Genomic DNA, 115,343 nt, shown 5'->3' with positions numbered 1-115,343 from the left:
CCTGCGTTTTGAGTTTTTGAATAAGTATAGCCGAATAACATCACCAAGATTTTTCTAACCATGAAAATAAAAAATATAATTTATACCGTACTCATGTCTTTTTGCTTTTTTAGCGGAATGGCTCAAAAGGCACTTTTGCAAAAAGCAGAAAAGCAATATGATAATTATGCCTATGCAGATGCAATTTCGATTTACGAAAAGCTTGCCGCTAAAGGATATAAAGACGAAAAAATGTTTCAGAGATTAGGTAATGCTTATTACTTTAATGCCGAATTAACAAAAGCAGTTATTTCTTATGATGAACTTTTCTTTCTGAATCCCAAGCAGGAACCCGAATATTTGTACAGATATGCACAGTCTCTTAAAGCAGTGGGAGATTACGCTAAAGCGGATAAAATGCTCGACGAATTCAATAAAAAAGTAAATACAGATACCAGAGGGATTTTATTTGAAAATAACAGAAATTATTTAGAGCAGATCAAATTAAACTCTGGCCGATTTGAAATTGTAAATACCAATATTAATACAGAACAATCAGATTTTGGAACTGCTGTTTTAAACAATAACCTGATATTTAGTTCGGCACGTAAAATTAGAAAGAAAGAAGGAAAGACTTTTTTATGGACAAACAGAGCTTTTACAAATTTATATACTGCAGCCATTCAGCCAGACGGTAATCTTGGCACTCCGGTTTTGCTTAATACAAATGTTAATTCGAAATTTAATGAATCGACTCCTGTTTTTACAAAAGATGGCAAGACGATGTATTTTACAAGAAATAATTTTTTGGATGGAAAACGAGGAAAAGACGACAAGAATATTACCTTATTAAAACTGTATAAGGCTAGTTTCTTAAATGGTAAATGGGATAATATTACAGAATTACCTTTTAACAGCGATGCTTATAGTACAGCTCATCCGGCGTTAAGTTTAGATGAAAAGCAATTATTTTTCGCATCGGATATGCCGGGAAGTTTAGGTCAGTCTGATTTATACAGCGTAACAATTAATAACGATGGAACATTTGGAAAACCCGAAAATTTGGGGCCAAATATTAATACAGAAGGAAGAGAAACTTTTCCTTTTATTTCAGGAGATAACGAATTGTACTTTGCAACCGATGGACGTCCCGGACTTGGCGGACTGGACATATTTGTCTCGAAAATACTGGATAACGGAACTTTTGACAAAGTGCAGAATATCGGTGAACCGGTAAATACTAAGTTTGATGATTTTGCTTTTATCATTGACAGCAATACGCGTAATGGATATTTTTCTTCTAATAAAAAAGGAGGAATAGGCTATGATGATATTTATAAATTTACAGAGACAAGAAAATTAGTTTGCGAAAGAACTTTAAAAGGAACTATTTCTGATGGTAATTCTAATACTGTTTTAGAAAATGTAAAAGTAGTTTTGCTTGATGAAAAGCTTCAGGTTTTAGAAGAAGTGCTTACAGGTAAAGACGGCAGCTATTCATTCAAAGTTAACTGTAACAAAGCATATACTGTTCGTGTAATTGGAGAAGGTTATCCAGTAAAAGAAAATCAGGTTACGATTTCATATGCTGTTGATAATAAGCTAGATTTTACTTTAGAAAAAGAAAAAATAGAAATTAAAGAACCAAAACCAATTGCAATTGGAACAGATTTGGCCAAAACGCTAAACATTTCAATGATATATTTCGATTTAGGAAAATGGAATATTACAGATAAAGCAGCAATTGAATTAGAGAAAATATTTGCCGTAATGCAGGAATATCCAAAAATGAAAATAGATATTCGTTCGCATACAGACAGCAGATCATCTGTAAAATCAAATATGGTTTTATCTGATAAAAGAGCAAAATCCATAATGTCCTGGCTTGTAAAAAAAGGCATTTCCGCTAATCGATTAAAAGGAAAAGGATATGGCGAAAGCAAATTGCTTAACAGATGTAAAGATGGTGTAAAATGTAGTGAGGAAGAACATCTCTTAAACAGAAGAAGCGAATTTTTAATAATATCCATGTAATTTTAAAACAGCCCAATTCGAAAGAATTGGGCTGTTTTATTTTGGTACAAATTTATTGGGTACCTCAAAAATTAAATTAGCTTGCGGATTTACACCACAAAACTCCAGTAAATATTTCCGACCACCAAATCTATTCCATACCGTGTTCATTAGTCAATAGATTTTATATATTTACTATAACTATACCTGTAATAAGCATTTAAAGCAATTAAATTATGAATAAAAAAGCGCAGAAAATAGTGTTTAAAAAAACTAGATTATTGGTTCTGATTATGCTGTTTCTGGGCAATTATTTACAGGCCCAAACAGCAATGGTCAATGTTGAGTCGCGACACTTGTCAAGTTTAAATGGCCAGTGGCAGGTTATTCTTGATCCTACAAGAATAGGAGAGTGGAAGCAGGTCTGGCTGGAAAAAAAACAAAAAGCAAAACCGACTTTGTGGAGTATTCCTTTGATGGTGGACCAATGCTAAAAGTACCAGGCGACTTTAACTCACAATTATGCGAACTGACTTATTTTGAAGGTATTGTTTGGTACAAAAAAGTATTCGATTATAAATCTAATAATGCAAAAAGGCTGTTTCTGCACTTCGGATCGGTAAATTATTTGGCGGACGTATATCTTAACGGTGAAAAAATAGGAAGCCACGAAGGCGGATTTACTCCTTTTCAGTTCGAAATTACGGGCAAAGTAAAAGAAGGACAAAATTCACTAATCGTTAAAGCAGATAATGTGCGTTTGCAGAATGGTTTGCCCGGTGTAGGATACGACTGGTTCAATTATGGAGGTATTACCCGCGATGTTAATTTGATTGAAACCAGTAAAACATTTATAGAAGATTATGCTGTACAGTTAAAAAAAGGAAGCCTGAATAAGGTATTGGGATGGGTTCAGCTAAATGGAAGCAACGTAAAACAAAAGATTAAACTAAAAATTCCTGAACTCAACAAAACTTACAAAATCCAATCAGATAGTAAAGGGCACGCCAATATAGAGTTTGATTCAAATCTAAAGCTTTGGTCCCCTGAAAATCCTAAGCTCTACAAAGTAATCATTGAAGCTGAAACAGATACCATTGTTGATACAATAGGATTCAGATGTATTGAGGTGCAAGGAAATAAAGTATTGCTGAATAAAAAGTCAATTTTCCTGAAGAGCGTTAATATCCACGAAGAAAATCCAAATAAAGGAACCAGAGCATATTCAAAAGAGGATGCCTTACTCTTATTGAATTCCGCAAAAGAATTAGGCTGTAATCTTGTTCGTCTGGCGCATTATCCGCACAATGAAAACATGATTAAAGAGGCTGAAAAATTGGGACTAATGGTGTGGAGCGAACTTCCCATATACCAGCATATTCAATTTTCGGACAGTCTTGTTCCAAAAAAAATGGAAACGATGTTAAAAGAAATGATTCATCGGGACAAAAATCGCTGTGGGGTTGTGATCTGGAGTCTTTCAAACGAAACCTATCCGGGTACACCAAACCGAAATAATGCACTTATTGAACTAACTCAAAAATGCAGGGCCATTGATTCAACCCGATTAATCAGCCATGTTACCAATACACAATCTTACACCAATAACGCATTCAATGTGTCAGATCCGCTCTATGAATATTCTGATCTCATTTGTATTAATGAATACATCGGTTGGTATAATCCCTGGCAAGGTAAACCATCAGATGTAAAATGGAATTTCGGTTATCCCGATAAACCAGTATTTATTTCAGAGTTTGGCGCAGAAGCCCTTTATGGAAGTAATGCAGGACCTACAGATGAAGCTTCCGGCTGGACAGAAGAATATCAGAAACAGGTTTATATCGATCAAATTGAAATGTTTAAGACAATTCCAAACTTATGCGGCATCTCGCCATGGCTATTATTTGACTATAAATCATTGGGAAGAATGAATCAGGTCTATCAAAAAGGATACAATAGAAAAGGATTGTTATCTGAAAAAGGAGAAAAAAAGAAGGCGTGGTATATTATGAATGAATATTATAAAAAAAGATGAACATAAAAAAAGCTTCAGAGAAATCTGAAGCTTTTGTGTTACTGATTGCGATATAATTTTAGATTGGTCTTTTGTAAACCGTAACATCATCTACCCACATCATTACAGATGAAAATAAGTTAATCTTATTAGGGTCTATAAAATTAGAGTCTTTAGATCCCACATTCATATTGAAAATAATCGAATGTGTTCCAAAATTATTAAAATTTAGATTGGCTACACTACTGTTTGTATACGTTGCAACAGTTATATTGTCAACCTTTATGGTTACTGTTACGACATTGTTTTGCATCTTCCAGAAGGATTCATATAAGTGCCATCCGTTATTTCCGTTTAGATTAAAACTACCGGGATAGTTTCTTTCGGCAGCGTTTCCTAATAAATTGTTTCCGGAAGAAGTTCCATAAAAAATATTTGAAGTATAACGGCTCGCATTTGGTGCAAAAGAGTAACCTTCCAGAATATCAATTTCTCCTTTGGTTGGCCATGCGTTTTGCTGTACAGACCAAAAGGCCGGCCATGCACCGTAAGTATCTGAGAAAGATTTGTAGGTTCCGCCATCCATCGCTATTAATTTAATATTAGCAGAAAGCATATACTCTGTATTGTTTTCTGGTTTGTATTGGTAATGAGAAGAAATGAAACCAGATTGGTATTTGTAAGCACTTAATTTGGTTGTTTTGATTTCTAAACATTGTCTTCCATCCCTCCATTGTGTGGTAGGTACCGAACTATTATAGTCACAATACCAGGAATTATAATCCGCTCGTTGTTCTTTTGTCCATTGCGACAAATTAGAGCCTACATTGAATGTGTCTTCAAATTGTTTCACCCAGGGTGCAGCGGCTATTTTACCTGTACTTGCAGCGGTATTTACGCTTGACAATTGCTCTTCTGCCAATACAGGATTTGTACTATCTGAGCAGGATGCAAATCCTAAAACACAGGATAATGCTAATGATAACAAATTTAATTTTTTCATAAGTTTTTGTGGTTAATTAATAGTATAGTAAAGTATTATGCTTTAAAATTTAATCTAAACCTTCCAGAAATCCGGTATGCGAACTTTTGATAGCAAAATTGGAGTCATACAATAAAGGCCAGTCATTTCCAACATGGTTCAGATCTGTACTATACGGAATCCAGGATTCATTATCCTTCATTCCCCAAATCGTTAAAGCGTATTTATTTGCTGCCGGAATTGCATTATAGATTTTTACCATTTCCTTGTATTTTGCTTTTTGGGCTAACCTTCTTTCATTTGTAAAAGTAGAGATGTCATTAAATGGATTGACCTGAATGTCTAATTCTGAAACGTGAATTTTCAGACCTTTTGAGACAGCTCTGTTAATATCTGTTTCGATTTGAGTTTTCGTTGGGCTTAAATAAGTATTATGCATTTGAAAACCAACACCATCAATAAGGTTACTTGTTTTTAGATCATCTATAATGCTAAAAACTTTATCTTGTTTTGGGATATTGGCAGACGTTGCATAATCATTATAAAACAATAATAAGTTGGTGTCACCTGCCGCAGTTGCTGCATTTCTTGCCCATTGAAAACAATCTTTTACATAATTAGGACCCATTCGTCTAAGAAAAATAGTATTTCTCATATTTCCTCCATTGTCATCTACAGATTCATTAACCACATCCCATGATTTTACTTTTCCGGCATAATGCGTAACAACATCCGTAATGTATTTTTTTACTTCCGCAGCAAATTCAGCATCAGTACCTGAAAAATCGGTTAACCATTTTGGTACTGAATTATGCCATACTAAAGCATGACCGTGAACATTGATGCCATTTGAATTTCCGTAAGCAACAATTTGATCAGCCACCGTCCAGTTATAAACACCGCTTGCAGTAGAAATTTGATCCATTTTCATTTCATATTCGGCAGAAATACTGCTAAATTCATTTTTCAAAATAATATCATAAGGGCTTCCGCTGGTTAATTGCGAAGCCTTTATTGCCATACCAACAAAAAATGGATTTGCCGCCTTATTGACTTTTACTTTTAAAAAAGTAGGATCTTCAGGAATACCGTCTGAACCAGTAGTTACAACACTAATAACATTTGAATAATCTGAAATCTCTGTTTCTGATTTGGCTCTTACTCTGTAATAATATTGCGTGCCTCCTGTTAAACCAACCACAACTTCATTTAAATCAGTCACTTCTTTTGCATTGTAATTGGGTACAAATGCTGTAAAATTTTCGGTTGTAGAAACATCCAAAAGGTAGCTTTTAGAATTCGAAACATAATTCCATTTAGCTTTAAAACCATTGTCATTCACATCTTTTGGTGCGTTTGCAACTGGATTTTCTAAAGTTTCAACAGTTTCATTGTCATCTTTAGAACAGGCAGTTAAAAAAAGAAGATACTGCTGAGCACTAGTAAAAATTTAATTTTCATACTGTTTTTTTATTATAGAATATTTTGGAATACTCTTATTATATTTTCTTTATTATTTATGTTATAATTTACTTGTATAAAGAGGCTGCTTTAATGACAGCCTCTTTTTTGTTAAAGCAAATAATCGTCAATTATTCGTAACGAATTTTAATATTATCAAATTTTATTACACTAGGATTTGGCGTATCACTCTGTACAATTCCTACTTTGATTTCATTAACTTTAGAAGCGTCCAGCGTAGTGGCAGGCAGTCCAAACCCATAATTATCTTTAAAATCAGCTAAGGTTATGGTTTTTGTTGTCCAATTCACATCCGTTACTTTAAAATTATAACCATAGTCTTTACCATCAATAGTGTTTAATTGTATGGCGAATTGAGCGCCTATTACATTGGCACTTACGTCAATATCTATAAAAGTTTTTGTAGCATCAGTGTTTGATGCAGTTAAAAAACTAGTTCCTCCGCCGGCGCTGCTTCCGTTGTAACCGTTGGTAGTTGAACCAGTCCATGCAAGTGTTGCGTAATTACCTGTTGGGCCACCTGTAGTATTTGCGTTAAAACTATCGATATCGCCATAAGAATTCCAGCTCGTTCTGACACCGTTTCCGTCAAAATCAGACACGATAACAATAACTTCCGGAGTAACAGGAGGAGGAATCTGTATTACTTTTTTTGCTATACCTCCCGGCGTTGTAAGTACTAACTCTGAGCCAAAGACTGCATCTTCAGGCACACCGATAATAATTGAAGAAGATGATTTTGAAGTATAACTTATTGCTTTTCCGTCTAAGGTTATAGAAGAAATATTATAAAACCATGTACCTTCAATTTCAAGCGGAGATCCCGGAGTTGCTATTTCAGGAATTGTTTTTGTAATGGTAGGAACAGGCTGTAAAATTTCAATTTCTTTTGTAAACGAACCAGCAGCAGTTTCAAATGTAATGGGTTGTACACCAAATCTGCTTCCTAGTTTGTCATCGAAGGGAACAGTAAAAATAAACGCTTTATCTGAATTATGATTAGGATTAAAACTGATATTAATTTTATTATCCAGCGTAATCTTTTTTAGTCCCGCTAAACCTTCACCTTCGACCCTAACTTTATTTGACGGGAAAGCCTGATTAAGTAAATCTCCGGGTTCAGCAACCATTGCATCTATAGTTGCAACAGTACTATTATCATCATTTTGGCAAGCTGTAAAAGAAACCAGAGCCAAAAGAATTATAATTCTATATTTTATTTTATTGATCATAGTATAAAAATTAATTGAAGTTAAAAGGAACCGGCGGTTCTAATAATGATGGATTAGTATCAATAGCAGATTGAGGTAATGGCAATTCAAAATAATTGTTTCCCGGAGTTATCTTTCTGGAAACCAAGTCTGTTCTGGCATCATCAGAATAAAAACCAACTTCCTGCTGTGAAATAATTGCTGTAGCTTCAGCAATACCGCGGCGTTTTAAATCAAAGAAATATTGTCCTTCAAGTGCAAATTCAACTCTTCTTTCATTAAACAGATCATCTCTTGTAAGTATTGTTTTAGCTGGTAATCCGGCTCTTGATCTCACTTCATTAAAAGCGATTAAAGCATCTGCAGAAGTAGTAGAACCTGCTCCGGCCAAAATCGCTTCGGCATGCATTAATAAAACATCAGAATATCTTAGTATAATCGTGTTTTGTGATGTTCTCATAAAAAACACATCGTTTCTTTCGGCTGCAGAACCTACAATGTATTTTCTGAAATTAGCTCCTGTAGAAGAAAGGATTTTTTTGTATGTGAAACCACCTTGATTTTTTAATAATTCAGGATAAAAGTCACCATCTGTCATAATCGTGTTCTTTTTTCTGGTATCATTTGGCTCAAATCCAGCTTGTAGTGAAATAGAAGGCAGGTAAACTCCCCAGCCGTCACCGCCACCAGTTATTCCTGTACCTCCCGGAACTATATAGGCCTGATTGGTATTTTGTGTTCCCCATTCTGTAGCAATCGCTTTCCATTGCAGGGCAAACATACTCTCTGCGCTGTTATTATTTTCAGGGCTGCTAAATAAGTTTCCGTATTCCTGGATTAACTTATATTGGTTTCCAATAATTTGCTGGGTTAAGGCTGAACTTTCTCCGTATTCATTTAAGGTTAAATGCACTTTTGCAAGAATACCCATAGCAACATATTTAGTAACATACCCTTTTTTTAATGGTTTTTCAGGTAAATTTTCAACAGCATATTCCAAATCCTGTTTTATAAATTTATACACATCAGCAACGAGATTTCTTTTTGGCTGTGCAGCAGAACCTGCTTTACTAATAATTGGCACAGCACCAAAAGTTCTCACAAGATAGAAATACGCATTGGCTCTCATAAATCTGGATATTGCAATCGCTTTTTTATAAGATGCTTCAGGCAATTCGCTTTTTCTTTCTTCAACCAGACTCATTAAATTATTAGATTGATCGACAACCGAAAATAACGAAACGTATCCTTCTGTCAGGATTGGGTTTTGCGAGGTTACCTGTGCATCTTTAAATTGCGCATAAGCACCATCAAACGAAAAAGCATTTCCCGCATACATATCTCCTACAGCAATCAGGAATTTATCATTAAAAGTAAACCACGGCTTAAAGTACAAACTCTCAGCGATTCCGTCAAAGGCGGTAACTCCTTCGGGCAAATCTGCCGGGGTTAATTGATTTTCAGATGGTGCATCCAAAAAATCATCTGAACAGGAAAATAAAGACAGCAATGGTATTAGCATTCCCATCATAAAAAGTTTAAAAAGTTTTTTCATAACTACTTTTTTTATGTTAACGATTATGAATCATTAAGTTAAATGTGTTTTTTATCAATTTTAGAATTCTAAATTCACTCCCATAGAAATTGTTCTTGGCACAGGATATCTTCCTAAATCAATACCGCTCAGGGTTATATTTTGATCTAAATTTCCAAGGGCAGGGTCAAAACCGGAGTATTTAGTAAACGTGTATAAATTTTGAACATTTGCGTACAATCTTACTTTAGAAAAAATAGAGTTTTCGAATATTTTTTCTGGTAAATCATAACTCAGGGAAACATTCTGAATTCTTAAATAAGAACCGTCTTCAACAAATCGATTCGAAATTCTGCCATTACCATTTGGATCATTAAGTGTAATTCTCGGAACATCAGTATTTTCATTTACTCCAGGTTCAAAAGCCTGCAGAGCCTCAGTACTAACGTTTCCGAAACGATCTCCAAATCCCGGATAAATGCCATCTGTATAATGACGTGTAAAGTTGTAGATCTGGTTACCCTGACTTCCTGTTAAAACAACAGATAAACTGATGTTTTTATATTTAAAGTTATTGGTAAATGCATACGTAAAATCAGGAATTGCATCTCCTATGGCTGTTTGATCCTTACTATCTATTTTTCCATCGCTGTTAAGATCTTTAAAACGAATATCTCCAATTCCGGTTCCTGTTTCCTGAGTTGGTCCTGCAGCTAATTCGGCAGCATTTTTAAATAATCCATCAGTGACATATCCATAAAATTGTCCTACCGGCTGTCCTTCTGTAGTTCTGGTAACGTTATACAAATCAAATTGTACTTTTCCTAACAAAGATTTGCCCTGACCCTGAAAACTGGTCAGCTCATTATTGTATTTGGACAAAATAATTGTACTGTCCCATGTGAAATTTTCGGTAACAATATTTCTTGTATTCAAGGTAAATTCAACTCCTTTAGTTACAATCTCGCCTGTGTTGAGGTAGTAATTAAGTGCACTTTGATTTGATTCATCGTTGATTTGTTTAGTCAGGAAATCTGAAGAATTCTTAACATAATAGTCAAAATCTATTTTTACTCTGTTATCAAATAATCCTAATTCAAAACCGGCATTGAAAGATTTAAGAGATTCCCATTTAATATCCGGATTACCTAAATTATCAATTGTTGGCGAAACACCTCCAAACGGTGATGAAAGTAACGATAGTATGGTTTGATACCTGTTTGCCGGAATATTTTGATTTCCAACAAGACCATAACCTGCCCTGAATTTTAAATAATTTATAGTTTTTGATAAAGGCTCAAAGAACTTTTCGTTACTTACTGTCCATCCTCCTGAAAATGATGGGAAATATCCCCATTTGTTGTTAGGACCAAAATTTGACGAAGCATCTGCTCTTAAAGACGCAGAGAAAGAATATCTGTCAGAAAAGCTATAGTTTAATCTCGAAATATAAGATGCCATCGACCATCTGCCAGAACCATTTCCGTTAAGTGCAGTATCAATATCGCCAATGTTTAAGTTCGTAAAATTCTTATTTAAAAACTCACCCGTTCTGTAACCGCTTAAATATTCATAACGGCTTTCCTGAGCTTCTTGACCTAATAAGAAAGTAAAATTGTGATTTTCATTTAGCGTTTTATTATAAGTCAGATAGTTTTTAATGTTCCAATAATAACTTTGATCCTGTTGTTTGAATGATTTGTTTAAAAGTTCAGACACATTTCCTAAGGTATATTTAGGTGCAAAAGCACTGCTTTTTGAAAAATTAAGGTCATATCCTAATTCAGATCTAAAAACCAATCCTTTGATAATCGTAAAATCAGCAAATAAATTACCATTAATTTTAAATCTTTCTGTAGTTGAATTATTGTATTCCGACAATGCTATTGGGTTCGTTGCTTCATTTGCCGAAGATCCTAAACCACTTGTTGGTCCCGCATAAGAACCATCGGCGTATCTAACTGGTAATTCCGGCGATTGTCTTAAGGTGTTCATAACCAAACCACCTCTGTCATCGTTTCTTACTACTTGTTGAGACGACTTACTTACGGATAAGTTATTACCAATTTTTAGCCAGGATTTAACATTAGAATCTACATTTAATCGCATCGATAATCTGTTGAAATCTGAGTTTAGAACAATTCCTTCCTGATCAAAATAATTTAAAGAAGTATAATAACGAGTTCCGTCTTTTTCACCAGAGAATGACAGCTGATGATTGTACATTGTAGCGGTTCTAAAAAGCTCATCCTGCCAGTTTGTTCCATTACCCAATAAATTAGGCTTTTGATATTGATACGGAACAGGCTCACCATTTAATTTGAAAATTTTTGCCTGATAAGCAGCGTATTGAGGCAAGTTTAAAACATCAACAGTATTGGTTACCTGTTGAGTACCTAAATAGGTTTCATAGGTAAACTTTGATTTTCCTTTTTTCCCTTTTTTGGTTGTAATCAAAACGACACCGTTGGCACCATTTGCACCATATATAGCCGTTGCCGATGCATCTTTTAAAATATCAATAGTTTCGATATCAGAAATATTCAAACCTGATAAAGCCGAGTTTTTAGTTTGTCCGTTTCCTCCACCTAAAGCGCTAAAAGAAAAAGAGTCGTTGTTTTTATCTGCAAAAACGGGTGTTCCGTCAATAACGTATAAAGGCTCGTTACCGTTAATGGAAGTTATTCCTCTAATTTGAACAGAGATTCCGCCTCCGGGAGTACCTGAATTTTGAGTAACGTTTACCCCTGCAGCCTTACCCACAAGAGCCTGATCGATAGAAGTAAACGGTTTGTCCTGAATTTCAGAAGCTTTAATAGAAGAAACAGCACCGTTTATATCTTTTTCTTTTGAAGTTCCGTATCCTATTACAACAACCTCATTTAATTTTTCCAGATCATTGACCATAACCACCTGCATTACTGATTTTGCGGGCAGTATTAAATTTTTATATCCTACATAACTAAAAAGCAATGAAGCTGTTGGTTCGACATTGTTTAAGGCAAAACTACCGTCGAAATCGGTAACAGTTGCGTTTTTTGTTCCTTGTACTATTACACTAACACCTGGCAGACTGGTTCCGCCTGATGTTACTTTACCTTTAACAGTTTGAGCAAAGAAAAAATTTCCCCACATACACACTATTAAACACAATAGTTTTTTTAATGTTCTTTTCTGCATAAAATTTGGTTGTTAGACTGAGTTAAATAATTAGTTATTTTAGTTTGTAAAAAATATTTAATGGGTTGGTTTTTGTCTCACTTATTATTTGAGTTGTGATAAAAAACTATTTCTTAAATATTTCTTAACGAAAGTAAAATCTACAGCAGTCCAAGTGTAGAACAGATGAAGCAAATCATGCATCATTTGATGCAAAACCGCATCTCAACCCTCTGTATTTAAATAATAAGAGGTAAAAACCACAAAACCACCAATGAAGTATTGGCAAAAAATTATACTTTAAAATATATTTTGCGAAATTATATTGTAGTATTTTTATTAAAATAACAAGTTTACGCCAATTAAAAAAAATCCTTTTTTAGAAACACACCAACAAAAAAAGCCCTAATTTAAATCAGGGCTTTCTAAAATTATTATCGCTTTTAAAAGTCTTTTTACCTCTCTTCTATATTCTATATTCTATATTCTTTCATCTTTCTTCTCTATTTCTTAGATCCCGTTTCCTGTGTAGGCAGATGCCCGTATTTAAGTTTATAACATTTGGCAAAATAAGAAGGGGAGGTGAATCCTACTTTATAACTGATTTCATTGATATTAACAGTATTATTGCCTTGTTCGAGCAATTGTTTTGCTTTTTCTAATCGTACATTTCTAATAAACTCATTTACAGAAACACCTGTTAGCGTTTTTATTTTTCGATACAATTGACTTCTGCTCAGGAAAACTTTAGAAGAAAGCAGCTCCACACTTAAATCAGATTCGCTCAGGTTTTCATTAATAAAATGAAGGATTTTCTGAATGAAATCATTGTCTAAAGAAGTTGTTTTTTCCTTTCCATCTTTTGTGATACCGGTATAAAATTTCTTAAACATTATTTGTCTGCTTGTAATAAGCTGCGCCAGACTGGATTTTAAAATATCCAATTCAAATGGTTTGCTCAAATACATATCTGCACCAGAATCTATTCCTTCAATCCTGTCCTGTACCATTGCTTTTGCAGAAAGCATTAATAACGGAATATGACTTGTTTTTAAATCTCCTTTTATGTTTTTACACAACTGTAATCCGTCCATTACCGGCATAATAACATCTGTAATTATGATATCCGGCAATTTCTGAACGGCCAGTTCGTAACCTTTTTTCCCGTTTTCGGCTGTAATAACTTTATATAATTTACTCAATTCCGTTTTCAGATAATTTCGTAATTCAAGATTATCCTCAACAATCAAAACGGTATATGCTTTTGCACTATCTGCTTCAATTTCTTTTGTTGGCTCGTCAGGAATCTCTTCATCATCTTCCTGATATTTATTCGATTCAAACAAGAACTTATTTTTATTTTTTTCTAGTTCAAAAACTTCATTCACTACTTCATTTTCCTTATAAAAAGAGTTGCCTAAAGGAAATATTACCATGAATTTTGTTCCTTCTCCCGGTGTACTTTCAACATCAATTTTTCCTTTATGAAGCTCAACAAATTCTTTTACAACCTCTAAGCCAATTCCGGTGCTTCCGTAGTAATCTTTATTTAGGTTATTAACCTGATAAAATCGATCAAAAATTCTTTTCAAATCCTCTTTGTAAATTCCTGAACCTGTATCTGTAATGGTTATTGAAAAGGAGGGAACCTTACTTCCATTAATTATTAAGGAATTATTCTCATCTAATTTATCGATAGAAACAGTAATAAAACCATCATCCGGAGTAAATTTAAAGGCGTTTGAGATGATATTGAATATTATTTTTTCCAGCATTTTAGGATCTAACCAATCTTCAAGCTCATCAATTGATGGCTCAAAATCAATAGTTATGTTTCTCGCAGCTGCTTCCTCATCAAAATAGCCTATAATTTCTTTTACAAAAGCGATCACTTCAATTTTTTTAACCTGAAGGAAAATTTTGTTGAACTCTAATTTATTAAAATCCATAAGCTCATTAATAAGCCTCGAAAGCCTGTCTGAGCTTTTATGTACCGTTTTTAATTTGTTATGTATTTCTCGTGATACGTTTTTACTTCTTAAAATATCTTCGAGAGGGTTAATAATTAAGGTCAATGGTGTTCTGAATTCATGCGAAATATTAGTGAAAAACTGTAATTTTTTATTGTTTAATTTCTCTAACTGAATTGTTTTTTCTCTTTCTAAAATTATGGATTGCCTGGCTTTAAAGCGATTTTGATAAATCTTGTTGAAATATATAATCAGGAAAACTAAAATTGAGGCGTATATTAAATAAGCCCAAATGGTTTTCCACCACGGAGGAAGGATTTTTATTTTTAGCTCTAACTGAACATTACTCCACGAACCATCTGCATTGGCCGATTTTACTTTAAAAACATAATTACCTGGCTCCAGATTGGTGTACGTAGCGGTTCTGTTATTGTCTACATAATTCCAGTCTTTTTCAAAACCTTCAAGATAATAGGCGTATTGGTTTTTTTAGAATAATTATAGTTTATCCCCACATATTCGATCGTAAAAACAGATTGTGCATGATTGAGAATAATTTCTTTTGTCTGCGAAATTACTTTGGTTAACGGCGAACCTTCTTCATTTGGTTTTACAGATTTATTAAATAATTTGAAATCACTAAAATACAGCCTTGGCGCTTTTTCTATTTTTTTAATTTCATTAGGATTAAAATAATTTACTCCTTCATAACCACCAAAATACAGTTCGCCATTTCCATCTTTAAAGACTGCATTATTATTAAAATCGTTGTCAATAAGACCATCATCTTTATTGAAATTGGTGCTTTGTTTGTTTTTAAAATCGAGTTTTGTTAGCCCGGATCCACCGCTTATCCATAAAGATCCATTGTTATCAGAAATGATGGCACGAACTGATTTTTCTTCAAAACCCGGAAAATCATCATAATTAGAAAATATCTTGTTTTTTTTATTATAACTAAACAGTCCTTCACCATCTGTACCGATCCATATTTTTTTATCGTTGGATTCATAAATTGATAAAATGGTCTGAATACCACTATATTTTGTTTTATCCCTGAACATTTCATCGCGCATATTTATCACTCTAAAACTGGAATCGGCATTTAAGTGTACCTGATATAACCCTAAAATTGTCCCTACCCATAAAATATTATCAGAGTCAACAAAAACTTTGCGAATGAAGGCTTCGTCTAAAGAGTTGTCTGCAAATGGTTTAGTGTTACAATGCACGAATGTATTGCTCTTATTGTCAAAATAATGAAGTCCTTTTATGAAAGTTCCAATCCAGATTCGGCCTCCGGAATCTTCAGAAAAACTAAAAATCCTATTCGATTTCAGTCCTGCTGTATTTGTCGTATTGTAGTTTATGAATCGGGTAGTTCCATTTTTCAAAAAATAGATACCGCGATCCCAGCTTCCTACCCAGATATTTTGTTTACTGTCTATGAATATAGTCTGAATATCAACAGCATCAAGACCAGAATAGTAACTTTGATTGTTTTTGTTAACATGAATGTAAGTTTTAGCCGAAAGATTATATATATCAAGTCCGCCGCCTTCATTACTTATGATCAGATTGCCCTTTTTATCTTTTATAACTGAAGTTACATAGCTTGTTTGCAGGGAATTATCATTGTTAACAAGCGACTCAAGCGAATTGAATTTATTATTAGGTTTATCAAATACGCCAAGCCCTTTATTGAAATACCCCAACCAAAGTCTTTTTTCCTTGTCTTCGTATAACGACCATACGGAATTCGACTTTAAACTAAAATTATTGTATTTGCTGTGCAGGTATTTTTGCAGTACTTCTCCTTTAAAATTTACAACTAATAAGCCATCATTTTCGGTACCGCAAAGTATATAATCCTGACTGCTTTGTATAATAGATAAGATTTTATTTTTGGTAATAAAAAAATTCTCAAATTGGTAGTTATCCGTTTCAGGTTTAATTTTTATCAGCCCATTTTCAGTCGTTCCCAGCCATAAATACCCAAATTTGTCTATAACAACACTTTCTATATCATCTAATAAAGGTTCTCTTTTAAACTTGTCTTTATAAACCTGCTTTACTTTTCCGTTTAGATCGATCTCTAAAAGTCCATAACTGGTTCCCAAATAAATAATTCCCTGTTTATTTTTTACCGAACATTTGATTAAAAAGTTTGGTTTTTCGAGAACTTTTGAGTGCACTAAAGACGCTTTCAGGGTTTTTGTATTTACTTTAAATAATCCAAAACCATAAGCACCTAAAAGTATGTCGCCATTGTTATCTTCAATAATGGTTTTTATAGTAATTGGCTGTTCGTAGCCTTTTACAATTGCATCCTGAATATTGATTTTAGTAAAATTATCCAGATCCCGATTGTACAAACATAAGCCTTCATCTGTACCAATCCATAAGTTATTTTTAGAATCAATAAAAGTGGCATAAATAAAGTTACTGTTTACTGAACCCGGTTTTTTATCATGTTTATATCCAAAATAATTTACCCCGTCATATCGATATAATCCTGCGCCGTTTGTACCTATCCAGATAAAACCATTATGATCCTGAATGATAGAAGAAATAGCCCTTTTTGAAGTAGTTTCCTGTATGCTTCTAAATTGGTAGTTTTCAAATTTATCCTGAGAAAACAAACAATTTATAAGACCAAAAAAGCACAGAAGAATATATTTGATATTTTTCATTTACATTTTAATATTTATCAATTCTATTAGAAATAAAATTTATAATTGATTTTATTTAATCATATCTAAAACAATATTAATAAAACTAAACAGAACACTTACTTTTTTATCCAGATTTACCATATTGCTAAAAACCTGAGTAGATTAATGACCTCATAAGGATTAATCGTACTCAGGCTATAAATTGCTTAAAAATAAATCAAATAATAAGGGTTATCTTTTTGTTTTTAAGTTCGTTAGCGTTTATTTTAGTTCGAATTTACTCGTAAGACCTTCATTAGAATTCCAGCCAACCATAACATTAAACAAACCAGCTTCGGTTAAAAATTTACCATTGTTGTCATAAAAACCAAGTTCCTTGTCAGTTAAGGTAAACTGAACGGTTTTCGTTTCTCCTTTTTTTAATGCAATAAGTTCAAAACCTTTTAATTCCTTCACAGGTCTAACCACACTGGCGGCGACATCATTTATATACAACTGAACTACTTCTTTCCCATCAAAATTTCCGGTATTGGTAACATCAACACTTAGTTCAATTTTTTCACCTTTCTGGAATGAGGTTTTTGCTAATTTCAGATTTTTATATTCAAAAGAAGTATAGCTTAATCCATAACCAAATGGATATAATGGTGTTTTTTCGACATCAATATAATGAGACCAAAAAGCGTTTTGATCTTTATTGGTTGGTCTTCCTGTATTGTACAAATTGTAATAAATTGGACATTGCCCAACGTTTCTTGGAAATGACATTGTCAGCTTGCCACTTGGGTTATAATCTCCGTACAAAACCTGTGCAATTGCATTTCCGGATTGGGTACCTAACTGCCAGGCTTCAACAATAGCAGGAATATTTTCTGCTGCCCAAGGTAATGCCAGCGGACGCCCGTTATTTAAGACCAAAACGATATTAGGATTTACTTTGTAAACTTCTTCTAGCAATTGCTGCTGATTACCAGGCAGACCTAATTCAGTTCTACTGCGTCCTTCGCCACTTTGAAAACCAATTTCTCCTAAAACCATTACCACAACTTCTGCTTGTTTGGCGGCCTTTTTAGCAGCTTCAAATCCGGAAAAATCGGTTGAATTAATTTTTACTTCATCAACAAATACTTGTTTATTTAAAGCCACATCAGTTCCTTTTTCATAAACTAATGTATTGTTTTTATATTGCTGCATTCCTTCTAAAACCGATATTGCTGTATTATCATCAGCGGCAATTCTCCAACTTCCAAGCGGACTGGTTTTATCATTTGCCAAAGCACCAATTAAAGCGATTTTTACTCCTTCTTTTTTTAATGGCAATAGTTTTTCATTCCTCCCCGGCGGACTAGCATTCTTCAATAAAACTATTGATTTTTTAGCCATATCCAGAGCAGCATCATTATTGGTCTTGTTTCCAATACTTGATTTTTCACGGGCTTCATCACAATATTTATATGGATTATCAAACAAACCTAATTCAAATTTTACTCTAAGAATTCTACGAACAGCATCGTCGACCACACTTTCTTTTACCAGTCCTTTTTTTACCAACTTCGCCAATTCTGTTACATAAACATTTGATTCCATATCCATGTCAGAGCCTGCAATAGCGGCTTTTTGAGCTGCATCTGCTGCATCTGCTGCGTAACCGTGGGTAATCATTTCGGCTATAGAAGCCCAGTCAGAAACGACAAAACCATCAAATTTCCAGGCTCCTTTTAAAATGTCTCTTTGTAAAAAACTATTTCCGGTTGCCGGAACTCCGTTTAATGTATTAAATGAATTCATGAAAGTACGAATCCCTGCATCGACAGTCGCTTTAAATGGCGGTAATACACTATTGTACAACTTAGAATTACTCATATCGACACTATTGTATTCTCTGCCTGCTTCGACAAAACCGTAACCTGCAAAATGTTTGGCGCAGGCAATAATAGAGGTATTAGCACTTAAGCTCTCTCCCTGAAATCCTTTAACACGAGCGGTAGCAATTTTGCTGCCCAGATAAGGATCTTCTCCGGCACCTTCCATTACGCGTCCCCATCTTGCATCATTCGAGATATCTACATTAGGCGCAAAAGTCCAGTTCAATCCGGAAGCAGAAGCTTCAATAGCAGCAATGCGCGCCGAATTTTTAATGGCTTCTAAATCCCAGCTTGCAGCTTCAGCCAGCGGAATAGGGCTGAGAGTTTTATAACCATGTATAACATCAAAACCAAAAAGTAACGGAATACCAAGACGGGTTTCTTCAACAGCTATTTTTTGTACGGCTCTTACTTCTTTAACGCCTCTTACACTTAGCATAGAACCTACCAGCCCTTTCTTTATATTATTGTATTTTTCTTCATTAGAACCTGATTCGGGTTTTGGGCCTGTAACATCCCATGAACCATTGTATTGATTCATTTGTCCTACTTTTTCTTCTAATGTCATTTCTTTCATCAAAAGTGAAATTCGTTCTTCAATTGGTGTATTGGTATCCAGATGTTTTTTTGATTGTGCATATCCGTTTCCAAAAACGATTAGCAGTAAAAAGGCATATTTTTTAATTGGTCTTTTCATCATTGTGTTTTAGTTAGCATCGAATTTTTTAAAATCTGTATATATCATGCATTATCTTTTTTAGTATGATTTATATAGGTTGTAAATGTACTTTTACAGTAGTGTCGATAGTACAAGATTTGAAGCATTTTGTAAAACAAATGATGTATTTGCATGTCTTTAAATAAACAAAGAGATTGCTATTAAAAGTTTTGGATAAGATTTTTAATAAATTGATAAAAGCAGTAGAGGTGATTTAGTTAGAACTCCAAAGACCAAAATAAAAGCCTCCATACTTATTTGTGTAGAGGCTTTTTTGACATTTAATATCTTGATAAGACAAAAAAATTATGGAAACTAAAATTATTTCTTGGATTAGATTTTCCTATAAGTTTTCGTGCGTTGTTGTCTGATAATTTTCAATTTCCGATTTTATAACATCTTTATATTTGGCAATCCCAATTCCTATTATCGGAATAGACAATTTTCCTACTATTGAGCCAGCCTGTTTATGGCCTGTTTTATTTAGGTACGAAGATAGAAGTAAAGCACCAATTGCTCCAAAAAGTATCACTTCTCCGGGAACGTCTGCAATTTTAGATTCTATTAATTCTCTGATGTCTTCAAGATTCTCCTGATTGATTAAGTTTTCCATATTTTTATTTTTAAGTGATTCTGTTTATATGAATTAAAATTATGGGTAAAAAAACATTTTCACTTTATATAATTGAATGATACAGTTATATGATTATCATTATGACCTAAATTATTGTCTGACTTTGAAGTAAGTAGAAAAAAATAGTAAAATATATTTAAAATTTATCTTTATAGAGAATAAAAACATTAGCATTAGCGTTGTTTAAATAAAACAATACTATATATGGGCTTATTTGATTTTATGATAGTGGAAATAGCGATGGATTTAGGAACGGCAAATACTTTAATAATTCATAATGGAAAAATAGTGGTAGACAGTCCTTCGATTGTAGCCAGAGATATTAGAAACGGAAAAATTATTGCAGTTGGTAAAGAAGCGAGTTTGATGCAGGGTAAAACGCATGAAAATATTAAGACAATCCGGCCTCTTAAAGATGGGGTTATTGCAGATTTTGATGCCTCAGAGAAAATGATCAACTGGTTTATAAAAAATATACCAGAATTAAAAGAAATTTTTTTACTCCTGCACTTCGAATGGTAGTCTGCATTCCCAGCGGTATAACTGAAGTAGAAATGAGAGCGGTAAAGGAGTCGTGCGAACGTGTAAATGGTAAAGAAGTATTTTTAATTCACGAACCTATGGCGGCCGCAATTGGAATTGGATTAGATGTAATGCTTCCAAAGGGAAATGTTATAGTAGATATTGGAGGCGGAACTACCGAAATTGCGGTTATTGCTCTGGGAGGTATAATTTGTGACAGTTCTTTAAAAATTGCAGGAGATGTTTTTACCAGCGATATTTTATATTATATGAGAACGCACCATAACTTATATATTGGAGATGCAACCGCAGAGATAATAAAAATTGATGTTGGTGCCGCGATAGAGGAACTCGAGGATGCTCCTGACGACATAACAGTTCGTGGAAGGGATCTTCTAACCGGAAAACCTAAGGAGGTTAAGGTTAGTTATCGTGAAATTGCAAGAGCTTTGGATAAATCAATACAAAGAATTGAAGATGCTCTTATGGTAACACTTTCTATAACCCCGCCAGAACTTGCTGCTGATATTTATAATACAGGATTGTATCTTGCAGGAGGAGGAGCACTGCTGCGCGGTCTTGATAAAAGACTTTCACAGAAAACAGATTTGCCGGTTTTTATTGCAGAAGATCCATTAAGGGCAGTAGTTAGAGGTACAGGTATTGTTTTAAAAGATATCTCGAAATACCAAAGTGTACTTATAAAATAAATTATTGATGAAGTTTTATAACTTTAGTGAGTTTTAGACTTAAGGCTGAACCAAAATTTTGCCATAGTTTTTAAAATCCGAATTTTCAACATTAAAATTTAGCTATAAAAAAAAGTCCTAATGAAAATTAGGACTTTTTTAGTGGTTCTAATCTGTTATTTGGCATAAACTGAGTTATTAAAGGATTTGGGGAATTGGTTTAATTGAAAGTGGGTTTGTATTTAGGATAAAATTTGGCAAATTCGGTGAATGGTCTTAATTTAGTCCTAAACCCGCTGTAGTACCAGAAACGTTATTAATTGTTTTTTGGGAAGATAGTTTGCCTGAATTAAACGATATCAAAATGGATTATAAAAGCATTGCTAAAAAAATAATTGACCTGAAAAACGCAGACTTGGTGTTAAGGGATAAACTTGTGAAAAGCGGGCAGCTTAGCGAAGGGTATAATGATGAAATGAAAGAATTGCATAACAGAAATGCAAAAACATTAAACGATATAATTGACACTATAGGTTATCCAACAACAGATAAAGTTGGTAAAGAAGCAAACGAAGCGACTTGGCTGGTCATACAACATTCAATTGGACAACCAGTATTTATGAAAAAGTGTGCAGAACTATTGAAAAGTGCCGTTAGCGAAAATAAAGCAGACCCAAAATATTTGGCGTATCTTACTGATCGAATAGCAGTATTTGAAGATAAGCCACAACTTTACGGAACTCAATTTGATTGGGACGAATATGGAAATTTAAGTCCAAATCTTTTTGATCATGTAACCAAAGTAAATGAAAGAAGAAAATCAATCGGACTTAATACTCTTGAAGAGCAAACAGAAATTATAAGAAAACAGGCGAAAAACGAAAATCAATCGCCACCGACAGACTTTGAAAAAAGAAAGAAGGAAATTGAAGAATGGAAAAAAACTGTCGGCTGGATAAAATGAAAACAAGCACTAAAACAATTGACGTTTTTGAATTCTCTGCTGAAATGAGCGGTTTTGAACTTTCCTGTTCTCAATTACAATGATATCGCTACTTATTATTTTTTCTTTTTTTCCTTCCCAGCCATATTATTAAACCCGTGATAGGTAGTGTCGCAGCAAAAAGGCAGACCAAAAAAGCCAGGATTTTTGTTGGATAACCATAGATGCTTCCTGTATGAATGGGATAAATAAGACGGCGCACTTTATCGCCTCGGCTAAAAGATTCGTAAGGTTTTATTTTTAAAAGCTCTCCCGTATATTTATCAAAATATGCCATACTTGAAATATTTGGAATCGATTTTTCAAGGTTGAGTTTAATCACCATAATACTGTTTATGGTATCAGATGGGATTCTGATTTGAGTATCGCCTTTATATTTATAAATGCTGTCTGTTTTTGAAAATATGTTTTGATAAAAAAACGTTTTCTCAAGTTTAGGATCGACTTTTGTCGGATTTTCAACTTTGGCTGAAGGCTTTTTTGTTGTTCCGTCTGCGAGTAAATAGATACTGCTTTCAAACCATTTAAAAGACCATGTTAATCCGGTCAGCGATATTATCAGAAGAAATAAAAAGCTGTAGAAACCAAAATTTGAATGAAAATCCCAATTCACTCTTTTAAAAGAGGCGCTCCATTTCACGGTTAATCTTTGTTTTAGGTTTTTGATTTTTTTCGGCCACCATAAAATAAGACCAGAAATAAGCATAAAAGCAAAAATAAGACAACTACAGCCGGTAATAAATTTTCCGACTTTTCCTAAAATTAAGTGACGATGCAGATCGAGCACTATAGAAAAAAACCTGCTTTTTTCAGGAATAGAGGCCAGCACTTTTCCGGTGTAAGGATCTACAGAGAAAATCTGATCGCTTTTATCGGCATCGGTTCCGGAAACAATTACGGTTCTTTGAGGATCTTCATACGTTTGAATACGATCTAACTGAGTGATTTTATATTTTTTCTGAATAGCATTTACATAAACATCAACGGGTAATTTTTTTGTTCCGATAGTCGAAACCTGATAAAATTCAGGATTGACAAAAGCATCAATTTCTTCTTCAAAAACTAAAATACTTCCGGTAAGTGCCACAATAAATACAATAAGCCCGGACGAAAGTCCGAGCCATAAATGTAAAAATCCAATATTTTTTTTAAATGTTTTATTCATAGAAGGTGAGAAATAGTCTCAAATATAATTAAAGCTTTTTAAAAGGAGTAACCAAGAGTTAAAAGCCAGTTTGAAGGCGCGCCGGGAAACAAACGAATATAATCATAGCCACCAACCCAGTAGGTTTTATTCAATATGTTATTGGCATTTACCTGAATTTTAAATTTATTAATGCTGTAATACAATGCCGCATTAAATAAAGTATAGCCAGGAAGTGTCTGCTTGTCGGTTTGGCTTAGTGTACGTGTGGTTGCAAAATTGCTTCCAAAAGCAAGTCCAAAATCTTTCAAAGCTCCGTCTGTAAAATTATAACGTGTCCATAAATTCCCTTGTTGGCGAGGTGTGTTTGGTTTTTGTCTTCCAATTTCAGATTCAATCGGGCTTTCAGAAATTGCAGCTTCATTATAAGAATAAGCAGCAGAGATGCTCCAGTTTCTTGTGATATTTCCGTTCACATCAATTTCAATACCTTTCGATTCTTCTTCACCTATAGCACGCATTAAATCAGGATTTGTAGTATCGTTTGCCGGATATAATGTGTTTTTTTGCTGAATTTTGAAAAGGGCAACCGTTACAAAAAGTTTTTCTTTAAACCAGGAAGATTTTCCTCCAAATTCGATCATATTACTTTCTAACGGATCAAAAGGCCCTCCCGCATTTGGGTTTGATAAAGAAGAAGCCGTTTGTGGGTTGTATCCTTTTACGTAAGTTCCGTACAAATTAATGTTTGGGTTAACGGTATAGGTTAGTCCAAAACGGGGTAAAAACGAGTGTTGTTTTACTTTGTTTTCATTCGTTTTTTTGTAGTTTTCCTTATCGCTGTATTCGTCATAGCGCACTCCAATCAAAGCCTGAAAAGCACCAAACTTCACATGGTCCTGAAGATAAACTCCGTATAAAGAATAAAATGTAGGATCAAAAGGACGGGCTGCATAAAAATATTTGCTCATGTCTTTTAATTGCTGCGATCCAGACGGATTTGTTAAATCAAAATGCGCCACGTTTGGCACAGGATTACCTTTGGAATCCAATAAATAATTAGCTTTATTAGCCGGGTTATACGTTGCAATCGATCCTGTATTTGCAGCATTTCTATATCCTGTAGCCTGCAATTGCGAACCTCCTGCAGGAACTTCTTCTTGAGCATAATCGTAACCCAAAATCAGGTTATGATCTAAAGCTCCGGTTTTGGCTTCGTATTTAAAAAACGTCGAAAGATTATCGATATAACGTTTACGTTTACGCATAAAAACCTGCATTTCTATAGAAGTCGGAATCGTGGATCCGTCACCGGCAGATGCATATTTATTGGCACCACGATGTTCCAAAAGATCTTCTGTGTAACCAGTACGGATATAAGATCCTGAAAATGACAAACGATCTGTAAATTGATGATTTAAGGAAGTCGTTACAATGTAAGTTTCTTCATTTAAATAATCGTTGGTAGAGTTTAATGAATTAGAAATTTTGGTAGAGTATAAATCATCTTCATATGTCGATTGGCCACGGTCCAGTATACTTTTTGAGCTAGTGTAAATCAAATCAAAATTGACACTCGTTTTATCATTTGGAAGGAAAGACAGGGAAGGAGCAAGTACAATATTTTTATCGAATTGTAAATCCCTAAAAGAATTTGCATTTTCATAACCTAGGTTCAATCGGTATAAAAGCGATTTATCCTCAGTCAATGGTCCTGTAAAATCGGCTAAAGCTCTAAGTGTATTAAAACTTCCAGTAGAAAAACTAACACTGTTTGCAGCCTGATCCAAAGGTTTTTTGGTAACTCTGTTGATAACTCCTCCTGGAGAAGCATTTCCAAACAAAGCAGATGAAGGTCCTTTTAAAACTTCAACACGCTCCAGATAATTGGCAAGCGGCTGTTTCCAGAATCCTGTAGACGTTCGCATACCATTAAGTAATTGCGTGTTGCTTCCTCCGTTGATTCTAAAACCTCTAATCGAAATATCATCATAAAAAGTAAACTGGCTCACACCACTGAAATTTTTTACAACTTCGCCTACGCGGATAGCACCCTGATCGGCAATTAATTCTTTGGTAGCATAGGAAACGGCTTGTGGTAAATCTTTTAAAGCAATTTCTGTTTTGGCACCAATAAAAGATTTTGTGTTTCGATAAGATTTCTCTTTACGTCCTGTAATTTCTACAGTTTGCAGCGTATTGATATTTTCTTTTAAAACAACAGAAAGATCAAGGTTTTCATCTTCATGGAGTTCGATATTTTTTTCCTCAACTGTAAATCCCATTGCCGAGAAATAAACAGTATAGTTTCCAGGGGTAAGATTAGAGATTTCAAAATTTCCCTTATCATCAGAAACAGTATTTTTTTAAGGCTTTTAATTGAGACAGAAGCATAAGAAACAGCTTCGTTATTTTCGGAAACAATCTTTCCGGTGATTTTGGCGTTTTGTGCCAGGCCTATATTAAAAACGGCAAGCAGCATTAATGAGAATGTAAACTTCATGGCGGTTATTTATTTTTAAGACTGCAAATCTAAACTTATTTAGATTAAATACAAATAAGATTCTTTAAATAAATGTTTTTAAATGAGCCAATATTGTTTCTAATAATTTGATTGTGATTTTGTTAATTTTTTAAACTAGCTAACATTTAAGAAATTAATTTTTGAGGGTTAAATTAAAATCTCCTAAAAAAGCTCTAACAGCATTTTTTTTGTTAAATTATCTATTATTCTATCAATAAAGTAAAATTTACTATAAAAAACGGATAATATAGTATTAGCATGTGGTAATATAAACATTTTTGTTAACTCTAATTTAACATAATTTTACAAGTGTCAAAAACACACTAACCAATATTGTTAAATTATGAAATCAGCCACACAAGCTTTAAAAAGTACTGCAACATCCTGTTACAGAGATAAAATGCAGTACACGATTTTATTTTTGTTTGTCGTTTTTAGCTCTTTTTCGCAACAGAAAATCAGCGGTAAAATTACAGATGCAAATAATCTTCCTCTGCCTGGAGTATCAGTTTTAGAAAAAAATACCTCTAATGGCGTTGTAAGTGATTTCGATGGAAATTTTGAGATTACACTTAAAAATAAAGATTCAAAATTAATTGTCAGTTATTTAGGTTTTTTAACTCAGGAAATTTCTGTTTTGAATAAGAATAAAGTAAATGTAGTTCTTAAGGAAAGTAAAGAAGAATTAAATGAGGTCGTTGTTGTTGGATACGGAACTCAGAAAAAATCAAGAATTACCAGTGCTATAGCCAGTATAAAAGAAAAAGATTTTACAAGAGGCGCAATTAATGATGCTTCAGATCTTATAAAAGGTAAAGTTGCAGGTCTGACCATTAATAATGGTTCAGGAGATCCGGGATCCAGACCAGATATTACATTGCGTGGATTCTCAACTTTAAAAGGAGGTACTGGTCCTTTGGTCTTAATTAATGGTGTACCCGGAGGTATAGATACGGTGGCTCCAAATGAAATTGCGTCGATAGATGTTTTGAAAGATGCATCTGCGGCAGCAATTTACGGAACCAGAGGAGCTAATGGAGTAATTCTTATTACAACAAAAACAGTAAATAAAGAAACAGCACCCACAATTACGTACTCAACATTTGCTACAACATCTAATTTTGCTAATAAGGCTAAATTTTTAGATGCCAATCAACAAAGAAGTTTGCGTTCACAAGGGGTTACTTTACCTTTTACCGACGGTGGCGCCAGTACAGATTGGTTAGATGAAATCTCAGGAACAGGATTTTCTCAAAATCATAATTTAGCTTTAAAAGGCGGAAGTGCTAAAACAAATTATGTAGTAAACCTTAATTATGTTAATCAAACAGGAGTTTTTGTTAATACGTTTAATAAAGAGTACCGATTTTCATTTGATGTCAATCATACGATGTTCAATGATAAGTTAAAGATTAACTTAAGCTTGCTAAACGGGACAAGCGATATGGGAATTGAAGAGACCATCGCTGCATATGCTTACAGACAGGCAATGATAAGAAATCCTACCGCTCCTGTATATAACCCAAATGGTACATATAATGAAGATCCAAATAAACTTCAGTATTACAACCCTGTGGCAATTATGAATGAAACCACACAGGATAGAAATAGCACATGGCAAAGATTTACGGCTAATCTGACTCTGGATTTGTTACCGGGATGGGATATAAGTACACAGCTTTCAAAAAATAAAAATACAGGTTTAAATGGATATGTTGAAAGCAAAAAACATTATTCAAATACCATAAACAGAAGAAATGGAGTTGCCTCAAGAAGTACAGGAGCTACAGATAATGATTATGTGGAAATAACATCTAAATACCATAAAATTTTTGATAAGCATGAGTTTACAGTATTAGGTGGTTATAGTTATCAATATACCCTTAATGAGGGATTCGAGGCTCGTAATTCTGATTTTCCGACAGATGCCTTTTCTTATAATAATTTAGAAGTAGGAAATGGCTTGTCAGATGGTATCGCATTTATGGATAGTTATAAAAATGACAGTAAATTAATTGGATTTTTTGGCAGGCTCAACTATAATTATAATAACAAATACGATTTGTTATTTAGTATCAGGCGTGAAGGTTCTTCTAAGTTTGGAAATAATCACAAATGGGGTAATTTTCCGGCAGCTTCTGCAGGATGGAGTATAAATAAAGAGTCTTTCTTAAAAGATGTTTCTGCTGTAAATACTTTAAAACTAAGAGCAGGTTATGGAGAAACAGGAGTAATACCTGACGACCCTTATATGTCAATGACATTGTATGATTATGAAGGGTACTTCTTTAGTAATGGAAAATGGGTTAAAGGTTTAGAGCCGGTAAGTAACCCGAATCCTGATTTGCGTTGGGAGAAAACTACGGAGATCAATATTGGTCTTGATTTTGGATTTTTTGAGAATAGAATTAGCGGAAGCATTGATGTTTATAATAAAAAAACAAGTGATATGTTATGGGATTATAAAGTACCAACTCCCCCTTATTTGTTTCCTCTGATGACTGCAAATGTTGGAAAAATGGAAAATAAAGGATTTGAAATCCTTCTTAATACGGTTCCTGTTAAAACAGAAAATTTTGTTTGGAACTCTTCAATGACTTTTTCGCACAATCAAAATAAACTGACGAGTCTTTCTAATGATTTATATAAAATTGAAGGAGATTTTTTGAATACAGGAAACACAGGAGATCCAATTTCGTTTGAAACACACCGATTAGAAGTCGGACAGCCAATAGGTAATTTTTGGGGATTAAAATCGGTAGATATTACTACAGACGGGAAATGGATTGTTGAATTGCCAGACGGCACAAGAGAAACACTTACCACAGAAATGTACAACGATGATTATAAACGATATTTAGGAAACGGTATTCCACAATATTATGCCGGATGGACGAATACTTTTACCTATAAAAAATTTGACCTGAGTGTTGTATTAACAGGAGCTTTCGATTTTCAGATATTAAATACACAGCGTATGTTTTACGAAAATCCAACAATTGCTTACAACACGTTAGATACAGCATATGATAAAGTATATGATAAATCAGTATTAAGTTACAATCAAACCTATGTGAGTTATTATGTTGAACAAGGAGATTATGTAAAAGTAGATAACGTAACCTTATCGTATAATTTTGATGTTAAGCCATTTAAAGTTATAAATGCAATGCGATTATATGTGTCCGGAAATAATTTAGCAACAATTACAAAATACAAAGGTTTGGATCCGGAGATAAAGAGAGATGATCCATTGTCGCAAGGAATGGACAATAGAGATAAATATCCAAGTACTACAGGCTTAACCCTAGGTTTAAATGTAACTTTTTAAATTAAATCAAAATGAAAAATATAGTATATAAAATTCTTATTTCCGGTTTGCTTCTTTCAGGAGCAGGATGTACAAATCTGGATGAGACGGTTTATGATCAGGTAAGTGCAGAGGATACTAAATTAACCGCAGAAGATTTATCGAGTATTATTGCACCGGCCTACAACTCATTCAGACAAATTTACGCAGATTGGGATGCTATTTATAACTTGTATGAAGACTCATCAGATCTAATGGTAACGCCTCAAAGAAACGGTATTGGCTGGGGCGATTATTACATCACAATGCATAAACATACCTGGGGTACTGCACTTCCAATGGCAGAGGGTAATTGGTTATATATGTATACAGGAGTAAATAAAGTCAATAGGGCGATATACCAAATAGAGGAATTAGAAGGTATTGAAAACAAAGAAAATATCATTCAGGAATTAAAAGCGTTAAGAGCCATTTATTATTATTTACTATTAGATAATTTTAGAAATGTACCCATTGTAACTTCATATATCAATCCTCCGGGCTATTTACCTGTTCAAAATACAGGGAAAGAAGTATATGATTTTGTAGAAAGCGAATTAAAAACAGCTTTACCTTATTTGAGCAATAAGAACAACTCTGAGACTTATGGTAAAATTAACCAGTGGGCAGTAAAAATGACTTTGGCAAAATTGTATTTGAATTCCGAGGTTTATTTAGGTACACCAAAATGGGATGAAGCTTTAGCTCAGGTTAATGATGTTATAGATAATGGCGGGTTTCAATTAACACCTAATTATCGGGACAATTTCATCATAAAAAATGAACTTTCTAAAGAGCAAATATTATCGATCCCTTTTGATCAGGTGAAAGCCCCTGGAACAAGTTGGCCATACAGAACATTAGCAGCTGCAAGTCAGGCGACTTTTGATTTGGCGGGAGGTCCCTGGAATGGAACTGGTGGAATCCCACAATTTATAGATACGTATGATCCGGATGACCAAAGATTAAAAGACTGTTGGTTAGGTGGTAAGCAATTTACCAGTCAAGGAGACCCAATAATGTTGGATGACAAAGTAACCCAATTTGAATATATTAATTATATAACGAATGTTGATGGTGCTGAGCCTAATGAATGTTTTAGAATGGTTAAATATGAAATTGGCCCTGGTGTTGTAGGACAAGCAAGTAATGATGTTCCTTTTTACAGATTAGCAGATGCTATGATGATTAAAGCTGAGTGTTTATTAAGAAAAGGTGATGCCGGAGGAGCCGCAGCTATTGTTACTGAAGTTAGACAAAGAAATTTTAAAAATACCAATCCTGCGAAAGCAACAGTAACAGGAGAAAAACTTTTAGGAGGCAGTGTTTATAAATACGGAACTTATGAGGCAGGAGTGATTACAAATTATGAAGGAGGTGCAGATATTCTGTATGGTGGTTTCCTTGATGAATTAGCATGGGAATTTGTTGGAGAAGCACATAGAAGACAAGATTTAATACGATTTGGAGTATATTCAAAAAAATCATGGCTTTCGAAAAAAGGAGATGCCAGTGAAGAATTTAGAGCTATTTTTCCAATACCACAGTCAGAAATGGCTAAGAATGGCAATTTAAAGCAAAATCCGGGATACTAGATTTAAATATAAAATTTTTGCAAGTTGGTTACTTGTAATTTATAAGTGTGTGAAAAGCTATTCCTGTTCAGGAATGGCTTTTCATTTTAAATGATGTTGATATGATTTCTAAGTCTTTCTAAACAATACAAATTGGGATGGCAAAATTGTGCAGACATAGCCCACGGTTTCAACCGTGGGAAACGAATCATGATCAATTTTATATTTCTATAACATGATAACATTTTCTCTCTGCATTAATAAATTGCAAAAAAATAACAATCAAAACTGCGCACGGTAATGCGAAGGCGAAATTCCTTTTAGTTCCTTAAATTTTCTGTTGAAATTGGCAATATCCTGAAAACCGCAAAGCTCAGATATCGAAGATATCGAAAGGTCTTTTTTATGATGCAGTAATTTACAGGCATTTTCAATTCTGATTTCAATCAAAAACTGAAAAAAAGTTTTATTGGTGCGTTTTTTAAAATAACGGCAAAAAGCATTTTTACTCATATTGGCTTTTTCTGCAACTTCATCAAGAGTAATATTTTGATGGTAAAATTCAATCGCATATTCAAAAACGGCGCTCATTCTTCTACCTTCATCATCAGTATATTTTTTCTTGTAAACAAAAGAAGAAAGCGGTGTTTTTTCTGAACCGATAATGATGTTTATAATTTTAAGAAAGGAAGCAATTCGCTGTATTTTATTCTGCTTTTTAAGTTTGGTAAAATGATGAATTATTTTCTTTTGGTTCGATAAGATTTTCATCCCATATTCAGATTCCTTAAAAAAATCGTCGAGACCACTCATATCATTCAGGCTAAAAAAATCTTTTCCAAAGGAAGTTTTGGTAAAAAACAAAGTCAACATTACAGACTCCGGACTGGCTTCAACATTACTTCTAAAAACATGCGGCACATTCTCGCCAATAACCAAAATATCCTCTTCTTTATAATCGTTAATAGAATCTCCCACAATTAGCGAACCGGAACCTTTCATAATATAACTGATCTGAATTTCTTCATGCTGATGCAGCTGGTCATAGAAAACCCGTTCAATATCTTCCTGATATATTAGAGCTTCCCGTTCGGTTTTAGGTATTTTAAAAGGTAGGATTTTCAACGTAATGTTTTTAGATATGTAAATATTAACAAAAAAAACAGATTATCCAACAGATATGGTAATATAGTATTGATAAAGGCTAATAATGACACAGCAGCTATTTTGTTTAAGCTTTATTTTTGATAAAAATTAAGAATATGAAAATAAATTGGGAAGGCGTAATGCCAGCTGTAACAACAAAGTTTACAGCACAAGGAGAGTTAGACCTGGTAATGTTCGAAAAGAATATTAAAGCGCAAATTGATGCCGGCGTTAATGGAATTATACTGGGGGGAACTCTTGGAGAAGCCAGTACATTGACTAAGGAAGAAAAGGAGGTTTTAATAACTGCTACTTTAAAATTTGCAGACGGAAAGATTCCGGTTATCGTAAACATTGCCGAGCAAACTACAAGTGAGGCAATAACTTTGGCAAAGCGTGCCGAAGAACTTGGGGTAAACGGTTTAATGTTATTGCCTCCAATGCGATATAAAGCAACAGATTACGAAACGGTGGTTTATTTTAAAGAAATTGCAAAAAGCACATCATTGCCTATCATGATTTACAATAATCCTGTCGATTATAAAATTGAGGTAACACTGGATATGTTTGAAGAACTTTTAAAATTAGATAATATTCAGGCAGTAAAAGAGTCCACTCGTGATATTAGTAATGTAACGAGAATCAGGAACCGTTTTGGAAATCGCTTAAAAGTGCTTTGCGGTGTAGATACTTTGGCACTTGAGAGTTTAGTGGCAGGAGCCGATGGATGGGTTGCCGGTTTAGTAGTAGCATATCCGGCAGAAACCGTTGCCATTTATAAATTGGTAAAAGCCGGAAAAGTAGAAGAAGCTTTAGCAATTTACAGATGGTTTATGCCATTGCTTGAACTGGATATCTCACCACAGTTGGTACAGAATATCAAACTGGCAGAAGTGGCCACAGGACTGGGAACCGAAAACGTAAGAGCACCAAGATTGCCGTTACAAGGAGCAGAAAGAGAACGTGTCCTGGGGATCATTGATGTAGCTATGAAAAACAGACCGGTTTTGCCAGCCTACAAAAATATTTAATTTAATTTTAATAGAAAGCGATGACTACAGGAAAAAATTATATTGGAGACGTGCTTTCCGCAAAAGGTAAAACGACATACAAAACCGTAAATCCGGAATTAAATTCTGAAAATGACACTCTTTTCTATGAAGCTGCCGCAGATGAAATTTCCAAAGCTGTAGCATTGGCCGAAGAAGCTTTTAAAACATACAGCGTAATTGAAGATGCAAAAAAAGCCAATTTTCTCGAAGCTATAGCGGAAGAAATTGAAGCACTTGGTGAGGATTTATTAACCACTTATAGTCAGGAATCCGGTCTTCCAGCCGGAAGAGCCAACGGTGAAAGAGCCAGAACAACCGGGCAGCTAAGAGCATTTGCGGCTATGTTGAGAGAAGGTTCCTGGGTAGAAGCGATTATCAATAAAACCGAAGGAAAACCGGATATTAGAAGATTGCAGATTCCGCTAGGGCCTGTCGCTATTTTTGGAGCCAGTAATTTTCCACTTGCCTTTTCTACAGCAGGCGGTGATACGGCGAGCGCTTTGGCGGCCGGTTGCCCTGTAGTGGTTAAATCGCATCCGCTTCATGCGGGAACGGGAGAATTAGTAGCTTCTGCCGTTATCAAAGCAGCCCAAAGAACGGGAATGCCCAACGGCGTTTTCTCCAATCTTAATAGCAGCGGTATAGAAGTCGGAACAGCTTTGGTAGAACATCCTTCCATAAAAGCAGTAGGATTTACAGGAAGTATAAAAGCAGGTACGGCACTTTGTAAAATTGGTGCCAACAGACCTGTTCCAATTCCTGTTTATGCAGAAATGGGAAGTATCAATCCGGTACTCATTTTACCTTCTGCTTTGAAAACAGATGCTGAAAAATGGGCTCAAAATTATGCCGCATCTATTGTGGCAGGAACGGGTCAGTTTTGCACAAATCCGGGACTTATTTTAGGAATAAAAAGCAACGAATTAGACTATTTTATTACTATTTTAGCTTTAGAGATCGATAAATTAGAGCCAACTTGCATGCTGCATCCTAACATAAAAGCACAATATGAACGTCTAAAATCAGAAGTACTTGGGGAAGAAGGATATACGCAACAGACCAATTTAGAGAGAAGTGTAAAACCAAATTATGCATTGCAAAATGTTATTACGGTTGATGGTGATATCTTCTTAAAAAACAAAACATTTCACAAGGAAGTTTTCGGGCCATTTTCTGTTGTAGTTAAATGTGATGATATCGGGCAGCTTAATGAAATTATTCTTGATTTAGAAGGGCAGCTGACCGGCACAGTTTTAAATGCAGATTTAAACGAATGGGAAGATTTCAAAGAAGTAATCGAAAATATTAAAAATAAAGTAGGCCGATTAATTTTTAATAATGTTCCGACAGGTGTTGAGGTTTGTTCGGCAATGACACACGGAGGACCTTTTCCTGCAAGCTCAGACTCCAAATTTACATCAGTTGGATTAACAGCGGTTAAAAGATGGGTTCGTCCGGTAACTTTTCAGGATTGGCCGAATCAACTATTGCCAGTCGCACTACAGGATAGCAATCCGTTAGGAATTAATAGAATAGTAAACGACATAGTAACCCACAATCCTATTTAATATATGCCTAGAAAAACCTTTTTTTGTGTAGATGCACATACTTGTGGAAATCCAGTAAGAGTTGTAGCTGGTGGTGGTCCAAATTTGATTGGAGCGAATATGAGTGAAAAACGCCAACATTTTTTAAAAGAATTTGACTGGATTCGTAAAGGACTTATGTTTGAACCCCGTGGTCATGACATGATGAGCGGCAGTATATTGTATCCGCCAAGCAATCCTGAAAATGATTTTGGAATTCTATTTATTGAAACTTCAGGATGTCTGCCTATGTGCGGCCACGGAACTATCGGAACGATCACTATTGCTATTGAAGAAGGTTTGGTAATTCCTAAAATTCCGGGAAAAATTAAAATGGAAGCACCAGCAGGTTTGGTTCAGATTGAATACCAGCAAACCGGTAAAAAGGTAGACTGGGTACGTTTGACCAATGTAAAATCATACCTGGCTGCCGAAGGACTTACGGTAGATTGTCCCGAATTGGGAGAAATTGTTTTTGATGTCGCTTACGGAGGAAATTATTACGCCATTGTAGACCCGCAAAAGAACTTTTCAGGAGTTCAGGATTTTACAGCAGGAAAAATTGTGCAATACAGTCAGGAAGTTCGTAAAAGAATCAATGAGAAATATCCAAATCTCTTCATTCATCCGGAAAACGATACGATTCGCGATGTAAGTCATATGCTGTGGACAGGCGATCCTATCGACCCAGCTTCATCAGGCAGAAATGCCGTTTTTTATGGAGATAAAGCAATCGACCGTTCTCCCTGCGGAACCGGAACTTCGGCCAGAATTGCACAACTTCATGCAAAAGGAAAACTTAAAAAAGGCGAAGACTATATTCATGAAAGCTTTATCGGAAGCAAATTTATTGGCAGAGTAGAAGAAGAAACTTCTATAGGAGATATCAAAGCCATAGTACCAAGTATTCAGGGCTGGGCAAAGGTTTACGGTTATAACAATATCATTATTGATGAAGACGATGATCCGTACGCGTTTGGTTTTCAGGTGATTTAAAAGAAAATAATAATATAAAAAATTCATTGGTTTGCAGATAACTTTCGAGCCAATGAATTTTTAAATTTATAAGACTAATGAAAAAAGTAAGTATAATTGGTGGAGGGATAATAGGCTTGTGTTCAGCTTATTATTTAGCCAAAGAAGGTTATGAAGTAGTTGTTTTTGATAAATCTGATATGAATGATGGCTGTTCTTACGGAAATGCCGGAATGATCGTTCCTTCGCATATTATCCCACTGGCACAACCCGGTATGATTGCCCAGGGAATAAAATGGATGTTCGATAGCCATAGTCCGTTTTATGTAAAACCCAGATTAAATATGGATTTAATGAAATGGGGATTGCAATTTTACAAACATGCCAATTTAAACCATGTAGAAAAAGCAATGCCGGCACTTTGCGATTTATCACTTTTAAGCAAAGAGTTATATCAGGATTTTGCGAAACAAAACAACTCTTTTTTTATGAAGAAAAAGGACTTTTAATGCTTTATAAAACCGATAAAACAGCAGAAGAAATTCATCATGAAGGAAAACTGGCAGAAGCATTAGGTTTAGAAGTTGATTTTCTTTCCAAAGAAGAAGTTACAAAATTAGAAAAAGGAACAGCTACAAATGTAATTGGCGGTGTACATTATAAAAGCGATGCACATGTTTATCCGCAAAAATTCATGCAGTTCATAAAAGACGAATTAAAACAGCTCAATGTAACAATTCAACCTTTGACAACAGTTAGTGATTTTGTGTTAAAGAACAACACCATTGCCGAAATTATAACCGACAAAGGCAATTTTACAACAGACGAAGTAGTTTTGGCAACAGGATCATGGAGTCCGCATATCGCTAAAAAATTAAATATCAATATTTCGATTTTACCGGGAAAAGGGTACAGTTTTACACTGAAAGATCAAAACCATAAACCATCTATTCCAAGTATTTTATGTGAAGGAAAAGTAGCCGTAACCCCCATGAACAATGATATACGTTTTGGAGGAACAATGGAAATCACCCACACCAACGATACCAAAATTAATCAAAACAGACTTCAGGGAATCGTTAATTCTATCAATGATTTTTACCCCGATCTAAAAATCGAAATGCCGAAAAAAGAAGAAACCTGGTTTGGATTCAGGCCTTGTACACCTTCCGGAATGCCAATCATAGCCAGAGATAAAAAACTTAAAAACTTAACTTTGGTTACAGGCCACGCCATGATGGGATTAAGTCTTGCCCCTGCAACAGGAAAAATAGTCGCAGAGATTATTTCTGAAAAGAAAACTTCTGTAGATACCCAAATGTTTCAATTCTAAAATTCAGCTTCAATTTTAATCCAAATTGAAGCTGAATTTTTTATTTAGAATAAAACATGTAGGTTCCAAGCCCTGAAAGTGCGTACTATTTATGGAAAAAGGCTGAACCCATCGTGGTGAATATTTATCCATAAAATGCATATCGCTCCTCTGGAGCTCTAATGTTGAAATCTACGAATTGCTATAAATATTCAGCTCCGCTGGAGCTCTATATGCTCTTTGATTGAACTATGCTCTTTGATTGAACTGAATTTTATTGTTGTTTTATTTAAAATGAAAGATGTTGGTTCTAAGCCCTGGAAGGGCATAATATTTATAGAAAAGGAATGCGTTCATTTTATTGAACCCCATCGGGGTGAAATATTTCTCCGTGAAATATATATCGCTCCTCTGGAGCTCTAATATTGAAATGTACGAATTGCTATAAATATTCCGTTCCGCCCGAGCTCGCTGGACAATGATCTTTCCAAGCCCTGAAAGGGCGAAATATGTATAGAAAATAATACGTTCATTTTGTTGAACCCCATCGGGGTGAAATATTTTTCCGTAAAACACATATATCGCTGCGCTTGCTATAAATATATCGCTCCGCTGGAGCTCATATAAAATAATCTAAAATTCAACTATAAATATCTTGCTCCACCGGAGCTTTAAAATTGAAATATTATAGCATAAACATTCAGACTGATCATCTGAAAATCTAAATCCTAACTCAATTTAGATTCAATACAACCATTTCGCATACCTAACAAAAAACAACCAAAAAACAAACCCAAAATGACAGATAATAATCAGGAAGAATTTAAAAAAGAACTCGGACTTCTCGACGGAACCATGCTTGTGGTAGGTTCCATGATAGGTTCCGGAATATTTATTGTAAGTGCCGATATTGCCCGACAAGTAGGATCAACAGGATGGCTCATTTTAATATGGCTTATTTCAGGAATCATAACGATGATTGCTGCAGTAAGCTACGCAGAATTAAGCGCCATGTTTCCCAATGCAGGCGGACAATATGTTTATCTAAAAGAAGCTTATAATAAATTGATTGCCTTTTTGTACGGCTGGAGTTTTTTTGCCGTTATCCAAACCGGAACAATTGCAGCTGTTGGAGTAGCATTTTCAAAATTTGCGGCCTATCTAATTCCTGCTGTCAGTGACGAAAATATCCTGTATGAAATGGGCAGTTTTAAACTAAATGTAGCACAAATTGTTTCTATTGTAACCATTGTTTTTCTTACCTATCTAAACACACGTGGTGTAAAAAACAGCAAGATTCTACAAACCATTTTAACCATTATAAAAATTGTATCCATTTCAGGATTGATTATTTTCGGATTCACCTTAGCGGCTAAATCTTCTATCTGGAATGCAAACTGGACAGATGCCTGGACACCACATTCTTTCAATACTGAAAACGGATCCTGGATGCCAATTGGCACAACAGCTTTAATTTCGGGAATTTCTGCTGCAATGGTTGGAACCTTATTTTCCAGTGATTCCTGGACTGGTGTAACTTTTATTGCAGGAGAAATTAAAAATCCGAAAAGAAATGTGGGATTAAGCATGTTTCTGGGAACTTTAATTGTAACCATAATTTATGTATTGACCAATTTGATGTATGTGGCCGTAATTCCGTTAAACGAAATTGCCGGCGCAAAATCAGATCGGGTAGCAGTAGTAGCCTGTGATTATATTTTTGGAGATATCGGAACCCTTATTATCGCATTAATGATTATGATCTCGACTTTTGCGTGTAACAACGGATTGATTATGGCCGGAGCCAGAGTTTATTATACAATGGCCACAGATGGTTTGTTCTTTAAAAAAGCAGCCGTATTAAACCATTCAAGTGTTCCTGCCTGGGCATTATGGGCACAATGTATCTGGGCTTCAGTATTATGCCTTACAGGTAAATATGGCGATTTGCTGGATTTTGTAATTATCATCGTGTTGATTTTCTACATTCTAACGATTTACGGAATTATACGTCTTCGTAAAAAAATGCCCGATGCCGTTCGTCCTTACAAAGCAATAGGATATCCTTTTTTGCCAATATTCTATATTATAGTTGCTTCAGCAGTTTGCATTTCCTTATTGTTTACCAAATTTTCAACTTGTGGCTGGGGCGTTTTTATAATGTTGCTGGGAATTCCAATTTATTATTCAATTAAAGAAAAAACCTCTAATTAAAACCTGTTAGGTCTATCGAATTCCAGATAATGTAGAGACGCACAGCAGTGCGTCTTGTACCTTGCATATCGACAACCTTTTGTAGACACTACTGTGTCTCTGCAATATTGAATACTTGTAATATGCATTTAATAACTGATTTTGCTTATATCTTTCTTCTGATGGGTAATATAATATTACTATCTGTTAATATTAACCCATATCCGTCAATAAATAATATATATTTTTATTAATATTTAAATTATGAAGACAACTAGCAAAAAAATAAGTGTGTTTTTAACACTTTCGTGGTGTTTATTTGCTCACGCTCAGGGAACTTTAAAAGAGTACAAGAAAGCAAATGCCGTAGATTCTTTATTTAAGAATAAAGTGATTAATACACCCAAAGAATTTCATTGGATTGGGAATGATTATGTATGGTATAGCAATAACCTGCAAAAAGGAAAAGAATTTCTTTTGGTAAACACCAAACAGCAAAAGCAATCTCAGGCGTTTGACCATACAAAATTAGCACAATCCTTATCTAAAATTTCAGGTAAAGAAGTTACGGCAAATGATCTTCCAATTGAAAATTTAGAATTTGATAAAACGCTGGAAAAACTGGTTTTTACAACAGATACACTTAAACTTTCTTGTAATTTACAAACATACGAACTAACAAAAGTAAGCGGTTATAAACTGCCATTAAACAAAAATGAATACTGGGGCGGAAATTTTGATGAGTTCGGAAATAAACCCGTAGGATCTCCGGATTCCCTGCATATTGCATTCATTAAAAATTATAATTTATACATACAAAACAAAAAAACAAAGGCAGAAACCCAATTAAGTTATGATGGCTCAAAAGGGTTTTATTATTCCTCCTATATGCAATGGTCGCCAGACAGTAAAATGATTATGGCCTACAAAGTGAGACCGGGCGAAGAGCATAAAATTTATTTTGTAGAATCAAGTCCGGCAGATCAGTTTCAGCCAAAACTGCAAAACAGAGATTATTTAAAACCAGGCGATCAATTACCCTTTAAAAGTCCACAGTTGTTTATAGTGGCTTCAAAAAAACATATTCCCGTTGCCACAGATTTATTTCCGGAGCAATATGAACTCACCGAAATAGAATGGAAAGAAGACAACAGCGGCCTTACTTTTGAATACAATCAAAGAGGACATCAATTGTATCGTGTTCTCGAACTAAATGCAGTTACCGGAAATGTGAAAATTATTATAGAAGAAAAAAGTCCAACTTTTATAGATTACAGCGGTAAAAAATTTCGTTACAATATCAAAAAAAGCAACGAAATAGTTTGGGCTTCAGAACGCGACGGCTGGAATCACTTGTATTTGTATGATGCCCTTACGGGAAAAGTAAAAAATCAGATTACCAAAGGAAACTGGCCGGTAAGAGAAGTAATAAAAGTTGATGAAGAAAAGAAACAAATCTACTTTGCTGCCAGCGGATTAGACAGCAATCAGGATCCATATCTGCTTCAGTTTTGCCGAATTGATTTTAGCGGAAAAAACTTCACCAGATTAACTACAGAAAACGGCAATCACAAAGTAACTTTTTCACCAGATTACAAATTTTATGTAGATCAGTATTCTCGTGTAGATTCACCGCCAATTACGGTTCTGAAAAGTGTAGATTCTCAAAAAACAATTGTCGAAATGCAAAAAGCCGATATTTCGGTATTAGAAAAAACGGGATGGACCGCGCCTGAAGTGTTTACCGCGAAAGGCAGAGACGGAAAAACAGATATTTGGGGAATGATCGTGCGCCCGACTACTTTTGATCCCAATCGTAAATATCCAATTATCGAATATATATACGCCGGACCTCATGATTCATTTGTTCCAAAAAATTTCCAGCCTTATTATTGGGCCATGTCTTCTTTGGCAGAATTAGGATTTATTGTGGTTCAGATTGACGGAATGGGAACTTCAAATCGTTCAAAAGCTTTTCAGGATGTTTGCTGGAAAAACTTAAAAGATGCCGGTTTCCCTGATAGAAAACTTTGGATGAAAGCCGCTGCCGCAAAATATCCTTATATGAATATTGATAAAGTGGGAATTCACGGCACATCGGCAGGAGGACAAAATGCAGGAGCCGCTTTGGTCTTTAACTCAGATTTTTATGATGTAGCCGTATCATCTTGCGGTTGTCATGATAACCGAATGGATAAAATGTGGTGGAACGAACAATGGATGGGATATCCCGTTGGGCCAGAATACGAAGCCTGTTCCAATACAACCCATGCAGCACAAGTAAAAGGAAACCTGATGCTGATTCTGGGAGAATTAGATGATAATGTCGATCCATCTTCAACCATGCAATTTGCAAATGCTTTGATAAAAGCCAATAAAAATTTCGAATTGGTAACCGTTCCCGGAATGGGACATTCTGCCGGAGGAGATTTTGGAGAACGCAAACGAAGAGACTATTTTGTACAGCATTTGTTAGGAGTTATTCCTCCAACATGGGAAGAAATTTATACGAAGTAGGGAATTTCTAAAAGAAAAAGAGATTTTGTAATCATAAGAAAAAGAAGCAGTGATGAAAAAATATCAGTTATTTATTAGTGCGATTTTGAGTTTTTGTGCACTAAGTACAACAACGATGAACGCGCAAAACGGCGATCAGATTTTAGACGGAATTGGAGAAACCGGATTAATTGCCCGCTATGTTTTTGATGGCGATGCAAAAGACTGGTCACGAAATAATTTGCATGGTAAAATTTCCGATACAAAAGCTAAATTTGTAAACGACGAACAATTTGGAACCGTACTTTCTTTACCCGCAGACAGTAAAGCTTTTGTTTCTATTCCCGCCGACGGATTGTTGGGAGAAGAATCATTAAGTATTTCAGGATGGATTTTCTTAAGATCTCCACAAAAAGAGCAGCGATTTTTTGATTTTGGAAAAAACACCAATTCGCATTTATTTTTTGCACCAGCCGGAACAGAAAATGAAGCCGGAACTCAAACGCAGGTTATTACTGAAACAGGAACAAAATACACAACAAAATCAGCAGCTTTAGAAACAGGAAAATGGAGTTATGTTGCAGTTGTGATTAATATTCCATCCAAATCTATCAGTACTTACGTGAATGGATTATTGGTAAGCGAAACAAAAAATGCGGAACTGGACTTAGCCAAATTATTCGATTATAATTCAGCAGAAAAAAACAAACTTTACATCGGAAAATCGCTGGCAGACAGCACTATTTATCTAAATTCAAAACTGCATGATTTCAGAATTTACAGAGTTCCATTAACAGACAAACAAATTACCAGAATTTATAACAATGCCCTGAAAGAAAGCCAGGAAGAAGAATCTGGAGAAGAACAAACTGCAGATTTACCAAAGTTTGCAGCAACAACTCCGCAGCTTTATAATCAGTTCCTGACAAGCGTTTCAGATGTAAAAGTAGAAACAGTTGTAGGGACACTTCCAAGATTACCGAGTTATATAAAAGGAGTTTATTCTAATGGAATTGAAGGACCGGAAGTTAGAGTGATTTGGCCTTCGCCGAAGGATAATAGCGACGTACTTAAAAGCGGACAATATACCGTAACCGGAAGCATTTCTGGAACAGATTTAAAGCCCAAAGCAACAGTAATTGTCAAAGAAGCCAAAGAAACTGCAACACCAGAACGCAAACTCGAAGTTTTCAAATTAGATCAGGTAGTCTTAAATGCTGATCTTGACGGACACCAAACCAAATTCATAGAAAATCGTGACAAGTTTCTGACAACGCTTGCTACGACAGATCCGGATTCTTTCCTGTATATGTTTCGCAACGCTTTTGGGCAGCCACAGCCCAAAGAAGCAGAGCCGCTTGGCGTTTGGGATACTCAGGAAACCAAATTACGCGGTCATGCGACAGGACATTACCTCACTGCAATTGCTCAGGCATATGCAAGTACAGGTTATGATAAAACGCTTCAGGCTAATTTTAAAGATAAAATGGAGTACATGGTTAATACATTGTACGACTTAGAAAAGCTTTCAGGAAAACCAAAGGAAGCCGGAGGTAAATTTGTGTCAGATCCAACGGCAGTTCCTTTTGGTCCTGGAAAAACAAACTATGATTCAGATTTGAGTCCGGAAGGCATTCGCACCGATTACTGGAATTGGGGAGAAGGTTTTATTAGTGCTTATCCTCCGGATCAATTTATTATGCTCGAAAATGGAGCAACTTACGGCGGACAAAAAACTCAAATTTGGGCACCTTATTACACCTTACATAAAATTATGGCTGGATTAATAGATGTTTACGAAGTGAGCGGTAACGAAAAAGCGCTTGAAACCGCAAAAGGAATGGGAAATTGGGTGTATGCCCGAATGAAAAAATTACCGACCGAAACGCTAATCAGTATGTGGAATCGTTACATCGCAGGAGAATTTGGCGGAATGAACGAAGCCATGGCAAGGTTATACAGAATTACAAAAGATCCACATTATTTAGAAGTAGCACAATTATTCGACAACATTAAAGTCTTTTACGGCGATGCCAATCACACACACGGACTGGCTAAAAATGTAGATACTTTTAGAGGATTACATGCCAATCAGCATATTCCACAAATTATGGGAGCGCTGGAAATGTATCGCGATTCAAACACACCTGATTATTATCGTGTAGCTGATAATTTTTGGTACAAAACCGTAAATGATTATATGTACAGTATTGGAGGAGTTGCCGGAGCAAGAAATCCAGCAAATGCAGAATGTTTTATCAGTCAGCCTGCCACGATTTATGAAAACGGTTTTTCATCGGGAGGTCAAAATGAAACTTGTGCCACTTACAACATGCTTAAACTAACCGGAGATTTATTTCTATACGATCAGCGCGCAGAGTTAATGGATTATTACGAGCGTGGCCTTTACAATCACATTCTTTCTTCGGTGGCAGAAAACAGTCCTGCTAATACGTATCATGTACCGTTAAGACCAGGTTCGGTAAAACAATTTGGAAATGCACACATGACAGGATTTACCTGCTGTAATGGAACAGCAATTGAAAGTAATACAAAATTCCAAAATTCAATTTATTTTAAAAGTGCCGATAACAATGCACTTTATGTAAATCTTTTTGTGCCTTCAACATTAAAATGGACAGAAAAAAACATAACAATCGAGCAAACAACAGATTTTCCTAATGAAGATTTTACCAAATTAACAATCAACGGAAACGGGAAATTCGATCTTAAAGTTCGTGTACCACATTGGGCAACCAAAGGATTTTTTGTGAAGATAAATGGAAAAGAGGAAAAAGTAAAAGCGCAGCCGGGAAGTTATCTTATGTTGAATAAAAAATGGAAAGATGGAGATGTAATAGAATTGCGTATGCCTTTTCAGTTTCATTTAGAACCTGTCATGGATCAGCAAAATATAGCCAGTTTGTTTTATGGGCCAATTTTATTGGCAGCACAGGAAACAGAACCACGAAAAGACTGGCGTAAAGTAACTTTTGATGCAAAAGATATCAGCAAATCAATAACCGGAGATGCGAAAAAATTAGAGTTTACTATAGACGGAGTTTCGTACAAACCGTTTTATGAAACTTATGGGCGCCATTCTGTTTATCTGGATGTTACATTAAGATAATAGATTAAAATAGCTAAAAAAGTTCGCCACGACCCGAGCTATAGCGAACAGGCGAAGCAATTCCACAAATTATCACGAATTAAATTCACAAAAATTAGTGTGAATTAGTGTAATTCGTGGCAAAAAAACATTCAGAACCATCAAACCACGAGTATGAAAAAAACAATTCTAAGCCTTATTTTATTTTTATTTATGGTAACGCCCTCTTTTTCCAGCGAACTAATAGATGTTGTAAATACCTTTCAGGCAGATAAAACTGCGCTGCAAAATTTTTATTCGAACAATGAATCAGAAGAATATTATGTGCGCTTTTCTAAATTTTATGCCGATTGGTCCAAAACAGTAAAAAATATTGATTTTAAAAATTTATCCAAAGATGGAAAAGTCGATTATTTATTATTGAAAAACCTGATCAGCAAAGAAGATTATTTTCTGCAAATAGAATATAAAGCCTATAAAGAAGTGGCTTCGGTCTTGGATTTTTCAACCGATATTTCGTTGTTTATTCAGGAAAGAAGAAGAGGTAAAAAACCGGCTTCCAGTCAATTGGCGAAAGCATTTGATAGTGCCGGAAACAGCATCGATAAAAAAACAGAAGTATTAAAAACAAAACCATTTAAAGATTGGTTTGCAGCCGATAAAGCCGCAAAATCAGTAGCTGCTTTTCAACGATCCTTAAAAGAAGCCTATGAGTTTTATTACAGTTATGATCCGGATTTTACGTGGTGGATGGAAAAGCCTTATAAAAACCTGTCAGATAAACTTAAAGTTTATGAAGAATTTCTAAAAACCAATTATCCAAAAACAAGTGTAAAAGATGATGGAAGCGGGATTATTGGAAAACCAATTGGAAGAGATGCGATCATTAAAAGTCTTGCATTTGAATACATTCCATATTCTCCGGAAGAATTAATAGCGGCGGCACAAAGTCAGTTTGAATGGTGCAAAAAAGAAATGATCAAAGCTTCAACAGAATTGGGTTATGGAAACGATTGGAAAAAAGCACTAGAACACGTTAAAGATACATATGTTCCGGCAGGCGAACAGCCCCAGGCGATCACGAGTTTGTACAATCAATCAGTAAAATTTATTGAGGATAGAGATTTAATTACGATACCAGATCTGACAAAAGAAACCTGGCAGATGATTATGATGACACCCGAACGTCAAAAAATAAATCCGTTTTTTACCGGAGGCTGGGAAATCAGTATATCCTATCCAACAGAAGATATGGATCAGAAAGACAAACTGATGAGCATGCGCGGTAATAATCCGAATTTTTCGTTCGCAACGGTACAGCACGAATTGCTTCCCGGACACAATTTACAGTTTTTTATGAACAGCCGTTACAAATCGTATCGTCAGCCTTTTGACACACCGTTCTGGATGGAAGGCTGGGCTTTGTATTGGGAAATTAATCTTTGGAACAAACAATTTCCGCAGACACCCGAACAGAAATTAGGAATGTTATTTTGGAGAATTCATCGTTGTGCACGCATCATATTTTCATTAAAATATCATTTGGGCGAAATGTCTCCACAGCAATGTATCGATTTATTAGTGAACGAAGTAGGACACGAAAGAGCAAATGCAGAAGCCGAAGTCAGACGTTCGTTTGCCAGCGGAGATGCGCCTTTGTATCAGGTGGCGTACATGACAGGAGGTTTGCAGTTTTATGCCTTAAGAAATGAATTGTTAGCCAAAGGATGGACAGAAAAGCAATTTCACGACCGCGTTTTAAAAGAAAATATTATGCCTGTAGAAATGCTGCGGATTTTACTCGAAGAGCTGCCTGTTTCTGAAGATTATAAAACCAATTGGAAGTTTTCGACTGATTTTAAATAATTAGAATACGCTGAAATTTATCTGTAAAAAGTATAACAAAGAAGCTGAATTAAGTCTGTTCAGCTCTTTAAAAATAATAGGAATTATGAAGAAAATAAAATTATTTGCTTTAATTATTGGCTGCACCTTTGCTGTAAATAACTTGCAGGCGCAAGAATATTGGGATAAAATAAAAGCTAAAAAATCAACTCTTGAAATAGACAAAGGATTTCTTAATTTGAGCACAAAATCTTTTGAACTTAAATTAGTAAAAGCTTCTCAAACAGTTGCCACTTTGTCTCCGGTTACAGATAAAACTTTCGATTTTACACCCGGAGAGCGACTCTCGATTCGTGATAAAGACGGACTTTATCAATTAGGAGATATTAATCTGAGAATTAAAGCAGTAGATGGAAGCTGGAAAAGTTATTCCACAGCTGCAAAAAGAGCTTCAGTTACTGCTCTAAATGTTTCGGGAAATGTTTTGGCAGGAGCCGATCTTTCCAATACATTGCCAGCCGATATTCCTTTAACCATAAAACGTTTTTACGAACAAAAAGATGGGAATTTAATTTTGCGTTTTGAAATTGCCAATAAATCGGCTACGGTTCAGGAAATTGGTGCATTAGGCGTTCCGATGGTTTTTAATAATATTCTGGAAGGAAAAACATTAGATGAAACCCATCTTCACAACGTATTTTTTGATCCTTATATTGGTAAAGACGCCGGTTATCTTGAAGTAAAAAGATTAAGCGGTCATGGTCCTGCATTATTAGTACTTCCGGAAGCAAATATGCCTTTTGAAGCATATCGTCCGTTATTGGATGATGAAACACCAAGAAGTATTGTTTTTGAAGGTTTTCATGAATGGATGCCAATTAGTAAAGCTTATGCAGATAACGAATGGAAAACTGCCGAACAATGGAATACTCCAACTTCATTAATACTGCAACCGGGAGAAACGAAAAGTTTTTCATTGAAGTTTGTTTTGGTCGACCAAATTGAAAATATTCAGGCTGGTTTAATTCAAAACGAACGTCCGGTAGCAGTTGGTGTTCCGGGTTATGTTTTACCTCAGGATGTTGACGGTCAGCTTTTTTTGAAATATAAAAAAGCAGTAAAATCTTTTAAAATTGAGCCCGAAGGATCTTTGACAATCGAGGAAAAATCAAAAAACAAAAATGGCTATTTTCAATATTCCGTACACGGAAAAAAATGGGGAAGAGCTAGATTAACAGTAGTTTATGAAGACGGATTAGAGCAAACAATCAATTATAAAGTAATCAAATCAGAAACCAATGTAGTAGCTGATTTTGGACATTTTTTGACTACAGCGCAATGGTTTGATGAAAAAAATGATCCTTTTCACAGAAATCCTTCGGTAATCTCGTATGATTATGAAACCAAAAAGCAAGTTGTTCAGGACAGTCGTGTCTGGATTTCGGGTTTAAGTGACGAAGGCGGAGCAGGAGGCTGGCTTGGCGCTGTCATGAAACAATTGGTAGAACCCAATAAAGAAGAAATAGAAAAACTACAGCAGTTTGTGGATAAAACGCTGTGGGGCGGAATTCAGTATAATACAGCCGATACGCTTAAATACGGCGTTAAAAAAAGTGTTTTTTATTACGAACCCAAATTAATGCCAGAAGGAACATATAGCAAAGATGTTAATTATAAAACCTGGGCAGCATGGGACAAAAAAGGTTCTGATGATCCGGGAAGATCTTATAATTACCCACACGTTGCAGCCGCATACTGGACAATGTATCGTTTGGCAAGATATCATGACGGTTTGGTTACCAATCACGATTGGGACTGGTATTTAAAAAGTGCTTACGAAACTAGTATTGCCATGACAACATTAGCACCTTATTATGCGCAGTTTGGACAAATGGAAGGAACGGTTTTTTTATTGATTTTGAAAGATTTAAAAACCGAAGGATATACAGAAATGGCCAATAATCTGGAAGCTAAAATGAAAGTGAGAGCAGATCATTGGAGAACACTAAATTACCCTTTTGGAAGTGAAATGCCGTGGGATTCTACAGGTCAGGAAGAAGTGTATATGTGGTCGGATTATTTTGGATACAATGATAAAGCAAAAATAACCCTTGATGCTATTTTAGCCTATATGCCAACAATGCCACACTGGGCTTACAATGGAAATGCGCGCAGGTATTGGGATTTTTTATACGGAGGAAAATTATCCAGAGTAGAGCGTCAGATTCATCATTATGGATCAGCTTTAAATGCGATTCCTGTTTTGGAGCAATTCAGAAAAACGCCTGATAATTTTCATTTATTAAAAGTAGGTTACGGCGGATTATTAGGTGGAATTTCAAATATTACCGAAGATGGTTTTGGATCAGCTGCTTTTCACTCTTACCCAGAAACCTTGAGAATTGATTATTTATCAGGAGATTATGGTTCTGGTTTCTTTGGTTATGCGGTCAATACGGCTACTTTTATTACCAATGAAAAAGAATTCGGCTGGCTGGCTTTTGGAGGAAATGTAACAGAAAAAGGAGATGAAGTTGAAGTAGAAATTACAACGGCAGCAAAATCCAAGATTTTCATTGCACCGAAAAAAATGTGGTTAACATTAGATGCAGGAACTTTTAAAAAAGCAAGCTATAATACTAAAACAGGAAAAGTGACCCTTACTTTAGATCCTAAAACAGCCTATACACCAAATGCTTATTTAAGAGTAGATCAGGATGTGAAATTATCTTATGAAAAAGTTAGGGAGCTTATAAAATTGCTTTGAAAAATAAAGAGATTCAAATTAATTTATAAGGATGAAATAATGCAGAAGTCAAAAAAACACCTTTTCAAAAAAATAATATTTACTGTATTTGGAGTACTTATCAGTTTAAATTCTGGTGCTCAAAATTTCGATAAATTTTTTCCAAAAAAAGACCTGACAACAGTAGGGGTTTACTATTATCCTGAACATTGGGATGAGAGTCAATGGGATCGTGATTTGAAAAAAATTGCCGAAATGGGGTTTGAGTTTACGCATTTTGGTGAGTTTGCGTGGGCGCAATTAGAACCGCAAGAGGGTGTTTATGATTTTAAATGGTTAGATAAAGCTGTTGAAATTGCTGCAAAATATAATTTAAAAATTATCATGTGTACTTCAACAGCTACACCTCCTGTATGGTTGGTTCGCCAGCATCCTGATGTATTGGCTACTTATGAAGATGGTACCAAAACAGATCACGGTTCGAGACAACATGCATCATTTTCAAGTAATTATTATCGAAGCTATTCGCTAAAAATGATTGAACAATTGGCAAAAGATATGGCAATAATAAAAATATTATTGGTTGGCAGGTAGACAATGAACCATCTCGTTTTCTGGATTATGGACCAGATGCGCAGCAACGTTATCGCAATTGGCTAAAAGAAAAATATGTAACTATTGACGCTTTAAATCAGGCTTGGGGAAACAATTTTTGGAGTGGAACTTATAGCGATTTTGATCAGATTAATATTCCGCTACATAAAGAATGGGGAATGAACTTACACTCCCAATTAGATCACTATCGATTTGCAGATCAGGAAACGGCAACTTTTTTGGATAGCCAAGCGCTTACCATACGAAAATACATAAACAAAGACCAATGGATTACGTCTAATTACAGATCCAACTATGATGAAAGTTTCGTTGGTATGAGTAAGGAACTGGATTTTGATTGTTACACCCGTTACTTAGTTTATGGTGGAAGTCTGGGAATTGGCTCAAAAGGCTATCGTTTAGGAGATTATACCAGTATTGGTATGTCCAATGATTTTTTTCGTCCTTTAAAAGGTATGTATGGCTGTATGGAACTACAGCCAGGACAAGTGAATTGGGGAAGTATTAATCCGCAGCCATTGCCCGGAAGTGTTCGTATGTGGCTATGGCATGTTTTTGCCGGAGGAAGTAAATTTGCGTGTACGTATCGTTTTCGTGCGCCTTTGTATGGGTATGAGCAATTTCATTATGGTATTGTCGGTACAGATGGTGTAACACCAACTGTTGGTGGCACAGAATTTAATCAGTTTATAAAAGAAATTGATACGTTACGAAAAAAGTATGATGCTAAAGCAGTTTTACCAGATTACTATTTAAAACGTAAAACCGGAATTCTATTTAATACTGATAATGTGATGGGTATCGAATTAAATAAGCAAACAAAAGAGTGGAATACCATTGGGCATTTCTTAAAATATTATAAAGCAACAAAATCGATGGGTGCGCCAGTTGATTTTGTTCGGGATACAACGGATTTCTCTAAATATCCATTTTTAATAGTGCCAGCTTATCAGATGATTGATCAAAAAATGATTGATAAATTGACTTTGTATGCCAAAAATGGAGGGAATTTAATACTGAGTTGTCGATCCGGAATTCAAAATCGTGAAGGCCATCTTTGGGAAGCTAAATTCTATGAACCAATGTGGAATTTAATAGGTTCTCAAATAGAATCCTATGATCTCTTAATGCCACAATCTCCCGGTATAATAAAGTTTAATAATCAGGAATTTGGCTGGACAAGCTGGGGAGATTTACTAAAACCAAATAAAGAAACAGAAATTTGGGCAACCTACGACGGCGATTTCTACGCTGGAACTCCCGCTATTATTTCACGTAATTTAGGTAAAGGAACAGTTACTTATATTGGAGTAGATTCCAAAAATGGTGATCTTGAAAAACAGGTTTTAAGAAAGTTATACCAAAAACAAAATGTTGCTATAGAAGATTATCCTGAAGGGGTTATGGTTGAGTATCGTGACGGATTTGGTATTGCGGTCAATTATTCGGATAAAATCTATAACATCAATTTACCTGAAAAAGCAAAACTCATTATTGGTACAAAAGCAATAAAAACCGCTGATGTACTGGTTTGGAAATATTAATAGAATTCATTTAAATGTAAATTAGATAATATTTGTCAGGCTGAGCGGAGTCGAAGCCCTGTTTCTATAAAAAGTCTTCGACTCCGCTACCAATGACGTTTTTTAAAATTAAAATAAAAAATCCGTATAAATCCGCGTCTTTGCAAAGCAAATCCGTGTCATCTGCGTACCATGTTAATATTGTTAAAAAAACAGCCCTCAGGACGACATTGATTTCTGAAAGTATTAAATATGTTATTCAAATTAATTTACAATATACAATGCTGAAAAAGAACCTATTATACAGTCTTATTTTACTTGTTTTTACGGCAACCGTTTTTGCTCAAAAAGACGTTGATGTAAATACTCCCGGTGCCGGAAATCCCATTTTACCGGGCTGGTTTGCAGATCCTACGATTAAAAAATTTGGAGATATTTATTATATCTATGCGACTACAGATAATGAAATGCTGGCATCTGGAGCGCCAACCGTTTGGTACAGTAAAGACTTTAAAAACTGGTATAACTATATCATGGAAATCCCTTCTTTTTCAGCAAAAGCAATAACTAATTTTTGGGCTCCCGATATTATCGAAGGCGATGATGGTAAATATTATTTGTATTTTGGAAACTGCGAAATAGGCTGTAATATTTACGGCTATGTTTCAGATTCGCCTGTTGGGCCTTGGAAAAAATTAAGTGAACAAGATGTTCCGGTAATTTCAAATGGGTATCCCAGAGAAAATTTCCCTTCGCTCGATGCACAGTTTTTTAAAGATACCGATGGAAAAATCTATGGATATTGGGGAACATGGGTGCATTACAACGGCGGATATGCTGTTGGCGAATTAAATAAAAGCAATATGAGCGAAATGGCTCATTCAGTCAATATACCTTTAGCACAAACGCCGGCTCCTTTTGAAGCTGCTTATATGATGAAAAGAGGTTCTAAGTACATTCTGATGTATTCCGGAGCGTCTTGTCATGACGAAACTTATAATGTTCGTTATTCTTATTCCGATTCGCCATACGGACCTTTTACTCCTGGAAAAAACAATCCTATTTTGAGTACCAATGAAAATCAGACAGTTCACGGGCCTGGTCATCATTCTGTTTTACAGGAAAATAACGACTATTATATTGTGTACCACAAACACGATTATCCCATGACAAGAGGCGGACTTGCCAGACAAGTTTGTATTGATAAAATGATTTTTGAAAACGACTCGACAATCAAAACGGTTGTGCCTTCAAATAAAGGAATTGAAGATTTGATAAAGTCTGAAGTTTCTGAAAACATTGCTTTTAAAGCAAAAACAACAGCTTCTTCTTTTTATCATTTAAAATCAACTCAGTACGATTATCAATATCAGCCTTCGTATGCGACTGATGATAATAATGCCACAATGTGGAAAGCTGCAGATAATACAACGCCACAAGATTTGATCGTTGATTTGGGTTCAGAACAAAAGATAAAAAGAATAATGACCCAGTTTGAGTTTGCCAGTTATTATTACCAATACAAATTGGAGTATTCTTTAAATGGAAAAAATTGGAATCAATATGCAGATAAATCGAAGAATCGTACAGCGGGAAGTCCAATGATTGATGACAATGACGTAACGGCGCGTTACATAAAACTAACCATTTTAGCAACAGAAAAAACCGGACTTTACGCCGCAGTCTGGAACATCAAAATATACAGTTCATTATTTGATCTTCCTTTAAAATTACAAAATGCAGCATCAAAAATAGTTCCTGCTGTCAAAAGCACTAAAAAATTATTGGTTGATCTTGATGCAGGAAAATTTTCTGACATTAATACCATTTCCAATAAAGGTTTTATTGGCGGAATTTTCACAAAAAGCGGAGACATATCTTTAGAAAAATCAGAAGGAATTAAGGCTTTTCATTTTAAAAACGGAGCTTTTACTTTAGATAAATCAGTGCCCAAAAGCTTAGCCTGGAATGGTTCTTACACAGTTGCAGCCTGGGTTAAAAATCCAGAAATAGCAAATGAAGGAGAGATTATAGCTTCTTGGTGTGACAGAACTGAATTTGGTTTGGCAAACTCTTATAATGCGTTGGCTTACAATAGCGGGAGTTATGGCGCAGGAGTACATTTAGATGGTCATTTTGATATGAAATTCAATAAGATTCCCGAAGCAGATAAATGGCATTATATCGTTTTAACTTTTGATGGTGTTGTAGAGAAAATTTATGTAGACGGTATTTTAGATAATTCTCAAAATATGCTGTTATCATCAGCAATTGATAAGGCTAAAATTATAATTGGAGCTTCGGATATTGGTGAAAATTTCTCCGGATTTATTGCTTCACTGCGCATGTACGATTATGCGCTAAGTCAGGAAGATTTACTTCAGCAAATGAAGCAGACCAAACCTAAAAAGGAATAATTAAAAACTTATTAATTTAGCCGTTTAAATTAAAAAATAAAAAAATGACAATAGGTATAGGTGGTTCTGATGCAGCCGCAGAATTAGCAAAAATAGAAAACAGAACTCTTGATGTGCAACCAATTCCGTTAGAGGAATATCTGGAACGTATCAAAAAGGCAGTTTTGTTAATGAAATCGCTTTCGGTAAAAGCAGTTTATCTAAATGCGGGAACTAATCTGTATTATTTCACAGGAACTCTTTGGAATGCTTCAGAAAGAATGGTTGGAGCGGTATTATTTGATGATGGAACTTTAGAATATTTAGTTCCAAAATTTGAAGAAGGTACTTTTAAAAAATACTTGCAGGTTGAGTCACGCATTAATTGTTGGGAAGAACACGAATCTCCTTATGTTTTATTTGGAAAATTATTGGCAGATAAAAATCTTGGTGACAGTACAATTGCCATTGATGAATCTTCACCTTATTTTTTAGTTGATGGAATTTCAAAAGCAAATACGAATTACGATTTTACAACTGCTCAAAACATTACGTCAGGTTGCCGAATGCAGAAATCTAAAAATGAAATTGCTATAATTCAAAAAGCAAAAGACATTACGATGGAAGTGCAACGAGCTGCTGCTAAAATATTAAGACCTGGAATTTCAGTGAGCGAAGTAACAGATTTTATAAATAAAGCACATATAAAGGCCGGAATATCTTCGGGCTCTTATTTCTGTATTGTTTTGTTTGCAGATGATACACAATATCCTCACGGCGTTTCTGTTCCTCAGGATTTAAAGGAAAATCAAGCTGTTATAATTGATACCGGCTGTAGATTAGAAGGCTATCTTTCTGATATTACGAGATCGTATGTGTACGGAACAGCTTCTGAAGAATATAAAACGATTTGGAATTTAGAAAAAAAGGTACAACTCGCTGCTTTTGAAGCTGCAAAAATTGGTTCTTCATGCGGATCTGTAGATGATGCAGCCCGAAAAACATTGGCTCAAGCCGGATTAAGTCCGGATTATGATTTACCCGGATTGCCACACAGAGTTGGGCACGGAACTGGACTTGATATTCATGAATACCCGTATTTAGTCCGCGGAAGCGAAATAAAACTGCTTGAAGGCATGGTTGTAAGTAATGAACCGATGATTTGTATTCCCGGCAAATTTGGAATCAGACATGAAGATCATTTTTACATGACTGAAAACGGGGCAAAGTGGTTTACTGAGCCAATGCATAGCGTTGACAATCCTTTTGGTTATTAATTGTTAGGCACATAGATTCTCTGTGCTGATTAGCTAATCCGGTGTTTATTTTCACGCAGATTTTAGCAGATTTATTTATAAGCTCTTATTTTTTTAAACAGATTGAATATAGATTTTTTTATATTAAATAGGATGCAAAAAGAAGTATATTTTTTTCAAACATCGCAGTAAATATATGCAGCGGATTAAATCTTAAAAGTTTAAAAAAGAATCTGCTAAAATCTGCAAAATCTGCGTGAAAAATTTATTCTATCTGTTTTCTAAAATATTGTAATTACATCCGAAAAGATTAATTTATAAAAATAAAAAATGAAACGACTCTTACTGTTATTCTTAACGATTGTTTATACTGCTGTTCAGGCACAGGAAAGTGCATTGATTTGTATTGAAACTGAAAGTTCGGCTTTGGTTTTAAAAGTGGGTAAAAACAAAAAACTGTATCAAACGTACTTTGGTACAAAGTTGAATAACAGTTTAGAATATGAATTGATCTCGAAAGAAAACACAAAAAAGTTTGTTGTCAATGACGGCAATCCTTTAATTGATTTACGTCATTCGGCATATCCAACTTTTGGTACCGATAATTTATTTGAACCCGCTATTCGTATGACGCATAACGATGGAAATCCTTCATTAGAATTTGAATATCAAAATCATAATGTTCAAAAAATAGATGATAATACTTCCGAAATCATTGTCAAATTAAAGGATCCTCAATATCCTGTTTTTGTCAATCTTCATTACAAAATATTTTATAAAGAAGATGTAATCGAAGCGTGGACAGAAATTCAGCATCAGGAAAAAAAACAGTTACACTTTATAATTATGCTTCATCGGCTTTGCATTTAGATGCAGATCAATATTGGCTGACACAATTTTACAGTGATGTTGTGGAAGAAATGAGAATGGAAGAAAGTCAGCTGACAAGAGGAAGCAAAGTGATCGATTCAAAATTAGGAGTTCGAACCAATATGTTTGCGGCACCCAGTTTTTTTCTTTCTTTAAATGCAAAAGCAGGAGAAAATAACGGTGAAGTTATTGCGGGTTCAATTGCCTGGTCGGGTAACTTTAAGTACACTTTTGATATTGATAACAATAATGAATTGAGAATTATTTCGGGAATCAATGAATTTGCATCAGAATACAATTTAGAACCCGGAAAAGTATTCAAAACACCAGCATTTATCTATACATTTTCGAATCACGGAAAAGGGCAGGCGAGTAGAAATTTACATGATTGGGCAAGAAAATATGGGCTTAAAGATGGAGAAAAACCACGTTTGACTTTATTGAATAATTGGGAAACTACTTTTTTTGATTTTGATGAAAAGAAACTGGCCAATATGTTTACAGATGCCAAAACATTGGGTGTTGATATGTTTTTGCTGGATGATGGCTGGTTTGGTAATAAATACCCAAGAAGCGGTTCTACATCTGGCTTAGGCGATTGGGAAGCTACAAAGTCGAAACTCCCGAATGGTATTGGTTTTTTGATGGAACAGGCAAAAAAAACAGAGGTCAAATTTGGTATTTGGATTGAACCTGAAATGATCAATGAAAAAAGTGAATTATTCGAAAAACATCCGGATTGGGTTTTAAGCCTTCCAAATAGGGAAAAAGTATTTACCGCACACAACTGGTTTTGGATTTATGCAATCCGAAAGTACAGGATTTTGTTTTTAAGGTTGTAGATGATATTATGCAGACACAATCGGGTGTGGCCTTTTTTAAATGGGACTGTAATCGGATGATGACGAGTGCTTACTCTAATTATTTAAAGAACCAGCAGTCGCATTTGTTTATTGAATATACAAAAGGACTTTATAAAGTTTTGGACCGAATAAAAGCCAAATATCCAAATCTTCCCATGATGCTTTGTGCCGGAGGTGGCGGCAGGGTAGACTACGGAATGCTGAACTATTTTACGGAGTTTTGGGCGAGCGACAATACAGATCCTTTTGATCGTGTATTTATTCAATGGGGATATTCTAATTTTTATCCTGCATTGGCAACCTGTAATCACGTAACTTCCATGGGAAATCAATCCATTAAGTTTAAAACCGATGTCGCTATGATGGGAAAATTAGGTTTTGATATTCATGTTGGAGGATTAAAACCAAACGAATTAAAATTTTGTCAGGAAGCTGTTTCGAATTATAAAAGATTAAGTCCGGTAATTTGGCAAGGAGAGTTGTACCGATTGATTTCGCCTTATGAAGATACCAGAGCGGTTTTAATGTATGTTAATAAAGATAAAACCCAATCGGTAGTTTTTTCATACACCTTGCATCCGCTCACAGATCCTAATTACAGTATGGTAAAATTAGAAGGACTTGACCCTTCAAGAAAATATAAAGTAAAGGAAATCAATATAATGCCTGAAAGTGAAAATACTTTTGAAGAATCAGGCAATGTATTTTCTGGCGATTTTTTAATGAAAATTGGACTAAAAGTTTCTTCTTCCAGTCGAGAAAGTAGTATTGTATTGGAACTTATTGCTGTAGAATCGTAGAATTCATTTTTTATACTATTCTTTTTAAATTAAAAAATCTAGTTAATTTGGGTAAACAATTGTTTAGCAATTAGATAAGAGTTTTATAATAGGTAAAATAGTATTAATATAAGGTAATATTGTATTACAAGCGCTACATTTTCATATTTACATTTACAAGAAAATATTCTTAACCTATTAAAAAGATGTAATTATGAAAAAACTTTTCTTACAAGTTCTACTTTTTCTTTGCAGTTATGTTGCAATTGGCCAAAAAACGCTGTTTACGCCCACAGAATGGAGTGATCCCAATAATGAGTTTTACAATAAAGTATCCAGTAGCAGAAAATATGAATCTACAAATTTTGTGGTTTATTGGGGAGATAAAGTTGGTACAAATCCGTCAACTTATTCAGATCCTGCGTTGAGGTTTACACCAAAATCGGTTGCCGATACGCTTGAAACAAGTTTTAAGCGCTATATAACCGATTTGCACTTTATTAATAATGCTTCAACAACAAATTTCGGCAAGTACAAGATCATTATTATGATGATGAATACCTGGAATTCTACAGATCCGCGTTTAGAAGCGTTTGCGCAGGCAAGTTCATTTAGCAATACGATTGGAGCTATGTTTGTTCATCCGGAAGCCACGAGAGATGGAGGTGCATTATCCCACGAGTTTGCTCATACGCTGCAAATGATGATGCGTATTCAGGAAAATCCGGGTAACGGAACCGCATTTTCAGGATATGATTGGGCTGGCCCTTTCTTTGAAGGACATGCTAATTTCATGAGAGCTCAGGCCTATTCACAGTGGGCAGAGATAGACGGAACTTTAACCCGCTGGATACAGACCAAACATTTTATGTGGTCTTCTACAAGGCATCATTACACCAATTTTCATTTAATGTATTATGTGCAGGAAAAAGAAGGTTTTGATTTTACCCGAAGAATGTGGGCAGAATCTATCAATGAAGAACATCCGCTTCAAACAATTAAGAGACTAAAAGGTTTTACACAAGACCAACTAGACGATTATCTTTGGGGATATGCCCAACGACAACCGGCATTTGATTATCCTATTCAATGGAATTCCCAAATAAATACGACCGGCAATTTTGGTAAAACAATAAGAAACGTTTACAATAGTATAAAAACAAATATGCCACGTTATACCAGCAGACAATACACACTGTTAACAAAAGTAGCAGGTACTACAGATCAATATTATACCAATAACGACTGGGCTCCACAGGATTACGGAATGAATGTAATTCCATTATACCCAACATGTACAGGAACTCAAAAGAAAGTTACAATTAAATTTAAAGGACATACAGAGGTTAATCCAACTCAGGCCGGCTGGAGATATGGTTTTGTAACGACAAAAGCAGACGGTACAGTATCTCGTTACAGCCCGATGTATAAAACGGATGGAGAAGCTTCTTTTACCTTAAATACTTCTACTGAAACGGGTATTTTTCTGGTAGTGTTCTCAGCACCAAAAGTTCATGTCAATTACAATATGGATGAGGGGTACCCTAAGCAGAGAAGATACCCTTATGAACTAAAAATTGCAAATGCAACTCCAGAAGGATTTCAGCCTGCCGCCAATTTTAGAAGTTTTCTTAAAACAAATGGTCATTTGCATACTAATGGAGGAGGATGGGTATCCAATAATGCGACAGTTGCATCAACCGTTTATGTTGGTCCTTATGCTGTTGTCAGAGCTGGTAGTATTTCGGGGAATGCCCGTATAGAAGATTATGCAATGGTCGATGGAGGAACTATAAATGGTAATGCAATTGTAAGAGGAAATGCATGTGTTTACAATGCAACGTTATCTAATAGTGCCATTGTTGAAGGTAATGCCTGGATGGAAGGCGGTTCTGTAGCCAATACAGCTAATATTAAAGGAAATGCGATGCTGTTTGCCGGTAATTTTGGAAGTTCAGTTGTAGTGGGTGGAGATGCAGAAATAGGTAGTTGCTCAACTCCGGGTGTTTATTTGCAATTTCCTTACTGGAGAAATGGCAGAACAGATTGTGATGGCAAAGGAGCCAGCGATGCTTCGAACATTGATATAAATGCGACTTTCACCAATTTCACGGCCGCACAAATGGCTTTTAGTACAACACCAAACTGTACAGTAAGCACGCTTGCTGCAAGTAAGGCAGTCGATTCAGAAGAAGATTTGAGTGTTTACCCAAATCCAACATCAGGAAGTATAAATATAACCTTTATGCAGACCGAACAGCAAAAAGTAACGATTTCATTATTTAACATTAGTGGACATAAGTTAAATGTCATTACCGATCAGACATATGATGTTGGCAGAATTGAAATTCCGTTCAATTGCAGTCATTTGATTAAAGGTGTTTATCTTTTAAAAATCCAAACAGGAGATACTATTGTAAATAAATCATTTATTAAACAATAAAAGACTAAACTTTTTAAAATTAAAGAGCGTGTAGAATATTATTTTGCACGCTCTTTTTTTAGTTTAAATAAATCTAATTTATAAGTTGCTTTCAAGTCGTATGTACTGCATTCGAATTATTTTATTTATCAGAGACTTGCAAATCATCTTTGTTGTAGAATTGTAAATATAAAGTCCTACCACGGGAATACTTGACTTTCTGTGTGAGCTTCATTCATAAAGAGGGCAATTTTTTTAACTATATCAGGATGTTTTAGTGCAATATCATGTTTTTCCTGAGGATCGGAACTAAGATCGTACAATGCAATTACTGCGTTTTTATCTTTTAGAACGTTCAGTCGGATTCCTTTCCAATTTCCATAACGAACCGCTTGTTTGCCACCTCCTTCATGAAACTCCCAGTAAAGATATTCATGAGTATTTTGATTTTTATTGCCCATAAGTGCGTTGGTAAAAGAAATTCCGTCAATGTGTTCTGGACTTTTACTGCCCGTGATTTCTGATAAAGTAGGCATGATATCCCAAAAGGCACCTACGAAATCACTGCTTTGACCAGCCTTAATAACTTTCGGCCATTTGGCAACGAAAGGAACCCTGATGCCCCCCTCATACAAATCACGTTTAATACCCCGGAAACCTGCAGCGCTGTTGAAGAAGTCAGGATCTGCTCCACCTTCTTTGTGAGGGCCATTATCACTGGTAAATATAATTAGTGTATTTTCTTCTAATCCTAATTCCTTCAATTTAGCAATAACCTGTCCAACATAGAGATCCAAACGAGTTACCATTGCTGCAAATGTGGCGTGCGGGTATTGTTGAGAAACATATCCTGTAGGTTTTGCGTTTGTTCCGTAGTCAAAACCTTTAAAAGGTTTTTCAGCAAACTTTCCTTTATAATAACGAAAAATACTATCGTTGGGCACAATAAGTTCGGCGTGCGGTAATATATAAGGTAAAAAAAGAAAAAAGGGTTCCTCCTTATTTTTATCAATAAATGCTAATGCCTGCTGTTGGGTTAAGTCAGGTGCGTATTCTTTAAGGGATTCTAATTTACCATTTTCTTTCAGTATTACTTTCTCCTGATCGTTCCATAAATGCTCAGGGTAGTATCGATGTGCCAGAGACTGGCAGTTATAGCCAAAGAAATGATCAAATCCCTGTCGGTTTGGATCTCCCTGTGATCCAACAGGTCCAAGTCCCCATTTGCCATAGGCACCTGTTTTATACCCGCTTTTCTTTAATACTTCGGCCAGCGTTACAATTGTATCGGGTATTGGATACTGTCCTTCGGGTTCAACACCCAAATTACCACGAATAAAAGTATGCCCTGTATGTTTACCGGTCATTAAGGAGGACCTTGATGGAGCACATACGGCAGTGCCGGCATAAAATTGTTTTAGTGTAATTCCGTCATTTGCCAATCGGTCCAGATTTGGGGTTTTAATCAGTTTCTGTCCATTAAAGCCTACATCTCCATAGCCCAGATCATCCGCCAGTATCAGTACAATGTTTGGTTTTTTATTCTGCGATAAAACAGTAACAATACAGCATGGCAGAAGAAATAGTATTATTAATATTTTTTTCATCTAATAGTATTTGATTAATATTGAATTCTGTGATTATTAATATCATTGAAAAAATAACGGGAAACCTGCATTCAATTCGTTTCGTTTTTCTAATTTATATGTTATTGTATTAGTTATAGTCTTTGTTCAATGATTAATATAGTTGTAAATTCAAACAACTGATTATAAAGACTAATCTAAGAATTTTTTTGCATACAGGAAATATTATATATGCGCAAAGAATTGAAAAAAGTGATTAGTGCAAAAATGGAAAATTTCCCATTTTGTCTACTTGTCCGGTTTTGAGGTAAAAAAATGCTTTTAATATTTTTTGTTTTTAAATTAATATCAATTGATTTAAAAATTTTAAGAGAGTCCATTGACAGAAGGGAATTCCCAGGGAATTCTTTCTTTTTAGTTACCCATTTTTGAGAAAAATGACTCTAAAAAAACGGGGTAACTAATAGGGTAACCATTCTTTGATAAAACATGTGCTTTTTGAAAAGTATGCAAAAACGAAAAAGCCTTTAAACACTAGTGTTTAAAGGCTTTTGACTTTTAAAGTTTCTTCTGAAACTTCTACTGGCGGAGAAAGAGGGATTCGAACCTAAGCTCCGCATCCCGCTCTTATACTGCATTTCTAATATTTTTTCCGTATTGCGCCACGATTCTGCCATGAAGATTTTCGCCATTTTTATAAATAATGAAAGTTCTGGTAGGTTTTAATCCTTTTAAATTGACGTTATAATACTTCTTTGATTTCAAAACAAAGATATGCTTTTTCTAAGACAAAATATTTGCAAAGTATATTATTACAGATCCATGTGGCTTCTCGGAAGTAAGTCATATTCCTCTGCAAATTGTTCCAAAGTTCTTTCCCCCATAAGTATTCTATTCATGTATTGATCCCCTAATAAATTTCCTTTGTTTGTATTGTGAGGCGATGATTTTGGAACAAGGATTATATTATATTTTGAAAGATATCTGACTCTATATTGTGGATTCATAAGTTCTGTATATTCTCCGTCAATGAAAGCTGCACCGTCCTGACATTCTTCGAAAGTTATGATTTTATTATTATGAATTCCAAATGATTCACTATAATATCCCCTGCTGGATACATGTCTTTCAAATACTGACGTTTCGATGTCGTAAACTCCTGATGGCTGATCTGGCAGAGTCTCAATATAAATAAAGCTGGAATAATATGAACTTGAATTGTATACTGCAATCTTGTCTATAATTAATTCATCATTATTGTTCAGTAAAATCTTATTATCTTCAAGATTTTTAAATTTAGTAATAGGTAATGCACTCCCGCCTCGAAACCACCATATAGGATCTGCGAGTACACCATATCCTTCCGCTATTTCATATTTTAAAGGTTCATATAAAAATCGAGTTAGGCCGTCTAATGCAGTTTTTCCCTCAAACCATTTTACACCTCTTACACCAGGAAATGCCTTGGTGAGCCTTTCATAGAATAGAACGGTCGGGGGAGTGCGTATTATCGTCTTTTCATTTGTATTTTTTTCTTTAGTTTTTTCTGCTATTTTCTCTTCTCGAATTTTATTTTCTTTATCTGCAATTGGCAAATACTTTGAAAATGCAAATGGATAACTTCCTATATCTACACTATTGGTGTAGGGTATCTGTTTGAAGTTTTTATCTAAACTGACTTCTTTTCTAACATAATCGGCAATCACTGTCGGTGTTGTGAAGCCCATATCATTGTAGTTCTGTTTTGTTTCTATTGCTTTTAAAAAATAATGAGTCATAGTACCATTCTGGAAAATGCTTTTCTCAGTCGCTTTTTGATCAAACCTGGACGCTGCAATAATAGTTTTAGTCTCTGATTTTGAAGCGAGTTTATTCCAGTAAAGTTCTGTCATAAAATCTTCCTCTTCGGCTGATTTAATTTTTTCACCTGAGTGACAGGCGTCAAAAACAAATATTTGATTTTTTGGATTTAACTTCTCTTGAACAGCATTATATATTATAGAAACTTTTATCTCGTGAGAATGAAACAATAGAGTAGCCTCTTCGTCATGAACACCATGCCCGGAGAAAAAGAAAAATAAAGCATCTTCACCCTGATTAAACTCATTATATATACTTTCCAAAGCATTATGGAATAATTTGACAATTTCTTTAGTGGAACTGTAGGAATCACTGGTTATTATTCTCAGATCATTGGCATTAAATTCACAGTTTAGAATTAGAACTTCTGCAATTTTATTTACATCATTTACGCAGTAATCAAGTGGGTTAACTATGTAATCATTTATCCCTATTAACAATCCAAATCTTCTGCTCATCTTTAATTTTGTGTAATATGATATTGTTTTAAACGTTTTATTAATTATACTTAAGTTTTATTTAGACCAAAAGGGGGCATATCTTCTTTCTACCATTGGACTGTAAATTGTAAATATAGATATTTTGATAAAAAAATTAGTATAGAATTACTTCTGCTTCTTCAAAAAGATTTTGACAAAATTGACTTTTATTGTAAAACCATGCTTTATAATTTAAAGTAGGAGGAGCCGCTACTAACATTATTGGATTTGACAATCTCGCTTTGCTGTACGAAGAAATTTTTTTAGCTGTTTTTTTATCCGTGGAGCTTAAATAAGGAAAAGAATTAGGATGGGTGTGCCAATCGCCTAGATAGGTGGTTCTCTGCTTCGAAGAATTATATAGATTTGCGATTTCTTCTGTATGATATTCCTGGTCTGGCTCAAAACTAAATAGGCCGTGTACTGCTTTTTTGCCGGGGCCAATTAGATCTGTTACAATATACTCATCTGCTACCATATAACCCATTAGTATGCCTCCAGTTTCTTTCGGTCGCCAGAAATTACCTTCGGAGAATATTTCATTAATTATTTCTTTTTTGATCCAAATTTTCATGGTTGTACGATATTACAATAAGGGCATTGAGGATGAATTTTTAATTGATGTGACGACCATTGAGGGAAAATAGGTTTTTCATCTTTATCAACCAAAGCTAATATACCGATGTCATTGGCCAAATTCTCGTAGCCGTCTCTATCGGTACATAGTGTGCTTACTGCCAGCCTCACTCCGGAACTGACTATGTTGTTTAGTTCAAAACTGGCACCGGTGAATGAGATATCACCGCAGCCAACTGCTTGAATACTTCCATGAATATCGGCAGGAGGTGTGGGATAGGTGCCGTCATGCAGGCCGTACTGAAAACACATCCAGCATCCTTCAGTAATCCCCCTACCGGCGCGCATTACGGCACCTCCCCATACGCCTTGCGTTCCGTATAAACATATATAAGATATGTCCCTTTTCTTTGCTTCTTCAGATAAAAAATGACTTATTCCAGACTCTGCTGTAGCATCGTAAATCATAGAAATTCCCTCTACGATTTCATTTATCGAAATGATTTGTGAAAGTTGCTCGGTTGTTAGTGCTTCAGTTGCAGTTTGTGTTCCTCCAATGGTGTATCTAAATTTTTTAACTTTTACATAGGGGTAGTTTTCCTGTAGGAAGCTCTCTAAAGCATCGGTTTTTAGCAATCCGGCAGCAGAGATTCCAAGCGGCCAACGCACGATTGTTCCGGCATCCACAATGTCAAAGTCTATTAGCCTGATTTCCTTTATACCATTTTTAGCAAATTCGATAACTGATGGCGCTCCTAAGGCGCCCAATCCAAATACCGCAACACTTTTTTCTTCCAAAGGGCGTAATTTTGGAATTCTGAATGAAAGCTCGTTATTATTTATCCGGCTTGGCTTAGCATAGTATTTAAACATGCTTGTTGCTACTCTTTTACCGTTTGCAATAGTTCCCAATACCAAAAACAGCCATCCGTTTGAAATTTGACCAGGTAGATGTTCTTCAGGAAAAGTAATTGCAACCAAGTTGGTAATCATAGATCCGTTTTTAAACCTGATGGAGCTATCAAATTTTTTTATTTTTTGACCGCTCTCAGCTAAAATCTCTACCAGCCATTGGTAATCTTTTTCAGGATCTCCAAAAGGAGGAGGTTGTGGTGTTCGATATACTGCACCATACTGCGAAGATTTGAATGTGTTTTCCAAAATAGAGGGCATCGTGCTTAAAACATTTTTTCCAGCATCGCGGCATTCCATCGCAACTATGCGATTTGGTATATCGCTGTCCAATTCAACGCCGAGTTTAATTTGTCCTAAGTAATCAATATTTGGATTTTCAGTTTGAATATTATCAAACTCTGTAGTATCGATAATGATAGGTGCATTTAACACCACAGCATAATATTCACTGACGGGTTCAGCTTGTTCATCTACATTACCTTGCAATAGTACAGGGTTAGTAATCATTCCCTGAACCAGTACTTTAGGCAGCTGCTGTTCAAGATATTTCGCAAGAGTAGTTTGCGGAAGCCAATAAGATGATGAACGCGGTAATAAACATAAATTTTTATCAATTCGGTTTTGATGTCTCGGCAGATCTATCTCTACCGCATACACCATAGGGCGAAAATAAGGATAGGTATCAGGAAATGAAGCACTGAGTTTCAAAGGAAGAAATTCAGTGGGAATTCCAGCAAGATTAGATTTGTCTGTTATTTCTAAATCAAGGCGCAGGAAACCCTGTGCTTTTAATTCTTCGTCAATCTGAAAAGATATTCCTAATATCGTTAGAGCCTCCTGTTCAGAATTCCAGCGTTCGGCTTGTTCTATAAACCTCATAGCAAAAAGTTTAACCTACGTTTCTGTTAATTGGTGGAATCGGTGGATTTTGTGGCCCTTGTCCGGGATTTTTAGGCGGGTTTCCATCACTAGGATTATCATCCAGTCCTAATCTGTTCATGACACAAGCGATAAACTTTGCTCTTGGCTTATTTCCATGAACAGTTTGACAGCACTGCTCTATGGCCTGCTTTATTGCATCGCGGCCAACTTTTGGATACTCTTTATGAATTTTGTCGATAAGATAGTCTACTTCCCAAGCTTCATCACATGAAAAAAATTGACTGTCGCCCTTTTTCTTTTTACGGTTGTCATAGTCTTCCCAGTCTTCGTTTAAGATTTTTTTTGCTGACATAGTTTTGTTTAGTTAATGGTTAATTAATTTATTTTTAGAATTTTATCGGGAATTCTATTCCAAATCACTACAAACATCGGTAATATTAAAAATTTGAGAACACGTATAACTACGTGTTTTTTGAATCATCTAAAATATTTGTTAAACTTCAACCATATGAAACCATATGGATATTAGTTAATTTTTATTTTTTAGAACTATGATTTTCGTTGATAAATCAAATAGGATGACGCAATTACAAGTGGAAATATAAAATATTAAATAATCTCTTTATCTGTCAAACTGAATGTGCTAAGCAAAAACTAAATACGGAGAAAAGGCTGCAATGTGTACCCTAATAATTATTGTCAAGCAATTTAAACTTCGGCTTAATTTTTTGAGCAAGAAAAGATATGCAGTCATATTGCATGTTTTATTTTTTGTAAGATTTCACAATGTTGTATTACTGCATTGTTGTTCAACAATCCGTTAATAAAAAAAATCTGTTGTAAAAATCAAACTACTAAAATTATAATTTAGCAATACTTTCAACGATAAAGCAAGCTAAATGAAAAACGAAAAAATCGTATTGTGAGTGATGGTAATTGGAATTTTATGCATTGCTATTACACCGTATCTGTTTACACATTTCGAATTAGGCATCGATTTCACGTCCAACAACACAAATAATATTGGTGGGACAATAGGTGGAATTACAGCACCATTTAGTGGCGTGTTAGGTTCTCTTTTAGTGTATTATGCTTTGCAAGAGCAAGTAAAAGCTAATAAACTAATTCAGAAACAGCTTGATGAACAGAAAGAAAGTGATGATGAATCCAAAGTTGTAACGTACCTTAAGCAACAATTTGATATTATTAAAAGTGATATTCAAAATGTTCAACATATCGAAAAAACTACTAAAACCGTTGCTGGTGTCAAAACAGATATTGAACGAATAAAAACTGGCAGCGATGCTATATATAAATATCTCGCTATATATGTTGTCATAAACAAACACCATAATCGTCTCAATCTTTCAGAGGACATTTTTCAACTGAAACAATTGCAAAGTTTGCTCACATTTATTGAGGATTTTGTAAAATTAGCATTGACTGAAAATATTTCCAATAAAGATAAGATACTCCTTTTGGCTAATATAAAATATTTGTACGAAAAGAATATTAAATTACATTTTGATTATTTGGAACAACACAAAAGTAGTAACTTGAAAAAATGTGACGAATGTCAACAGTATCATTTTGGAATTCCAGACAAGCTTTTCGAAATTACAGATTCAATTAACAGAAATCTTCAATTACAATAAATCAATGGAATTAATTAGTAAAAAAACATAATCTATTTTACGACTATTTTACAGATTCTAGCATTGGTAGCTTGTGCGGTTTTGTAAATATTAAAACTTTAGGGAACCATTTATCAATTTAGATACTACTTTAAATTTAAGAATGATTCATTTGTAATGTCCATTATTAAAGGATTTACAATCATAAATTAAGTGATTTATATATAATTAATTATTGAATCTTATAAATAATCAATGTACATCAGGATTTCCGCTGATGATTGGATTTATTTTAAATCAGACCAAAATATACTAGATTATATCAAAATTTAATTCGATAAAGATGAAATCTAATCAGAACAACAAATCAAAATTGCAAAATTCTGTTTGCAGCAAAAAGGAAGTTAACGACAGCAATGGTAAATTAACTTTAGATGAATTAAGGAAATGCGAAGGATTTGCGGATGTTTCAGATACAGAAGGTCTAGAAATAATTGAGAATTTATATCAGCTTTCTATTATCGCTTATAATTATAAACCAAACGACTAACTAAAGATAATTATAAAATTCTGGACGCTCTGCCATTCGAACTTCAGTAGAGAAGAGTTTGATTTTAATGAATTGAGTACCATCTGAAAAGTTATGCGCCACGATTCTGCCACAAAACTTTGCCTTGTGAAATATCTTTAAAAACCACCTTATCTTTTTGGGGCAAATTAGAAGGTAACTCCAGTTGTATTATTTATAGAGTAGTATCATCCAGAATCCATGTTTTAAGATCAATGTTCGTAGTCTTTCATAAATTGTCTAAAAAGGTGCATCAATAGATGCACTCAGAAAATTGATTTATACTTAAATGTTTTACTATCCACGAATTAAATTGAATTTTACTTATTAAAAAAGTCCTAATGAAATTTGAACATGCCCCAAAAAGTTAGACACTATTTGGTTTTTTTTAATGGATATTACTTCTGCAATTCCTAAGTTTTAAAATGTAATAATACAATATGAAATTAAAAGTAAATTACAATTTAATACCATAAAATTCAGTTAGTTTAACCACCGCCTGATCAACATATTCTGGTATATCATACATAGCGATATGTGTTGCTCCATCAACAATAAACAATTCCTTGTCTCCCTGAGCAAGTTCAAAAGCCTGATCGCTGAAAATTTTAGTATCAGCTTTACTTCCGGCAATTAATAGCATAGGCTGTGTTAAAAAGACTGGAATTTGATCAAAAGTAGAAAAAGCCAAAATTCGATCTGTACTGGTAAAAAGATATTTATTTACAGAATTGGGATGTTGTGCTCTTGAAGTTTTGTAATAATCGTGACCTTCTCTCAATAGATCGGGTGTGTTTTCATTAATTTCTTCTTTAGTTTCCGGCACCCAATGCATATACATGGGTTCAGCTCCGTTTGCTTCAAGATTTCGCTGTATTCCCACATTTTTCAGTAAGTCTAACAAAATAGGAGCAGGAGTTTCATATCCCAGGAAATTTCTAAAACCTTCACCCATTGGAGAAGCGCTTATAGCAGCAATTGCTTTAAAACGATGCTCTGTCTGTGCCACGCTTATCGCATAACCACCGCCTGCACAAATGCCAAATACACCCAGACGATCTATATCGATATACGGAAGAGTAGCTAAAAAATCTGCACCGGCACGCGCATCTTCAACTCTGGCTGTAGGATCTTCCAAATAACGGGGAAGTCCTTCGCTTTCGCCTTGATAAGAAGCATCGAAAGTTAAAGCTATAAATCCGTTTTCGGCTAATTTTGATGCATAATGCCCAATTGTTTGTTCTTTAACTCCGCCGGCCGGATGTATGCATACTATAGCCGGATATTTAGTTGTTTCATTAAAATTATCCGGAAGATGTAATTCAGCAGCCATCTTAAGGCCTTTATTTTTAAAAGAGGTTATTTTTTTCATTGGTTAGTTTTAAAGGATTATTAGCGTAACTGATTAATTGTAAAATCGGCAATTCTTTTGCCAAATACTTCTCCAGAGAATAAATCATCCTTTGTAATAGGTGATGTCGTATTTTGTTCGGCAAAAGCCATAGCGCCTATCCAAGTTCCTAAGCGATTTACACCATTTGACTGTGAAGGCATTTCGCCTGTTCCCAACCAGATCATTCCATGCTGCATTGCAATGGCTTGTAAAGACTGTAAAGTGATTACTTTGTCTCCGCTGGGTGTTCCTGATACCGTAAATCCTGCTGCAATTTTATTTTTCCATTTTTGCTGCGACCAGCTTCCAATAGTTGCATCGGCAAATGCTTTAAATTGTGCGGCACATCCAGCCATATAAGTGGGCGTTCCAAATATGATAGCATCACTTACATCTAATTGACTTATGACAGCATCATTTTTATAGCGTCCCTTTGTGATATCATTTTCATCTATTGAAATAATATCTAGGGAAGCTTCTTGCACTGACGAAACCCCTTTACCAATTGATTCAGCAAATTTTGCTGTGCTACCCGAACCAGAAAAATATATAATGGTTATTTTTTTCATTTTTTGGGGTTTAATATTCCTGACGTGTAGGTCTAAACAGAATTTCATTAATATCAACTTCTTCGGGCTGACTGATCGCAAATTCTACTACGCGTGCAAAAGAATCTGCCGGAATGGCCACAGCCTGATAGAATTGTTTGGTTGATTCATCCGGAATACCACTTGCACTTGGCAATTCGGTATCGATAACTCCCGGAGAAATAATAGTCGTTCTGATATTGAAATCTTTAGCCTCCATTCTTAAACCTTCAGAAATGGCTCTTACAGCCGTTTTAGTCGCAGAATAAATTCCTGATCCTTTGCCAATTTTGTGTGCTGCAACCGAAGACACATTAATAATATGCCCGGATTTCTGCTCCTTAAAATAAGGCAGTACCGCCGCAATACCATTCAAAACCCCATTTATGTTCACGTTAATAACCTGATTCCATGTTGTTACATCACAATCCATTATTGGTGTTGAGGGCATGATTCCGGCATTATTAAGCAGCACATCTATTTTTCCGAATTTATTTACAGCCTCTTTCATCAGGGCTTGCATCTGTGTAAAATCGGTCACATCGGTTTGTATTGCAAGTGCTTTTTTCCCGTTTTTAGAAAATTCTTCTACAAGTGCATCAATACGTTCTAGACGTCTTGCTGCTAAGACAAGAATGGCTCCTTTTGCAGATAGTGCTTTTGCAGAAGCTTCACCTAATCCGCTGCTTGCGCCTGTAATTACGATTACTTTGTTTTCGATATTATTCATTGTAAACCGTTTATTTGTTTAACAATAATTTAGACAATGCTTTACCAACACTGGCAGCAGACTGCGGATTTTGACCTGTAATTAAACGACCATCGACAACGGTATTGTCACTCCAGTTTTGTGCCGGCTGATGAAACGCTCCATTGGTTTTTAAGGCATCGGCTAATAAAAAAGGAACTACATGTGTAGATTGTACTTCTTCTTCTTCGTCATTTGTAAATGCCGCTACTTTTTTTCCGCTAATTAAATACGAACCATCGCTTAATGTAGCATTTACAAGCGCTGCAGGTCCGTGGCATACTGCTGATACAATCTTGCCGTCTTCATATATTTCGCGAATAGCGTTTATAACGGCTGGTGTATCTGGAAAATCCCACATTGTTCCGTGCCCGCCTGCAAAAAATATCGCATCGTATTGTTTTATATTTACCTCTTCTAATTTCAGGGTGTTTTCAATTTTATTTCTAAAATTGGTATCGGCCCAATATTTAGCAATAACAGGGTCATTGAAGTCTTCTAATCCGTCAAGCGGAGCTGCTCCTCCTTTTATAGAAGCAATATCTACATGAATGCCATCATTTTCCAAAACTTCTAACGGATGGGTAACTTCTGCTAAATTAAATCCGGTTGGAAGCTTGGTTTCTCCTTTCTCGTTACAACTTGTAACTACAAATAATACTTTTTTCATGATTAAAATTGTTGGTTTAATAGCGTGTATTCTATTTTTTCAAAATATTTATAAAGAGGGAATCGGGCAAGCAGTTTCTGTACTTTATCCTGATCTGTCTCATTAAAAATAAGAACGGCACCACCCATAGCATCTTTAATAAAAAGATGTGCTAAAGCACCTTCTTCTTTCAAGGCGGCCACAACCGCAAATTCTTGAGGTAAAATCTCTTCAATGTTTTCGACTTTGCCTAAAACAGTGTTTACTAGTATTGTATTCATATTTTTCTTATTAAGTTATACAGCAAAATTATAATGCATTAGAGGTAATTTGTTAAGAAGATTTATACCGATATTTATGAATTTCAAACCATTTTAGGTCTTAAATAGAAGTATTTCAAACTAAAATAGAGAATGTAGTGTTAGAGATGAAAAAGGCTCTCTGCGTTTTTGTATCCAATTTTTTCTTTATCCTCATTTGATATTGAGACATTTTCCAGAAAACTTCGTGTATTTTTATCAATCAAAAAAGGATAATCACCAGAATACAAGATCTGGTCTGATCCAACTTGTGAAATGGCAAATTGTAATTGTGCTTCAGAAAAAAGTCCGCTTGGTGTGATGTAAATGCTACTTTTGTAATATTCAGAAATTTTCCGATCTAATTTTAAAGTTTTACCAAGCTGATCATCTAAGCGATTTAAATAAAAAGGAACCATCTCGCCCCAGTGGCCAGATATAAGCTTAAGTGAAGGGAGCTTGTCGAAGATGCCTGAAATAATTAGTCTTATAATTCCAATGCCAGAATCTAAATGCCATCCGTAACCTGCACCGGCAAACATTGCCCCTGCAATAGCTGGCCACTGATCACTTTGATAATAGGAACTTGCAATATTTTCTGATATTGGGGCAGGATGCATGTAAAGAGGTACATTAAGATCCTGTGCTTTATAAAAAACAGGTAGAAATTCAGGATGATCGAAAAAACGTCCATTATAAGTTCCTGAGAGCATAGCACCTTTTAGACCTAATAAATTTACTGACCTTTCCAGTTCTTTGCTTGCTTCTACAGGATCTGCCATGGGTAAGACTGCTAATCCGGAAAATCTATTTGGGTATATTTTGATCAGCCGTGCTAATTCATTATTGGCCTGTTTGCACAAATCTAATGCTAAAATTTTGTCTGTAATATTCTGCGGACTACCTGGTCCATAGGAGAGTATCTGCATGTCTATACCGCTGTCATCCATAAATTTAATTCGGAGCGCTGCTATATCTTCTATTACATCGGTATTAGGTAGGGCAATGGACATCAGTTCTTTTTGTACCTGGTTAGATGATGAATTAGAAGTACTTTTTGAGGTATTAAACGCCAATACTTTTTGTGAAATTTCCTTAAGAGTAAAATGCTCTTCTGTAGTTATAATTTTTAAAGTTGAGTAAGACATTTGATTCGATTTAAATTGTTTTAATTCAGTATTAAATATCAGTTTGTTTTGCGAAATGATTTTGGACTTAAACCTGTTGTTCTTTTAAAAACATTATCAAAATAAGAAGTATATTCAAAACCCAAAGTGCAGGCTATTTCTGTAATGCTCCAATCAGTATGCAGCAGTAAAATTTTAGCTTCTGTTACAATTCTTTCATTGATGATTTTTAAAATTGTTTTTCCGGTTTCCTTTTTTACCAGACGGTTTAGGTAATTGGGATGAACGCTCAGTTGACGCGCAAATTCAGTAGCAGTTTTAAAGGGAAGAATACGATTTTTATCCTCTATCGGAAATTGTTCATTGAGCAGATTTAAGAATTTGGAAGAGATTCTTTCTGAGGCTTTTTTACTATTGAAAGCGGCAGGATTGTTTCCGTCAATATTCAGTTTTAATGCTTCATGAATCAATATACTGATGAAATTACGTATCATATCTTTTCTTTTTACATATTGCCCGTTGCTTTCTTCCAGGATTCTTTCGAAAATAAACTGAATATTTGCTTTTTCCTTATCTCCAACAACTTCATATACAGGAACTTTTTCTATGTTGAAAATAGAAAGCAGTTCTGCGTGATCAAAATATCCGGCTACCTTCAGGAAATTTTCAGTAAAAAGACAGCTGTAGCCACTTTGTTCCGATTCTGTTTCCCATGAATATGGCGTATTTATATTGCCAAAAAAAGATGCATCCCGCTAATGGTGATACTTTTGTCTCTAAAGTGTACCGTACTTTTTCCATCAACTAAACATATCCGATAAAGATCTTTTCTACCAAAAGAGGGCGAATAAGTATCCAGATTTTCAATCTTAAATGCTTTAAAATCATTTGCATCCATTGGCTTGTTTGGTATTAGAATTACTTTCCTGTTTTTTCAAAAATAAGTTGCATCATCTCAGGATCTAAAGCAGTCATATCTACTAATTTTAATGATTTTACCATTTTTAAGGTTGTAGTTTTATAATGCTGAAAATGGGGTGTCTGCAAATGAGATTTATAAGCTTTTTGATTGGCGTATATTTCAATTATCCTGATCTGTAAAGGATTTTCTTTTTGAAACATAGGATAAATGGCAATCACTCCTTCTTCCAATTTTACAGATTCTGAAGATTCTTTATCCAATATGGTTTTGTATTCTTCTAAATATTCCGGAATAATTTCGATTTCAGAAATTCTTACCATCATATCAGATTCGATAATCGGTATGGCAGGCTGTCCAATAGCATTTCTTAAAACATTGGCTTGTATTTTTCCTGCTGTTTTTTCGATAATAGTAGTAAGTTCCAAAAGCTGTGGGTCTGTAATTCCGGTATTTTTACCCATAAACAGATGCGCTTGCAGTTGTGGCTCAACTCCGGTCATTGCGGCAAGTGCAGAGATGGTAACAAACTCTCTTTGACGGAAAGTCAACACATCACGATTGAAAATATCGGCAAACAAATGTTCTTTTAAAAAAGTATCTATTACAGGAGCAAAAGCGGCGGCACCTGTTTTGGGACCCGTTTCTTCTTTATTCGTTAATTTTTGAAGATTCTCTTTTCCTGATTTATATTTGTCGGTTACGGTTGTCGCAGAAGCATCTTTACCTACAGTATCTTTTATACCCTTAGATTTTCTTTCTTCTAGAACCGCCATTAGCGTGTTGACAGCATTTAAACTTCGGGGAAATCCGCAATAGGCATAAAGTTGTACCAAAGCTTCTTTTATTTCATTTATGGTGAGGCCGGCGTCAAGACCAGTATTTATGGCAGGTTTCAATTGTTCTAAATTTCCTGTAGCTGTAAGTGCGGCAATAGCAGCCATGCTTTGCTGATGTGTATTTAAGGTTTGATCTTTTTTATCGTTGTTTTGTGAAGTCATTGTATTGAAAATTAAGCAGAAAGTAAATATATGTAGAGAGAGTTGAAATTTCTTTTTTGTCATAGCTATGTGGATTTATAAATTAAACAGGTTGAGAACTTTACTAAAGTTAGTGAAAGAAATATTAGTAATTCTCTACTTTTAACTTATACAAATTTCGGGATTGTAAAGGACCTGATTTTATACAAAGTACAGATGTATTTACCATTTTTACTGATTTTGAATACGGATTGTCAATTTCACTAGTCTGTTTGCTAAATTTGTATAAACATTTGGTTATGGAACGAATTGATAGAATTGAAACCGTTAAGCAATACAATGATTCAGTAGGAGCAGAGACTTTGCATCCTCTAGTTAGTGTTGTCAATTTTGATGAAATACCAACTTACCAGTATTTTAAAAGATATATGGGTGTTTATTGTGTTTTTTTGAAATATATAAAATGCGGTGATATGCGTTACGGATGCCAGTCTTATGATTATGAAGATGGTACACTGGTTTTTATTTCACCGGGTCAGATTTATGGAATTGATGGCAGGAACGAGATTATTAAGCCGTGGGGCAAAGCACTGGTTTTTCATCCTGATCTGCTTGCCGGAACAAGTCTTGCCAGACAAATCAAAGACTATTCTTTTTTTCTTACGAAGTAAATGAAGCATTGCATTTATCTAAAAAAGAAAGAAAAGCCATTAACGATTGTTTTGAAAAAATTCTAACCGAGATAGATCAAAATATTGACAAGCATAGTAAAACACTTATTGTTTCTAATATTGAACTTTTATTAAATTACTGCATGCGATATTATGACAGGCAGTTTATCACTAGAAATCATGTAAATAAAGATATTCTGATTCGTTTTGAAAATCTGTTGAAGGATTATTTTACCTCGGGTAAGTCTAAGACTTTAGGGCTTCCTTCAGTAACTTATTGTGCTGAACAATTGTTTCTTTCGGCTAATTATTTTGGAGACCTTATAAAAAAAGAAACCGGAAGTACAGCTTTAGATTATATTCAGTCAAAATTGATTGATGAAGCAAAGACAATATTATTTGATCACGAAAAATCGGTGAGTGATATTGCTTATGAATTAGGTTTTAAATATCAGCAGCATTTTACAAGATTATTTAAACAAAAGACAGGACTCACTCCATTACAGTATCGTATAAATGCATAATTAAAAAAGAGATACATTTATAATAGTATAACCGTTGGAAAAATATAAAGTTTCCAACGGTTTTTTTAATACTAGAATTCGGAAGACGCTATTTGTGATATTTTTGAGTGCGTTGATCGTGAATTTGTCCTTTCCAATTTAATCCAAATCCAAAATCGTAGCTGTTTCCTTCACTGTCTAAGTGTGGGACCATATCATAAGGGAGATCTTCTTTTTGCTCTTCAACGGTTTTCATATCAGCTGGCATTTGCAAGGGCAATAAACCTGATGGTTCATAATTACCTGAAATAATATCTAAAACAGCTTGTGTGGATACTCCAAAATTAAGAACTATACCATCGGCAAGTTTTTCAAATTCGGCAAATACCATAGGTTTTGTTGCTGTTACTGAAACTATAACCGGCTTGTTCTTCATCATTACTTTGACATCTTGAATAGTACGCAAATCCATAGTATTGGCCGCCGTCACAGTTTTACCTTTATAGGAGCGGTCTTTAATAGTAGGATCTATTACTGGGTCACCTGCAGCTATACTGTGCTCACGGGCATCATTAGCAGAATATGTACCATATTGTAGAGAAATTGGCACATAGCCATTTCCACCTGCTTGGCGTTCATCTAAATTATATCCAGACTCTGCACTTTGTGGGCTGTTAACAAAAACAATGGCCAAATCGGCTTTAGAGGGATCATCGGTAAAGTTAAAATATTTTTTTACCAGCTCTAAATTTACCGGATAATCAAGTGAAGGCTGTTTCATATTACCCCACCAGTCTTTAATTGGTGCACTATATATTTTTGGAATATAAATAGTTTTCTTTTCTTTTATAGGAAGTAAGTTTCCTTTATTTTTCAGCATTATTATTGATTTTATCTGGGCTTCGTAACCAGCTTTCATAAATATTGGGTTGCCTACTATTTTTTTGGATTGGACAGGGTCTATATAAGGATTTTCAAAAAGACCAAGGCGGAAAATATTCTTTAAGAGTCGAACGGCAGAACGTTCAAAGCGAGCCCTCATATCTTTTTCTCCGAACTCTTTTACACCCATATCATAAGCCGCTAAAACAGGTTTTTTATCATCATTTCCTCCAAACTGGTCAGCCCCTGCCATAAGTGCTTTAAAGTGCCTTTCGATGACGGTCAGAGTTTCTACACCCCACGATTTTCCTGCAAATACATTTGGTGTTTTTCCTTCGTCGGCAGTAATAAGCCAATCGGTACATACTACACCATCATAACCATATTTATCACGCAACAAATCAGTGATGAGATATTTACTATATGCATTTCCTACATTTTCACCATTTTTAATATCCTGATTATAAGATATGGTATAATAAGGCATCACAGCGGCAGCCTTGCCTGTTTTTCCATTTAATTTAAAAGCTCCTTGAGTAAAAGGCAAGATGTGATTCAATAGGTTGTTACCAGGATATACTGCATATTTTCCAAAAGCCCAATGTGCATCACGACCACCTTCTTCAGGACCACCGCCTGGCCAATGTTTTACCATTGCATTGACAGAATTGTAGCCCCAGCCGTCTTTAATTTCGTCTTTTCCATAGGATGTTTGAAAACCATCTATATAACCACGTGCCATATCGCGTGTAAGTTCCGGACTCTCACTAAAAGTCATATTAATACGGTTCCAGCGTGGTTCTGTAGCAAGATCTATTTGCGGTGATAGAGCAGTTGTCATTCCCAATGCGCGGTATTCTTGGGCTGCTATCTGACCAAATTGTTCGACGATGGCAGGGTCAAAAGTAGCGCCCATTGCAAGACCATCGGGCCACATGGAAATTTTACCTCCAGCACCGGAATTAAATTCACTAGTAACCGCAGCCATATGGCGTGGATCACTGCTTGTATTTCCTGGTATACCAAGGCCAATGCCTTCAACAAATGCCTGCATTTCGTTATTCCATAGTGCAGCAACCTCAGGACTTTGTACAGTTGAAACAAGTACATGACGCACATTATCATCCTGTAGGAAACGCATTTGCTGATCAGAAAGGATCCAAGGATTTGCGCCACTCTCTTTATACGGTTTTCCACCATAGGTTCCAGAGCGATAACCCATAGCATCAGCAGGTATGCTTTGATGGCGGCTATAAAGCATAAGACCGGCAATCTGTTCAACGGTCATTTGGCTGGCAAGGTCTTTTGCACGTTGATCAGCACCAAGACGCCAATCTTCATATTTATCAAGTTTTCCATTTTTATTCAAGTCTTTAAAATACTTACCGTTCACTGTAAGTATTTTAATTACAGATGTATTAGAATATCCTAAAAGAGGTCCATTGGTGTTTGCAAGAATTTTAAAATTGTTTTGCTGGGCGTGTAGTGTTGCAGCTAGAGAGAGAGCCACAAGTGCACAGAGATATAATTTATTCATATTGTTGAATTAAAATTTAAAGTTAATAGATGCTTCTAAAGTAAATGGTCTAATGTATGAACCCACAAGGAGCCTGTCATAATAAGGTGAGGGATCAGTAATAAGTTCAGCACCGCTAATAGTACCTTTTGCACCGCGTTGATTTAAAAAGTTAACAGCAGTAAGACCAAGATCTATATGAGAATTAATTTTATAGTTTAAACCTCCAAAAGTTTCCCAACGAGGCTGGAAATATAAGGCATTGGTAAGATTGGCATATTGCTGTGAAAAGTATCTGAAACTTGCCCAAACTTTGAATTTTTTATAGGTATAGCTGGGATCTATTTCCATTAGAACCTTTGAAATTTCCAGCACATTTTTATCATCATAAGAGTAATTATTACCAAAGGCTGAAAAATTATAGTTTTTATATATAGGGTCTTGAAAAGTAAGAAGATAGTGTAGATTAAAACCTTTAAAAGGAGTCGTTACAATATCTGTCGTCCAGCCGATAGTCTGAATGTCATAAAAAACTGTGGTTACCTGTGATTGTGCACCATCATTAGGATTTACAAGATTCAATCTGCTAAAATTGTTGTTACGGGTTAAGTATGTAGCTTGTGATACAATGCTTAGCTTGTCATGATTATAGTAAAGACCAAATCCAAGTAAAGGACTTTTTGTCTTTGCTAAGTTTGGTGATGCAAAACTTGAATAGTTTTCAAGCTGTACGTTTTTTTCAGTATAAGTAAAGTCAGCAAGTACACCTGCCTTTTTGGTGACCTTAAATACAGTATTAACTGAGCCTCCTACATTGTAAAAATCATTGTCGAAGAAAGTTTTTTGAGAAGGATCAAATACAAAACCGGGTGTTCTGGGTGTCTGGTAATAATCTCCTTTTACTTTATGGTATCTTAGATTTAGTCCATAATTTACAGTTAGCCATGGAGTAGCATTCCAATCATCTGAAAAGTAAGCCGAAAGCTTATTTTCAAATCCGTTATGATATTCACCGCCTACATTATAGTTATAGAATCCATATTGGTCGGTATTTGATGTTCCTCCAGCTGTATTACGTATAAGTTTATCAGGATTTGCACTAACAGTTTGATAGTAAAAAGACCTGCTTGAAGTATACTCGTTGACTCTGTAATATTGTTCAAAAAGCCCTAATCTAAAATTGTGCTCTTCCGTAGTTTTTTTAAGTTCAAAGCGCCCCATAAGCGTTGTGGTTGGCGTACCTGGAGTATTTAGAGCTACCATAGAATTTACATTTCCCGTATATGGTAAACCAGTTGAGGCATAAGAATAACCTGCTGATGCATTTACGTTGGATATACTTAAGGGTACAGCAGATAGCTGGGTTGCCTCAGCATAATGCAGGCGTGTATCAAAATACAATTTCCAGCTATTTTTAAAGTTGTAATGACCTACGATATCAAAATTATGCGATAGGGTTGCGGCATCACTTCCTCCAAGGTTTTTATTTGAGAATTCTCCGGTACGGATGTCTTTAAATCGAAGAGTACCGTCATTAATGATATAAGAGTCCCGACCAATTTTAAAGCCGTCAATTTCTTCAACTTTTCCGCCTTCTTTGTATTGAAAAACAGCGTAGTTGGTAAGTGATGCTGAGTTGGCATATTTGTATATAGCACTAATTTCGCCTCGTCCATTCTCGAATTTTTTTGTTAGACCTGCTCGGTAAATTTGCGTCCTGTCAGCGTAACGGGCAAATTTTAAGTCATAAGTACTGGGGTCAAAATTGGCATATGCACCAAGGGTATATGACCAGCCTTTTGATAGGGGGCCACTTACATTGAGATCACCTTTAAGCCAACCAAAATTGCTGGCGGAGATGTTCCCTACAATCGCAAGCTTATCACTACCTAATCTTGTATAGGAATTTACTGCAAAGCCTAGATCGCCAAGGGTAATGGCTGCTTCACCAATTTTTAACAATCCGGTACGACCAAGGCTGGTACTCTGTCTCCAGGTACGGTTAGGTAATTCTGGCCAATAAAAGTATACTACAGGTAAGTTATTCTCTTGAATAGTAATGCCGCCAAGAGTGGAAGGGAGCCCAATATTAACATCTCGGGGACCTGTATTATTAGCAGCATTCAGCATTATATTTCTGTTTTTCTCTTCTTTGGTATCTGAAGAAGCAATCTTAACTTTCTTAACTGTATCTAGTATAGCTGTAGAGTTCTCTGTTGGACTTTTCGTGCTATTTTGTGCACAAATTGAAAAGGACACAAATGGGATTAATAAGATGATAAATTGAATTTTTTTGTTCATAAGGATTGGTCGTATTATTAAGGTTAGTGTAATTTTGTAATTTTCTCTTCATTATGAAGCAAAAATAATTAAATTAGTATCTCTTTAAATAGAGGGGTGTATTTTTGCATTATCATTATTTTAATACGCGGACTAATAATAATAAATCAACAAATCAATACTGTTAAGACTTGTTATTGTGTTTTTACAATCAAAGTTATTGCGTTTTCAAATTGGTTGGGCTTGCTATATTTGGACAAATTCAATAAAAAACGTCTATTTTTGTAATTTTCTCTTCATAATGAATAAAAAACGAAAAAGTTGATTCAAAGCTTTGCATCTTATATAGGGAATATTTGGAATTGATTATATCAGTGGTATTTATTACTTTAGCAAAAAGATTTCCTTTGAAAAAATTTCTTATAGAAAGGTCTGAAGAGGCTAAAAAATTATATATACCTCATTTATCAATTGATTGTGTGATATTTGGTTTCACTAATGATGTCTTAAAAATATTATTAGTACGCTTAAAAAACTCCCAATTATGTAGTTTGCCCGGAGGTTTTCTACTGAAAGAAGAGAAAAATTTTGATACAGCGGCAGCAAGAATACTAAAGGCCAGGACAGGAGCTGAAAATGTTTTTATGGATCAGTTTAGCTCTTTTAGTGAATATGATCGTGCAGGAAATACATTTAAAGATTATCCGGATGATTTATGGCATAGGCAGCGCTTTATTACCATTGGCTATTACGCTCTTGTGAATTTTGACACCATCATTCCTGTGGTTGATGAAATTTCTGATTTTTGTGAATGGGTAAATGCGGATACTATTCCTGAGATGATAATGGATCATCGGGAAATAATAGATACTGCACTTCAAACCCTTAGAAAAGAGATAAATTATAAACCTATTGGTCTAAATCTTTTGCCTTCCGAATTTACAATGCTTGAACTTCAAAGACTTTATGAAGCTATATTGGGAATAAAACTAAACAGAGGTAATTTCTATCGAAAAATCATTTCATTTGATATTTTAATAAACCTTGGTAAATCTCAAAAAGAGGGCGTTCATAAATCGTCTATTTTTTACAGATTCGATATTGATAAATATAATGAAGCTGCCAAAAATGGTTTTAAGCAGATGTGGTAACATTAATCAAACAAGATTTTGAAAATCAAAAATAATTGAAAAAGCTAAAAAAACTATTTCATCAGAAAAAGTATCTAAATGATATTGTGCTTATGAAGTAAGTTTTAAATAGCAGCAGTAATTTATCGGATTATAAAAAGACAGGGCTTATGTCATTGCGATATCGAATAGATATCACTTAGAAAATACTATAAAAGCTTTTTAAATGAGATATAGAAAGCTTTTATAGTATTTTTGTGAAATCCTGATAGATGAACATCGCAAAGTATATAATTACAGTAGAACTTATTTATAATAGTTTAGTTCTTTTAAAGTAAATTATCAATTCAAGGATGGACAGCTTTTTTTGATAATATACTTATATGTTGAAAACAGTTTTGCCAATAGCGCCTTGCTTAGAAAAATTTTCATAAGCCTCTTTATATGCTGTCAAGGGATAAGTTTTGCTTATGTGAATATCCATACCTTCTACAACATAATCTGCCAAAAGATTTAAATCCTGACTATTGGATTTCATCATAATAAATTTGTATTTCTTTTTAGAAAATAGATTATTAAAAAATGAGTTTATAAATACTGGTAATGTTGGGAGAGCAGTAACATAAGTTGCTTTGCGATTCATTAACTTCTTAGCTTTCGAGAAGGGAAGTTTATTGGAAAGTTCAAGAATAACATCAAATTTTTGATTTATATCACTTACATTCTGTTTGTTATAGTCAATTGTGTGATCGCTTCCCCATTTTTTTAAAAGATCTTGAGATTTTCCACTTGCTACAGCCGTTACGATTGCTCCCTTTCTTTTTGCAATTTGTATAGCAAACATTCCAACACCGCCAGATGCTCCATTTATTAAAACCTGCTGACCTTTGAGAATGTTACTTTTTGCCAGCATTTGCAAAGCCGTTTGTCCAGCTGTCGGTATTGAAGATGCTTGTTCGAACGAAAGCTTTGTTGGTTTTAACGAAACCTGCTTTTCGTCAACCAATATATACTCTCCCAGTACACCTTCCTTAAAAGGATCAAGCAGGCCAAATACTTCATCACCCTTTTTTAAATTGGAATTATTATGACTCATACTTTCGATTACTCCCGAAAAGTCACATCCAACAAATTTAGGAAATTTGGAACCTGACATTAGCTTAACTTCTCCCATAAAAATTTTCCAGTCTAAAGGATTTAGGGAGACAGATTTAACTTTGATTAAAAACTGGTGATTGTTAGCAATAGGCTTTTCAACTTCTTGAAGATGTAAAACTTCTACACCACCATATTTATTATAAACTACTTTTTTCATGGATTAATTATTTCTTAAAGATTTGCTTTTATTAATTAGACGTAGAGAAATACCGAAACTTCAAAATTGAAGCTAAGTGCAATTGCAAACGACTATGTTTTATGAAGCAAATGTATAAGAAGGTAAATTGTAAACTGTTGACTAGAATCAACAAATTATATCTTGGCAATTCTTTTACGGATTCGGCTAAGTGTCTCTTTACGGATACCAAGATAGTTAGCAATATGTTTTTGTGAAACACGTAATATCAGTGAAGGACGTTGCTTTAGAATTTCAAGATACAAATCCTCAGGTGAGGTCATCTTATTGCGACTGGTTTCTTCCCGAATCTTAGCATTGTCGGAAAAGTTTTTTAAAATAGTGTAATGTTGAAGCCATGGTGTATGCTCCATTGCATTGCACATATCGTCGCCTGTTATACAAAGCAGCGTGCTATCCTCAAGAGCCTGAAGATTCATATTGGTTGCAATACGATTAATCATGCTTTCTACTTCGCCTGTCCACATACTTTCATCATAGAACTGAGCAATTTGTTCGTATCCCTCATCATTAGTTAAATACTGTCGAAAACAGCCTTTAATTATAAATGAAGCATACTTAGGAACTATACCAGCCTGATAATGATGTTCTCCTTTTTTTAAATAAACGATTTTGAAAAGGCTTAAAAAGCGCTCAAAATCATCTTTAGAAACAGGAATGTAAGAGCAAATATGTTCATGGAAAATATCAGTATTCAAGGGATGTGATTTCATCTCTATTGCTGTTTAAGTTTTTTTTGCAGATTTTGTTTTGGAATAAAGTGAAAACTCCGCAACAAAAATACGGATTTAAATAGAGTAACTGATAGCTCTTTTTTAAAGACGGTTATTACAGTTGTAGCAAGAGAAGCCTTTCAAGAAGATAAGCCCAAACTGTGAAACTCAAGTTTGTTGAAATAAAAAATTGTTACATATATTTGAAGCCTGTTACATAATGCTGTCCTGATAATTAAAAGATATCCTTAATCTAAATATGCTAATGTCAAATTTGGATATCATACAGGGAAATGTACGAGAAACAATTTACTTTACAAATAGTACAAATGAAACCAACATCATTAGAAGACTTTTATAAGCACACTCTTTCAGGTTCTCCTGATGATATTCCTGCTCAGTCGGGGCATTTTAATGTGTTTAGGGTAAAAGATATTAATAGACTAAAACCTGCCGATGCTGCGATGTTTTATAACCGTAAATCTTTCTTTAAGATTGCATTGCTTGTTGGCAGTACCAAAGTTAAATATGCAGATACTACAGTTGATGTAGAAGAAAACGGACTTTTGTTTGCTGATCCCAGTGTTCCTTACCAGTACATCGATCAGGATCTTCAGGATGGAGGCTATTTCTGTATTTTTACGGCAGATTTTCTTTTTAATAAAAAAAGCGAAATACTACCAGATGCCCTTCCTATTTTTAAAACGGATCATTACCCTGTTTTCAACATTTCATTCGAACAAAAGAAAGAACTGAGTATTATTTTTGAAAAAATGTGCAGTGAAATAAATAGTGATTATGCTTATAGATATGATCTTATAAGAGCCTATGTTGCAGAACTTATTCATTATGGACAGAAATTAATACCTAATGTAAACAGAAATGAATTGCGTAAAGCTCCCCAGAGAATTGCTGAAAAGTTCTTTGATCTTTTGGAACAGCAATTTTCTATTAATTCTCCTGTAGACAGGGTACAGGTGCGCACACCGAAAGAATATGCAGAGAGACTTCATGTTCATGTCAATTACCTTAATAAGAACCTAAAAGAAATTACCGGAAAATCTACTAGTGAATTATTAGGTGAAAGAACTGCTCGTGAGGGCAAAATTCTTTTAAAACACAGTGACTGGAGTATTGCACAAATTGCATTCTGTCTTGGCTTTGATGAAGTTCCACATTTCTCTAAATTCTTTAAAAAAAACAGTGGCTTGACACCGCTTTCTTTTCGTCAGATATAAAAATAGTTTGATTTGTCTAAAAGTCTGTTTGTATTGTATATCCTCAACTGTTATATGATTTCGACCTTTGACTAATATTAAATTAAATAAAATTATATGAAAATTAGTAACAATAAAATTTTAATTACCGGGGGTGCTACCGGTATAGGATTTGGAATGGCAGAGCGCTTTATTAAAGAAGGAAATACTGTGATTATATGCGGAAGACGACTGGATGCACTCGAAGAAGCTGTTTTAAAACTTCCTTCACTTATAATAAAACAATGTGATCTTGAATTAGAAACCGAACGTGAAGCACTTTATCATTGGATTGAGAAAGAGCATAGCGATTTAAATGTTTTGGTAAACAATGCAGGCATACAAAACTGGATGTCACTCGAGGATCCTGAATTTTTTAACAAAGCAAAAAGAGAGATTACCATTAATATTGAAGCACCATTACATTTGATTCTTTTATTCAAAGGACTTCAATCTTTGAAAACAATAATAAATGTAACTTCAGGACTTGCTTTTGTGCCACTTTCCAAAGCTCCTGTTTATTGTGCTACAAAAGCCTTCTTTCACTCTTTTACTCTTTCTCTTGGACATCTGCTTGAGAATAATAATATGGAAGTAATTGAGGTTATTCCTCCGGCATTAAACACTGATCTTGGAGGAAAAGGAATCCACGATATGTGGGAGTCGGTTGATACTTTTATTGATTCAGTTTTTATACAGTTGAAAGAAGGTAAAAAGAGTATATCTCATGGTTTTAGTATAGCAATGAGCTCTGCAGGAAAGGAAACGTTAGAAGGTATTTTTAATCAGATGAATCCAAAAGAATAGCAGGTAATTGGTGATGAAAAGATAGTTTTTCCTTGCATTGCTTGTCATTTTTAATTTACAATAAATTATATCATGGAGGTTCGAAGATTAGCTAAATAGCAAATTTGGAGTTTCTAATAGATGAATCTAAATGAAATAAAATGGCGTCATCTGTATTCAGTTGGTGCCATTTGACATTTGCGGATATTTTTGCAGATTAATAGTAGATATAATAGTTTCGAACCTAAACTTCTAAGATTTTCCTGAAATTTTACTTCTTCAAAATACCTTGTGCCACGATTCTGCCGCAAAACTTACACTGAAGAAATATTTTTAAAAACAGCTTTAACTTTTTGTAGCAAAAAAGGTTTCCACTCCATTGCTGTTGCGCCACGAATGTGCCACAACTATCAAATTTTCAATTTTAAAGCTGATAACTTGGTTAAAATGAGATGTATAATTCTTTATTGTTTCAAATGTAAAAATACAAATTATTATTAAAGCAGCTCCAAAAAGTAGTAGTGAATGAGGAGTAATTAGATGAAATGGATCTAGTCTTAATATATAATTTTGCCAGAAAATGTAATCGGATAAATTTTAATTATTTACTCAATGCAAAAAGAGATTGCCTTAACTTTTTGTGGCAAAAAAGGTACCAGCTTCATTTTATTGGTTAGTTAAAACTTGCTCTAAATTCTGACGAACTTAGTTTAGTTTTAGTCTAGAATAATTTGCTGAAACTTTGCGAATGTTCAAAACCTAATTCGTAAGCAAACAGTTTTTCTTAGCATAAATTTAATTTAAAATTATAATTACAGTTTGTTCTATCTAAATTTGCATCTTTAATTATTTGCCTAAAGTTCGACTTAAAAGAAATGTTGTTTTTAAGGTTTTCCATAATTTGCGATTTTAAGTTTAACATTCCAGAGCTCTTTTTGGAAGGTTGAATAAAAAAAGCAACTCATTTTTAAAAATGGGTTGCTTAGCAGTTGATCTTTAATTTATTTAGCTATTTATTATTCTTTAGTATCGTCATGATCTGTACTTACTATAGTATCATACCAATTTGTAATGTCGTCTTCAAATTTTTTGGTTTTATCTCTAAACCTTTGAAGTGTATCGGTTCCAAGTGGAAGGTGAACAGGAGGATTTTCAGAAGCTGCTAATTTTATAAAAGCAGCTGCAAGTTTTTCAGGATCTCCTGGTTGCTTTTTATTAGCTGTAGTTACAAATTTTCTCATTTCACCAACTGTTTCACTATAATCTTCAATCACATTTTCTGTTCTTGTTAATGAAGATTGATCCAAAAAGTCTGTTCTGAAGAATCCAGGTGCTACAACAGTTGCATGAATTCCAAGAGGAGCAAGTTCCATTGCAAGTCCTTCCGTAATTCCTTCTATTGCAAATTTAGAAGCACCATAAACACCCCACCCAAAGTATGCGCTCAAACCACCAATTGAGGAAATGTTAATCAAATGACCAGAACGTTTCTCGCGCATGTAAGGAAGAATTGCTCTTGTCACATTAAGAACACCAAATACGTTAACATTAAAATTATCAAATACTTCTTTTGATGTAGCCTCTTCTACAGCTGAAAGTAATCCATAACCAGCGTTGTTTACTAATACATCAATTTGTCCAAATTTAGAAATTCCTGATGCTGCTGCTTTTATAGCTTGTATTTCATCGGTGGTGTCAAGCACAACAACATGAAGGTTTGGGTTGTTGCCTAATCTATCAGCTAAGGCTTCCGGATTTTTTCGTACTGTAGCTACAACATTATCACCTGATTTTAGAACAGCTTCTGTAATATTCAATCCAAAGCCTCTTCCTGCTCCGGTAATGAACCATGTTTTTTGAGTTTTCATTATTTTAAATTTTATAAATTATTACTGATACAAAATTGCTTCAAAAACTCAGGTTACTCTATATGAAAAGGAAAGCAATGATTATGAATATCAACTTTTAGAAAATAAGTTTGTAGAGATCATTCCGACAGGAGCTTATCCACTAGAAATTATTGTTAAAATAACGGAACGTAATTTTGGCTACAAACCAATACATTTTGGCTACATTCTAATAAAGTATTTTCTTGATTTTTGTAGATAATAAAAACTTAATGCCGCAAACAATTAATTAAATCACAATGGATATTAATACCTTTTTACAAAGTTGGCTGGTTACCAGCAATACTTTCGACACTGAAGCTTATGTAAAATATTATGATGAGAGCGCAGTTATAGATGATCCATCAGTTGGTGAGAAATTTAGGGGTCATTCTGGTATTCGTAAATATTTCGAAGATTATTTCGTTGGTTATAATACTCAAACGAAAATTATTAAAATTGATATAGTTGATAAAGAATCAGCTCACTTAGAAGCCTTTTTTACAGGTAATTTTTCGGAAAGAGGCATAGGCGGTACATTAGATTTTACTTTTCACAAAGATAAAATCATACATCTAAAAGCAGATCTGCTATAGAAAAGTCTATGAAAGAGAATCCAGCTATCTTCAAAGATCTTACAGAGACATTTGTTGCAATGAACCTTCCTGTTTCTCATATGCTGCATGATGGTGATGGATTTTCCTTAAGCAATTTGAAAGATTTGTTTAAAGTGCTTCCATTTAAGTCAATTGTATTTCGTCCAAATTACTTCACGATGTTATTTGTCAAAGATGCACATGCAGATTACACAACCGACAACATCACTTTTGCAATGGAACCTGGAACTATTTTTTTACAAATCAAGGCCATTACAGATCATTTGAGTGGTTTGATATGAACGATGTCTATCTGGTAGCCTTTACAGAAGCTTTCCTAAAGAAGAACATTTATGGCGATTGCTCTGAATCTATCTTTGATATTCATAATAAAGGCTTTGTAATTCGTACAATCTACCTCTTGGTTTCGTCGCAACTTTGCTTCAAACAAAACGAGTACTAAATCACACAGTAACAATTTAAAAATAAGTATCATGGAAACAAATCAAAAACAAGCTTTCAAATCCCTATATCAAGCGATTGACAAAGCAAACGAAATTGGTGTAAATGCCAACATTACAATTTTAGATCCTGCAGGGCACTTGAAAGCATTTGTAAGAATGGATGATGCATTTCTTGGCTCGATAGATATCTCAATGGGAAAAGCAAAAACAGCCATGCTGTTCCGTATGAATTCTGAAGCGGTTGGTGAATTCTTAAATCCTGAAAACAAAACTTACGGTATGGTTAACACCAGTGGAGGTCTTGTAGGTTTTAAAGGCGGAGTACCAGTAAAATCAGGAAATGATATCGTAGCCTACATCGGAGTATCCGGAGGCAGTCCAGATCAGGATTTTGAAATCGCAACGGCAGGCAGCTTAGTATAACAACAATTAATAATAAATAATCATATTAAAAATCATTAAAACTTAGAAATCATGAGTACAACAAAAACAATTTTGATTACCGGAGCAGGTTCCGGATTAGGAGAAGGAGCAGCATTTGGTTTAGCTAAATTAGGTCATAAAGTTATTGCAGGAGTACAAATCCTGCCGGAAGTTACTGCCTTACGCAAAAAAGTTGCCGAAGCAGGACTTGAAAACAATATAGAAGTGGTAAAACTGGACATTCTTGACAAATACGACGTTGCCAATGCCTTAAAACGTGACATCGATGTATTCTTTAGTAATGCAGGAATCGGGGAAAGCGGTCCGGTATTTGAAATTCCGCTTGATTTGGTTCGTGCTAATTATGAAACAAATGTTTTTGCTCCGCTGCAATTGTCACAAGGCTTTGCTTCTAAATGGATCACAGAAGGCAAAAAAGGTAAAATCGTATTTACTTCTTCTATGGGTGGATTATTCACGCCATCTGGTTACGGAATCTACGTTTCAACCAAACACGCTCTTGAAGCAGTTGCAGAAGCATTGGCTGATGAATTGAATCCTTACGGAATCAAAATCCAAACCATTAATCCTGGAGCTTACTTAACTGGTTACAACGAAACGATGGCTGAAAATGCTTTCCGCTGGCTGGATGACGACAAAAACTTTACCAAACGTGCTGATATGAAAGCCAATTTCGATTCGCTTTTAGGTACACCAGAAGGAAGACTGGATCCACAGGAAATGATTGATGCAATTATCGAAATTGTACCGTCAGATAACGGTAAATTCAGAAACGTGGTGCCACAGTTTGTAGAAGACATGTTAAAAGATCACCAATTAAAAGCTTGGGAAAATACCATCTAATAACATACCTGAACTATAAAAAAGCCGATTTAACCATCGGCTTTTTTTATGCGCTAAGACCAATCGTTTTTTTGACTACATCATTTACGGTTTTGGATACTAAAATCTGGGTTAATGAAAGGAAATTTGCACTTGTAAAATTTAAATTCAAAACAAAATGAAGACTATATTTATTACGGGTGCATCAGCTGGTCTGGGTAAAGCCACCGCTAGATTATTTCAGGCCAACGGCTGGAGGGTAATTGCAACGATGCGTAATCCTGAAAAGGAAACGGAGTTAAACGTGCTGGAAAATGTAAAATTAATTCGGCTCGATGTTACTCAGAAAGAACAGATTGATAAAACTATTAGTGAGCTGACTGCCAATGAAAGTATTGATGTTGTATTTAATAATGCGGGCTATGGCTTGAGTGGCTCTTTGGAAGCCAGTCCTATCGAAGCAATCGAAGACCAGATCAATACAAATCTTACTGGAGTAATTAAGGTTGTAAAGGCTTTTACTCCTTATTTCAAAGAGAGAGGCAGGGGAATGTTTATTACTACAACATCGGTTTTTGGCATAATATCCTGTCCATTGGCTTCGGTTTATAATGCGACAAAATGGGCATTGGAAGGATTAAGCGAAAGCTTGTCTTACGAATTGGCGCCATTCAATATTACGATTAAAACAGTAGCACCAGGCGGCATAAAATCCAGTTTTGTAAATGGTGTAAAGGCATTTGCGCATCCGGAGTACGATCCGATACAGGAAAAATTGATAGATCTCTTTTTCAACAATAATACGCTGCTTGATTTTAGCGAACCGGAAGTAATAGCTGATGTTGTTTTTGAAGCCGCTACAGATGGTAAAAATCAGTTAAGATACATGGCAGGTGCGGATGCTGTTAAGATAGCCGGTCAGCTTACCGAAATGGGAAGCGAAAATTTTAGAAAACATGTTGGAAGATTGTTGAACATTGAATTTCCGGGCAATTAAATTACATCAAAACAATACAATGAATACTTATATTTGTAAAACGTTCACTAAACAATTTTCTTTAAAATGTCATATTGCAGTTATTTAAATAGTATGTCGGGTCCGAGAAAAGAACTTCATAAATCGTATCACGATAACCAGTACGGCTTTCCGATACACAATGACGACGAATTATTTGCAAGGCTGATACTCGAAATAAACCAGGCTGGACTGAGCTGGGAAACCATCTTAAAAAAGCAGGATACTTTCCGAGCAGCGTATGATAATTTCAGCATTAAAAAAGTCGCAGAATATCAGGAAAACGATAGGGAAAGATTGTTGAACGATCCCGGTATTATCAGGAATCGGCTAAAAATCAATGCCGCGATTGAGAATGCCAAAACCATACTAAAAGTGCAGCAGGAATTTGGCTCGTTCGAAAAATGGCTGGACAGCCATCATCCAAAGTCATTAGCAGAATGGATGAAACTTTTTAAAAAGACATTCAAATTTACCGGTGGTGAAATTGTCAATGAATTTCTCATGAGTATCGGGTATCTTCCAGGCGCACACAGCACCAATTGTGAAATCTACCATAAAACGCTGGAAGCAAAACCAGCCTGGAACAGAAAATAACGGAAATTATGAAAAAGCTAAAAACCTATACCTATACAAGTATCTCAAATGCAATGGATCAGTTAGGCCTTCCAAAGCCAAAACATCCTTTGATTGCACTTGTAGACTATAAAGATATTAACATATCCGAACAGCCTAATACTGCATTTATTCTTAAGTTCTATAAAATATCATTCAAAAAGCATTTTGCCGGAGCTATCAAATACGGTCAGGGACATTATGATTTTGAAGAAGGCGGACTTTCCTTTACTGCGCCCGATCAGATTGTTTATTCTTCAGATCAGGAAGCAGACTATAGTGGTTATACTTTGATTTTTCACCCTGAGTTTCTTAGAAATTATCCTTTGGCAAAAAATATTGCCAATTATGGATTTTTCTCCTATTCAGTTGCCGAAGCACTCTATCTTTCTGATAAGGAAAAACAGATTATTTTTTCAATTTTTGAGAATATCATCCTGGAACTCGACAATAACATCGACCATTTCAGTCAGGATGTAATTATTTCCCAAATCGAATTGCTGCTCAACTACAGTAATCGATTTTACAATAGGCAGTTCATTACTCGAAAACCGATACACAACGATATGCTGTCTGAAGTTGAAGCGTTTCTATCTTCTTATTTTGATACTGATAAATCACTCATTGGAGGATTGCCAACGGTACAAGATGTAGCCGATCATGTAAAGGTTTCACCTCGCTACCTGAGTGACATGCTTCGCTTGCTTACCGGGCAGACTACTCAGCAGCACATTCATTCCCGACTGATCGAAAAAGCAAAATCTATTCTGGCAAACAGTGACCTGAGTGTTGCAGAAATTGCCTATCAGCTGGGATTTGAGCATCCGCAGTCTTTTAATAAACTCTTCAAGCAAAAAACAAAAAACTCTCCCGTCGAGTTTAGAAAATCATTGAATTGATAGTAGTATAATCTACTCGTTTTAACAAAAGCCCACAAACTGTGGGCTTTTGTTGTTTTATGATTTTAATGAAAAAATATCATTTTGCAAATATTTAAAATGTAATAAAATATTTTTTGTTGAGATCCATCTTTGATATTCATAATAGAGGCTTTGTTATTCGTACAGCCCACGTCTTGGTTTCGTTGCAACTTTGCTTTATAGAAAATCAACATCTATTAAATCATATTAAAAATCATTAAAACTTAGAAATCATGAGTACAACAAAAACAATTTTGATTACCGGAGCAGGTTCCGGATTAGGAGAAGGAGCAGCATTTGGTTTAGCTAAATTAGGTCATAAAGTTATTGCAGGAGTACAAATCCTGCCGGAAGTTACTGCCTTACGCAAAAAAGTTGCCGAAGCAGGACTTGAAAACAATATAGAAGTGGTAAAACTGGACATTCTTGACAAATACGACGTTGCCAATGCCTTAAAACGTGACATCGATGTATTCTTTAGTAATGCAGGAATCGGGGAAAGCGGTCCGGTATTTGAAATTCCGCTTGATTTGGTTCGTGCTAATTATGAAACAAATGTTTTTGCTCCGCTGCAATTGTCACAAGGCTTTGCTTCTAAATGGATCACAGAAGGCAAAAAAGGTAAAATCGTATTTACTTCTTCTATGGGTGGATTATTCACGCCATCTGGTTACGGAATCTACGTTTCAACCAAACACGCTCTTGAAGCAGTTGCAGAAGCATTGGCTGATGAATTGAATCCTTACGGAATCAAAATCCAAACCATTAATCCTGGAGCTTACTTAACTGGTTACAACGAAACGATGGCTGAAAATGCTTTCCGCTGGCTGGATGACGACAAAAACTTTACCAAACGTGCTGATATGAAAGCCAATTTCGATTCGCTTTTAGGTACACCAGAAGGAAGACTGGATCCACAGGAAATGATTGATGCAATTATCGAAATTGTACCGTCAGATAACGGTAAATTCAGAAACGTGGTACCGCAATTCGTGGAAGACATGTTAAAAGACCACCAGTTAAAAGCTTGGGAAAATACCATTTAATGATCACTTTTCATAATAATGATGGTTTCAGCAGGGCATCTCAATAATAGGATGCCCGAATAAAATAATATAGTTTAAGAAAATCTAATACTAAATATCATGTCAACAAAAAAATCAATATTAATAGTTAGTGCAGGCTCGGGTTTGAGCCTTTCAGTTGCCGAACAATTCGGTAATGAGGGATTCGCTGTAGGTCTGATCAGCCGTAATCCCGAAAAGTTGAAAAACTTAAAAGAATATTTAGATGCAAAAGGAATTGAAAGTTATACTGCTTCAGGTGATGCCGGAAATGCTGAAGACCTTACCAATGCAATACAAACTTTAGGTGAGTATTTAGGAGGTTTCGACGTTGTACACTATAATGCCGCCGTTGTAAAAGCTCAGGATATCCTCGCAGAAAGTTCCGAATCTTTAACAAAGGAATTTACGGTAAACGTTGCAAATGCTTTACATACCTTACAAATTACCTACTCTGATTTAAAACAGAAACAGGGAGCATTACTTCTAACTGGAGGTGGTCTTGCTTTAACGCCAAGAGCAGATTATGGTTCACTATCGATTGGTAAAGCAGCATTACGAAGTCTGGCCTATCAGCTGCACAGTCGTCTAAAGATAGAGAATATTCATGTAGGCTTATTGACCGTGGATGGTTTGATTGATCCGGCAAGTAAGACCCATTCTCCCGAAGAACTGGCAAAATTATTTTATGCGCTATATCTTGACAGATCTATTGTAGAAATACACCACGCAGCCGAAAGCACACATTATAAAAGCCTTTAATCCCAAAAGGGCAGAATTTAAAGCACTAATTTTTTAAAGGTTAGTGCTTTTTTTATTAATTTTACAAGACTAATAATTATGAGAATGGTAAGAGAAACACTTGATAGTAAAGAGATTAATACCCTTCGCGATTTGCCGGATATGATTCCTGTTTTTCGTGAGTTTTTTGAAGATTGGACCATAAGGGTATTTAACCGTGAACAGCACGAGTGCCGTAATTACCTTTCTCCAAACCGCAGGGAGTTTTACAAAATATTATTAATTACAAAAGGGCAGGGGGTATTTACGATGGGGCTTAATACCTACTATGTCGAAGAACCTACTTTACTATTTATTCATCCAAATGATATCATTTCTTGGAAAAATATTTCTCAAGAAGGAGAATCTGGAGGCTATTATGTACTTTTCAAAAAATCGTTTGTCAACCATCATTTACAGTTAAAAGCTATAATAGATAAATTCGCATTGTTTACAGACAAACCAAAAAGTGTAATTCGCTTAAGTCAGGAAGAACTTCCCCGAATTACTCAGTATTTTGAGCGGATGCAGGAAGAAGAGCTGGATAAAGCTAATGTTGATTTTAGAGAAGACTCCCTACAGGCATTTCTTCAGTTATTAATGGTAGAAAGCATGAAGGTAGCCCGATTTCCGAAACCAGATGAAGTTACCGAGGACTATTCACACATACACCATTTCTTTGATTTATTAGAAAAGGAAACTTCAGGTATCAACTACGATCAGCCAATCCGTATCAAAACCGCAAAGGAATTTGCTTATGACCTGCAGATGCATCCTAATTATCTCAATGCAGTTCTTAAAAAACATACAGGTCAGAATGCAAGCACACATATTAGAAACAGAATTCTTGATGAAGCCAAAGCCTTACTGGTACAGACAGACTGGAGCCTTCAGGATATAAGTTTTAGTGTTGGTTTCGCAGAACAGCCTAATTTCAGCCAGTTCTTCAAGAAAAATACTGGTTTTACACCTGCCGAATTCAGACGCAGTTTCTAAAAATCCATATCATATTATATATACAAAGCCCTCAATTTACGAGGGCTTTTTTATTAGCATATCTGCAATTATTTAAAATCTTTGATATTCATAATATAGGCTTTGTTATTCGTACAGAATAAGCTTGGGTTTATACTGAAATTTGTATCATCAAATAGGATAAACGATATCCTTACCGATAACAATTTAGATACAAATATTATGAATACAAACAATACAGACACAGTTACTTTATTTGTAAAGCTTTTTGTAAAATCGGAAAGCAATGCGAAAGCAAGACAGGCACTATTGGCAGATGTGCATGGTGCATGGAGTGAAGAAGGCAATTACAAAATGGAACTTTACGATGCCGCAGAAAAGCCAAATGTTCTGTACCTCTTTGAGCGATGGAAAAACCAGGCTGCTTTAGAAAAACACTTTAAACAGCCTTATACCGTAGGCGCTTTTGATCTTCAAAAAGCAGATTTAGTGAAGCCTATAGAAATGAACTACCTCACAGATCTTTGGCCACCGGTTAACGAAACCCCGAAAAAAGAAGACCACAGAGCCTTAACAACGTTGATAGTTCCTTTTGAAGTAAAACATGGAAATGGCCCGCAAATTATAGAGCTCTTTGAAAAATTTGTGCCTCTGGTTAGACAGGAGCAAGGGAACGTTGAATTCAGTTTTCACAGCGTAAAAGGAAATGATAATCTATTTGTGCTGTACGAACGTTGGGAAACTCAGCAAAATCTTGAAGCACACAATAAACTTGAGACAACTGCTGAATTAGTCGATAATGTAGGGAAATTAGTAAATGGAACCGTTTTGGGCTCGGTACTTTTCGTAACAGACATCAGCAAATAAGAATCAAAAACAATATAAAATTTTAAGTCATGAAAAATAAAAAAGTATGGTTGATTACAGGAGCTTCCCAAGGAATAGGTTTTGCTGCAGTGAGATACCTATTGTCAAGAGATCAGACAGTTATAGCAACTACAAGAGATGCTGGCAAGTTTGATCAAAGCGTTCGCAGCAATCCAAAACTGGAAGTAATCAGTCTTGATTTAACAGATGAAAATGCTGTTAAAACAGCCATTACAGCTGTTCACAAAAAATATGGTACAATCGATATGCTCATCAATAATGCCGGTTACGGATTTGCGGGAGCTATTGAAGAAGCAAGTGAAAAAGAAATTGCCAATGTTCTTGCTATTAATGTTGAAGCTACCATAAGGGTAACCCGATATGTTTTGCCAATTATGCGCAAAGCAGGCAACGGTCATATTATTAACCTTTCTTCTGCATCAGGATTAGTAAGTTCGCCAGGATTCGGAATATACAATGCAGCTAAATATGCAGTTGAAGGATTCTCAGAAGCACTTTATCATGAGGTAAAAGACTTAGGAATCAAAGTTACTATTATTGAGCCTGGCGCCTTCCGTACCAATTTTTTAGATAGCTCGCTGGCCGTATCGCAAAATACCATTTCGGACTACGATGCCACTGCGGGCAAATTTAGGAACACACTTAAAAACAACAATGGTAATCAACCGGGAGATCCAGAAAGAGCAGCACGAATTATCGCTGAAATAAGCGAGATGAAAAATCCGCCATTACGCCTCCTGCTAGGACAGGATGCATACACTCGGGTAACAAAAAAAATAAGCGAAATGCAGACCGAAATAGAACAATTTAAATACATGACCCTTGCATCGGGCTTCACACTTAATTAATCAACTAAAAATAAAAACATCATGAAATCGCAGATTCACAAACACAAAAAAAACAATTTCTCCAGTGTGAGTAAAACTTTAAAAATGACATTATGTGTTTTTATTGCCCTGCTGGGTTTTGACACCTCTGCACAAACGCAGGCTGAAAACAAAAAGATCATTAAAGCCGGCTTTGAGCGTTGGGCAAAAGGAGAAGGAAGTTTCTTTGACCTGCTTACCGATGATATGGTCTGGACAATTAATGGAAGTGCCCCACTTTCCAAAACCTATAACGACAAACAACAATTTTTGGAAGAAGTCATCAATCCGCTTAATGAGCGTCTTTCCAAAAAAATTGTCCCTTCACTGAGGGCACTATATGCAGAGAAAGATATTGTGATTGCACTGATAGATGGTACAGCAACTGCCAAAGATGGACAGCCTTACAATATGTCTTATGCTTGGTTTATGCAGATGGAAAAAGGTAAAATTATTCGTGTTGAAGCATTTCTGGATGGAATTCAATTTGCGGACATAATGAAAAGGATTCCTGCAGGAAACTAATTAGATCAACTATTCAACCACTAAAAAATTATAATCATGCACGCAGGAAGACGTTATTCGTTATCAGAATTTTTGATATGGTCACGACGCGGTATATACTATTTATTTATAGTATCGGCTGTACCGGTTTTACTCTATAAATTATGTGGATTACAATGGATGTACATTCCTTGGGCACCCGTAACATTGATAGGAACTGCAGCAGTATTTATTGCAGGCTTCAGGAATAATGCCACTTATGCACGTTCGTGGGAAGCCAGACAAATCTATGGGGCAATTGTTAACAGCAGCCGTTCCTGGGGTATTATGGCAAAGGATTTTATCGACAAAAAGAATCCCGATCTGCAGAACCTGAGGAGAATCCTCATCTACAGACATATTGCATGGCTGACGGCATTGCGGTTTCAGTTACGCCAGCCAAGAAAATGGGAAAATGTCCGTGTTCAGTCAAGATACAGGGAATATGCAAAAAAGTATCGGGTGGCAGAATGGGATGAAGATTTAGTTGATATTATAAAACCCCTTTTGTCTAAAAATGAGCTCGCTAAAATCATTGATGCTGCCAATCCTGCTGCACAGATAATAGGCCTGCAGTCAGAGCACATTAGCCAGCTGAATTCCGAAAACAAAATCGAGACCTTGAAATACGTCGAAATGGTTACTGTGTTAAAAGAATTTTATGATCAGCAGGGGCGCAACGAGCGTATCAAAAACTTTCCGTACCCAAGGCAATTTGCCAGTATAAGCCTGTTTTTCATTCACCTCTTTATTATAATGACGCCATTCGGAATCCTCAAGGAATTTGACAACCTCGGAGTTTATGGTATATGGCTTACGATACCATTCAGCATGATTATAGGCTGGATATTCCTGATCTTGGAAGGTGTAGGTGAAAGTACTGAGAATCCGTTCGAAGGAGGGGCAAACGATATTCCGATAACCGCAATCAGCCGGACTATAGAAATTGATTTACGCGAAATGATCGGTGAAACCGATGTGCCTCTTCCATTACAACCGATAAATAATATTTTGATGTAACCGCCGGCATCAAATTAAAAAAATTCGTTCGCGTATCAAATTCTTTTCGTAAAGAAACTATATACAATTCTAATAACCATTAAAAAATTATAATCATGAAGATATTTAGATCAAAGCACTTGAAACTACCTCTATTAGTAATGGCAGCATCTCTCTTATGGGGCTGTAAAAATTCAGAAACTTCAACTAATTCTAATCAGACAGACACTATGGAAAATACAAAAAAAACAGAAAATGAAAAGTACGTATTGATTGTACTTTCAGCACAAAACGTATTGAGAATGAATGACAATTCAACCATTCATACAGGCTACTTTTTAGATGAATTGGCAGTTCCAGCACAGGCATTGGTAGCTGCAGGTTACACTCTTGAACTCGCTACCCAGGATGGAGTGGTTCCAACAATGGACAAAAACTCAAACGATGCGGTTTATTTCAGCAACGATCAGACCGCCTATAAAAAAGCACTCGATTTTGTAAAGACTTATCCTGCTTTCAGCAAACCTAAAAAGCTGTCAGAAGTGGCCAATTCAGATCTTAATAAATACAGTGCTTTGTTTGTACCGGGTGGCCGCGCACCAATGACTGATCTTATGCAAAGTACTGATTTTGGAAAAATCCTTCGCTACGTTCATGAGCAGAACATTACCACGGCATTTTTATGTCACGGACCAGTTGCGCTGACTGCAGCACTTGCTGACCCCGTAAATTACCGTAAAGCGCTTGTCGAAAATGACAAATCTGCCATTTCAAAATTCGGTAAAGACTGGATTTATTCCGGCTATGAAATGGCAATATTTTCGAATTCGGAAGAGGATAATGCGCTTAAAGACAGTAAGGCAAAATTACCATTCTATGTGGCAGACGCCTTAAAATTTGCAGGAGGAAAAACAGTACACGGAGAAAACTGGAAATCTTTTATTATACAAGACAGAGAACTGATAACCGGCCAAAATCCTGCATCCGATCATGCTATAGCAGATGCATTGGTGAAAGCATTAGCAAAAAATGAAAAAGAATAATCAAACTTTTCAAAACGCAGTTTTGGCGAAATTCAACAATAAGTCTGTATTGATCTGGTAAGTCTTGTAGCATTGTCATAATCTTTCCTTATAAACCACTTATAATTCATCTTTGAAATTCATAATAAACCCTTTGCAATAGGTATAATCTACCTAAGGTTTTATTCGGAATTTTGGAGTATCAAATAACAAATAAATATTAATTTTAAAATTAGAAATCATGAAATCGAAGATTCACGAACACCCAAAAAACAATTTATTCTTAGTGAGTAAAAACTTTATCAAAAACACAGTAATAGCATTAAGTCTTTTAATTGCTTTAGTATCAAATGCACAACACAAACATGACACAGGATTTAAAATGCCTGCCTTAAACCCGAAAAGCCCTTTGGCTGAATTGAACGGGAACCACGTAGGTATCAGAGTACCTGATTACGACGCTGCCATTAAATGGTATACCGAAAAATTAGACTTCCGTATTATACACGAATGGCCTTACGCCGATGAAAAACTGGCTTATTTAGCACCAGCCAATAGCAATGATTTTTGGATTGAAATTCTAGCAGGCGGTAAATTAAGTGAACCAATCGTGTACAATGATTTAGGAAAAAGCCTAGAGAAAGCAGGGTTTCACCATATCTGTATGGATGTAACAAGTGTTGACAAAACTGTAGCAGAATTGAAAAAGCGAGGTGTAACCATTGTAGGAGATATCTTTTATTTACCTGCTATCAGCCGCAAACTTGCGTTCTTTCAGGATCCATGGGGAAATATGATTGAACTTTCAGAAATTGTTAAAAAATAAGTTGAGATTTGCCATAAAAGCCTTTATTTTTCCAAAGGCTTTTATGATTTACCAAAGTAGTAGTTTGTACTGAGTACTAACTAAAATTGTAAAGATGATTAATAAAATGAAACAGCCAATTCTAATCTAGTTTTCAAACTATTACGTTTCTTGTTTTTATGTTCTCATGAACAGAATTACTTAAAAGTATAGACATTAGTAAAATTGCAATAAATAGAATAAAAAATGATAAATAAAAAATTTGCGTACACAGGACTTTGTTTTTTTTTAGTTACAATAATGCTTCAGGCGCAGCGTGCTGAAAGTTTGCAAACCATACTGCTGAGCGAGAGAACACAAACTGCTCCAGAAGATATTTTTAAGAAATTTAGAGATGCTGGAATGAAGCCAGTTAATCATGAACTGACAAAAACTGAAAAGGAGAAAATCAGCAAGGCAATCTCTATATTGCCACCCTTGCATCAAAAAGTTTTAAAAGACCATTTGCACAGCATCAGTTTTATGGATAATATGCCAAATACAGCACTTACATCTTTGATTGTAAATCCAGGTCCTGCAAAAACCTTTAATATAACTTTTCGTGCTGGAATTTTAAACGAAACAATTTCAAAATGGGCTACCTGGAAAGAAAATACCTGTTATAGTAAAGTTGAAAACAATAATTATCAGGTTGTTATTGAGGCTGGTGAGATGGATGCCATTGTATATGTTTTACTTCATGAAGCAACTCATGTTGTAGACATGGTTTTAAATACTACCCCTCCAATGTATGACACAAAGCAGGTTTGGCCAGCTCAAACTCCTTTTACAGTTGGTATTTGGCATAAACCAACAGAACCTTTGGGAGATGCAACTAATTCATTGCTGGAAACTACACGTTTTAGAAGTGGTGAGGTTTTGCCAATTTCATCTGCACCAGATGTTTACAAAGCACTTCAGGAAACACCATTCTGTTCTTTGTATAGTATGGCTACATGGTCTGAAGACCTTGCCGAAATGCTGACTATTTATCATTTAACACAGAAAATGAACCAGCCTTTCAAAATAGTAATTAAACAAGATGGAATGGACATTTTTACCTATGAACCTTTTAATAACCCAAAAGTTGTAAAAAGACAAAACAACTTAGCGGTGTTTTATGAGTCTTAGACATTGTAGAAAAAAAGCTTTGGAGAAATCTGAAGCTTTTATAATTTAGAAGTGAACCATTTTAAAATGAAATTAAGCTTTTATTTATTTTTAGAAGTTCTCAAAAAAGTATCGAAGCTTCAATTATACAAAATGTATTATTAGTGGATGGAAACAAAAAGAGGTCGCGCAACAGGGAAATAAGGAAGATTATCGAAGCAGTTGCCTTGACCGCTTATGCTTCGAGTGATCGTTCAAAGTCCATAAAGGATCTTTAATTTATAAATCTATCATTTTTTTAGAATATTGTAGTCACTTAACCTTGCTTCCTCCTTTGTTAGTATATCATAAAATGAAATGTATTACGTTAATTAGAAGTTAAAGAAATGTATTCTATCCTTATTTTAAGTTCCTGAGAGTTTATTATAATATGAATATTTATCTACTTATTACTGCTGTTGGTTCAACGAATTGACCGTCTGATACGACTCAAAGATTGGGCAGTAATCCCTAGATAAGACGCAATATCAATAAGGGGAACATGGAGTACCAAACTAGGCTGCAGCGTTAGCAGCTTCGAGTACCTTTCGCTTGATTTTACACCCAGATAGCTGTTCTTGATATTGATCATTTCAACCATAGTTAAATGTGCTATCTTGTCTAGAAGCGATCTAAAAAAGGAAGCTTTTCAAATAAAATAAATAAATTCTTTCGGTTAATCTCCATAACAATAACGTCGCTTGCAGCTTCTAAGCCCTGCTCGGCAGGAATATTATCATACAAGCTATATAGAAAACTCATGAATTGATTTTCCTCCATAAAGAAATAAGAGTGATCGCGATCCTGGTCGCTGGGAACGGTAATTTTTAATATACCCTGAACAATAAAAAATAAATTTTGAGTGACTTTCCCATGGTGGCACAGTACTTCTCCTGCCTTGTAGTGCACAGCATGGAAACTTTCCTGTAAAATTTGCTTTTCTTCTGCACTCAATATTTTAAATTGCTGAAGATACTCGACATGTGAGGCAGACATAAGGATGATTTTGCAGTAATTGTAGGCTTTATTTTGAAAAATTTAATTTTTTTTATCAGCTTTTCTTACCAATTGTTAAGTTTAACCGTAATACTCTTTCGGTTATTTGTATAAATAAAAACAGATAAAATATGAACAATCATTTTTGGTTATTTGGCACGAAGGTACACATTCTTTCTGATGTAGAAATTAATAATTCTGATTTTGATCTGGTGGAAGGTATGTTTCCACCAGGAGCACAATCGCCACTTCATGTACATACAAAGTATTCAGAAACACTATATGTTTTAGATGGAGAAGCCATTGTTTACACTCCCAAACTTGTCCAGAATGTGAAAGTAGGAGAGAGTTTTCACATTCCGGCGAATATACCACATTGTATAGTTAATGGTTCAAATGAAAAAAATTTCAGAGCCCTTGCAGTAGCACACCCAGGAGGATTCGCAAAATTAATAAGAGCGATTGGAATAGTTGAAGATGAAAACATAGCTTTACAACAGCATGATATGGAGCTGGCTGGTCAAATTATGGAAGAGGTTGGCGATATAATTTTGGGACCTCCAGGAATACGTCCTTAAATTTGTAGTTACCGGCATAAATAAAATTTTGCCGGTTTTTAAGGGTTTTAATACAGTTTTGAACCTTTCTTCTGTATTCCTTGTCAATACTGAGTTTCTAATTCTTAAAAATCTCTTGCGCCACGATTTTGCCAAATAACTCAAATACCTGTTTTTTAAAATTATTTAATCTTTTTTATCTTCTTCAATTTGTATTGTAGTTTGCTTTTATGAAATATGATATTTATTTTGAAATTCTTTTATTGTCAGATTTTCAAGTGCAGAATGTCTTCTACAAGTGTTATAAAAATTTTTAATATAGTCAATGATTGATTTTTGTGCTTTTTTTATTGTTGTATAGTTATTTTGATAAATTAGTTCTGTTTTTAATGTCTTGAAAAAACTTTCAGCGACTGCATTATCATAGCAGTTACCCTTTCTACTCATACTTTGGGAGATTTGATCACTTTTTGATAATGTGGAAACAAAATCTTTACAGGCGTACTGAATCCCTCTGTCTGAATGAAATATTAATTTCTGGTTACCGGTTAAAGGGCGATTACGTAGCGCTTGTTTAAAAGCGGTGATAGTGGTGTCAACTGCTCTCATAGTTTTACTTAACGACCATCCTATTACTTTGCGGTCAAACAGGTCTATTACAGCAGTAAGGTATGCCCAGCCTTTTTTAGTCCTAATATAGGTAATGTCAGATACCCATACCTGATTTTGGTTGCTCGCTTTAAAATTCTGATTTAATAAATTCGGTGCTGCAGGATATTTGGGAGAGGATATCGTGGTTCTTTTAAATTTTAATTTTGGAATCCTAGGCATATTATTTTCCAGCATAATCTTTGCAACAAAAGATCGGCAAGCTTTTATTTTGATAGATGATAACTCTTTGGATATTCTTCTACTTCCATACCTGCCTTGACTCCAGTGATAAATTCTTGTAATCTCAGACATTATAAATACTTTACGTTCAGCTCTGCTTGTAGGCAATCCTTTTAACCATTTATAGTAGCTGCTGGGATCTACATGAAAAATTTTGCACATCTTGAATATGGGAAATTTATCGGCGTTCTCTCTGATAAATTGATACCTTACTCGTCTTTTCTGCAGAAGATATCCAGCCCCTTTTTCTAGAATATCCCGTTCCAGCTTGATGTTCTTAATTTCCTTTTTTAATCTTAATATTTCTTTTCTGTTCGTATAGGAATCAGACGATTCCTGAAGGGTAAGTTTTCCATCCTTGTAGAGTTTCTTCCAATGCTGCAGACTGTGTTTATTTATGCCCAGCTCCTGGGCTACGCGATCTACACTTTTGTACTGGTTGCTGAGTGTGACCGCACAGATTTTAAATTCCAATGGCCACCGTTTTCTGGTTTCCTGCATTTTTTCAGATTTAGATGCTGTTCAATTTATTGAAAAGTATTGTATTCTAAATTATCTAACTCAAAGCTTGCAGAAAAATTCTAAAAAAAAACAGCCTTAAGTTTTTGTGGCAAAAAAGGTATCCACTCCATTTCCAAATGTGCCACGAATGTGCCACAAAGATTTTGTTCGATTTTATAAATATTGAAAAGTGGTATAAAAGAAAAAACCCTGCAAATCGTTGGATTTGCAGGGTTTACCGCTCTTTTCGGCCTTTTTTGAAAACTTTGAAAATCTTATTTTTCCTTTGTTTTCGGGCCTTCGCGGAGAAAGAGGGATTCGAACCCCCGGACCTGTTACAGTCAACAGTTTTCAAGACTGCCGCATTCGACCGCTCTGCCATTTCTCCAATATGTTGCGATCATTTGCTGATTGCGAGTGCAAATATAAGACCCTTTTTCGGTTCTCAAAACTTTTTTTAAGCTTTTTTACTGATTATTTTAAATTAATTTTCAAGTGCTTCATAATCAGTATTTATTTTAAAAACATTTTTACGTTAAATTACGTAATTAATCCAAAATTGGTGTTGGTTTCTTGTTTTCATCAACTGCAACAAACGAAAAAGTTCCTGAAACTACCGTTTCACGAAGCTCCGAATACATCTGTTCCATGAAAATATCAACGTGAATTTTACAGCTGGTTCTTCCTACGCTATCAACTTTTGCAACTAATTCGATTAAAGTTCCGGCCGGAATTGCTTTTTTAAAATCAATTTGACCAGTTGAAATCGTCACAACTTTCTTTCTGCTGAATCTTGTGGCACAAATAAAAGCCACTTCATCCATAAGATGAAGCGCAGTTCCCCCAAATAATGTATCATAATGATTTGTAGTACTCGGAAAAACTGCTTTAAATATGTGAGTCTCTGCTTTTGAAATTCGTTCTTCTAAAGTCCCCATATTAGTAGCTTACATATTCAGTGATTTCAAGACCGTATCCAATCATTCCAACACGCTTAGTTTGTTCCGTATTTGATACCAGTCTAATTTTTGAAATATCAATATCATGCAGAATTTGAGCTCCAATTCCGTAATCTTTACTGTCAATTACAATTTTTGGTGCTTTCAATGTGCCATTAGACTGCAAAGCTTTCAGTTCGGAAATTCTGTTTAGCAAGTTTACAGCAGACATATCCTGATTAATAAAAATAATGGCACCTTTGCCGTTTTCATTAATCACCTTAAACATATCGTCTAATTGCTGTTCTGCATTATTTGTTAGAGTACCTAATAAATCATTATTTACCTGTGAAGAGTGAATTCTTGTTAAGATAGGTTCTCCAAGATTCCATGTTCCTTTCGTTAAAGCAATATGAATTTGTTTATTTGTCGTTTGTTCGTAAGCTCTTAATCTAAAAGTTCCAAAACGGGTTTCAATATCAAAATCCTCTTTCTTAACAATTAAACTGTCGTGCTGCATTCTGTAAGCCACAAGATCTTCAATCGAAACTAATTTCAAATTGAATTTTTTAGCCACTTTCACAAGTTCCGGCAAACGAGACATAGTTCCGTCTTCATTTAAAATTTCACAGATTACACCAGCTGATTTAAAACCAGCCAATCTTGCAAAATCAATTGCCGCTTCCGTATGTCCGGTTCTTCTTAAAACACCACCTTGTTTGGCTACCAAAGGGAAAATATGTCCAGGTCTTGCCAATTCATGTGGCTTTACATTTGCATCTGTCAGGGCCAATACTGTTTTTGCCCTGTCTGCTGCTGAAATTCCTGTTGTTACTCCATGTCCTTTTAAATCTACAGAAACCGTAAAAGCAGTTTCCATATGATCTGTATTATTGGTAACCATTGGTCTTAAATCCAATTCTTTACAACGGCTTTCTGTTAATGGAGCGCAAATTAATCCGCGTCCGTGTGTAGCCATGAAATTGATCATTTCCGGAGTTACTTTTTCGGCTGCAGCCAAAAAATCACCTTCATTTTCACGATCTTCATCATCGACTACAATGATTACTTTACCTTGACGAATATCTTCTATAGCTTCTTCAATGGTATTAAGTTGTATTTTTGTTGACATAATTATTGTTTGTTTTGAGCGGGGGAAAATCGCTCCGAAATTTTTTGAAACAGTTGTGATATTGGAGTTGTAATGGCATCAAAATTAATTAATCCATTGTCGTTTGTGGCACGATATGTTAATAAAACCGCCAATGGCAGTAGTATAAAAGAAGACATCCATGAGCCCATAAAAGGAGTCATACCGCCTTCCTGCGAAAGTCTTTTTCCAAAAGTATTAATAAAGTGGAATGTAATAAAAATCAAAACCGCAAATACAATTGGCAAACCAAGTCCACCTTTACGGATGATAGCGCCTAATGGAGCGCCGATAAAAAACATTAAAAAGCAAGCAAAAGCAATTACAAATTTCTCGTATAATGCGCTTAAATGTTTATTAATATCTCTTTGTTTGTCTTTTAAATCTTTTTGAGTCGATTCAATAGAGTAGATGTTACTTGTAACAGTACTGCTTGCCATTTTTAAAATATCAGACTTTTGTTTGTTGGTATACAGAGATAAAAGATCATTTGGTAATGCCTTTTTCTTTTTGTCTGTTTTTAAAACTTTCGGAGAAGCTTTGATTCCAACACGCTGATTTATATTTTCTGAAAATGAAACTATTTCGTTATTCAGGTTTTTATTTAAGGAGTCTAAAGTATAGCGTAATTCATTTACATTCAGCATTCCGTTTGTACTGTTTACGCTTGCCTGGTTTTCATCAACTTTGTTTAGTTCGGATAAATCAATGTTGATAATTTGTTTTTTAAAATCACTTTTTATAAAAGGAAGTTTAGAACGATCTTCGTATTTTTTTGGAGTTACATCCTGATAATAATAACCGTCATTTAAAACAAGTTTTAAAATACTCGATTTTTCATTACTGATTAATTCACCATCTTTAGCTTTTATAACAGTTTTGTTTTCGCCAAAACTATTTGCTTTTTCATGAATCGTAACCCCGGTCAAAATGTTTCCGTTTTCGCCTGATTTTTTGTTTACCTTAATATTATATGTTCCAACATCGTTAAACTGACCTTCGGCAATAGCCATAGCAGGCTTGGCTTGAGCGATGTTTTTTCTGAAATTGACAAATTTATATTCAGCATACGGAATTACATTATTGGCAAACCAAAACGCAACAATACTTAATACGAAGATAAAAATGATTAAAACCCGCATCGCTCTTTGCAATGATATTCCCGAAGATTTCATGGCTGCAAACTCATAATTTTCGGCTAAATTTCCGAAAGTCATAATCGACGACAGTAAAACCGATAAAGGTAAAACCAACGGAATAATTCGAGGCATTGAGAAAAGAAGGAATTTTATAACCAATATCAAATCAAGGTCTTTACCTGCCAATTCAGAGATAAAGAGCCATACAGTTTGAAGAATGAATATAAAAAAAGGATTACAAATACCGTAGTAAATGTAATCAGAAATGTTTTTAGTAAGTATTTGTCTAAAATTTTCAACCTTGGTTTAATCTAATTTGTTGATGTAGTATTTTGGATATTTGCTCGCTACAAAGGTAAATTGATTTTTTGATAAAGGCTGATTGGTTTTAAAAGAATTAACGGTTAAAGTGGTTTTTGTTCCATTTTTTCCTGTTTCAATCAAATTGTAGATGTGTTTTGTTTGTACATCAATACCTAAAAGAATCTCTTTTCTTTGATCTTTGGTGTTTGTAGGTGCTAATTTAATGTATTGAATTTTTCTTCCTTTTACATTTTGAACAATATCCATATTGTATTTGTATCCGGAATTAAAGAAAGTAAGCATTTTTGAAGGCGTAATAGCATTATCGTCTTTTTCGTTTACTTTTGAAATAGTAACTTCTTCATCTTCAGGAACAATAGTATATGTTTTTTGCCCGTCGAATATTTTAGTAACGCCCATGAAATTCAATACATATTGATTGCCTTTCATTACAACATTTCCTTTGCTGTCCTGATTGATATTTTCTTTAGCATTGTTCAAAGAATATTTAAAGTCAATAGCAATATTGTCGTAACTTTTTATTTTGGCTGTTACCTGGTTCAATAAATCCTTTGCTTTTTTATCCTGAGCCTGAATAGAGGTAAAGCTCAAAAGAAATAAAAGTGCTATTTGTAAGCATTTTTTAGTCCTGTTTTTGATAGAATTGTTGTTGATTTCTTGAATTTTTGCTTTCATGATAGAATTAATTTTGTTCATTGTTAAAAAATTGATCAAGAGCACTTAAATCTAAGATGTTCACACTACGTGCTTTACTGCCTTCAAACGGACCAACAATACCGGCTGCCTCCAGTTGATCGATCAAACGACCTGCTCTGTTGTATCCTAATTTTAATTTTCTTTGCAATAAAGATGCTGAACCTTGTTGTGCATTGACAATAATTTCAGCGGCTTCTCTAAATAAAGTATCTCTTTCGGAAATATCTATATCAAGATTAATGCCATTTTCTTCTCCAACAAACTCTGGAAGCAAATATGCTGTGGCATATGCTTTTTGTGAACCAATAAAATCTGTAATTTTTTCAACCTCAGGTGTATCAATGAAAGCACATTGAACACGGGTTACATCATTTCCATTTGTATATAATAAATCTCCGCGGCCAATTAGCTGATCGGCTCCCTGAGTATCCAAAATTGTTCTTGAATCAATTTTTGAAGTTACTCTAAAAGCAATTCTCGCGGGGAAATTCGCTTTAATCAAACCTGTAATTACGTTTACCGAAGGTCTTTGTGTTGCGATAATTAAGTGAATACCAATAGCACGTGCTAACTGAGCCAAACGAGCAATCGGAATTTCGACTTCTTTTCCTGCCGTCATAATCAAATCGGCAAACTCATCGACAACTAAAACTATGTAAGGTAAAAAGCGATGTCCAGCTTCGGGATTTAATTTTCTCGATTTGAATTTTTCGTTGTATTCTTTAATATTACGCACCATTGCATCTTTCAACAATGAATAACGATTGTCCATTTCAACGCAAAGTGAATTTAACGTGTTCACTACTTTTGCATTGTCTGTAATAATCGCATCTCCTGCATCAGGAAGTTTGGCTAGATAATGTCTTTCAATTTTATTGAAAAGCGTAAGTTCTACTTTTTTCGGATCGACCAAAACGAATTTTACTTCTGCCGGATGTTTTTTATATAAAAGCGAAGTTAAGACTGCATTTAATCCAACCGATTTTCCTTGTCCGGTAGCTCCTGCCATTAATAGGTGAGGCATTTTGGCTAAATCGACAACAAAAGTTTCGTTTGAAATAGTTTTTCCCAAAGCAATTGGCAACTCCATTTCAGCTTCCTGAAACTTTGCAGATCCAATAACACTTTTCATAGAAACCATAGTAGGATTCTTGTTTGGAACCTCGATACCGATTGTTCCTTTTCCGGGAATTGGCGCAATAATACGAATTCCTAATGCCGAAAGTGACAAAGCAATATCATCTTCTAAACTCTTAATTTTAGAAATCCTGATTCCCGCTTCCGGTACAATTTCGTATAAAGTTACCGATGGACCAACGGTTGCTTTAATCTGTGCAATTTCAATTTTGTAGTTACGAAGTGTGTCTACAATTTTGTTTTTATTTTCTTCTAATTCTTCCTGATTAATTGTGATTCCGCCTGTCGAATATTCTTTTAATAAATCGATTGTTGGAAATTTATAATTTGATAAATCCAAAGTTGGGTCAAATAAACCAAAATCAGCAACCAGACGCGAAGCCAGATTTTCTTCGATAATATCTTCTTCTTCCGGTTTTTCGATAACCAATTCGTCGTTGTGAACAGGAGTTTCCGTTACCGGATTTATATTCATCTGAACTGGTTTTAAAACCGGATTTAAATCAATTTCTGATGAATTTGTAATAGTTGGTTTTAAAGCTTCTTTGTTGATTTCGAATTGAGTATCTTCCGTTTTTAAATGAATATTATCTAATTCAGGATCTTCTTCCTCAATAGCGAATTCTTCTAAATTATAGGCGCTTTCCGGTTGTGGCTGTGTATTCAGAGAGCTTAATTCTGTTTTTAATTCTTTTTTAGTTGAATCAAAATACGATTGAATTTTCTCAGGAGATAATTTTATTTTGAAAATCAGATACACGATTAATCCGAAAAGCAAGGCCAATAAAGTCCCTGTTTTTCCGATGTAATCCTGTGAAAATAAGTTTAATTCATAACCAATTGTTCCGCCCAATTCTGGTGCAGAGGTAGCAAAGAATCCAAATAATATGGATACAATAATAATAGCAAATAAATCCCAAAACCAGATATTTTTTAGCTTTCTAAGCGATAATTCCAAAGCCAGAAACATTCCGGTAAGGAAAAATAATCGCACAAGTATAAAAGATGCGATTCCAAAACCTCTGTATACAATTAAATCGGCAAGATAAGCGCCAAATTTCCCTAGCCAGTTTTGTACAACTTCAGATCGATCATCAAGCTGGCTAACAGCGCTTTGATCTAATTGCCATTGTCCGTTGACATAAAAAGAAATAAATGCAACTAATAATGCAATAGAAAATAATATCAAAAGACAACCCATAACAAAACGTTGTTGTTTGTTAGGTCTCCAAGATTTTAAACTCTCAGCTTTTGGTTCGTTTTTTTATTTACAGTATCTTTTTTGGTTGTTTTTGCCATTCTTGCGTTTAGTATTGCCTATATAAATTTGGGTATATAAATAATCAAGCCTATTGCTATTGCTGTCATTGCGGCAAAAAATACCGCTCCTGCAGCAATATCTTTAATAAATCCGATTCTTTTGCTGTAATCAGGATGAATAAAGTCGGCAATTTTTTCTACAGCCGTATTCAATCCTTCAATGCTCATTACTAAACCGATGGCTAATACCTGGAAAAGCCATTCAGTTTGTGAAATATTAAAATAGAACCCCGCAATGGTCATAATAATTCCCAAAGAGAATTGAACCATGATGCTATGCTCTGTTTTTATAAGTTTAACAGCTCCGTTAAAAGCATAAGTCATGCTTTTTAATCGACCTGTTACAAAGGTATTATCTTTTTCAAATGCCATTATCTGGATATTATAGTGCTGCTAAAGCTGCTTCGTAATTTGGTTCGTTTGCAATTTCAGCAACTTGTTCTGTATGAAGAACTTTTCCGTCAGCATCAACCACAATGATTGCTCTTGAGTGTAAACCGGCTAAAGGTCCGTCAAGGATTTCTAAACCATTTGTTTTACCAAAAGAACCTTCTTTAAAATCAGATAAGTTTACAACATTCTCTAATCCTTCAGCACCACAAAAACGTTTTTGAGCAAATGGTAAATCTCTCGAAATACACAAAACAGTAGTGTTTTCTAAATTGCTTGCACTTTCGTTAAATTTTCTAACAGAAGTCGCACAAGTTCCCGTATCGATACTTGGAAAAATATTTAAAACTAATTTTTTACCAGCAAAATTGCTTAATGAAGCTACTGATAAATCATTTTGTACTAATTTGAAATCAGCAAGTTGTGAACCTACTTTTGGTAATTCTCCTGATGTATGAACTGGATTTCCTCCTAATGTTATTGAAGCCATGGTGATTTTTTTTAATGAGGTTCAAAAGTAAGGATTAATATTTGAATCTAAAAGTATTTGTTAGGCGTTGTCATCACAATTAAGCTAGTTATAAGATAACGAATAATTTGTGAATTTATGTTGTGAATGTTCTGATTTTGTCTTTGTGGTTTTGTGTCGATATGGAACGCGGATGACGCTGATTCGCTTTGCGAAAACACAGATTAACGCGGATTTTTTTGTCTTTGCGAGGAACGAAGCAATCTCACTTGCTAAATCACACTTTGTCTTATTATTAGTGCGGTTACTTTCGCCCCTACGAATACGTCTTCCTCGCAATGACTTTGCTTACGTTTATCTTTGTCAAAGTTTTAAACTTTGACAAAGATTCTGCACATCGTTTTGCCCGCGAGAGGGATAGGAGCAATCCGCCGCGGCGGAGCGGATAGCCCGACAGCATTAGGGAAAGGGGAGAATAAAGCCATGCTAAATTAGCTCCTTTTTCTAATGTTGTCTCGCCCAAATAATAGGTATAAAAAAAGCGCTCTCTTGTTCAGAAAACGCTTCTTTAGTCATGTTTTTTTATTTTTCAGGAAAGAGGTCGATTTATTTATCGATCGAACCTAAAACACGTTTCATGAACGCATTTAAAGCTTCTTTTTTGTCAGTACCCTGAGATACCATTTTGTGTACTTCAAGTGCACCGTACATATTTGAAATCAATTCGCCAATTACATCCAATTCTTCATCTTTTAAAGACGGAATCTCAGTCATAGCTTCAAGAACTTCAATAGTTTCGATGATATAATCCTGATCGTTTTCTTCGATAAATTGGGTTAATTGCTTTATTACAGGTAATTTCATAATTTTTTGTTTAAGCGTTAAATCGTTTTTTTGTTTAATCGATTAAACGAATAAACAAATAACCAATTAAACAATAGCGTTTACCAAGTCGATTAAAACTTCTTGTTTGTTGGTTTGAGTTTCTCCAACCAATTGCCCGTTTACGAAAGTGGCAAATGTTGGCAAGTTGCTCACATTGGCTAATTTTCTTGATTCCGGAGAATTTTCTGCATCAACCAAAACAAAAGTGATAGCTTCATTTTCTGTTGCTAATTTTTTGAATTTTGGTTTCATAATACGGCAATTTCCACACCATGAAGCTGAATATTGTACTACTACTTTTTCGTTTTTAGCAACTAAATCTGCTAACGTATCTTCGTTTAAGTCGATTAACATACCTTTTGATTTAAATTCCAAATTTTTTAAATTCCAAATTCCAACTCTTAGGATTGAAACTAAAAAAATAAATATTGAAATGTTATTTTTTTAATGAAATTCCAAGTTTATAAATTCCAAATTCCAACTCTTGCGATTGAACTTAGAAATGTTATACCTGAAATGTTATTGATTTTTGAATTGAATTTTCCAGTTTTTAAACTCCAAATCCCAATTGGAATTTGGAATTTAAAAAATTTGGAATTTTATTTTCTTAGTTTGCGCTTAAGTATTCAGCAGTACTGATTCTGTCAGCAGACATAGCTTCTTTACCAGCTTCCCAGTTTGCAGGACAAACTTCTCCTTTTTCCTGGATGTGAGTGTAAGCATCAACCATTCTTAAGTATTCGTTTACATTACGTCCTAATGGCATATCGTTAACACTTTCGTGGAAGATTTTTCCAGTTTCGTCAATTAAATAAGTAGCTCTGTAAGTTACGTTTGAACCTTCGATGATAACTGAATCAGTTTCTTCGCTGTATTCTGTAGTTTCAATATCTAAAATTCCTAAAATGTTAGATAAGTTACGGTTTGTATCAGCAAGGATTGGGTAAGTAACACCTTCGATTCCACCGTTGTTTTTTGGAGTGTTTAACCACGCAAAGTGTACTTCGTTTGTGTCGCAAGAAGCTCCGATTACGATAGTATTTCTTTTTTCAAATTCTGGTAATGCAGCTTGAAAGGCGTGTAATTCAGTTGGACATACAAAAGTGAAATCTTTTGGGTACCAAAACAATAATACTTTTTTGTTGTTGTTTACTGCTTCTTCAAAAATGTTGATTTTTAAATTATCACCCATTTCTGAGATAGCATCTACTGCAATACTTGGGAATTTTTTTCCTACTAAAGACATATTTTTCGTTTTAATGTTAAATATTTATTTGGTGCAAAAGTAGGGTATAAGTAAAGGTATTTGCAATAAGATGTAATTATTAATATTTATTAAGTAATAAATTTTAGTTATGGTGATGATTGAATAATTTGTAAGTTATTGGATGTCAATATTTACGGGTAAACTTCCTGAATGATTTTTATTTTCAAGAAGATAAATTCCTGCAATTTTTTGAAATTCGTCAAAATCCTGATACGCTTCAATTAACCCAGAAGCCTTAGAAAGATTCGGAATTAAAGGTAAAACATAAGG

At 35.0% G+C, this 115,343-nt stretch carries 90 protein-coding genes, 1 tRNA gene and 5 pseudogenes (2 of these 96 only partly in view); 50 read left to right on the top strand and 46 right to left on the bottom strand.

What is annotated here, in order from left to right; translation table 11 throughout:
* From ACZZZT_RS21925 to ACZZZT_RS21910, 4 genes are all read left to right on the top strand, one after another.
* Nucleotides 1-58: the 3' end of a PorP/SprF family type IX secretion system membrane protein gene (locus ACZZZT_RS21925; protein ID WP_042566655.1), read on the top strand. The gene continues 851 nt to the left of window position 1, outside the view; 58 of the gene's 909 nt are visible here — the last part of the coding sequence; its start codon lies beyond the left edge, outside the window; it ends in the stop codon at nt 56-58.
* A gap of 2 nt (nt 59-60) precedes the next feature.
* Nucleotides 61-2,013, top strand: a complete 1,953-nt coding sequence (locus ACZZZT_RS21920) for an OmpA family protein (RefSeq protein ID WP_463461928.1) — start codon at nt 61-63, stop codon at nt 2,011-2,013.
* Between the two features lie 215 nt (nt 2,014-2,228).
* Nucleotides 2,229-2,486 carry a hypothetical protein gene (locus ACZZZT_RS21915; RefSeq protein WP_463461927.1) on the top strand — a complete coding sequence of 86 codons (258 nt, stop codon included), beginning with the start codon at nt 2,229-2,231 and terminating at the stop codon, nt 2,484-2,486.
* Nucleotides 2,453-4,030: a glycoside hydrolase family 2 protein gene (locus tag ACZZZT_RS21910; protein WP_463461926.1), complete on the top strand. Its 1,578-nt coding sequence runs from the start codon at nt 2,453-2,455 to the stop codon at nt 4,028-4,030. The genes ACZZZT_RS21915 and ACZZZT_RS21910 overlap by 34 nt, the downstream gene beginning before the upstream one ends.
* A 58-nt stretch (nt 4,031-4,088) precedes the next feature.
* Here the strand turns inward: ACZZZT_RS21910 and ACZZZT_RS21905 are convergent, their stop codons facing one another.
* The 10 genes and pseudogenes from ACZZZT_RS21905 to ACZZZT_RS21860 all read right to left on the bottom strand — a co-directional run bounded on the left by ACZZZT_RS21905 (nt 4,089) and on the right by ACZZZT_RS21860 (nt 20,218).
* Entirely contained in the window at nt 4,089-5,012 is a 924-nt protein-coding gene (locus tag ACZZZT_RS21905) for a glycoside hydrolase family 16 protein (protein WP_463461925.1), read from the bottom strand.
* Between the two features lie 49 nt (nt 5,013-5,061).
* On the bottom strand, nt 5,062-6,333 hold the full coding sequence (locus ACZZZT_RS21900; protein WP_463461924.1) for an endo-1,4-beta-xylanase: 1,272 nt from the start codon (nt 6,331-6,333) through the stop codon (nt 5,062-5,064).
* A gap of 250 nt (nt 6,334-6,583) precedes the next feature.
* Nucleotides 6,584-7,705 (bottom strand): hypothetical protein, encoded by a 1,122-nt coding sequence (locus tag ACZZZT_RS21895; RefSeq protein ID WP_463461923.1) that lies wholly within the window; start codon nt 7,703-7,705, stop codon nt 6,584-6,586.
* A 10-nt stretch (nt 7,706-7,715) separates the two neighbouring features.
* Entirely contained in the window at nt 7,716-9,239 is a 1,524-nt protein-coding gene (locus tag ACZZZT_RS21890; protein ID WP_463461922.1) for a RagB/SusD family nutrient uptake outer membrane protein, read from the bottom strand.
* A gap of 60 nt (nt 9,240-9,299) precedes the next feature.
* Nucleotides 9,300-12,398, bottom strand: a complete 3,099-nt coding sequence (locus ACZZZT_RS21885) for a SusC/RagA family TonB-linked outer membrane protein (protein ID WP_463461921.1) — start codon at nt 12,396-12,398, stop codon at nt 9,300-9,302.
* 482 nt (nt 12,399-12,880) lie between these two features.
* A complete protein-coding gene (locus ACZZZT_RS21880; protein ID WP_463461920.1) occupies nt 12,881-14,326 on the bottom strand; it encodes a hybrid sensor histidine kinase/response regulator transcription factor in 1,446 nt (481 codons plus the stop codon).
* 39 nt (nt 14,327-14,365) lie between these two features.
* Nucleotides 14,366-14,776, bottom strand: a pseudogene (locus ACZZZT_RS21875) (triple tyrosine motif-containing protein); the annotation flags it as partial.
* Nucleotides 14,777-14,781: 5 nt separating this feature from the next.
* Entirely contained in the window at nt 14,782-17,040 is a 2,259-nt protein-coding gene (locus tag ACZZZT_RS21870; RefSeq protein ID WP_463461919.1) for a ligand-binding sensor domain-containing protein, read from the bottom strand.
* 243 nt (nt 17,041-17,283) lie between these two features.
* Nucleotides 17,284-19,584 (bottom strand): beta-glucosidase BglX, encoded by a 2,301-nt coding sequence (gene bglX, locus ACZZZT_RS21865; protein WP_463462480.1) that lies wholly within the window; start codon nt 19,582-19,584, stop codon nt 17,284-17,286.
* A 364-nt stretch (nt 19,585-19,948) separates the two neighbouring features.
* Complete coding sequence (locus ACZZZT_RS21860) at nt 19,949-20,218, bottom strand: hypothetical protein (RefSeq protein ID WP_042566645.1); 270 nt, start codon at nt 20,216-20,218, stop codon at nt 19,949-19,951.
* A gap of 225 nt (nt 20,219-20,443) precedes the next feature.
* On the opposite strand from ACZZZT_RS21860, the pseudogene ACZZZT_RS21855 reads away from it, so the two are divergent.
* Nucleotides 20,444-21,471: pseudogene (locus ACZZZT_RS21855) on the top strand (rod shape-determining protein).
* Between the two features lie 343 nt (nt 21,472-21,814).
* Complete coding sequence (locus ACZZZT_RS21850) at nt 21,815-22,414, top strand: DUF6624 domain-containing protein (protein ID WP_463461918.1); 600 nt, start codon at nt 21,815-21,817, stop codon at nt 22,412-22,414.
* Between the two features lie 88 nt (nt 22,415-22,502).
* Here ACZZZT_RS21850 and ACZZZT_RS21845 read toward each other — a convergent pair whose 3' ends face one another.
* Complete coding sequence (locus ACZZZT_RS21845) at nt 22,503-23,618, bottom strand: PepSY-associated TM helix domain-containing protein (protein ID WP_463461917.1); 1,116 nt, start codon at nt 23,616-23,618, stop codon at nt 22,503-22,505.
* Between the two features lie 38 nt (nt 23,619-23,656).
* A complete protein-coding gene (locus tag ACZZZT_RS21840; protein WP_463462479.1) occupies nt 23,657-25,927 on the bottom strand; it encodes a TonB-dependent siderophore receptor in 2,271 nt (756 codons plus the stop codon).
* A gap of 537 nt (nt 25,928-26,464) precedes the next feature.
* Here ACZZZT_RS21840 and ACZZZT_RS21835 point away from each other — a divergent pair.
* Nucleotides 26,465-29,452, top strand: coding sequence for a SusC/RagA family TonB-linked outer membrane protein (locus ACZZZT_RS21835; protein WP_463461916.1), 2,988 nt, complete (start codon nt 26,465-26,467; stop codon nt 29,450-29,452).
* A gap of 11 nt (nt 29,453-29,463) precedes the next feature.
* Nucleotides 29,464-31,065, top strand: a complete 1,602-nt coding sequence (locus tag ACZZZT_RS21830) for a RagB/SusD family nutrient uptake outer membrane protein (RefSeq protein WP_463461915.1) — start codon at nt 29,464-29,466, stop codon at nt 31,063-31,065.
* A gap of 261 nt (nt 31,066-31,326) precedes the next feature.
* Here the strand turns inward: ACZZZT_RS21830 and ACZZZT_RS21825 are convergent, their stop codons facing one another.
* On the bottom strand, nt 31,327-32,169 hold the full coding sequence (locus ACZZZT_RS21825) for an AraC family transcriptional regulator (protein ID WP_463461914.1): 843 nt from the start codon (nt 32,167-32,169) through the stop codon (nt 31,327-31,329).
* 137 nt (nt 32,170-32,306) lie between these two features.
* Between ACZZZT_RS21825 and ACZZZT_RS21820 the strand changes: the two genes are divergently transcribed.
* The 17 genes and pseudogenes from ACZZZT_RS21820 (at nt 32,307) to ACZZZT_RS21740 (ending at nt 60,249) form a co-directional block, all read left to right on the top strand.
* The gene (locus ACZZZT_RS21820) at nt 32,307-33,221 is read left to right on the top strand and encodes a dihydrodipicolinate synthase family protein (RefSeq protein WP_463461913.1); all 915 of its coding nucleotides are present in this window, start codon (nt 32,307-32,309) and stop codon (nt 33,219-33,221) included.
* Between the two features lie 20 nt (nt 33,222-33,241).
* Nucleotides 33,242-34,810, top strand: a complete 1,569-nt coding sequence (locus tag ACZZZT_RS21815) for an aldehyde dehydrogenase (NADP(+)) (RefSeq protein ID WP_463461912.1) — start codon at nt 33,242-33,244, stop codon at nt 34,808-34,810.
* A gap of 3 nt (nt 34,811-34,813) precedes the next feature.
* Nucleotides 34,814-35,824, top strand: coding sequence for a 4-hydroxyproline epimerase (locus ACZZZT_RS21810; protein ID WP_302095929.1), 1,011 nt, complete (start codon nt 34,814-34,816; stop codon nt 35,822-35,824).
* A 77-nt stretch (nt 35,825-35,901) separates the two neighbouring features.
* On the top strand, nt 35,902-36,312 hold the full coding sequence (locus ACZZZT_RS21805) for an FAD-dependent oxidoreductase (RefSeq protein ID WP_463461911.1): 411 nt from the start codon (nt 35,902-35,904) through the stop codon (nt 36,310-36,312).
* Entirely contained in the window at nt 36,312-37,136 is an 825-nt protein-coding gene (locus tag ACZZZT_RS21800; RefSeq protein WP_463461910.1) for an NAD(P)/FAD-dependent oxidoreductase, read from the top strand. Before ACZZZT_RS21805 ends, ACZZZT_RS21800 begins: the two co-directional genes overlap by 1 nt.
* A 777-nt stretch (nt 37,137-37,913) precedes the next feature.
* Nucleotides 37,914-39,329: an APC family permease gene (locus ACZZZT_RS21795; protein ID WP_463461909.1), complete on the top strand. Its 1,416-nt coding sequence runs from the start codon at nt 37,914-37,916 to the stop codon at nt 39,327-39,329.
* Nucleotides 39,330-39,572: 243 nt separating this feature from the next.
* Nucleotides 39,573-41,825 (top strand): S9 family peptidase, encoded by a 2,253-nt coding sequence (locus ACZZZT_RS21790; RefSeq protein WP_463461908.1) that lies wholly within the window; start codon nt 39,573-39,575, stop codon nt 41,823-41,825.
* Nucleotides 41,826-41,877: 52 nt separating this feature from the next.
* Complete coding sequence (locus tag ACZZZT_RS21785; protein WP_463461907.1) at nt 41,878-44,934, top strand: beta-L-arabinofuranosidase domain-containing protein; 3,057 nt, start codon at nt 41,878-41,880, stop codon at nt 44,932-44,934.
* Nucleotides 44,935-45,087: 153 nt separating this feature from the next.
* On the top strand, nt 45,088-46,779 hold the full coding sequence (locus tag ACZZZT_RS21780) for a DUF885 family protein (protein WP_463461906.1): 1,692 nt from the start codon (nt 45,088-45,090) through the stop codon (nt 46,777-46,779).
* 85 nt (nt 46,780-46,864) lie between these two features.
* Nucleotides 46,865-49,525, top strand: a complete 2,661-nt coding sequence (locus tag ACZZZT_RS21775) for a DUF5695 domain-containing protein (protein ID WP_463461905.1) — start codon at nt 46,865-46,867, stop codon at nt 49,523-49,525.
* Nucleotides 49,526-49,564: 39 nt separating this feature from the next.
* Nucleotides 49,565-50,766: pseudogene (locus ACZZZT_RS21770) on the top strand (beta-galactosidase); the annotation flags it as partial.
* A gap of 147 nt (nt 50,767-50,913) precedes the next feature.
* A complete protein-coding gene (locus ACZZZT_RS21765) occupies nt 50,914-51,663 on the top strand; it encodes a beta-galactosidase trimerization domain-containing protein (protein ID WP_463462478.1) in 750 nt (249 codons plus the stop codon).
* Between the two features lie 260 nt (nt 51,664-51,923).
* Entirely contained in the window at nt 51,924-54,059 is a 2,136-nt protein-coding gene (locus tag ACZZZT_RS21760) for a family 43 glycosylhydrolase (protein ID WP_463461904.1), read from the top strand.
* A gap of 44 nt (nt 54,060-54,103) precedes the next feature.
* Entirely contained in the window at nt 54,104-55,315 is a 1,212-nt protein-coding gene (locus tag ACZZZT_RS21755) for a M24 family metallopeptidase (protein WP_463461903.1), read from the top strand.
* 309 nt (nt 55,316-55,624) lie between these two features.
* Nucleotides 55,625-57,440, top strand: a pseudogene (locus ACZZZT_RS21750) (alpha-galactosidase); the annotation flags it as partial.
* A 111-nt stretch (nt 57,441-57,551) separates the two neighbouring features.
* Nucleotides 57,552-57,827 carry a GH36 C-terminal domain-containing protein gene (locus tag ACZZZT_RS21745; protein ID WP_463462477.1) on the top strand — a complete coding sequence of 92 codons (276 nt, stop codon included), beginning with the start codon at nt 57,552-57,554 and terminating at the stop codon, nt 57,825-57,827.
* A 193-nt stretch (nt 57,828-58,020) separates the two neighbouring features.
* Nucleotides 58,021-60,249, top strand: coding sequence for a DUF6055 domain-containing protein (locus ACZZZT_RS21740; protein ID WP_463461902.1), 2,229 nt, complete (start codon nt 58,021-58,023; stop codon nt 60,247-60,249).
* Between the two features lie 176 nt (nt 60,250-60,425).
* Here the strand turns inward: ACZZZT_RS21740 and ACZZZT_RS21735 are convergent, their stop codons facing one another.
* The 6 genes from ACZZZT_RS21735 to ACZZZT_RS21710 form a co-directional block, all read right to left on the bottom strand.
* Nucleotides 60,426-61,835: an arylsulfatase gene (locus tag ACZZZT_RS21735; RefSeq protein ID WP_463461901.1), complete on the bottom strand. Its 1,410-nt coding sequence runs from the start codon at nt 61,833-61,835 to the stop codon at nt 60,426-60,428.
* A gap of 606 nt (nt 61,836-62,441) precedes the next feature.
* The gene (locus ACZZZT_RS21730) at nt 62,442-62,579 is read right to left on the bottom strand and encodes a hypothetical protein (RefSeq protein WP_463461900.1); all 138 of its coding nucleotides are present in this window, start codon (nt 62,577-62,579) and stop codon (nt 62,442-62,444) included.
* A gap of 47 nt (nt 62,580-62,626) precedes the next feature.
* Nucleotides 62,627-64,132, bottom strand: coding sequence for a caspase family protein (locus tag ACZZZT_RS21725; protein WP_463461899.1), 1,506 nt, complete (start codon nt 64,130-64,132; stop codon nt 62,627-62,629).
* 136 nt (nt 64,133-64,268) lie between these two features.
* Nucleotides 64,269-64,727: a Mov34/MPN/PAD-1 family protein gene (locus ACZZZT_RS21720; protein WP_463461898.1), complete on the bottom strand. Its 459-nt coding sequence runs from the start codon at nt 64,725-64,727 to the stop codon at nt 64,269-64,271.
* A complete protein-coding gene (locus tag ACZZZT_RS21715; protein WP_463461897.1) occupies nt 64,724-66,523 on the bottom strand; it encodes a ThiF family adenylyltransferase in 1,800 nt (599 codons plus the stop codon). Before ACZZZT_RS21715 ends, ACZZZT_RS21720 begins: the two co-directional genes overlap by 4 nt.
* Before the next feature lie 10 nt (nt 66,524-66,533).
* Entirely contained in the window at nt 66,534-66,878 is a 345-nt protein-coding gene (locus ACZZZT_RS21710; protein ID WP_463461896.1) for a hypothetical protein, read from the bottom strand.
* Nucleotides 66,879-67,455: 577 nt separating this feature from the next.
* On the opposite strand from ACZZZT_RS21710, the gene ACZZZT_RS21705 reads away from it, so the two are divergent.
* Entirely contained in the window at nt 67,456-68,181 is a 726-nt protein-coding gene (locus ACZZZT_RS21705; protein ID WP_463461895.1) for a hypothetical protein, read from the top strand.
* Nucleotides 68,182-68,503: 322 nt separating this feature from the next.
* A complete protein-coding gene (locus tag ACZZZT_RS21700; RefSeq protein ID WP_463461894.1) occupies nt 68,504-68,710 on the top strand; it encodes a hypothetical protein in 207 nt (68 codons plus the stop codon).
* Nucleotides 68,711-69,185: 475 nt separating this feature from the next.
* Here the strand turns inward: ACZZZT_RS21700 and ACZZZT_RS21695 are convergent, their stop codons facing one another.
* The 8 genes from ACZZZT_RS21695 to ACZZZT_RS21660 form a co-directional block, all read right to left on the bottom strand.
* Nucleotides 69,186-70,100, bottom strand: a complete 915-nt coding sequence (locus tag ACZZZT_RS21695) for an alpha/beta hydrolase (RefSeq protein ID WP_463461893.1) — start codon at nt 70,098-70,100, stop codon at nt 69,186-69,188.
* A 20-nt stretch (nt 70,101-70,120) separates the two neighbouring features.
* Nucleotides 70,121-70,690 (bottom strand): flavodoxin family protein, encoded by a 570-nt coding sequence (locus ACZZZT_RS21690; RefSeq protein ID WP_463461892.1) that lies wholly within the window; start codon nt 70,688-70,690, stop codon nt 70,121-70,123.
* Nucleotides 70,691-70,700: 10 nt separating this feature from the next.
* A complete protein-coding gene (locus ACZZZT_RS21685; RefSeq protein ID WP_463461891.1) occupies nt 70,701-71,438 on the bottom strand; it encodes an SDR family oxidoreductase in 738 nt (245 codons plus the stop codon).
* 10 nt (nt 71,439-71,448) lie between these two features.
* Nucleotides 71,449-72,126 carry a type 1 glutamine amidotransferase domain-containing protein gene (locus ACZZZT_RS21680; protein WP_463461890.1) on the bottom strand — a complete coding sequence of 226 codons (678 nt, stop codon included), beginning with the start codon at nt 72,124-72,126 and terminating at the stop codon, nt 71,449-71,451.
* Nucleotides 72,127-72,128: 2 nt separating this feature from the next.
* Entirely contained in the window at nt 72,129-72,386 is a 258-nt protein-coding gene (locus ACZZZT_RS21675) for a muconolactone Delta-isomerase family protein (protein WP_463461889.1), read from the bottom strand.
* A gap of 140 nt (nt 72,387-72,526) precedes the next feature.
* A complete protein-coding gene (locus ACZZZT_RS21670; RefSeq protein ID WP_463461888.1) occupies nt 72,527-73,552 on the bottom strand; it encodes an amidohydrolase family protein in 1,026 nt (341 codons plus the stop codon).
* Nucleotides 73,553-73,590: 38 nt separating this feature from the next.
* On the bottom strand, nt 73,591-74,025 hold the full coding sequence (locus ACZZZT_RS21665) for a helix-turn-helix domain-containing protein (RefSeq protein ID WP_463461887.1): 435 nt from the start codon (nt 74,023-74,025) through the stop codon (nt 73,591-73,593).
* Nucleotides 74,026-74,449: 424 nt separating this feature from the next.
* Nucleotides 74,450-75,451 (bottom strand): carboxymuconolactone decarboxylase family protein, encoded by a 1,002-nt coding sequence (locus ACZZZT_RS21660; protein ID WP_463461886.1) that lies wholly within the window; start codon nt 75,449-75,451, stop codon nt 74,450-74,452.
* A gap of 278 nt (nt 75,452-75,729) precedes the next feature.
* Here ACZZZT_RS21660 and ACZZZT_RS21655 point away from each other — a divergent pair, with 278 nt between their 5' ends.
* Both ACZZZT_RS21655 and ACZZZT_RS21650 read left to right on the top strand, forming a co-directional pair.
* On the top strand, nt 75,730-76,101 hold the full coding sequence (locus ACZZZT_RS21655) for a hypothetical protein (RefSeq protein ID WP_463461885.1): 372 nt from the start codon (nt 75,730-75,732) through the stop codon (nt 76,099-76,101).
* Between the two features lie 8 nt (nt 76,102-76,109).
* Nucleotides 76,110-76,625 (top strand): helix-turn-helix domain-containing protein, encoded by a 516-nt coding sequence (locus ACZZZT_RS21650; RefSeq protein WP_463461884.1) that lies wholly within the window; start codon nt 76,110-76,112, stop codon nt 76,623-76,625.
* Between the two features lie 88 nt (nt 76,626-76,713).
* Here the strand turns inward: ACZZZT_RS21650 and ACZZZT_RS21645 are convergent, their stop codons facing one another.
* Entirely contained in the window at nt 76,714-79,023 is a 2,310-nt protein-coding gene (locus ACZZZT_RS21645) for a glycoside hydrolase family 3 protein (RefSeq protein WP_463461883.1), read from the bottom strand.
* A gap of 9 nt (nt 79,024-79,032) precedes the next feature.
* Nucleotides 79,033-81,303: a porin family protein gene (locus tag ACZZZT_RS21640; protein ID WP_463461882.1), complete on the bottom strand. Its 2,271-nt coding sequence runs from the start codon at nt 81,301-81,303 to the stop codon at nt 79,033-79,035.
* 386 nt (nt 81,304-81,689) lie between these two features.
* Between ACZZZT_RS21640 and ACZZZT_RS21635 the strand changes: the two genes are divergently transcribed.
* A complete protein-coding gene (locus ACZZZT_RS21635) occupies nt 81,690-82,433 on the top strand; it encodes an NUDIX hydrolase (protein ID WP_463461881.1) in 744 nt (247 codons plus the stop codon).
* A 358-nt stretch (nt 82,434-82,791) separates the two neighbouring features.
* On the opposite strand, the gene ACZZZT_RS21630 is transcribed toward ACZZZT_RS21635, so the two are convergent.
* Together ACZZZT_RS21630 and ACZZZT_RS21625 are read right to left on the bottom strand one after the other, a co-directional pair.
* Complete coding sequence (locus ACZZZT_RS21630) at nt 82,792-83,727, bottom strand: NAD(P)-dependent alcohol dehydrogenase (protein ID WP_463461880.1); 936 nt, start codon at nt 83,725-83,727, stop codon at nt 82,792-82,794.
* A 155-nt stretch (nt 83,728-83,882) separates the two neighbouring features.
* The gene (locus ACZZZT_RS21625; RefSeq protein WP_463461879.1) at nt 83,883-84,479 is read right to left on the bottom strand and encodes a Crp/Fnr family transcriptional regulator; all 597 of its coding nucleotides are present in this window, start codon (nt 84,477-84,479) and stop codon (nt 83,883-83,885) included.
* 329 nt (nt 84,480-84,808) lie between these two features.
* On the opposite strand from ACZZZT_RS21625, the gene ACZZZT_RS21620 reads away from it, so the two are divergent.
* Both ACZZZT_RS21620 and ACZZZT_RS21615 read left to right on the top strand, forming a co-directional pair.
* The gene (locus ACZZZT_RS21620) at nt 84,809-85,717 is read left to right on the top strand and encodes a helix-turn-helix domain-containing protein (RefSeq protein ID WP_463461878.1); all 909 of its coding nucleotides are present in this window, start codon (nt 84,809-84,811) and stop codon (nt 85,715-85,717) included.
* A gap of 96 nt (nt 85,718-85,813) precedes the next feature.
* Nucleotides 85,814-86,542, top strand: coding sequence for an SDR family oxidoreductase (locus ACZZZT_RS21615; protein ID WP_463461877.1), 729 nt, complete (start codon nt 85,814-85,816; stop codon nt 86,540-86,542).
* A 995-nt stretch (nt 86,543-87,537) separates the two neighbouring features.
* On the opposite strand, the gene ACZZZT_RS21610 is transcribed toward ACZZZT_RS21615, so the two are convergent.
* Nucleotides 87,538-88,389 carry an oxidoreductase gene (locus tag ACZZZT_RS21610; protein WP_463461876.1) on the bottom strand — a complete coding sequence of 284 codons (852 nt, stop codon included), beginning with the start codon at nt 88,387-88,389 and terminating at the stop codon, nt 87,538-87,540.
* A 278-nt stretch (nt 88,390-88,667) separates the two neighbouring features.
* On the opposite strand from ACZZZT_RS21610, the gene ACZZZT_RS21605 reads away from it, so the two are divergent.
* From ACZZZT_RS21605 to ACZZZT_RS21525, 17 genes are all read left to right on the top strand, one after another.
* Nucleotides 88,668-89,003: a nuclear transport factor 2 family protein gene (locus ACZZZT_RS21605; RefSeq protein WP_393051177.1), complete on the top strand. Its 336-nt coding sequence runs from the start codon at nt 88,668-88,670 to the stop codon at nt 89,001-89,003.
* Nucleotides 89,004-89,011: 8 nt separating this feature from the next.
* A complete protein-coding gene (locus ACZZZT_RS21600) occupies nt 89,012-89,305 on the top strand; it encodes a hypothetical protein (protein WP_463461875.1) in 294 nt (97 codons plus the stop codon).
* Nucleotides 89,306-89,497: 192 nt separating this feature from the next.
* Nucleotides 89,498-89,890: a GlcG/HbpS family heme-binding protein gene (locus ACZZZT_RS21595; protein ID WP_192185095.1), complete on the top strand. Its 393-nt coding sequence runs from the start codon at nt 89,498-89,500 to the stop codon at nt 89,888-89,890.
* Between the two features lie 51 nt (nt 89,891-89,941).
* Entirely contained in the window at nt 89,942-90,754 is an 813-nt protein-coding gene (locus tag ACZZZT_RS21590) for an SDR family oxidoreductase (protein WP_192185094.1), read from the top strand.
* A gap of 157 nt (nt 90,755-90,911) precedes the next feature.
* Nucleotides 90,912-91,730: an SDR family oxidoreductase gene (locus ACZZZT_RS21585; protein ID WP_463461874.1), complete on the top strand. Its 819-nt coding sequence runs from the start codon at nt 90,912-90,914 to the stop codon at nt 91,728-91,730.
* A gap of 66 nt (nt 91,731-91,796) precedes the next feature.
* Nucleotides 91,797-92,345: a DNA-3-methyladenine glycosylase I gene (locus ACZZZT_RS21580; protein ID WP_393051187.1), complete on the top strand. Its 549-nt coding sequence runs from the start codon at nt 91,797-91,799 to the stop codon at nt 92,343-92,345.
* Nucleotides 92,346-92,353: 8 nt separating this feature from the next.
* Nucleotides 92,354-93,262: a helix-turn-helix domain-containing protein gene (locus ACZZZT_RS21575; RefSeq protein WP_315248881.1), complete on the top strand. Its 909-nt coding sequence runs from the start codon at nt 92,354-92,356 to the stop codon at nt 93,260-93,262.
* 254 nt (nt 93,263-93,516) lie between these two features.
* On the top strand, nt 93,517-94,329 hold the full coding sequence (locus ACZZZT_RS21570; protein ID WP_192185094.1) for an SDR family oxidoreductase: 813 nt from the start codon (nt 93,517-93,519) through the stop codon (nt 94,327-94,329).
* Between the two features lie 99 nt (nt 94,330-94,428).
* Nucleotides 94,429-95,109 carry an SDR family NAD(P)-dependent oxidoreductase gene (locus ACZZZT_RS21565; RefSeq protein WP_463461873.1) on the top strand — a complete coding sequence of 227 codons (681 nt, stop codon included), beginning with the start codon at nt 94,429-94,431 and terminating at the stop codon, nt 95,107-95,109.
* A gap of 84 nt (nt 95,110-95,193) precedes the next feature.
* Nucleotides 95,194-96,123: an AraC family transcriptional regulator gene (locus tag ACZZZT_RS21560; protein WP_192185088.1), complete on the top strand. Its 930-nt coding sequence runs from the start codon at nt 95,194-95,196 to the stop codon at nt 96,121-96,123.
* 201 nt (nt 96,124-96,324) lie between these two features.
* Complete coding sequence (locus ACZZZT_RS21555; protein WP_463461872.1) at nt 96,325-96,969, top strand: putative quinol monooxygenase; 645 nt, start codon at nt 96,325-96,327, stop codon at nt 96,967-96,969.
* 29 nt (nt 96,970-96,998) lie between these two features.
* Entirely contained in the window at nt 96,999-97,838 is an 840-nt protein-coding gene (locus ACZZZT_RS21550) for an oxidoreductase (protein ID WP_463461871.1), read from the top strand.
* Nucleotides 97,839-97,859: 21 nt separating this feature from the next.
* Entirely contained in the window at nt 97,860-98,381 is a 522-nt protein-coding gene (locus tag ACZZZT_RS21545) for a nuclear transport factor 2 family protein (protein ID WP_463461870.1), read from the top strand.
* Between the two features lie 36 nt (nt 98,382-98,417).
* Nucleotides 98,418-99,419 (top strand): bestrophin family protein, encoded by a 1,002-nt coding sequence (locus ACZZZT_RS21540; RefSeq protein WP_463461869.1) that lies wholly within the window; start codon nt 98,418-98,420, stop codon nt 99,417-99,419.
* Between the two features lie 95 nt (nt 99,420-99,514).
* Nucleotides 99,515-100,441: a type 1 glutamine amidotransferase domain-containing protein gene (locus ACZZZT_RS21535; protein ID WP_463461868.1), complete on the top strand. Its 927-nt coding sequence runs from the start codon at nt 99,515-99,517 to the stop codon at nt 100,439-100,441.
* Nucleotides 100,442-100,661: 220 nt separating this feature from the next.
* Complete coding sequence (locus tag ACZZZT_RS21530; RefSeq protein WP_225585183.1) at nt 100,662-101,246, top strand: VOC family protein; 585 nt, start codon at nt 100,662-100,664, stop codon at nt 101,244-101,246.
* Between the two features lie 225 nt (nt 101,247-101,471).
* Nucleotides 101,472-102,395: a hypothetical protein gene (locus tag ACZZZT_RS21525; protein ID WP_463461867.1), complete on the top strand. Its 924-nt coding sequence runs from the start codon at nt 101,472-101,474 to the stop codon at nt 102,393-102,395.
* Nucleotides 102,396-103,034: 639 nt separating this feature from the next.
* Here ACZZZT_RS21525 and ACZZZT_RS21520 read toward each other — a convergent pair.
* Nucleotides 103,035-103,367, bottom strand: coding sequence for a Crp/Fnr family transcriptional regulator (locus tag ACZZZT_RS21520; protein WP_463461866.1), 333 nt, complete (start codon nt 103,365-103,367; stop codon nt 103,035-103,037).
* A 173-nt stretch (nt 103,368-103,540) separates the two neighbouring features.
* On the opposite strand from ACZZZT_RS21520, the gene ACZZZT_RS21515 reads away from it, so the two are divergent.
* Entirely contained in the window at nt 103,541-103,987 is a 447-nt protein-coding gene (locus ACZZZT_RS21515) for a cupin domain-containing protein (RefSeq protein WP_192185082.1), read from the top strand.
* A 207-nt stretch (nt 103,988-104,194) separates the two neighbouring features.
* On the opposite strand, the gene ACZZZT_RS21510 is transcribed toward ACZZZT_RS21515, so the two are convergent.
* The 13 genes and pseudogenes from ACZZZT_RS21510 to ACZZZT_RS21450 all read right to left on the bottom strand — a co-directional run.
* Entirely contained in the window at nt 104,195-105,358 is a 1,164-nt protein-coding gene (locus ACZZZT_RS21510; protein WP_463461865.1) for an IS3 family transposase, read from the bottom strand.
* Between the two features lie 303 nt (nt 105,359-105,661).
* Nucleotides 105,662-105,746 (bottom strand) — tRNA-Ser (locus ACZZZT_RS21505).
* 160 nt (nt 105,747-105,906) lie between these two features.
* The gene (locus ACZZZT_RS21500) at nt 105,907-106,296 is read right to left on the bottom strand and encodes an acyl-CoA thioesterase (RefSeq protein ID WP_042566611.1); all 390 of its coding nucleotides are present in this window, start codon (nt 106,294-106,296) and stop codon (nt 105,907-105,909) included.
* 1 nt (nt 106,297) lies between these two features.
* The gene (gene ribB / locus ACZZZT_RS21495) at nt 106,298-107,428 is read right to left on the bottom strand and encodes a 3,4-dihydroxy-2-butanone-4-phosphate synthase (RefSeq protein ID WP_042566610.1); all 1,131 of its coding nucleotides are present in this window, start codon (nt 107,426-107,428) and stop codon (nt 106,298-106,300) included.
* 2 nt (nt 107,429-107,430) lie between these two features.
* Entirely contained in the window at nt 107,431-108,771 is a 1,341-nt protein-coding gene (locus ACZZZT_RS21490) for an LptF/LptG family permease (protein ID WP_463461864.1), read from the bottom strand.
* A 120-nt stretch (nt 108,772-108,891) separates the two neighbouring features.
* The gene (lolA1, locus tag ACZZZT_RS21485) at nt 108,892-109,584 is read right to left on the bottom strand and encodes an outer membrane lipoprotein periplasmic chaperone LolA1 (protein ID WP_042566730.1); all 693 of its coding nucleotides are present in this window, start codon (nt 109,582-109,584) and stop codon (nt 108,892-108,894) included.
* Nucleotides 109,585-109,591: 7 nt separating this feature from the next.
* Nucleotides 109,592-112,041, bottom strand: a pseudogene (locus ACZZZT_RS21480) (DNA translocase FtsK).
* Nucleotides 112,042-112,059: 18 nt separating this feature from the next.
* A complete protein-coding gene (locus ACZZZT_RS21475) occupies nt 112,060-112,434 on the bottom strand; it encodes a diacylglycerol kinase family protein (RefSeq protein WP_042566607.1) in 375 nt (124 codons plus the stop codon).
* 10 nt (nt 112,435-112,444) lie between these two features.
* On the bottom strand, nt 112,445-112,942 hold the full coding sequence (gene tpx, locus ACZZZT_RS21470; protein WP_042566606.1) for a thiol peroxidase: 498 nt from the start codon (nt 112,940-112,942) through the stop codon (nt 112,445-112,447).
* A gap of 585 nt (nt 112,943-113,527) precedes the next feature.
* On the bottom strand, nt 113,528-113,785 hold the full coding sequence (locus ACZZZT_RS21465; RefSeq protein ID WP_042566605.1) for a DUF6952 family protein: 258 nt from the start codon (nt 113,783-113,785) through the stop codon (nt 113,528-113,530).
* A gap of 66 nt (nt 113,786-113,851) precedes the next feature.
* Entirely contained in the window at nt 113,852-114,160 is a 309-nt protein-coding gene (locus ACZZZT_RS21460; RefSeq protein WP_008462030.1) for a thioredoxin family protein, read from the bottom strand.
* Nucleotides 114,161-114,413: 253 nt separating this feature from the next.
* Nucleotides 114,414-115,052 carry a peroxiredoxin gene (locus ACZZZT_RS21455; protein WP_007805603.1) on the bottom strand — a complete coding sequence of 213 codons (639 nt, stop codon included), beginning with the start codon at nt 115,050-115,052 and terminating at the stop codon, nt 114,414-114,416.
* A gap of 135 nt (nt 115,053-115,187) precedes the next feature.
* Nucleotides 115,188-115,343 carry the 3' end of a glycoside hydrolase family 3 protein gene (locus ACZZZT_RS21450; protein WP_463461863.1) on the bottom strand. It continues 1,233 nt past the right edge of the window, so only the last 156 of its 1,389 coding nucleotides appear in the window; its start codon lies beyond the right edge, outside the window; the stop codon is at nt 115,188-115,190.

The organism is Flavobacterium sp. AC274 (assembly GCF_979258275.1).
Note: the sequence above shows the minus strand (reverse complement) of the source record. Positions and strands in the feature narration are given on the sequence as shown.

What these genes read in the sequence shown, in the direction of transcription:
- ACZZZT_RS21580 (WP_393051187.1), top strand. Translation starts at nt 91,797, where the DNA reads ATGTCATATTGCAGTTATTTAAATAGTATGTCGGGTCCGAGAAAAGAA.
- ACZZZT_RS21570 (WP_192185094.1), top strand. Translation starts at nt 93,517, where the DNA reads ATGAGTACAACAAAAACAATTTTGATTACCGGAGCAGGTTCCGGATTA.
- lolA1 (WP_042566730.1), bottom strand. Translation starts at nt 109,584, where the DNA reads ATGAAAGCAAAAATTCAAGAAATCAACAACAATTCTATCAAAAACAGG.
- ACZZZT_RS21870 (WP_463461919.1), bottom strand. Translation starts at nt 17,040, where the DNA reads ATGAAAAATATCAAATATATTCTTCTGTGCTTTTTTGGTCTTATAAAT.
- ACZZZT_RS21895 (WP_463461923.1), bottom strand. Translation starts at nt 7,705, where the DNA reads ATGATCAATAAAATAAAATATAGAATTATAATTCTTTTGGCTCTGGTT.
- ACZZZT_RS21465 (WP_042566605.1), bottom strand. Translation starts at nt 113,785, where the DNA reads ATGAAATTACCTGTAATAAAGCAATTAACCCAATTTATCGAAGAAAAC.
- ACZZZT_RS21800 (WP_463461910.1), top strand. Translation starts at nt 36,312, where the DNA reads ATGCTTTATAAAACCGATAAAACAGCAGAAGAAATTCATCATGAAGGA.
- ACZZZT_RS21715 (WP_463461897.1), bottom strand. Translation starts at nt 66,523, where the DNA reads ATGAGGTTTATAGAACAAGCCGAACGCTGGAATTCTGAACAGGAGGCT.
- ACZZZT_RS21760 (WP_463461904.1), top strand. Translation starts at nt 51,924, where the DNA reads ATGCTGAAAAAGAACCTATTATACAGTCTTATTTTACTTGTTTTTACG.
- ACZZZT_RS21815 (WP_463461912.1), top strand. Translation starts at nt 33,242, where the DNA reads ATGACTACAGGAAAAAATTATATTGGAGACGTGCTTTCCGCAAAAGGT.
- ACZZZT_RS21920 (WP_463461928.1), top strand. Translation starts at nt 61, where the DNA reads ATGAAAATAAAAAATATAATTTATACCGTACTCATGTCTTTTTGCTTT.
- ACZZZT_RS21610 (WP_463461876.1), bottom strand. Translation starts at nt 88,389, where the DNA reads ATGAAAACTCAAAAAACATGGTTCATTACCGGAGCAGGAAGAGGCTTT.
- ACZZZT_RS21740 (WP_463461902.1), top strand. Translation starts at nt 58,021, where the DNA reads ATGAAAAAACTTTTCTTACAAGTTCTACTTTTTCTTTGCAGTTATGTT.
- ACZZZT_RS21690 (WP_463461892.1), bottom strand. Translation starts at nt 70,690, where the DNA reads ATGAAAAAAATAACCATTATATATTTTTCTGGTTCGGGTAGCACAGCA.
- ACZZZT_RS21795 (WP_463461909.1), top strand. Translation starts at nt 37,914, where the DNA reads ATGACAGATAATAATCAGGAAGAATTTAAAAAAGAACTCGGACTTCTC.
- ACZZZT_RS21710 (WP_463461896.1), bottom strand. Translation starts at nt 66,878, where the DNA reads ATGTCAGCAAAAAAAATCTTAAACGAAGACTGGGAAGACTATGACAAC.
- ACZZZT_RS21645 (WP_463461883.1), bottom strand. Translation starts at nt 79,023, where the DNA reads ATGAATAAATTATATCTCTGTGCACTTGTGGCTCTCTCTCTAGCTGCA.
- ACZZZT_RS21725 (WP_463461899.1), bottom strand. Translation starts at nt 64,132, where the DNA reads ATGAGCAGAAGATTTGGATTGTTAATAGGGATAAATGATTACATAGTT.
- ACZZZT_RS21555 (WP_463461872.1), top strand. Translation starts at nt 96,325, where the DNA reads ATGAATACAAACAATACAGACACAGTTACTTTATTTGTAAAGCTTTTT.
- ACZZZT_RS21670 (WP_463461888.1), bottom strand. Translation starts at nt 73,552, where the DNA reads ATGTCTTACTCAACTTTAAAAATTATAACTACAGAAGAGCATTTTACT.
- ACZZZT_RS21810 (WP_302095929.1), top strand. Translation starts at nt 34,814, where the DNA reads ATGCCTAGAAAAACCTTTTTTTGTGTAGATGCACATACTTGTGGAAAT.
- ACZZZT_RS21790 (WP_463461908.1), top strand. Translation starts at nt 39,573, where the DNA reads ATGAAGACAACTAGCAAAAAAATAAGTGTGTTTTTAACACTTTCGTGG.
- ACZZZT_RS21455 (WP_007805603.1), bottom strand. Translation starts at nt 115,052, where the DNA reads ATGTCTTTAGTAGGAAAAAAATTCCCAAGTATTGCAGTAGATGCTATC.
- ACZZZT_RS21700 (WP_463461894.1), top strand. Translation starts at nt 68,504, where the DNA reads ATGAAATCTAATCAGAACAACAAATCAAAATTGCAAAATTCTGTTTGC.
- ACZZZT_RS21625 (WP_463461879.1), bottom strand. Translation starts at nt 84,479, where the DNA reads ATGAAATCACATCCCTTGAATACTGATATTTTCCATGAACATATTTGC.
- ACZZZT_RS21525 (WP_463461867.1), top strand. Translation starts at nt 101,472, where the DNA reads ATGATAAATAAAAAATTTGCGTACACAGGACTTTGTTTTTTTTTAGTT.
- ACZZZT_RS21540 (WP_463461869.1), top strand. Translation starts at nt 98,418, where the DNA reads ATGCACGCAGGAAGACGTTATTCGTTATCAGAATTTTTGATATGGTCA.
- ACZZZT_RS21880 (WP_463461920.1), bottom strand. Translation starts at nt 14,326, where the DNA reads ATGGATTTTAATAAATTAGAGTTCAACAAAATTTTCCTTCAGGTTAAA.
- ACZZZT_RS21830 (WP_463461915.1), top strand. Translation starts at nt 29,464, where the DNA reads ATGAAAAATATAGTATATAAAATTCTTATTTCCGGTTTGCTTCTTTCA.
- ACZZZT_RS21500 (WP_042566611.1), bottom strand. Translation starts at nt 106,296, where the DNA reads ATGGGGACTTTAGAAGAACGAATTTCAAAAGCAGAGACTCACATATTT.
- ACZZZT_RS21755 (WP_463461903.1), top strand. Translation starts at nt 54,104, where the DNA reads ATGACAATAGGTATAGGTGGTTCTGATGCAGCCGCAGAATTAGCAAAA.
- ACZZZT_RS21515 (WP_192185082.1), top strand. Translation starts at nt 103,541, where the DNA reads ATGAACAATCATTTTTGGTTATTTGGCACGAAGGTACACATTCTTTCT.
- ACZZZT_RS21695 (WP_463461893.1), bottom strand. Translation starts at nt 70,100, where the DNA reads ATGAAAAAAATAACCTCTTTTAAAAATAAAGGCCTTAAGATGGCTGCT.
- ACZZZT_RS21820 (WP_463461913.1), top strand. Translation starts at nt 32,307, where the DNA reads ATGAAAATAAATTGGGAAGGCGTAATGCCAGCTGTAACAACAAAGTTT.
- ACZZZT_RS21890 (WP_463461922.1), bottom strand. Translation starts at nt 9,239, where the DNA reads ATGAAAAAACTTTTTAAACTTTTTATGATGGGAATGCTAATACCATTG.
- ACZZZT_RS21565 (WP_463461873.1), top strand. Translation starts at nt 94,429, where the DNA reads ATGTCAACAAAAAAATCAATATTAATAGTTAGTGCAGGCTCGGGTTTG.
- ACZZZT_RS21665 (WP_463461887.1), bottom strand. Translation starts at nt 74,025, where the DNA reads ATGATACGTAATTTCATCAGTATATTGATTCATGAAGCATTAAAACTG.
- ACZZZT_RS21590 (WP_192185094.1), top strand. Translation starts at nt 89,942, where the DNA reads ATGAGTACAACAAAAACAATTTTGATTACCGGAGCAGGTTCCGGATTA.
- ACZZZT_RS21575 (WP_315248881.1), top strand. Translation starts at nt 92,354, where the DNA reads ATGAAAAAGCTAAAAACCTATACCTATACAAGTATCTCAAATGCAATG.
- ACZZZT_RS21705 (WP_463461895.1), top strand. Translation starts at nt 67,456, where the DNA reads ATGGTAATTGGAATTTTATGCATTGCTATTACACCGTATCTGTTTACA.
- ACZZZT_RS21640 (WP_463461882.1), bottom strand. Translation starts at nt 81,303, where the DNA reads ATGAACAAAAAAATTCAATTTATCATCTTATTAATCCCATTTGTGTCC.
- ACZZZT_RS21850 (WP_463461918.1), top strand. Translation starts at nt 21,815, where the DNA reads ATGGATTATAAAAGCATTGCTAAAAAAATAATTGACCTGAAAAACGCA.
- ACZZZT_RS21885 (WP_463461921.1), bottom strand. Translation starts at nt 12,398, where the DNA reads ATGCAGAAAAGAACATTAAAAAAACTATTGTGTTTAATAGTGTGTATG.
- ACZZZT_RS21605 (WP_393051177.1), top strand. Translation starts at nt 88,668, where the DNA reads ATGGATATTAATACCTTTTTACAAAGTTGGCTGGTTACCAGCAATACT.
- bglX (WP_463462480.1), bottom strand. Translation starts at nt 19,584, where the DNA reads ATGAAAAGACCAATTAAAAAATATGCCTTTTTACTGCTAATCGTTTTT.
- ACZZZT_RS21680 (WP_463461890.1), bottom strand. Translation starts at nt 72,126, where the DNA reads ATGAAAAAAGTATTATTTGTAGTTACAAGTTGTAACGAGAAAGGAGAA.
- ACZZZT_RS21835 (WP_463461916.1), top strand. Translation starts at nt 26,465, where the DNA reads ATGAAATCAGCCACACAAGCTTTAAAAAGTACTGCAACATCCTGTTAC.
- ACZZZT_RS21510 (WP_463461865.1), bottom strand. Translation starts at nt 105,358, where the DNA reads ATGCAGGAAACCAGAAAACGGTGGCCATTGGAATTTAAAATCTGTGCG.
- ribB (WP_042566610.1), bottom strand. Translation starts at nt 107,428, where the DNA reads ATGTCAACAAAAATACAACTTAATACCATTGAAGAAGCTATAGAAGAT.
- ACZZZT_RS21585 (WP_463461874.1), top strand. Translation starts at nt 90,912, where the DNA reads ATGAAGACTATATTTATTACGGGTGCATCAGCTGGTCTGGGTAAAGCC.
- ACZZZT_RS21535 (WP_463461868.1), top strand. Translation starts at nt 99,515, where the DNA reads ATGAAGATATTTAGATCAAAGCACTTGAAACTACCTCTATTAGTAATG.
- ACZZZT_RS21905 (WP_463461925.1), bottom strand. Translation starts at nt 5,012, where the DNA reads ATGAAAAAATTAAATTTGTTATCATTAGCATTATCCTGTGTTTTAGGA.
- tpx (WP_042566606.1), bottom strand. Translation starts at nt 112,942, where the DNA reads ATGGCTTCAATAACATTAGGAGGAAATCCAGTTCATACATCAGGAGAA.
- ACZZZT_RS21685 (WP_463461891.1), bottom strand. Translation starts at nt 71,438, where the DNA reads ATGAATAATATCGAAAACAAAGTAATCGTAATTACAGGCGCAAGCAGC.
- ACZZZT_RS21630 (WP_463461880.1), bottom strand. Translation starts at nt 83,727, where the DNA reads ATGAAAAAAGTAGTTTATAATAAATATGGTGGTGTAGAAGTTTTACAT.
- ACZZZT_RS21620 (WP_463461878.1), top strand. Translation starts at nt 84,809, where the DNA reads ATGAAACCAACATCATTAGAAGACTTTTATAAGCACACTCTTTCAGGT.
- ACZZZT_RS21775 (WP_463461905.1), top strand. Translation starts at nt 46,865, where the DNA reads ATGAAGAAAATAAAATTATTTGCTTTAATTATTGGCTGCACCTTTGCT.
- ACZZZT_RS21765 (WP_463462478.1), top strand. Translation starts at nt 50,914, where the DNA reads ATGGGTATCGAATTAAATAAGCAAACAAAAGAGTGGAATACCATTGGG.
- ACZZZT_RS21545 (WP_463461870.1), top strand. Translation starts at nt 97,860, where the DNA reads ATGAAATCGCAGATTCACAAACACAAAAAAAACAATTTCTCCAGTGTG.
- ACZZZT_RS21675 (WP_463461889.1), bottom strand. Translation starts at nt 72,386, where the DNA reads ATGAATACAATACTAGTAAACACTGTTTTAGGCAAAGTCGAAAACATT.
- ACZZZT_RS21615 (WP_463461877.1), top strand. Translation starts at nt 85,814, where the DNA reads ATGAAAATTAGTAACAATAAAATTTTAATTACCGGGGGTGCTACCGGT.
- ACZZZT_RS21720 (WP_463461898.1), bottom strand. Translation starts at nt 64,727, where the DNA reads ATGAAAATTTGGATCAAAAAAGAAATAATTAATGAAATATTCTCCGAA.
- ACZZZT_RS21745 (WP_463462477.1), top strand. Translation starts at nt 57,552, where the DNA reads ATGTATGTTAATAAAGATAAAACCCAATCGGTAGTTTTTTCATACACC.
- ACZZZT_RS21785 (WP_463461907.1), top strand. Translation starts at nt 41,878, where the DNA reads ATGAAAAAATATCAGTTATTTATTAGTGCGATTTTGAGTTTTTGTGCA.
- ACZZZT_RS21735 (WP_463461901.1), bottom strand. Translation starts at nt 61,835, where the DNA reads ATGAAAAAAATATTAATAATACTATTTCTTCTGCCATGCTGTATTGTT.
- ACZZZT_RS21780 (WP_463461906.1), top strand. Translation starts at nt 45,088, where the DNA reads ATGAAAAAAACAATTCTAAGCCTTATTTTATTTTTATTTATGGTAACG.
- ACZZZT_RS21805 (WP_463461911.1), top strand. Translation starts at nt 35,902, where the DNA reads ATGAAAAAAGTAAGTATAATTGGTGGAGGGATAATAGGCTTGTGTTCA.
- ACZZZT_RS21660 (WP_463461886.1), bottom strand. Translation starts at nt 75,451, where the DNA reads ATGACTTCACAAAACAACGATAAAAAAGATCAAACCTTAAATACACAT.
- ACZZZT_RS21595 (WP_192185095.1), top strand. Translation starts at nt 89,498, where the DNA reads ATGGAAACAAATCAAAAACAAGCTTTCAAATCCCTATATCAAGCGATT.
- ACZZZT_RS21460 (WP_008462030.1), bottom strand. Translation starts at nt 114,160, where the DNA reads ATGTTAATCGACTTAAACGAAGATACGTTAGCAGATTTAGTTGCTAAA.
- ACZZZT_RS21860 (WP_042566645.1), bottom strand. Translation starts at nt 20,218, where the DNA reads ATGGAAAACTTAATCAATCAGGAGAATCTTGAAGACATCAGAGAATTA.
- ACZZZT_RS21475 (WP_042566607.1), bottom strand. Translation starts at nt 112,434, where the DNA reads ATGGCATTTGAAAAAGATAATACCTTTGTAACAGGTCGATTAAAAAGC.
- ACZZZT_RS21560 (WP_192185088.1), top strand. Translation starts at nt 95,194, where the DNA reads ATGGTAAGAGAAACACTTGATAGTAAAGAGATTAATACCCTTCGCGAT.
- ACZZZT_RS21600 (WP_463461875.1), top strand. Translation starts at nt 89,012, where the DNA reads ATGAAAGAGAATCCAGCTATCTTCAAAGATCTTACAGAGACATTTGTT.
- ACZZZT_RS21845 (WP_463461917.1), bottom strand. Translation starts at nt 23,618, where the DNA reads ATGAATAAAACATTTAAAAAAAATATTGGATTTTTACATTTATGGCTC.
- ACZZZT_RS21915 (WP_463461927.1), top strand. Translation starts at nt 2,229, where the DNA reads ATGAATAAAAAAGCGCAGAAAATAGTGTTTAAAAAAACTAGATTATTG.
- ACZZZT_RS21655 (WP_463461885.1), top strand. Translation starts at nt 75,730, where the DNA reads ATGGAACGAATTGATAGAATTGAAACCGTTAAGCAATACAATGATTCA.
- ACZZZT_RS21530 (WP_225585183.1), top strand. Translation starts at nt 100,662, where the DNA reads ATGAAATCGAAGATTCACGAACACCCAAAAAACAATTTATTCTTAGTG.
- ACZZZT_RS21550 (WP_463461871.1), top strand. Translation starts at nt 96,999, where the DNA reads ATGAAAAATAAAAAAGTATGGTTGATTACAGGAGCTTCCCAAGGAATA.